The 115,343-nt window shown below is 42.7% G+C and carries 88 protein-coding genes and 1 tRNA gene (2 of these 89 only partly in view); 46 read left to right on the top strand and 43 right to left on the bottom strand.

The genetic code is table 11. The annotated features are described in order from the left end of the window. On the top strand, window positions 1-2,295 hold the 3' portion of the coding sequence (locus PNK_RS01150) for a hypothetical protein (protein ID WP_059059778.1). It extends 738 nt beyond the left edge of the window; 2,295 of the gene's 3,033 nt are visible here — the last part of the coding sequence; the start codon falls outside the window, past its left edge; its stop codon occupies window positions 2,293-2,295. 5 nt (window positions 2,296-2,300) lie between these two features. Here PNK_RS01150 and PNK_RS01145 read toward each other — a convergent pair whose 3' ends face one another. Then, complete coding sequence (locus tag PNK_RS01145) at window positions 2,301-3,455, bottom strand: ferredoxin reductase domain-containing protein (RefSeq protein WP_059059776.1); 1,155 nt, start codon at window positions 3,453-3,455, stop codon at window positions 2,301-2,303. A gap of 1 nt (window position 3,456) precedes the next feature. Further along, the gene (locus PNK_RS01140) at window positions 3,457-5,385 is read right to left on the bottom strand and encodes a S9 family peptidase (RefSeq protein ID WP_059059774.1); all 1,929 of its coding nucleotides are present in this window, start codon (window positions 5,383-5,385) and stop codon (window positions 3,457-3,459) included. 352 nt (window positions 5,386-5,737) lie between these two features. Here PNK_RS01140 and PNK_RS01135 point away from each other — a divergent pair, with 352 nt between their 5' ends. The 7 genes from PNK_RS01135 to PNK_RS01105 all read left to right on the top strand — a co-directional run bounded on the left by PNK_RS01135 (window position 5,738) and on the right by PNK_RS01105 (window position 15,994). Continuing rightward, window positions 5,738-6,778, top strand: a complete 1,041-nt coding sequence (locus tag PNK_RS01135; RefSeq protein WP_059059772.1) for a S49 family peptidase — start codon at window positions 5,738-5,740, stop codon at window positions 6,776-6,778. Between the two features lie 185 nt (window positions 6,779-6,963). Continuing rightward, window positions 6,964-7,647, top strand: a complete 684-nt coding sequence (locus tag PNK_RS13845) for a collagen-like protein (RefSeq protein ID WP_059059770.1) — start codon at window positions 6,964-6,966, stop codon at window positions 7,645-7,647. Window positions 7,648-7,844: 197 nt separating this feature from the next. Continuing rightward, window positions 7,845-10,517, top strand: a complete 2,673-nt coding sequence (polA, locus tag PNK_RS01125) for a DNA polymerase I (RefSeq protein WP_059059767.1) — start codon at window positions 7,845-7,847, stop codon at window positions 10,515-10,517. Continuing rightward, the gene (coaE, locus tag PNK_RS01120) at window positions 10,511-11,116 is read left to right on the top strand and encodes a dephospho-CoA kinase (protein WP_032124871.1); all 606 of its coding nucleotides are present in this window, start codon (window positions 10,511-10,513) and stop codon (window positions 11,114-11,116) included. Before polA ends, coaE begins: the two co-directional genes overlap by 7 nt. 192 nt (window positions 11,117-11,308) lie before the next feature. After that, window positions 11,309-12,691 (top strand): transcription termination factor Rho, encoded by a 1,383-nt coding sequence (gene rho / locus PNK_RS01115; protein WP_032124870.1) that lies wholly within the window; start codon window positions 11,309-11,311, stop codon window positions 12,689-12,691. A 107-nt stretch (window positions 12,692-12,798) separates the two neighbouring features. Continuing rightward, window positions 12,799-13,680: a hypothetical protein gene (locus PNK_RS01110; protein ID WP_231909266.1), complete on the top strand. Its 882-nt coding sequence runs from the start codon at window positions 12,799-12,801 to the stop codon at window positions 13,678-13,680. Window positions 13,681-14,290: 610 nt separating this feature from the next. After that, window positions 14,291-15,994 carry a cation:proton antiporter gene (locus PNK_RS01105; RefSeq protein WP_059059765.1) on the top strand — a complete coding sequence of 568 codons (1,704 nt, stop codon included), beginning with the start codon at window positions 14,291-14,293 and terminating at the stop codon, window positions 15,992-15,994. 119 nt (window positions 15,995-16,113) lie between these two features. Here PNK_RS01105 and obgE read toward each other — a convergent pair whose 3' ends face one another. The 5 genes from obgE to tsp form a co-directional block, all read right to left on the bottom strand. After that, on the bottom strand, window positions 16,114-17,124 hold the full coding sequence (gene obgE / locus PNK_RS01100) for a GTPase ObgE (protein WP_032124868.1): 1,011 nt from the start codon (window positions 17,122-17,124) through the stop codon (window positions 16,114-16,116). Between the two features lie 107 nt (window positions 17,125-17,231). After that, window positions 17,232-17,483 (bottom strand): 50S ribosomal protein L27, encoded by a 252-nt coding sequence (gene rpmA, locus PNK_RS01095; RefSeq protein ID WP_011174768.1) that lies wholly within the window; start codon window positions 17,481-17,483, stop codon window positions 17,232-17,234. Beyond that, complete coding sequence (rplU, locus tag PNK_RS01090) at window positions 17,473-17,817, bottom strand: 50S ribosomal protein L21 (RefSeq protein WP_032124867.1); 345 nt, start codon at window positions 17,815-17,817, stop codon at window positions 17,473-17,475. The genes rpmA and rplU overlap by 11 nt, the downstream gene beginning before the upstream one ends. Window positions 17,818-18,061: 244 nt before the next feature. Further along, a tRNA-Phe gene (locus tag PNK_RS01085) sits at window positions 18,062-18,134 on the bottom strand. Window positions 18,135-18,246: 112 nt separating this feature from the next. Then, window positions 18,247-20,268 (bottom strand): tail-specific protease Tsp, encoded by a 2,022-nt coding sequence (gene tsp / locus PNK_RS01080; RefSeq protein WP_059059762.1) that lies wholly within the window; start codon window positions 20,266-20,268, stop codon window positions 18,247-18,249. Between the two features lie 667 nt (window positions 20,269-20,935). On the opposite strand from tsp, the gene PNK_RS01075 reads away from it, so the two are divergent. The 8 genes from PNK_RS01075 (at window position 20,936) to rpsJ (ending at window position 27,609) form a co-directional block, all read left to right on the top strand. Continuing rightward, window positions 20,936-21,496: an RING finger protein gene (locus PNK_RS01075; RefSeq protein WP_059059761.1), complete on the top strand. Its 561-nt coding sequence runs from the start codon at window positions 20,936-20,938 to the stop codon at window positions 21,494-21,496. Between the two features lie 358 nt (window positions 21,497-21,854). Then, window positions 21,855-22,583: a segregation and condensation protein A gene (locus tag PNK_RS01070; RefSeq protein ID WP_059059758.1), complete on the top strand. Its 729-nt coding sequence runs from the start codon at window positions 21,855-21,857 to the stop codon at window positions 22,581-22,583. After that, complete coding sequence (scpB, locus tag PNK_RS01065) at window positions 22,580-23,320, top strand: SMC-Scp complex subunit ScpB (RefSeq protein WP_051981829.1); 741 nt, start codon at window positions 22,580-22,582, stop codon at window positions 23,318-23,320. The genes PNK_RS01070 and scpB overlap by 4 nt, the downstream gene beginning before the upstream one ends. Window positions 23,321-23,362: 42 nt before the next feature. Next, complete coding sequence (locus PNK_RS01060) at window positions 23,363-23,572, top strand: hypothetical protein (RefSeq protein WP_059059756.1); 210 nt, start codon at window positions 23,363-23,365, stop codon at window positions 23,570-23,572. Between the two features lie 565 nt (window positions 23,573-24,137). Then, window positions 24,138-24,515 carry a 30S ribosomal protein S12 gene (rpsL, locus tag PNK_RS01055; protein WP_032124863.1) on the top strand — a complete coding sequence of 126 codons (378 nt, stop codon included), beginning with the start codon at window positions 24,138-24,140 and terminating at the stop codon, window positions 24,513-24,515. A 165-nt stretch (window positions 24,516-24,680) separates the two neighbouring features. Next, window positions 24,681-25,154, top strand: a complete 474-nt coding sequence (gene rpsG / locus PNK_RS01050; protein ID WP_032124862.1) for a 30S ribosomal protein S7 — start codon at window positions 24,681-24,683, stop codon at window positions 25,152-25,154. A 15-nt stretch (window positions 25,155-25,169) separates the two neighbouring features. Next, window positions 25,170-27,257 (top strand): elongation factor G, encoded by a 2,088-nt coding sequence (fusA, locus tag PNK_RS01045; protein WP_032124861.1) that lies wholly within the window; start codon window positions 25,170-25,172, stop codon window positions 27,255-27,257. A gap of 16 nt (window positions 27,258-27,273) precedes the next feature. Next, window positions 27,274-27,609 carry a 30S ribosomal protein S10 gene (rpsJ, locus tag PNK_RS01040; protein ID WP_032124860.1) on the top strand — a complete coding sequence of 112 codons (336 nt, stop codon included), beginning with the start codon at window positions 27,274-27,276 and terminating at the stop codon, window positions 27,607-27,609. Window positions 27,610-27,805: 196 nt separating this feature from the next. Here the strand turns inward: rpsJ and PNK_RS01035 are convergent, their stop codons facing one another. Further along, on the bottom strand, window positions 27,806-29,176 hold the full coding sequence (locus PNK_RS01035; protein ID WP_079992747.1) for an MATE family efflux transporter: 1,371 nt from the start codon (window positions 29,174-29,176) through the stop codon (window positions 27,806-27,808). Window positions 29,177-29,461: 285 nt separating this feature from the next. Between PNK_RS01035 and sctJ the strand changes: the two genes are divergently transcribed. Genes sctJ through PNK_RS01005 form a run of 6 tightly spaced genes read left to right on the top strand, consistent with a single transcriptional unit; the run spans window position 29,462 to window position 34,174 of the window. Beyond that, complete coding sequence (gene sctJ, locus PNK_RS01030) at window positions 29,462-30,469, top strand: type III secretion system inner membrane ring lipoprotein SctJ (RefSeq protein ID WP_173636859.1); 1,008 nt, start codon at window positions 29,462-29,464, stop codon at window positions 30,467-30,469. Between the two features lie 28 nt (window positions 30,470-30,497). Continuing rightward, window positions 30,498-31,340 (top strand): hypothetical protein, encoded by an 843-nt coding sequence (locus tag PNK_RS01025; RefSeq protein WP_059059752.1) that lies wholly within the window; start codon window positions 30,498-30,500, stop codon window positions 31,338-31,340. A gap of 2 nt (window positions 31,341-31,342) precedes the next feature. Next, window positions 31,343-31,996 (top strand): HrpE/YscL family type III secretion apparatus protein, encoded by a 654-nt coding sequence (locus tag PNK_RS01020; protein WP_059059750.1) that lies wholly within the window; start codon window positions 31,343-31,345, stop codon window positions 31,994-31,996. An 8-nt stretch (window positions 31,997-32,004) separates the two neighbouring features. Next, a complete protein-coding gene (gene sctR, locus PNK_RS01015) occupies window positions 32,005-33,003 on the top strand; it encodes a type III secretion system export apparatus subunit SctR (RefSeq protein WP_051981827.1) in 999 nt (332 codons plus the stop codon). A 12-nt stretch (window positions 33,004-33,015) separates the two neighbouring features. Next, on the top strand, window positions 33,016-33,297 hold the full coding sequence (sctS, locus tag PNK_RS01010) for a type III secretion system export apparatus subunit SctS (protein WP_032124856.1): 282 nt from the start codon (window positions 33,016-33,018) through the stop codon (window positions 33,295-33,297). Window positions 33,298-33,331: 34 nt separating this feature from the next. Further along, window positions 33,332-34,174 carry an EscT/YscT/HrcT family type III secretion system export apparatus protein gene (locus PNK_RS01005; protein WP_032124855.1) on the top strand — a complete coding sequence of 281 codons (843 nt, stop codon included), beginning with the start codon at window positions 33,332-33,334 and terminating at the stop codon, window positions 34,172-34,174. 89 nt (window positions 34,175-34,263) lie between these two features. Here PNK_RS01005 and PNK_RS01000 read toward each other — a convergent pair whose 3' ends face one another. The 3 genes from PNK_RS01000 to dacB form a co-directional block, all read right to left on the bottom strand. Next, window positions 34,264-35,217 (bottom strand): hypothetical protein, encoded by a 954-nt coding sequence (locus PNK_RS01000; protein ID WP_059059749.1) that lies wholly within the window; start codon window positions 35,215-35,217, stop codon window positions 34,264-34,266. A gap of 287 nt (window positions 35,218-35,504) precedes the next feature. Then, window positions 35,505-36,353 (bottom strand): hypothetical protein, encoded by an 849-nt coding sequence (locus PNK_RS00995; RefSeq protein WP_158021655.1) that lies wholly within the window; start codon window positions 36,351-36,353, stop codon window positions 35,505-35,507. Between the two features lie 533 nt (window positions 36,354-36,886). Continuing rightward, window positions 36,887-38,437, bottom strand: coding sequence for a D-alanyl-D-alanine carboxypeptidase/D-alanyl-D-alanine endopeptidase (gene dacB / locus PNK_RS00990; protein ID WP_059059746.1), 1,551 nt, complete (start codon window positions 38,435-38,437; stop codon window positions 36,887-36,889). A gap of 245 nt (window positions 38,438-38,682) precedes the next feature. Between dacB and PNK_RS00985 the strand changes: the two genes are divergently transcribed. Continuing rightward, window positions 38,683-39,429, top strand: coding sequence for an NADAR family protein (locus PNK_RS00985; protein ID WP_059059744.1), 747 nt, complete (start codon window positions 38,683-38,685; stop codon window positions 39,427-39,429). Window positions 39,430-39,511: 82 nt separating this feature from the next. Here PNK_RS00985 and PNK_RS00980 read toward each other — a convergent pair whose 3' ends face one another. Beyond that, window positions 39,512-40,309: a hypothetical protein gene (locus PNK_RS00980; RefSeq protein WP_059059741.1), complete on the bottom strand. Its 798-nt coding sequence runs from the start codon at window positions 40,307-40,309 to the stop codon at window positions 39,512-39,514. A gap of 423 nt (window positions 40,310-40,732) precedes the next feature. Here PNK_RS00980 and PNK_RS13275 point away from each other — a divergent pair, with 423 nt between their 5' ends. Both PNK_RS13275 and PNK_RS13580 read left to right on the top strand, forming a co-directional pair. After that, window positions 40,733-40,912, top strand: coding sequence for a hypothetical protein (locus PNK_RS13275; protein ID WP_158021654.1), 180 nt, complete (start codon window positions 40,733-40,735; stop codon window positions 40,910-40,912). Then, a complete protein-coding gene (locus tag PNK_RS13580; RefSeq protein WP_162264029.1) occupies window positions 40,893-41,219 on the top strand; it encodes a hypothetical protein in 327 nt (108 codons plus the stop codon). The genes PNK_RS13275 and PNK_RS13580 overlap by 20 nt, the downstream gene beginning before the upstream one ends. A 19-nt stretch (window positions 41,220-41,238) precedes the next feature. Here the strand turns inward: PNK_RS13580 and PNK_RS00970 are convergent, their stop codons facing one another. The 5 genes from PNK_RS00970 to sufB all read right to left on the bottom strand — a co-directional run bounded on the left by PNK_RS00970 (window position 41,239) and on the right by sufB (window position 47,012). Next, the gene (locus PNK_RS00970; protein WP_032124850.1) at window positions 41,239-42,177 is read right to left on the bottom strand and encodes an L-threonylcarbamoyladenylate synthase; all 939 of its coding nucleotides are present in this window, start codon (window positions 42,175-42,177) and stop codon (window positions 41,239-41,241) included. A 4-nt stretch (window positions 42,178-42,181) separates the two neighbouring features. Continuing rightward, window positions 42,182-43,414, bottom strand: a complete 1,233-nt coding sequence (locus PNK_RS00965) for a cysteine desulfurase (protein WP_051981824.1) — start codon at window positions 43,412-43,414, stop codon at window positions 42,182-42,184. 2 nt (window positions 43,415-43,416) lie between these two features. Next, the gene (gene sufD / locus PNK_RS00960) at window positions 43,417-44,733 is read right to left on the bottom strand and encodes a Fe-S cluster assembly protein SufD (RefSeq protein ID WP_059059738.1); all 1,317 of its coding nucleotides are present in this window, start codon (window positions 44,731-44,733) and stop codon (window positions 43,417-43,419) included. Further along, window positions 44,730-45,494, bottom strand: a complete 765-nt coding sequence (gene sufC / locus PNK_RS00955) for a Fe-S cluster assembly ATPase SufC (protein ID WP_059059736.1) — start codon at window positions 45,492-45,494, stop codon at window positions 44,730-44,732. The genes sufD and sufC overlap by 4 nt, the downstream gene beginning before the upstream one ends. Before the next feature lie 72 nt (window positions 45,495-45,566). Beyond that, the gene (sufB, locus tag PNK_RS00950) at window positions 45,567-47,012 is read right to left on the bottom strand and encodes a Fe-S cluster assembly protein SufB (RefSeq protein ID WP_173636858.1); all 1,446 of its coding nucleotides are present in this window, start codon (window positions 47,010-47,012) and stop codon (window positions 45,567-45,569) included. 370 nt (window positions 47,013-47,382) lie between these two features. On the opposite strand from sufB, the gene PNK_RS00945 reads away from it, so the two are divergent. The 3 genes from PNK_RS00945 to PNK_RS00935 all read left to right on the top strand — a co-directional run bounded on the left by PNK_RS00945 (window position 47,383) and on the right by PNK_RS00935 (window position 51,658). Next, window positions 47,383-48,132: a class I SAM-dependent methyltransferase gene (locus tag PNK_RS00945; protein ID WP_079992746.1), complete on the top strand. Its 750-nt coding sequence runs from the start codon at window positions 47,383-47,385 to the stop codon at window positions 48,130-48,132. A gap of 228 nt (window positions 48,133-48,360) precedes the next feature. Then, window positions 48,361-49,962: a hypothetical protein gene (locus PNK_RS00940; RefSeq protein WP_059059735.1), complete on the top strand. Its 1,602-nt coding sequence runs from the start codon at window positions 48,361-48,363 to the stop codon at window positions 49,960-49,962. Between the two features lie 241 nt (window positions 49,963-50,203). After that, window positions 50,204-51,658 (top strand): hypothetical protein, encoded by a 1,455-nt coding sequence (locus PNK_RS00935; RefSeq protein WP_059059733.1) that lies wholly within the window; start codon window positions 50,204-50,206, stop codon window positions 51,656-51,658. Between the two features lie 5 nt (window positions 51,659-51,663). Here the strand turns inward: PNK_RS00935 and PNK_RS00930 are convergent, their stop codons facing one another. The 3 genes from PNK_RS00930 to PNK_RS00920 are packed head-to-tail and all read right to left on the bottom strand — an operon-like array spanning window position 51,664 to window position 56,558. Beyond that, window positions 51,664-52,527 carry a glycosyltransferase family 2 protein gene (locus PNK_RS00930; protein WP_158021653.1) on the bottom strand — a complete coding sequence of 288 codons (864 nt, stop codon included), beginning with the start codon at window positions 52,525-52,527 and terminating at the stop codon, window positions 51,664-51,666. Between the two features lie 14 nt (window positions 52,528-52,541). Further along, a complete protein-coding gene (locus PNK_RS00925; protein WP_059059729.1) occupies window positions 52,542-55,505 on the bottom strand; it encodes a hypothetical protein in 2,964 nt (987 codons plus the stop codon). Window positions 55,506-55,514: 9 nt separating this feature from the next. Continuing rightward, window positions 55,515-56,558 carry a polysaccharide biosynthesis/export family protein gene (locus tag PNK_RS00920; RefSeq protein ID WP_032125863.1) on the bottom strand — a complete coding sequence of 348 codons (1,044 nt, stop codon included), beginning with the start codon at window positions 56,556-56,558 and terminating at the stop codon, window positions 55,515-55,517. A 242-nt stretch (window positions 56,559-56,800) separates the two neighbouring features. Between PNK_RS00920 and PNK_RS00915 the strand changes: the two genes are divergently transcribed. Then, window positions 56,801-58,159 carry a hypothetical protein gene (locus PNK_RS00915; RefSeq protein WP_059059727.1) on the top strand — a complete coding sequence of 453 codons (1,359 nt, stop codon included), beginning with the start codon at window positions 56,801-56,803 and terminating at the stop codon, window positions 58,157-58,159. 30 nt (window positions 58,160-58,189) lie between these two features. Here PNK_RS00915 and PNK_RS00910 read toward each other — a convergent pair whose 3' ends face one another. Both PNK_RS00910 and PNK_RS00905 read right to left on the bottom strand, forming a co-directional pair. Further along, window positions 58,190-59,443, bottom strand: a complete 1,254-nt coding sequence (locus PNK_RS00910) for an ABC transporter ATP-binding protein (protein ID WP_051981821.1) — start codon at window positions 59,441-59,443, stop codon at window positions 58,190-58,192. Between the two features lie 9 nt (window positions 59,444-59,452). Next, the gene (locus tag PNK_RS00905; protein ID WP_059059725.1) at window positions 59,453-60,292 is read right to left on the bottom strand and encodes an ABC transporter permease; all 840 of its coding nucleotides are present in this window, start codon (window positions 60,290-60,292) and stop codon (window positions 59,453-59,455) included. A 310-nt stretch (window positions 60,293-60,602) separates the two neighbouring features. Here PNK_RS00905 and PNK_RS00900 point away from each other — a divergent pair, with 310 nt between their 5' ends. Beyond that, on the top strand, window positions 60,603-61,931 hold the full coding sequence (locus tag PNK_RS00900; RefSeq protein WP_032124842.1) for a hypothetical protein: 1,329 nt from the start codon (window positions 60,603-60,605) through the stop codon (window positions 61,929-61,931). A 71-nt stretch (window positions 61,932-62,002) separates the two neighbouring features. Here PNK_RS00900 and PNK_RS00895 read toward each other — a convergent pair whose 3' ends face one another. The 4 genes from PNK_RS00895 to PNK_RS00880 all read right to left on the bottom strand — a co-directional run bounded on the left by PNK_RS00895 (window position 62,003) and on the right by PNK_RS00880 (window position 66,036). Next, on the bottom strand, window positions 62,003-62,719 hold the full coding sequence (locus PNK_RS00895; protein ID WP_059059722.1) for a hypothetical protein: 717 nt from the start codon (window positions 62,717-62,719) through the stop codon (window positions 62,003-62,005). Between the two features lie 532 nt (window positions 62,720-63,251). After that, a complete protein-coding gene (locus PNK_RS00890) occupies window positions 63,252-64,121 on the bottom strand; it encodes a class I SAM-dependent methyltransferase (protein ID WP_197560218.1) in 870 nt (289 codons plus the stop codon). Window positions 64,122-64,246: 125 nt separating this feature from the next. Beyond that, the gene (locus tag PNK_RS00885) at window positions 64,247-65,116 is read right to left on the bottom strand and encodes a competence protein CoiA (RefSeq protein WP_059059720.1); all 870 of its coding nucleotides are present in this window, start codon (window positions 65,114-65,116) and stop codon (window positions 64,247-64,249) included. Between the two features lie 410 nt (window positions 65,117-65,526). Further along, the gene (locus PNK_RS00880) at window positions 65,527-66,036 is read right to left on the bottom strand and encodes a hypothetical protein (protein WP_059059718.1); all 510 of its coding nucleotides are present in this window, start codon (window positions 66,034-66,036) and stop codon (window positions 65,527-65,529) included. A 1,105-nt stretch (window positions 66,037-67,141) separates the two neighbouring features. Between PNK_RS00880 and PNK_RS00875 the strand changes: the two genes are divergently transcribed. The 3 genes from PNK_RS00875 to PNK_RS00865 all read left to right on the top strand — a co-directional run bounded on the left by PNK_RS00875 (window position 67,142) and on the right by PNK_RS00865 (window position 72,727). Next, window positions 67,142-68,806, top strand: coding sequence for an RNA polymerase sigma factor (locus PNK_RS00875; protein ID WP_032124838.1), 1,665 nt, complete (start codon window positions 67,142-67,144; stop codon window positions 68,804-68,806). A gap of 259 nt (window positions 68,807-69,065) precedes the next feature. Continuing rightward, complete coding sequence (locus PNK_RS00870) at window positions 69,066-71,327, top strand: ATP-dependent DNA helicase (protein ID WP_059059716.1); 2,262 nt, start codon at window positions 69,066-69,068, stop codon at window positions 71,325-71,327. A 305-nt stretch (window positions 71,328-71,632) separates the two neighbouring features. After that, window positions 71,633-72,727, top strand: a complete 1,095-nt coding sequence (locus tag PNK_RS00865) for an adenosine kinase (RefSeq protein WP_059059713.1) — start codon at window positions 71,633-71,635, stop codon at window positions 72,725-72,727. Between the two features lie 542 nt (window positions 72,728-73,269). On the opposite strand, the gene PNK_RS00860 is transcribed toward PNK_RS00865, so the two are convergent. After that, a complete protein-coding gene (locus PNK_RS00860; protein WP_059059711.1) occupies window positions 73,270-74,760 on the bottom strand; it encodes a hypothetical protein in 1,491 nt (496 codons plus the stop codon). A gap of 114 nt (window positions 74,761-74,874) precedes the next feature. After that, window positions 74,875-76,896, bottom strand: coding sequence for an excinuclease ABC subunit UvrB (uvrB, locus tag PNK_RS00855; RefSeq protein ID WP_059059709.1), 2,022 nt, complete (start codon window positions 76,894-76,896; stop codon window positions 74,875-74,877). A gap of 347 nt (window positions 76,897-77,243) precedes the next feature. On the opposite strand from uvrB, the gene PNK_RS13270 reads away from it, so the two are divergent. The 3 genes from PNK_RS13270 (at window position 77,244) to PNK_RS00845 (ending at window position 84,575) form a co-directional block, all read left to right on the top strand. Continuing rightward, a complete protein-coding gene (locus PNK_RS13270; protein WP_158021652.1) occupies window positions 77,244-77,531 on the top strand; it encodes a hypothetical protein in 288 nt (95 codons plus the stop codon). A gap of 322 nt (window positions 77,532-77,853) precedes the next feature. After that, a complete protein-coding gene (locus PNK_RS00850) occupies window positions 77,854-83,115 on the top strand; it encodes an ATP-binding protein (RefSeq protein ID WP_059059707.1) in 5,262 nt (1,753 codons plus the stop codon). A 230-nt stretch (window positions 83,116-83,345) separates the two neighbouring features. Next, entirely contained in the window at window positions 83,346-84,575 is a 1,230-nt protein-coding gene (locus PNK_RS00845) for a hypothetical protein (RefSeq protein ID WP_059059706.1), read from the top strand. An 87-nt stretch (window positions 84,576-84,662) separates the two neighbouring features. Here the strand turns inward: PNK_RS00845 and trpS are convergent, their stop codons facing one another. From trpS to PNK_RS00825, 4 genes are all read right to left on the bottom strand, one after another. Next, window positions 84,663-85,727 (bottom strand): tryptophan--tRNA ligase, encoded by a 1,065-nt coding sequence (trpS, locus tag PNK_RS00840; RefSeq protein WP_059059704.1) that lies wholly within the window; start codon window positions 85,725-85,727, stop codon window positions 84,663-84,665. Window positions 85,728-85,873: 146 nt separating this feature from the next. Further along, window positions 85,874-87,064 carry an amino acid permease gene (locus PNK_RS00835; RefSeq protein WP_059059702.1) on the bottom strand — a complete coding sequence of 397 codons (1,191 nt, stop codon included), beginning with the start codon at window positions 87,062-87,064 and terminating at the stop codon, window positions 85,874-85,876. Window positions 87,065-87,491: 427 nt separating this feature from the next. After that, window positions 87,492-87,929: a hypothetical protein gene (locus PNK_RS00830; protein WP_059059700.1), complete on the bottom strand. Its 438-nt coding sequence runs from the start codon at window positions 87,927-87,929 to the stop codon at window positions 87,492-87,494. Beyond that, window positions 87,929-89,065 (bottom strand): FtsW/RodA/SpoVE family cell cycle protein, encoded by a 1,137-nt coding sequence (locus tag PNK_RS00825; protein ID WP_032124828.1) that lies wholly within the window; start codon window positions 89,063-89,065, stop codon window positions 87,929-87,931. The genes PNK_RS00830 and PNK_RS00825 overlap by 1 nt, the downstream gene beginning before the upstream one ends. Window positions 89,066-89,363: 298 nt before the next feature. Between PNK_RS00825 and PNK_RS00820 the strand changes: the two genes are divergently transcribed. Both PNK_RS00820 and PNK_RS00815 read left to right on the top strand, forming a co-directional pair. Then, window positions 89,364-90,137: a biotin--[acetyl-CoA-carboxylase] ligase gene (locus PNK_RS00820; RefSeq protein ID WP_051981818.1), complete on the top strand. Its 774-nt coding sequence runs from the start codon at window positions 89,364-89,366 to the stop codon at window positions 90,135-90,137. Window positions 90,138-90,234: 97 nt separating this feature from the next. Further along, the gene (locus tag PNK_RS00815; RefSeq protein ID WP_059059698.1) at window positions 90,235-90,543 is read left to right on the top strand and encodes a hypothetical protein; all 309 of its coding nucleotides are present in this window, start codon (window positions 90,235-90,237) and stop codon (window positions 90,541-90,543) included. Window positions 90,544-90,609: 66 nt separating this feature from the next. Here PNK_RS00815 and PNK_RS00810 read toward each other — a convergent pair whose 3' ends face one another. Continuing rightward, window positions 90,610-91,410: a hypothetical protein gene (locus tag PNK_RS00810; protein ID WP_059059696.1), complete on the bottom strand. Its 801-nt coding sequence runs from the start codon at window positions 91,408-91,410 to the stop codon at window positions 90,610-90,612. A gap of 213 nt (window positions 91,411-91,623) precedes the next feature. Between PNK_RS00810 and PNK_RS00805 the strand changes: the two genes are divergently transcribed. Beyond that, window positions 91,624-93,015, top strand: a complete 1,392-nt coding sequence (locus PNK_RS00805) for a hypothetical protein (protein ID WP_059059694.1) — start codon at window positions 91,624-91,626, stop codon at window positions 93,013-93,015. Window positions 93,016-93,113: 98 nt separating this feature from the next. Beyond that, window positions 93,114-93,560: a hypothetical protein gene (locus PNK_RS00800; protein ID WP_032124824.1), complete on the top strand. Its 447-nt coding sequence runs from the start codon at window positions 93,114-93,116 to the stop codon at window positions 93,558-93,560. A 68-nt stretch (window positions 93,561-93,628) separates the two neighbouring features. Here the strand turns inward: PNK_RS00800 and PNK_RS00795 are convergent, their stop codons facing one another. The 3 genes from PNK_RS00795 to PNK_RS00785 are packed head-to-tail and all read right to left on the bottom strand — an operon-like array spanning window position 93,629 to window position 96,283. Then, window positions 93,629-94,417: a NifU family protein gene (locus PNK_RS00795; RefSeq protein WP_032124823.1), complete on the bottom strand. Its 789-nt coding sequence runs from the start codon at window positions 94,415-94,417 to the stop codon at window positions 93,629-93,631. Between the two features lies 1 nt (window position 94,418). After that, a complete protein-coding gene (locus PNK_RS00790; RefSeq protein ID WP_032124822.1) occupies window positions 94,419-95,600 on the bottom strand; it encodes a cysteine desulfurase family protein in 1,182 nt (393 codons plus the stop codon). Between the two features lie 5 nt (window positions 95,601-95,605). Continuing rightward, on the bottom strand, window positions 95,606-96,283 hold the full coding sequence (locus PNK_RS00785) for a 2,3-bisphosphoglycerate-dependent phosphoglycerate mutase (protein ID WP_032124821.1): 678 nt from the start codon (window positions 96,281-96,283) through the stop codon (window positions 95,606-95,608). A 337-nt stretch (window positions 96,284-96,620) separates the two neighbouring features. Here PNK_RS00785 and PNK_RS00780 point away from each other — a divergent pair, with 337 nt between their 5' ends. From PNK_RS00780 to PNK_RS00770, 3 genes are all read left to right on the top strand, one after another. Further along, the gene (locus PNK_RS00780) at window positions 96,621-97,325 is read left to right on the top strand and encodes a pseudouridine synthase (protein WP_032124820.1); all 705 of its coding nucleotides are present in this window, start codon (window positions 96,621-96,623) and stop codon (window positions 97,323-97,325) included. Between the two features lie 8 nt (window positions 97,326-97,333). Then, complete coding sequence (locus PNK_RS00775) at window positions 97,334-98,512, top strand: small ribosomal subunit Rsm22 family protein (RefSeq protein ID WP_059059692.1); 1,179 nt, start codon at window positions 97,334-97,336, stop codon at window positions 98,510-98,512. A gap of 300 nt (window positions 98,513-98,812) precedes the next feature. Then, on the top strand, window positions 98,813-99,370 hold the full coding sequence (locus PNK_RS00770) for a hypothetical protein (protein ID WP_158021651.1): 558 nt from the start codon (window positions 98,813-98,815) through the stop codon (window positions 99,368-99,370). 132 nt (window positions 99,371-99,502) lie between these two features. Here the strand turns inward: PNK_RS00770 and PNK_RS00765 are convergent, their stop codons facing one another. After that, complete coding sequence (locus tag PNK_RS00765) at window positions 99,503-100,483, bottom strand: M48 family metalloprotease (RefSeq protein ID WP_059059689.1); 981 nt, start codon at window positions 100,481-100,483, stop codon at window positions 99,503-99,505. 335 nt (window positions 100,484-100,818) lie between these two features. On the opposite strand from PNK_RS00765, the gene PNK_RS00760 reads away from it, so the two are divergent. Further along, complete coding sequence (locus PNK_RS00760) at window positions 100,819-102,621, top strand: hypothetical protein (protein WP_032124816.1); 1,803 nt, start codon at window positions 100,819-100,821, stop codon at window positions 102,619-102,621. A 179-nt stretch (window positions 102,622-102,800) separates the two neighbouring features. Then, window positions 102,801-106,208, top strand: a complete 3,408-nt coding sequence (locus tag PNK_RS00755; RefSeq protein WP_059059686.1) for a LysM peptidoglycan-binding domain-containing protein — start codon at window positions 102,801-102,803, stop codon at window positions 106,206-106,208. A gap of 19 nt (window positions 106,209-106,227) precedes the next feature. On the opposite strand, the gene PNK_RS00750 is transcribed toward PNK_RS00755, so the two are convergent. Beyond that, window positions 106,228-107,121 (bottom strand): hypothetical protein, encoded by an 894-nt coding sequence (locus PNK_RS00750; protein WP_059059684.1) that lies wholly within the window; start codon window positions 107,119-107,121, stop codon window positions 106,228-106,230. Between the two features lie 638 nt (window positions 107,122-107,759). Here PNK_RS00750 and PNK_RS00745 point away from each other — a divergent pair. After that, window positions 107,760-109,406, top strand: a complete 1,647-nt coding sequence (locus tag PNK_RS00745) for an FAD-dependent thymidylate synthase (RefSeq protein WP_059059682.1) — start codon at window positions 107,760-107,762, stop codon at window positions 109,404-109,406. Window positions 109,407-109,486: 80 nt separating this feature from the next. Here PNK_RS00745 and PNK_RS00740 read toward each other — a convergent pair whose 3' ends face one another. From PNK_RS00740 to lipA, 5 genes are all read right to left on the bottom strand, one after another. Next, window positions 109,487-110,818 (bottom strand): hypothetical protein, encoded by a 1,332-nt coding sequence (locus PNK_RS00740; RefSeq protein ID WP_059059679.1) that lies wholly within the window; start codon window positions 110,816-110,818, stop codon window positions 109,487-109,489. Between the two features lie 313 nt (window positions 110,819-111,131). After that, window positions 111,132-113,186, bottom strand: a complete 2,055-nt coding sequence (locus PNK_RS00735) for a hypothetical protein (RefSeq protein WP_059059677.1) — start codon at window positions 113,184-113,186, stop codon at window positions 111,132-111,134. A 27-nt stretch (window positions 113,187-113,213) separates the two neighbouring features. Beyond that, window positions 113,214-113,765 (bottom strand): hypothetical protein, encoded by a 552-nt coding sequence (locus PNK_RS00730; protein ID WP_059059676.1) that lies wholly within the window; start codon window positions 113,763-113,765, stop codon window positions 113,214-113,216. A gap of 161 nt (window positions 113,766-113,926) precedes the next feature. Beyond that, the gene (locus tag PNK_RS00725) at window positions 113,927-114,838 is read right to left on the bottom strand and encodes a hypothetical protein (protein WP_059059674.1); all 912 of its coding nucleotides are present in this window, start codon (window positions 114,836-114,838) and stop codon (window positions 113,927-113,929) included. Window positions 114,839-114,846: 8 nt separating this feature from the next. Then, a protein-coding gene (lipA, locus tag PNK_RS00720; protein ID WP_059059673.1) for a lipoyl synthase crosses the window boundary here: on the bottom strand, window positions 114,847-115,343 show its 3' portion. 490 nt of this gene lie beyond the right edge of the window; 497 of the gene's 987 nt are visible here — the last part of the coding sequence; its start codon lies off the right edge, out of view; its stop codon occupies window positions 114,847-114,849.

Here is a 115,343-nt window from a genome sequence, read left to right as displayed (position 1 = left end):
CAAGCCGTACTCGATCATGCCCTGAAACTCGTTGAAATCTTAAAACCGCTTCAAGATCTTCCTGAGCCTTATCACGCCATTCTAGCAGAGCTGAAGCAGATACAGGCTCCCTTCACGTTAACCGATTTAGCAAACAGATTAGATGTGAGCCATCAGGACTTACTTGATCAACTCTTTCACCTGCTCGCAATTGCATGTAAAGACTCTTCTTTTGAGCGCTCTTTTTGCGACTATCAAGAGACATTAAATCGAGCCATTTGCGAGCGCCTGCACATCACTCATGAAGAGATGAGGCAATGGCTATTAGATCTTGAAAGCGAGACAAAATTAGAAGATCAGCTGAGTCGTTTAAGCCATGCAGCGATTCAATTGAATCAAGCCTTTCCAATCGATGAACTTCCATTATTTTTAAGGGAAGTAGAGGCTCATCTCGACCAGTTTAAGACTCCTTCTCAACTTATCAAGCTCCAGCAGATCCTATCTTATCTACATCAACATCCCACCATTTCTGATCAAACTGAAGAATGGAAACTTTCCATTCAAAATTCTATTGGCGCCATTTTGATGCAAATGAATCGTTCGCAACAAAAAACCTTAATGCAACTCGTTGATTATTGGGATGGATTAGAAAACATCCGTCAGCAGATCCCTCAGGCATTTTATTATCAAACGGCTCAATCTCCGTCTGCTGTCGATCTCACAACAGGCACCTTGACGAGTAAAGTCGCCTATTTACAATCTAGAGCCTTCCATCAAGCCGCTGTTTTAAACACGCACCTCGCGCGTTTGGAAAACATGACAAGCTTGAACGGCGATGATTTTGAAAACCTGCTACAAGACATCCTCCCCTCACTGCGAGAAGTCTTTATTCAAATTGTTACCCTTGAAGCGAAAGAAGACTATGTTCAACATCTATTGAGCGCAGTTGAAGAGGGAAATACACTAAGCACTCCTCTAAAACAACAACTCGAGAAGATTCTGGAACGAGATGGCTATGTTGGATATGATTATCGCAAACGCGTGCTAGCATTTAAGCGCAACCGTAGAATTCAGGGACGAAGCCAAGCCCTGAATTTCAATGTTGCCGAGCTTTTACAATCTGCCAGTTCAAGAAATCTGCTTAAGACATCAAGAGACACTATCAACGCTCAAAATGAAGCCTCTGAAACGGCTTCTGAGATTGCCATTGAAAATTATGCCACCTTGCTGGAAGGAACCAGGCGGGGGCTTAAATTAATGATTGCAAAATTGCAGAAAGTCTATGAAAGACAAGGCCTTCGCTTGGACGCTCTCGCAGAAAAAAAATCAATCAATCTCCCTTTTTACTATCATGCTACAGATCTAGAGGCGGCTCTCTCAATCATGCAAACAGGCATCGAAGCCGTGGAATCAACATCTGGATATGGCGCCTTCTTCTCGAGCCAGCCAGAATTTCGCTATAGCCATATCTGTCTTGGATTGCCCAAATCTGTGGAATTTTCAAGCGATGCACACACATTCATTAACAACCAGTCAGCTCCGGAAGTCATTACCGAAAAAACCGTTGTATGGGCGGGTCTGGAAAAATGGATTCCAATCCATCCCCAACTTGCGAAACTAAAGCAAGAACTCATGGATAGCTTGCAACTTGCCATGCGCGAGAGCTTCGAAGAAGCCGAACCACTGCTTGGCCGTGAACGAGTTTTGCAATTAAAACACCGCCTCTTAAAAAACTTTGAACAAAGCGCTTTTTTCAGGGCTGAGCAGTTGGGTAATGACACAATTCAATGGAATCTAAACTACCGCCATCTTGGAGTGAATAAAACACCTACAGGCGAAACGATCGTCATCAATAGCACAACCAAGTTCAAGGAATGGGCAAAAGAAATCATTAAGACCAGTTTCTCTCAACATCCACTGCCTAAAAACCTTCGCCTCTTGGACATGGTATTTAAAGAATCTCTTTTAAAAGCACTTGAGAAAGACGTTAAGAGACTCTATCAAACAAATCCCGAAAAAGAGGACTTTAGCCGGGAAGGCAAGTTAAATAAATCCACCTCCATTTCCATCATTGCGCCTGACGACGATGAAATTCTCAAAGACATTTATCGCCGCCGGCGTAAAAGTGAAAAGCGTACAAATGAGGCTGTCGAATATCATTCGATCAGCCAAGTCAAACAACGCTTTACCCAGGCTGGAATGGATGTAGATAACATCGATTTTATTCCTTTGACAGAACAGTTAATCGAAAAAGATTTACTAGATTCAATCGACACAACATTTCCTAAAGCCTGGATGGACCTTCCTCAAAGATAAGCCCTCTAATAGACATCACGCAAGTACCGCTTTTGCTGACGCAAGCATTTAATATAGTCTCTAGCCGCCTGCGCGTCTATTTTCCCATATTCTTGAATGACTGCTTGAATCGCAGCCTCAACATCTTTGGCCATGCGCTGCGCATCTCCGCAAACGTACAAATAGGCCCCCTCTTCCAGCCATCTAAAGAACTCTTCTCCATGCTCGAAGATCTTATGCTGAACATAAACCTTTTCAGCCTGATCTCTTGAGAAGGCTGCGTCCAAGCGCAAATGGCCATACTGCTCAAATGTACGCCAATCCTCTTCGTAAAAGAAATCATAGGCCCGGTTCCACTCTCCAAAAAACAGCCAATGCCTGCCTTTGGCACGACGGTGCAAAAGACGCTCTTGCAAAAAGGCGCGAAAAGGAGCAATTCCAGTACCAGGCCCGATCATCAGCATGGGAGCTTGCAAATCGTCTGGAAGCTTGAAGCCGTGTGAGGGCTGAATAAAAACGGGAACGGTTGGATCACCCAATTCAACCAACTCACATAAGTAGTGAGTGCAAACACCCCTTCTTTTATGGCCGTTAGATTCATACTCTAAAGGCGCGATCGTCAAATGCACCTCTTCGCCCACATATCTTTGTGAAGAGGAAATGGAATAGAAACGGGGCAAAAGAGGCATGAGTAAGTCGGCCAATTCTTGAGGGGTGAAATTCACTTCTACATGTGCCAATAAAAAATCCCAGACTTCATGGCAGGCAAGATACGCCTTCAAAGCCTCTCGATTCCCCTCTTCCAAAAGCTGCTCTAATTCATGCTTTTTGTCTGCATTCGTCTGTCTTGCCAAAACCTCTTTTAATAATTTTTGGCTAACATCTGTGATATTTCCTTTGGTCGAAAGAAAGCCAACAAAAGAGATGAGCTCTCCAGTTTGCTTCAACTGAATATGCTCTTGCCCCGTCGCCTTTGCAGCTTGGAGTGTTTTGTTTATAAGATCGGTAGCATGACGCGGAAATACGCCAATACTGTCCCCTACCTCATAAGTCAGTCCGGAGCCTCTGAGATTCAAGACCAGGTGTTGGGTATTTTTTTTAGATCCTGGCTTGGACAACACATAACGCTCTTTAATCGAAGCCAAAAAGGGATTTTGCTTATTGTATGCAACTGTCATCATATTAACGCTTAAGAGCCTCCCAATTTTCTGTGCTCGAAGCTGGCTCGTGGCGTCCACCCAAATAAGTGGTTAAAAAAGCCTCAGCCGCAGCAGCAAATTTTAAGCGATTTTCAGGCCTTGCAAAACCATGCCCTTCATCGGCAAAGAGTAAGTACTCGACTGGGAGGTTATTGTGCCGCATAGCTTGTACAATCTGATCGCTTTCTGCTTGTTTCACGCGCGGATCGTTGGCTCCCTGTGCAATCAGCAGGGGTTTTTTAATTTGGCTGGCTTTAAAAAGAGGAGAGCGCTCCCTTAATTGAGCCATATCTGTTTCCAAGCTCCCCAGCCTACGATTGATCTGAGACTTCAAAGGAATCCAGTAAGGAGGCAAGGTTTGCAAAAGGGTGATTAAGTTAGAGGGACCCACGATGTCGACACCGCAGCAAAACTCATCAGGAGTAAAGGTAAGGCCCACCAAAGTAGCGTAACCGCCATAACTTCCCCCATAAATGGCGACTTTTTGAGGATCGGCATAACCATGATTAATCATCCATTGCTTGCCGTCGAGCAAATCTGCGTGCATTTTATCGGCCCATTCACGATCACCAGCGTTTAGATAGCGCTTTCCATAACCGGTGGAACCTCTAAAGTTAATTTGCAAAATAGCATAACCGCGATTCGCCAACCATTGTACTGTTGAATTGAGTCCCCACGAATCCCTTGCCCAAGGTCCACCATGCACGAGCAAAATGGTTGGTAAAAGCTTCGCTGGGCGGTCTGATGGCAGTGTTAAGTAACCATATAATTTCATCCCATCTCGCGCATCAAAAGAAATAGGTGTCATCGGGCTAAGCGTATAGCTATCAAGAACCGGCTGCGTGCTGAATAAAAACTCTAATTTTTTTTGATCGCGGTTGTAAGTATAGAACTGAGTAGAGCGCACATCTGATAAAGACGCGACGACCCATTTTTGATTGGCTAAATCGCGGCTCGTTAATCTAAAAGATCCTTTCAAGGTTTGCGATAAAAACTCAAAGTCCCCCTTCAACTGCGGATCCAATACCAACCACTCATAGCGCTCCTTGTCGAATCCGACCGCTTCTAACGTATACTTGGTTGGATGAGTCATCACATCCGCCAAATCATATTGTCCATCTTCGATAATGAGCCGCTGCTCACCCGTTGTAGCATTGACGTGCAGCAAGCGAGCCGTGTCGCCCCCTAAACTTGAGACTAAATAAAATGACTGATTATCGGGAGCAAAGCCATCAACAGCCCCTCCGACTTCACTCGGATCCAATGTCAGCAATTCTTTCCAAGGAGCCTCTTTATTCTCTCTCACCCGGATCAGCATCGAACCATTCTCTGTATACGACTGTGCCAAACGAATGTGCATGTTGTGATCGGCGACCCAATGGAAAACGCCCCCTAAATTCTCTGTATCTAATTGAACTTGACCTGTCTGGAGGTTGAGACGGTAGATATCAAACAAGCTTGGATCGCGTAAATTCATTTGAATGAGCATTTCATTCGGAAAATGAACATCATAGTCAACAATATCTGCCTTTACTCCTTCATAAGGAGTGAGGTCCTTTGTTGCTCCAGTTTGGATATTGGTTTGATACAAATGCCAATTTTCATCTCCATCTTTATCTTGGATGTAGAGAATATGAGCCCCATCCAACTGCCACAAGAAGCTGCGAATGCCTCTTTTTTTGTCAGAAGTGATTTGCTTGTCTTTGTCACCGTTTGAATCTCTTAACCATACATTCAAAACATTTTGCGCATCGGGAGCCAAATAAGCCAAGTGTTTCCCATCAGGGGAGAGGCGCGGATTTGCTTTTTCAGGATTTCCAAATAACAGTTGCCTTGGAATCAAAGTCGTTCTCGTCTCTTTTTTCTCTACAGAGGAAAGGATTTGTGGAGTGCAAAGAGAAGAAGAAGCCATGCTAGAATACCCCATTAAACACATTAAAAATAAACATTTCCAAACAGCCATAACCTACACACAAGTAAAAGATATAATGAGCTAAATTTTAATCTCTTGATAGATTAAATGCAGCCATTTTATGCGCATCGATTCAGCTTCCCCATTCACGGACTCCACTCATAAAAGAAGAAATAGCACGCATTTACCAGACTATATCTCGACTTGGTATTAACTCCTTTTTGTATTATAAGCTCACCTTACGCACGCGATTCGGTGGCCACAAAAACGGCAACTTTCAACGTTTCTTCGGCATCCAAAGCGTAAAAACATTGGAAATGAAAGAGTTACAAATTTTTAAAGGTTAAGAGTTATGCGAGAATCTATTTTTTATTCTGCACTAAGAGCCCTCTTCGTGGCTTTTTGTGCTGTCATTGGCATTTGCTTTGGCATTTTGGCAACCGCCATTTTGCTCGGCGTCTTATCTTCTGGAACAAAAGACAATCAACTAACAACAGTCCATACTGAGGAAATTTTGCCTAATGCCAATGGCAAACGTGAGGTGCTCTCAAGCGAAGCTCCGGTCATTCTTCAAATCAACATCGATGGTATTATAGGGACAGAAGAGCTAAGCGCTCACACCGTTAAACAACAGCTAGTGGAATCGCGAGAAGGAGACTATAAAAACAATCGCGTGAAAGGCTTGCTACTCTATATTAATACGCCAGGCGGAACAGTCACCGACGCAGATGGAATCTACAATGCCGTCATCGATTACAAAAAGAAATATCAAGTTCCCGTTTATGCTTATGTCGACGGTTTGTGCGCATCGGGTGGTATGTACATTGCACTTGCAGCCGATAAAATTTTCGCAAGCGAAATTAGCTTGATCGGAAGCGTTGGCGTCATAGCTCCGACCTTCATGAATGTCACTAAACTACTCGATAAAATTGGGGTAGAAGCGCTAACAATCTCGGCCGGTAAAGACAAAGATGCAATGAATCCGCTTCGCCCTTGGAAACCAGGTGAAGAGGACAATTATAAACAAATCGTAGACTACTACTACAGCCACTTTGTTAATCTAGTCACCTCTAACCGCCCCGATATCTCTAAAGAAAAGCTCATCAAAGACTATGGTGCCCACATCTTCCCTGCCAATGAAGCCCTCGAAAGAGGATTCATCGATGTCAGCGGATCGTCCATCAGTGCTACCTTAAAAGAGCTTCTAAAAACGGTTGGAATCGAAGGCGATTACTACCAGGTTATCCGCTTAGAAAACAAAGGATGGTGGAAAAATCTATTTTCTAGCCAAGCCTCGTTAATGACAGGGACAATCAAACATGAGATGTCAGTCTCTCCAGCGGTCGATCTTCTCTTGCAAAATCGCTATCTCTACCTCTATTACCCTCAATAAAACGAGTCGCAGACAGGATTTAGAGCCTGTCTGCTTCTGCAACATTATAGCGCCTGCCACGATAAACCTGTCAATCGCTGCTATCAAACACAAATCTGCCTGCTCTTTTTACTCCCTGATCAAAAAAAATTTGCAAAAAAATATAGATAAGTTAATTTAGGCTGAAAAATAAGATTAAGTGGATTATGAAGTTCTGTTCCCTTTGCTTTTTCCTATTAACTTGCGCACCTTTTCTAGAAGCGAGTGAAAGCGGCTCTTCTAATAAACATCAAAGACTTCTGGCCGAATGGCTAGTTAATCAGTTAAGTCATAAATATCATCTGTCTCGAACAGGCCCTACCGGACCCACAGGAGCAATCGGACCACAAGGGCCGCAAGGGATTCCGGGAGCTGCTGGACTTCAAGGCCCACAAGGAGCCATAGGAGCAACTGGCGCAACAGGAGCCACAGGTCCAGTCTCGCTTTCATCATTTGCCTATATTTTCACGATTCTCACAGGAAATGTCCCTGTTGGTGAATCTTTATTGATTGGAGGTACAACTCCCGAAATAACTTCAGACTATGATTTTAATCCTCTAAGTGGCGATTTAACGGTTCTGACGGGTGGCACGTTTAAAATCAGCTACGGTGCAGCTGCAACCAACCTAAGTGAAATAGGTGTTGCCATCAATGGAGCCTTCCCTCAAGGAGCTGCCATCATAATTGATGGCACGAATTCACAATCCATGATCTCCGGATCATTTATTGCATCAGCACCTGACAATGCCACATTTAGAATACGCAGCGGATCTCCAGAAGGAACCGACTTGTCAGCACCTCCCAGCTCAGGCGCTGTAACAGCCTACCTTGAAATCACCCGCCTGCAGTGACATTTATTAAGCAATTTTAACCCTATTCTCTTTTCAGATCACCAAAACATAAATTGCACTATTTAAAAATTTGCTCAATAAGTTATAATCTAAAGAAACACGGACATTTCGTTCAGCTTAGAGGGCGTTTCGAGATTTTTGTAATATAAATCAACCCTCTTACATTTCCTTTCTTTTATTTAATCTTGTGACTCTTCATGGACAAACTTTATATTCTAGATGCTTCGGGCTACATTTATCGTTCTTATTTTGCCATTCGTCAAATGACGAACGCCAAAGGAGAATCTACCAATGCCTTATTCGGATTTATTCGCTCCGTTCTCAAGCTCATTAAAGACTTTAATCCCTCGCATCTAGTTGCCGTTTTTGATGGCCCCAATAATGCCCGTTCCAGAACAGAATTATATGCGGACTACAAGGCACATCGTAAAGAGATGCCCAAAGATCTGCTTTATCAAATCTTGTGGGCCCAGCAATTTTGCCAGCTCATGGGAATTCCAGAATTAATGGTTCCCAACGTGGAAGCCGATGATACGATGGGCAGTGTGGCGCAGTGGGCCGCCAATATGCAAGCCACAACTTATCTCTGCACAAGTGATAAAGACATGTGCCAGCTTGTAACCGATCGCATTTTAATTTTAAATACCTTCAAAGAGAATCTCATTCTGGCATCTGAAGACGTCAAAGAACAATTCGGTGTCAAACCGGAGCAGATGATCGACTTTTTAGCCATCATGGGTGACGCCTCCGATAACGTTCCTGGACTATCAGGATTTGGACCTAAAACAGCGGCTGATTTGCTAGAAAAATTTGGCACCCTAGATTATTTACTCGACCACCCGCACGAAGTATCGGGCAAGAAAAAGCAGGATACCTTGATTGCCGAGCGGGAAAAGGTTTTGCTTAGCAAAAAACTTGTGACCATCAATACGGCAGTCGATTTCCCCAAAGAAGCCGACTTTTTCAAACTCGCCACACCCTCTTGGCAGGCTTTAAAAGATTTTTATGGGACAATGAATTTTACCACTTTGATCCGCGAAATGGACATTCCTTCAGAGCCTGGAATCGATCTAACCGCGGTTGAAGAAGAGGTCTCTTATCTGCTCATCAACGATGAACAAAGCCTCGATGAACTCATTGCTTATTTGTCAGAGCAAAAAGAGATCTGCTTAGATACCGAAACAACCGATATCTCCCCTTTAAGAGCAGAACTTGTAGGCATTGGACTTGGAGTAGATCCCAAGAAGGCTTGGTATATTCCTGTAAATGGACAGCTGACTCAAGAAACCGTCTTAAGCAAGCTCAAGCCCTTATTAGAAAATCCTGCAATTGGCTTCTATGGGCACAATTTTAAGTACGACTATCATGTGTTAGCCAATTACGATATCTGCGTTGCCAATATTTGCTTCGATACCATTTTAGCCTCTTATGTACTGAATTCCCACAGCCGCCGGCACTCCCTAGACTACTTATCCCTCGACCTCTTTGACAAAGTCAAGATCCCCATCCAAGACTTGATCGGTAAAGGTAAAAGTCAGATCAGCATGAAAGAAGTTCCCTTAGACAAGGTCTGCAACTATTGCTGTGAAGATGTCGACTATACCATTCGAATCAAAGAGGCTTTAAGCTCTCAGCTGCAAGAGCGCTCCCTCTCTTCACTTTTATTCGATCTCGAGCTCCCCCTACTGCCGGTCTTGGCACATATGGAAAGGAAAGGAATCTTTGTCGACACAGCCTATCTCAAAGACTTGTCACACGATATTGGAGCAGAGATTCGAACTCTTGAAGAAGTCATTTATGATATGGCAGGCGAGCCCTTCAATCTCAATTCTCCTAAGCAGCTCAGCCAGATTTTATTCACCAAGCTAGGTATCAAACCTCCAAAGAAAACAGCCACCGGCCATTCAACGAATGCAGAGGTCCTGGAAAGCCTAAAAAATAATTATCCCATTGCCGGCAAATTGCTAGAGTACCGCACATTGGAAAAGCTGCGCTCAACTTATGTTGATACACTGCCACAGGAAGTCAATCTCAAAACTCAACGCATTCACTGCAATTTCAATCAATCAGTTGCAGCAACTGGGCGTCTAGCTTGTCAAGACCCCAACTTGCAAAATATTCCCGTTCGCACCGAAGTGGGACGTAAAATCAGAGAGGCCTTTCGCCCACAGAAAGAGGGGTGGAGCTACCTTGCAGCCGACTATTCCCAGATCGAACTCCGTTTGCTGGCCCACTTAAGCGAAGACCCGGCCTTGATCAACGCCTTTAGCATGAATGAAGACATTCATGCCTTTACCGCCTCCCTCATATTTAATGTTCCTTTGCAAGACGTATCAAAGGAGCAGCGTCATCAGGCTAAGGCAGTCAATTTTGGTATCATTTACGGCCAGCAAGCTTTTGGCCTGGCTCAAGAGCTCGGGATTGACAATAAAACCGCCGCCACCTTTATTCAGCTATACTTTCAGCGCTATAGTAAAGTTAAAGAATTTCTGGAGTTTTGCAAAGCATCGGCTCGTCAAACAGGCAAGGCTGTGACCATGATGGGCCGCGAGAGACTCCTTCCAGAGATTAAGAGCCAAAACGCCATGATTCGAGCAACAGCAGATCGCTTTGCCGTCAATACGCCCATACAGGGAACACAAGCTGATTTAATCAAGACAGCCATGCTTCAGATCCATCAGCAGCTCATGCAGGAGCACAACAAAGCTTACATGATTTTGCAGATTCATGATGAATTGATTTTTGAAGTACCGAATGAAGAATTGCACTCTGTTTCGCAGCTTGTTCGCACAACCATGGAAAACGTGATGCCGCTGAGAGTCCCCTTAGTCGTCGACATCCATATTGGCAAAAATTGGAAAGAATGTTAAAATTAAGAAAAGTAGCCATTACAGGCAGTCTTTCGTGTGGCAAATCGTCGGTTTGTCGTATCTTAAAAGAACTTGGGGCTTACGTCGTAAGCGCTGACGAAATCGTTCATCAATTATTGTCTTCTGATGCAAACGTTAGCCAACGGGTCGTTAAATTATTGGGAACAGGCATACTTGTTAACCAACAAATTGATCGATCTCGAGTTGCCCAGCGGGTCTTTCTAGACAATCAGCTGTTAAAGAGTTTAGAAGAGATTCTTCATCCAGCTGTATATGACGAAATAGAACAACAATATCAAAAACAACAGGATAAAAATCAATTCCCTCTCTTCATAGCTGAAATTCCCCTTTTATTTGAAAGTGACGGAGAAAAGCGGTTCGATGCGGTCATCGCCGTTGTGGCCAACGAAGATGCTTGTTTTGAGCGCTTTAATAAGGCTACTCACTACGATCGCAAAGAGTTTGACAAGAGGATGGCAGAGCAAATGCTCCCGATGGAAAAAGCCATTCGAGCCGATTACGTCATTATGAACAATGGAGCGATTTCTGATCTTCAGCAGCCGCTAAGAGAGTTATATCAAGAGTTAACAGAAGGCTAAGCATGTCTCTCAAAACTGAATTACCAACAAAACCAGGCTAATTGAGTTTTCAGAAATCTTCTTAGCAGATTTTTTAACTTAAAAAAATTCTCTAAGAGGGAGGCCTATCTGCGATCGTTTATCCATATCCTCTTCCTGCAATGGGTCGTAGGATCAATCAATTAACCTATTTACATTGGAGTCTTGCTTTTAATGGACCCAGAGAATACAGAGAATACACCCTTAGACACCTCGATGACATTTGAGGATAATGCATGTGATAAGCAAAATCCTGAACAGGCGACTCAAACAGCTGGTCAGGAGAGATCTCAACCAGAGATCATCACTAAAATTGCTGACATCCAACGGATGAATATTGATCAGCTTAACCAATATGGCAAAAAAATTGGACTCAAGCATCTTGGTTCTTTAACCAAGTCGCAGATGGTGTTTGAAATTGTTAAAGCGATCTCAGAAAATCCAAATGAAGTGCTCTATGGAGAAGGTGTACTTGAAATCCTACCAGACGGCTTTGGCTTCTTACGCTCTCCCAACTACAACTACCTCCCTTCTGCCGAAGATATCTATGTTTCACCAGCTCAGATCCGCCGTTTCGACTTAAAAAAAGGCGATACCCTATGCGGAACCATTCGTCCACCAAAGGACAAGGAAAAGTATTTTGCCTTGCTCAAAGTGGATAAAATTAACGGCCGCCCACCAGAAAAAGCCAAAGAACGCATTCTCTTTGAAAACTTAACTCCTCTCTATCCTAACGAAAGAATCGTGATGGAGACTACCAAAGAAAAATTGTCAACCCGTGTTCTAGATTTGGCAGCGCCTGTCGGTAAAGGGCAAAGGGGCCTCATCGTAGCACCTCCCCGATCTGGAAAAACGATTTTACTGCAGAATATTGCCAATGCCATTGCATGCAACAATCCTGAAATCGTCTTAATCGTTCTACTCATCGACGAGCGTCCTGAAGAAGTCACCGACATGCAACGCATTGTCAAAGGCGAAGTCATCTCTTCAACGTTTGATGAACCGCCAGAAAGACACGTCCAAGTCGCTGAAATGGCAATCGAAAAAGCACGCCGCTTAGTCGAGCATGGCAATGACGTTGTTATTCTTTTAGACTCTATCACTCGCTTGGCCAGGGCCTATAATACGATTCAGCCACATTCAGGTAAAATCCTGACTGGTGGTATCGATGCCAACGCCTTGCATAAACCTAAGCGTTTCTTCGGTGCAGCACGCAATATCGAACAAGGCGGCTCATTGACCATCATCGCAACAGCTTTGATTGACACCGGCTCGCGTATGGATGAGGTCATTTTCGAAGAATTCAAGGGTACTGGTAACATGGAACTCGTGCTCGATCGTCGCTTGGCTGATCGTCGCACTTATCCTGCTATCGACTTGATCAAGAGTGGTACGCGTAAAGAAGAGTTGCTCTATCATCCCAACGAGCTAGAGAAGATTTATCTTCTTCGTCAAGCCGTTGCCGATTTAGCTCCGGGCGACGCAATGAACCTGTTGATCAACCGTTTAAAGAAAACTGGTAGCAACGTCGAGTTCTTGCTCTCTATGAAAGACTAAAGTCTACGCTTAAAAGATAAAGTGACTTGCAGATTAATCGTCAGTCATTTTATCTTTTTTTTATTAACGAAATCCACCTGATTTAGGTGAACGAAGTTCGGAGTGATATGGGTAAAAAAGAGAGTTATGATCAGGGAGGATATTCTTTTCGTTTGCCCCTGATTGGATTATTGGTTGCTAGCACGATTGCAGGATGGTGGGCTTGGGAAAATAGCTCTACAGTAGCTGACTGGAAAGATCACCTTTTCCACTATGTCGATAATCAAGACATCGCTACGTTAGAATCGAAATATACGCCTGAGCAAATCATGAATGCTCATCGGCAAGAATTGCTGGGCAATGATAAAAAAACATTTCAAGAAACTATCTACAAATTCTATCCCTACCTTCTTTTTGACGTCAAATACACGGAAGATCAAAAAACACGCGAAGGGGTCGTTTTGTGGGGGTTGACTAACGGCGAAATTGTACTTAACACTGAAACGTGGGAAACAACCCATGGGTTTAAAGACTGCTTAGAATGCCAGGCATCGCGCAATGATTTTAAAATCATTCAAGCCTTATCTAAGCGGCAAGGCACATTGCCAATCGACGAGCTTCAACGCGAATTAAAAGTGGAACGAGAAGTCTTAGAGCCGTGGATTGAAAGCGCTAAGCAAAAACACCTCGTTGTTCAAAAAGGACAGGTCTTGCAGCTCCATTTTGAGAATCCACGCTTTTTAGTCGTACCTCAAACAAGGCTCAAACAGCATCTCGTTTCCAAACCTATCATCAATAGCCAAAAGGTTGCTAAGACTTATTCGCGCAGCCAAATCATTAATATGGCTCAAGCTGCATTTGGAAATGATTTTAAAATTAGGAACGAAAAAGAAATTTTTCTGCCGGTCTATCGTTTAGAAGTCCTGAATCCAGACGGCTCCATTTCAGCTTCTGAATGGAATGCTCTGTCAGGCCAACGCATCCAACCTTCTTACTTCTCTCAGCGCTAAAGGCTGGATAATGTGAATAAGAATCGCAGGTGATTCTTATTCACAGCCGCCCTACATGGCTTTACTCTCAGCCTCGCCAATCAGCCGCTCTTCTCAGAATAAGAATAAAGCCAACTTTCGCGAGTAATTTGCAATCAATCGCTCTCCGTGCTCATTATTTTTTCTATTACCCATAGCCCGGCCTCTAACACACTCACTTTATTTAAAGGTTAACAGAATATAAAACCGTTACCCTATGTGCTTGTTTGGACAATAGGAAGAATCAGATTCGATCGATTTCCATCCGGCAACCCGTGCATGGATGGCAGATGCTGTGAGGTGCCTTTAGGCCGATTGATTTTAAAGCCCACAGTGAGCGCTTAGCGAACTATTGGCAACGGAAAACAACTGATAGCTGGTATAAAATGCCACCAATGCTTTCTTATTCATTTTCAGGAGCATTTTATGGAAATCGCAGGGTCGACTTCCAAGTCTTTTATGAGTAAAAATAATCCCTTTCCAAAGCTTCATGAAACTTGTTTCTATTATCTTAAAAATGCTAAAAAAGTTTTTAAGAACTATCCACATAAGCAATAGACTATTTTTTGCAACAGGTTAAAGGAGTTTGAGCATGCCTGAAGAACTAAAAATCATTTGGATTCTAGCCATTGGCTTTGGAATCGCTTGTGCCTTTGGATTCATTGCGCAGCGGCTCAAACTCTCCCCCATCTTAGGTTATTTGCTAGCCGGTTATATCATCGGTCCCAATTTTCCAGGCTTTGTGGCCGATCCTGCCATGTCTGAACAGCTCGCCAATATCGGTGTCACTCTACTGATGTTTGCGGTTGGTCTCAACTTTAATTGGAAGGATTTGAGCGCTGTCAAGCAGCTCGCCCTGCCAGGTGCCATGATCCTCTCGGCTCTTTCGATCACAGCAGGGCTTTTGTACAGCATGTATTTGGGAGAGTCGGCACAAGCAGGCCTTGTCATTGGCTTGGCTATATGCGTATCCAGCACTGTTGTCATCGTACGCGTATTGGCAGACCAGCATCTCTTGCACACCCGTCAAGGACACATTGTGGTGGGGTGGACAATCGTTGAGGACTTAATCTCAGTCCTGGGTTTAATTCTTTTGCCAGCCTTTGTCTTGCCGGCCGGATTAAACACAAGCCCTGTTGCCAGCGTTATCTATTCCATCGCATTAGTCTTACTAAAAATGGCAGCCCTTGGATTTATTATCTACTTTATAGGCGAGAAGCTTATCGACAAGCTCCTCAAGTGCATTGCCAGAACGCGATCGCATGAACTATTTACCCTAGCTATTCTTTCCTGTGTATTTTTAATTGCCGTTGGAAGCTCCGCCATATTTGGGGTCTCGCTAGCCCTCGGAGCCTTCATTGCCGGAACAGTCGTTGGAAAAACAGATATGAGCCATCAAGCAGCAGCCAATGCTCTGCCTATGCGCGATGCCTTCGCTGTCATTTTCTTTTTATCTGTCGGGATGTTGTTTAATCCCATAGCAGTCGGCAACAATCTCCCTTTATTTTTTGGAATTTTGACCATTCTCCTCATCCTCCGCCCATTAGCAGCTTTCACCATTATCAAACTCGCTAATTATCCCAATACAGTGGCTTTTACAGTCGCCCTTGCCATTGGGCAGATTGGTGAATATTCATTTATTTTAGCCGAAGAGGGAAGCCAACTTGGTATCTTGCCTGAAAATGCCTACGATATTCTAGTAGCCTGTGCATTCATTAGTATTGCCCTAAACCCTCTTCTATTCCAACTTTTCAAGCCTTTGACAATCAAAAGGTGGAAGCAAAAGGGCTCGCAAGAAAAGAGCCCGGCGCAAAGCCAAACCCTTAAAGCTCTTTACGAAGAAGAAGAAGCACTAGAATCGTTCATGCCAAAGGTCGTCGTCATTGGCTATGGCCCCATGGGTCAAATGGCTGCCAATTATTTATTGGGGAAGAATTATAATGTCACCGTCATCGACCAAAACATCGATACGATTTCAGCTTTGAAAGAGAGTAAAATCGAGGCCATCTTCGGCGATGCCAGCCAGTTTCAAATTTTAGAACGGGCCAACTTAGAGAAAGTGCGCTTGCTTGTCATTACAACACCCGATTTTCAAGTGACTCAATCCATCATTCAAGCAGCTAAGCAAACAAATCCATTCGTTAAAATCATTGCTCGCTCGCACTTTAAATCTGATCTCCATCATGATCGATTTGGAGACATTCCCATCGTCTGTGATGAAGAAGCTTCGGCCGAAAAAATGGTCAATCTCATTAAGTCTCAATTAGACCATCTGAATAAAGACGCTCTCTCTTGAATGACTAAAAAAAAGCCCCTCATTCGATGAATGAAGGGCTAAGAATATCAATTCGATGAGCTACAGGTTTTGCGCAATCGCAGACTCTCGCAAAATCTAGTAGGCTGCAAGAGCCTCGATTAAAACTCAGGCTCTTTTTCTGCCAACCGGTCCGTCATCTCTTCCACTAAAGCCTGCAACCCTTCGCCATAAGCAGCTGAAATCTTGAAAAGGGTGTTAGGAGGGAGCTGATACGTACGATTAAACTCCTCGATATTAGCTTGCGATTCTTCCGTATCGATCTTATTAAGAGCAACCAAATAGGGTCTTTCGAGCAGTTCCGGATTATAAGCACCTATTTCTTCGCGAAGAACGCGAAAATCGCTCGAAGGCGTACGGCCATCGATGCCGGAGGCATCCAGGATGAAAATCAACAGCTTCGTTCTTTCGATGTGGCGCAAAAACTCGAGACCTAAGCCACGGTTGCTGCTTGCTCCTTCAATAATGCCTGGAATGTCAGCAATATAGACCCGCTTGTAATTATCGAGTTCGATGAAGCCCAAATTCGGTTGAAGGGTCGTAAAAGGATAGGCTGCTACCTTAACGCGCAGGCCTGCCAAAGAAGAAATGAGAGTCGATTTTCCAGCATTGGGAAAGCCCACCAAGCCCACATCGGCGATCAATTTCAGCTCGAGCTCGACGTGATGCGTTTGGCCATACGTTCCTTCTGTGCAAACATTGGGCGCTTGGTGAGTCGGCGTCTTAAAACTATCGTTGCCTCGTCCCCCTCGCCCGCCTTTACAAAGAACGAAACGCTCTTTATCGTTCACGAAATCGTAAAGAATTTCACCCGTACGCGAATCTTTGACCAATGTCCCGCAAGGAACTTTTAAGATGAGATCGGTACCATTACGGCCCTGACGGCAATTACCTCCACCATCTCCTCCATTTTGAGCCTTCAAAATGCGGCGATGACGGAACCAATCTAATGAACCAATCTGGGTATCTGCCTCTAAAATGACCGATCCCCCTTTGCCTCCATTACCCCCCGACGGACCACCCTTAGGGATAAATTTTTCTCTACGCCAAGCGACGACGCCATTGCCGCCTTTGCCCGCAACAAATTCAATGACTACGCGATCAACAAACATAATCCTCTTGGATGACTAAAACTAAACTTAATTGATAAGGAAGAAGGGAATCAGACAGTTTTGAATTCGGCTGAAGCCGAACTCAAAACGAAAAAGTTGAAAGTCGCTTAAGCGCCTGTTTCAATAGAAATGTAGGTCTTATTAGACTTACGGAAAGCAACAACTCCGTCTGCTAAAGCAAAAAGAGTATCATCTGTTCCACGACCAACATTCTTAGCTGGATGCCATTTTGTTCCTCGTTGTCTAACGAGGATGCTTCCTGCTCTAACGACTTCCCCTGATCCTACTTTTATTCCCAAACGCTTTGAGTGGGAATCACGTCCGTTACGGGTTGAACCCTGACCTTTCTTATGAGCCATGCTTTCCTTCCTTTCCTTGGCGCTTGCTTCCGATACCTGTTATTCTAACACGTGTATACTTTTGGCGATGGCCCCACTTGCGGCATTGGTTATGACTTGGCTTATACTTCAAGCTCGTGATCTTCTCACCTTTAACTTCGCCCAATACTTCGCCGTAAACGAGGAAATTGGCAATGCTAGGATTACCAACTTGAGTCTTTGCGCCGTCAAAAGCAAACAAGACCTGTCCGAATTCGACTTGAGCGCCTGCTTCGGCTTGAAGCAGTTCAAAATCGACTATGTCTCCTTCTTGGACGCGATACTGCTTTCCACCTGTCTTAATAATGGCGTACATTGTGAACCTCTTAACAATAAATAATCAGTCTTTTGATGTTTAAAAAATCAATAGAAAAACAAAGTTTACCCTAACCACCGTTTGAAATCAATCAGAAAAATGCACTTTCTTAAATTCCAATGTAGCCAATCTAAATAGACTCCTCTTTGCCTAATTCTTCTACCAATAGGTTATTTTCAAAGCAGGCAAAAAAAAGGGGAAAAGATAAAGAAGTTGACAAGCCGAGCGGGAGTTAAAGAAAGGATGGCCAGAACTGGAATCGAACCAGCGACACAAGGATTTTCAGTCCTCTGCTCTACCGACTGAGCTATCTGGCCAAACTTAAAGTGAGTACTTTATTTCATGTCTACTTTTTGTGCAATCACTTTGTTCAATATTTTTGCTTCTAGGGTTCATTTATCGCTCACAAGACTTATGAGCCCTATTTTTTTATTTTCTTTTTTCCAAAGTATGAAGCAAAATCATGTCTTTAACGACATTTACAGCTTCTTGCATTTGCAAATCGTCAACGCCAAACGTCTTGGCTTTTTTCCCCGAAAGCCACTCGCTTTCCTCATCCTGATCTTGCGCCTCTCCTTCTGGAAGCTTGCCTTTTAAGAACAATTGATAATTCTTATTGTGAGCCATGCGGTATTCGCTATTTTTGCTGAGCGTCGGCACAAGCTCCCGCCATACATTGGTACGATGCTGAATCGAGGGAATATAGTATTTTAGATACCAGGCTTTGACATCAGGTGCTACATCGCTCAAATTATCATCATAAGCCTCTGGAATGGTATCCGAATCGGGCGAGTCTGCATAAGCTTCCCCAATATCCTCTTTGCTCCAACGGCCTGGCGCCACAATGTCAGCCTTGACCCCTTGCTTTTGAGGCGTCTTGCCAGAAACGGTATAATACTTGCCAACTGTGACCTTGAAATAGGAAGTGCTTTGATTATCGGTCACGGTTTGCGTCTGAATAGTCCCCTTGCCATAGGTATGCTCATCACCCACAACGAGCGCCACACCATAGTCTTGTAAAGCTTGAGCCACAATCTCGGCAGCAGAAGCAGTAGCCTTGGATGTCAAGACGACGAGAGGGCCATCATAGGCTATCTTTCCATCTACATCGCGATAAAACCTTTCATCTCCGCTTGAGTACTTTGAAATGACGATGACACCATTGGTGATGAAAAGCCCGGCAACTTTGACTGCTTGCGATAAAAATCCTCCGCTATTGTCGCGCAAATCCAAGATGAGCCCTCGTAAATTCCCCTTTTTCTCAAGGCTTTGAATGGCATCGCGCACATCTTTTTCACTCGAAACACCATCGCCCTGATAGAAAGAATGCAGGGTGATTTTGCCGATGATGCCATTGCCAAATGTTTCAAAACTCGCATCGACCCGGTCATTGTTGAGAATGATTTCTTCGCGCGTGAGTCGCACAGTAAAAATATTTTCTGGCTGCTCCCCTTTAGCCTGGCGCTTAAATAAGAGCTTCACCTGCGCTTGTTTTGATCCATGCAACATTTTCATCACCCGGTCAAAGGGATAGTCCAAAATAGACGTTCCGTCGACCTCGAGCAAAATATCACCCGGTTGAATCAAGCCGCTTTTGGCAGCCGGCCCACTCTCTAGCATGCGAGCGACTTCAATTTTATCTCCTTTATCCCGCAAAACGAGCCCAATTCCTTGAAATTCCTTTTGTAGGCGCACGCGCATATCGTACGCTTCATTGGATTGATAAAAAGTAGTGTGAGAATCCAAACTGCTAGCAAGCGCCTTTAAAACGTGAATCGTAAATAAATTTTCCTGCTCAGCGGCTGGCAAAACATTGCCCTTATCACCTTGATAGAGGTATTGATTTTCAAATTCGTTCAGGCGGGTATCGTAAGAATGCAACACAAACTCTTTCTTTTGAGCCGTCGACAACTCTCCATAGCGCTGCTTATAAGAAACAATGAAGCTCTCCAGGCTCTCTAAAATCCGTTTTTTCAACTCGTTCTCATCGCGCGCAAAAGGTCTTTCAGCCTTAGCATCGCTCCCATTGGATGTTGCGTTGTCCAAATGAAAAAGAGCTTCTTTGTCATGCGTTTCAATCTCTTTGCGCAGTTTTCTTGAACGCTCGATGGCTTTTTGAAAGAGTTGATTGAGCTGCTTAAAAACAGTGAAATCATTGCGCTGATATTGCTCAACATACTGATTCAGTTGAGCATCTGTAAGATGGGCATAGGGAGCTATCTCACTTTCTAACAAATAGATTCGCAGCGGATCAAACTGATTGATAAAAATAGCAACTGCGCTTTGTAAAATTTTTCCCGACATTACGCGCTTTTCGACATGCTGGCTCAAAATCTGATTCATGATGCGATCAACATCGCTCGATTTAAGTAAATCCTGCTCATGGGCGTTAAGCGTAACACCCCCAATCATCCCTGCAAAAATTAAAGTTGTCAGCCAATTCGTCTTCATAAAAATGAGCTCCTTTCTCGGTGAATCTGTCAAAATAGTCTTTGACTATTAAAACGACAATCCTTTTTTGAAGAGCTTTTCCAGCCCCCTAAACTCCAATGGCCAACAAAAACTTAAGCCACACACAACGCACTAATAGACCTACTCATAGCATTACAGCATTCCATGAATTGTACCCTGATTTTGAACCTTAAAACCTCAATACTATGCAAGATAACCCTAAGTAAGGTATGACTTTATCCATTAATCCAAGAGCTTCACATGTGACTGATTGGTGGATAAAATAATCTCAAGACACTCTTATTCAATTTCTGCATAAGACTGAATTAAGTCAGCCTTTATTTTAATTAGCCGAAGCCTCCCCATTACTCGATTTATCAATTTCCAAAAAAGAAAAGAAAAGAAAAGACAATCTATCTATTAAATAGTGTTATCAACAGTATTTTTAATCAACCCCCAAAAAAACACTATTAAAGGTTTTAATAATTCGAACAGGTAATAAAACAACGTTAATTTCTTACAATTAATTACTGTTTTTGCAACAATCAACAAATGGATGAAAAATATTGCTCTCTTATGAGGATAGATATCCATATCTACCAATAATCGATGGCAAGTACTATACTCGCTTCTCGAATTAATATTATGGAATAACAAGTGAGGTCAGATGCCTTTAGATTCGCTTTCTTTTTACCCCTCCTCTTCTTTTGCCGACTATATTATCAATCCTTGGCTCCCCATTCCAAATGAATCTGAATATGATGAACCGCGAATAAAGCCACATGACAAAAAAGAGTGTTATACTTGTTGGAATGATTTGGATTATTCCAAAGATGGAGACGAATTGGTCGTCGAGCACGAAGAAGATGGGCACAAACATCCCGTTCACCTGAAATGCCTGCAAACTTGGATCGAAACTTCACACAATTATCATTGCTCCTACTGCAAACATCCAATCGATCCGGACTCTGTTTCTTCCTTGATCAATAAAGAAAGAGGAATCATGGCAAAGATCGAATATATGGGCTTGAAGATGGGAGTTGGCGCTTTTGTAGTAACGGCGGCGCTCGCACAGCAACCGGCAGCACATAGAGGCGATTATCCTTTTACTTATAACAATAGCGCAATCTTGATCGCGATAGGATCACTAGCAGCCACTTTGATCCCCTTTAATCCCCATGAATTGCAGCTATCAGAGAGAATCCAGCGCATCTTCAGAAGAAATTAAAAAGACTCGAGCGAGCTTTAACAAAACATAAGAGCTGATGATGCAGGGGTAAAACCAACTTTCGTAAGGTAATTGGCATCAGTGTTATGCTTCAAGGAGATGCCAAATTGAAGCACCTCTTAGATGGCTTTAGGAGATCTAAATAACACAGGGTTCCGGTGCATCTGCGATCACCCGTTCTATCTCAATGCAGATCATGAAATCTTCATCATAAAGAAGCCTTTAAGAAGCCTTTCTTTAAATAGAATGAAGTTAATGAAGATGAAATCCTAAATAAAAAGATCTTAAAGAATCCAGGTAGCATTAGAAATCAAGAATCGGCTATTTTAGTATCAAACCATTAAGCGCCATTTCGTTCATGATTCAAAAACAAGACCATTTTGCCTTAGAAAACTTTGAGGGACCTCTCGAGTTTTTGCTTTCTCTTATCCAGAAAGACGAAATCAACATCTACGATGTCTCTATCCAAGAACTCACCCAACAGTTTTTGGAAAAATTAAGCGAATGGCAAGCCCATTACCTTGAAAAAGGGGCCGAGTTTGTCGGAACAGCCGCCTACCTCGTCTGGTTAAAAAGCAAAATGCTTCTGCCCAAGCAAGAACAGATGGAAGATGAAGAAATCCAAGAAGAAGATCCTCATTTTGAAATCATCCACCATCTACTGGACTACTGCCGCTTCAAACAAGCCGCCAAAGATTTAGCCATCCGTCAAGAGCAGCAACAAGCCTGTTATTTTCGCGGAACAAACGCACCTGAATGGAAAAAACCTTTAGGCCTCAATGACGTTTCACTAGAAGAGCTCTCCTCACTATTTCAAGAAATGATGAAAAGATCGGAACAATCGAAAGGACAGATTCAAGAAGAGAGCTGGCGCGTTAGCGATAAAATTCGCTCCATTCGCCATCTCTTCCAATCGCAAGACTCATTCACTTTTGAAAGCCTTTTTTCACCCGACAAGCCTCGGTTAGAACTCGTCGTCATTTTTTTAGCCGTTTTAGAATTGATGAAATTGGGATTGGCGGGTGTCGGAAAAGACGCCACCTCTTCTCAACTTATCATCTATGCCAAACAAGAAGGTCTCTCATGACAAAAGAATTGAATTTTTTTCAAACCGAAGTGGAATTTAAAACTGAGATTTCCGAAGAACCTATCTTGAATAATTCCTCAAACACCAGCATCCAGGTAGAAGAGGGACCAGCTAATGAGCATTCTATACCGTTAGATGATACCCAGCCGATCAAAGAAGAAGAGGATGAGTTCGATGAAGCACCCTCGGCTCAAATTGATCAACAGATGCAGCAAACAATCAAAAAAGTGATTGAAGCCTTGCTTTTTACCAGCCCCGAGCCCCTTTCGCTTGCCAAAATACGAGAAATTACAGACACACTTTATCCTTTAAGACCCAGGCAACTGCGCCAGCTCATCGACTCGTTACGGCAAGACTACATCGCCCATCAGCGCGCCTTCAAATTAGAAGAGATTGCTCAAGGATACGCTTTGCGCACGCATGAAGAATATGCCCCTTATTTAGATATACTACACCGACAACGCCGCAGCGAGAAAATCTCTTACGCCGCAACTGAAGTCCTGGCCATCATTGCCTATAGGCAACCCATCACCCGTCCTCAAATCGACGCCATCCGCGGAGTCGACTCCTCAGGAACAGTCGTGCAGCTCATAGAAAGGCAGCTGATCGAACCAGTCGGCAAATTGGAAGCCCCCGGTCGCCCAACTCTTTATGCCACTACCAAAGAATTCTTGAAGCATTTTGGTTTAAAAGATCTGAAAGAGCTTGCCAATCAATTCGGCAACAACAAAAACTAATTTTTTAATTAAGCTATCGCATTTCAGAATAATAGGTTCGCCGTGCAAACAACTATTGAGCTCGCTGAATTCAACGCCCCTCATTTTCAAAATTTGCCGCCAGCCGCTCCTGCTCAAATCACCTATTTGGGACGGGCCATTGACTATGTCAAAAGTGAGCGAGGATGCTTGGTTATTTCGCAAATTTTAAGAGTGAGATCCGCTTTGGTTAGCTGTCCTCTCGTGGTGTCTCTTGGTGTATGGTTCAATTAAAAGCAATGTTACAATAATTATTCCTTCAGGTTTCGCAGGCATGGCAGGCTTTATCGGTGGGTCCTCATCAAAAGCCCCAACATCGAAGAAGCAGCTCAAGCTGGGCCCCTGATCCCCAAAATCTGGCTATTAATTCCTGGATAGAGATCCCAACTCCCCCAACTCAAGAATCCCTAACAGTAATGATCTCAACTTCACCCCCAAATGCTTCCAATCGATTAATACAAAATTCGATAGCTAGCAAACTATAAGCGATTAATAGGGCGGGTGATAATCTTTTATCGCTCAATCTCACCATAATTTCTGTTTCAATAAGCAAAGAAAATAGAAAATTTCAAATTAAAAGCGATGATTGATAAATCAAAATAGCAATCAAATTATAAATAATAGCCATCTTTATGATATAATAATAAAACTGCGAAAGTAAAAAATGTTTTTTTCCACGGCTACAGCCTTTATCTTTGTCAAAAATCCTCTAGTTTCCTATACTAAACAGGTATCTTCTCATTTAAAAATTTTTTAATGAGAGGTTGCTATTATAAACCTTTATATGGAGAAGGCAAACATGCCGACAATTCAACAGCTCGTTCGCCAGCCACGTGCTCCGAAGAAGCGACGAAGCAAATCACCTGCGCTCCAGAAGTGTCCACAGCGTCGTGGGGTCTGCTTGCAAGTGAAAACTAAGACACCTAAGAAGCCTAACTCAGCTTTACGTAAAGTAGCTTGGGTTCGTCTTTCTACAGGTCAAGAAGTTATTGCTTACATCGGTGGAGAGGGACATAACCTTCAAGAACACAGTATTGTACTCGTCCGTGGTGGTCGTGTAAAAGACTTACCTGGTGTGCGCTATCACATTGTTCGCGGAACATTAGACTGTGCGGCTGTTAAAGACCGTAAGCAAGGAAGATCCAAGTACGGGGCGAAACGTCCTAAGAAGAAGTAACATTAGGATATTCCATCAATGAATATCCTGGTTCGCGATTCGCGTTTTAAGTAAAAACGTCAATCACGCACAGGTGTTAAGGGATTTGAGATCCCTGATTCCAGGTGAATCATTGAGATCTTCTATTATCAAATTAGATTTAATTGCTCATTTTTTGAGGAAATCATGTCAAGAAGACACAGTGCAGAAAAACGCCCGACAGAACCTGATCCGTTATACGGCAGTACAGTTTTGTCAAAATTTATCAATAAAGTGATGGAAAGCGGTAAGAAATCGACTTCCCGTCGCATTGTTTATAATGCTATCGAAAAATTCGCTAAGAGAGTGAAGGCTGAAAATCCTCTCGAAGCATTCGAACAAGCTTTAGAAAACGCAAAGCCTGCTTTGGAAGTTAAATCTCGCCGTATTGGTGGAGCAACTTACCAAGTACCTATCGAAATTCCAGCTAACCGCCGTTCATCAATGGCTATGCGTTGGATTATTGGACACTCAAGAGGAAAAGCTGGTCGTTCTATGGAAGATGCTTTAGCTTCTGAGCTCGCCGATTGCTACAACAATCAAGGGACAACCATTAAAAAGAAAGATGATACCCACCGTATGGCCGAAGCTAACAAAGCTTACGCCCACTATAAGTGGTAATAAGGAGGATACATCATGGCAAGACCTGCTAAGGAACAGCTTAAAAACGTTCGTAATATCGGTATCATGGCTCACATCGATGCTGGTAAGACAACGACTTCAGAGCGTATCCTCTATTATAGCGGACGTTCGCACAAAATTGGTGAAGTTCATGAAGGCGCTGCCACAATGGACTGGATGGCGCAAGAACAAGAGCGCGGCATCACCATCACATCTGCGGCTACCACTGTTTTCTGGAAAGATGCAAAAATCAACCTGATCGATACGCCTGGACACGTCGACTTCACAATCGAAGTAGAACGTTCTCTGCGCGTTTTGGATGGTTCTGTGGCGCTTTTCTGCTCGGTATCGGGCGTAGAGCCTCAGTCAGAAACCGTTTGGCGTCAAGCAGACAAGTACGGCGTTCCTCGTATTGCTTTCGTTAACAAAATGGACCGTATGGGTGCAGACTTCTTTGATGCTGTCCATACAATGCGTGAAAAGCTCCATGCGAATGCGATTCCTGTTCAGTGCCCAATTGGCGCAGAAGCTGAATTTAAAGGAATGGTCGATCTCGTCAAAATGAAAGCCTATTTCTTCCACGACGAAACTCTCGGCGCAGATTGGGATGAAACTGACATTCCAGCTGACTTGGTTGAAAAGTGCCAACAGATGCGCGCTGAGCTTTTAGAAGAACTAGCTACAATCGATGAAGCCAATGAAGTCTTCATGCAGAAAGTGCTCGAGAATCCAGATTCCTTGACAGAGGCTGAGATCAATGCAGTCATCCGTAAGGGCGTTTGCGAAAACAAATTCAACCCTGTTTTATGCGGATCTGCCTTCAAAAACAAGGGAGTTCAACAGCTTCTCGATGCAGTTGTTGCATGGATGCCTTCTCCACTCGATCGTGGAAACATCAAAGCACACGACCTCAACACAGACGAAGACATCATTTTAACACCAGACGATGAGCAGCCGCTCGCAGCATTGGCATTTAAAATCATGACTGACCCATATGTTGGTCGTTTAACCTTTATTCGTATTTACAGCGGAACCTTGACAAAAGGTATGACTCTACTCAACACCACGAAAGGTGAAGAGGAAAGAGTCTCTCGTCTGCTCGAAATGCACGCTAACAAGCGTGAAGAAAAAGACGAATTCCACACAGGCGATATCGCTGCTTGTATTGGCTTGAAGAAAGCGACAACGGGAGACACCCTTTGCGCACCTAAGAGACCAATTCTTCTCGAGAAGATGGAATTCCCTGAACCTGTTATTTCGATGGCGATTGAACCTAAGTCGAAAGGCGATCGCGAAAAGCTTGCTATGGCTCTTTCTTCCTTATCGGTTGAAGACCCGACTTTCCGTGTGACAACAGATGAAGAAACTGGCCAGACGATTATTGCAGGGATGGGTGAGCTTCACCTAGAGATCTTGCACGATCGTATGAAGCGCGAATTTAACGTTGAAGCTAACGTTGGTAAGCCACAAGTGGCCTATAAAGAAACGATCACAACTCCTGGTAGCAGCCAAACGAAATTCGTTAAGCAGTCAGGTGGTCGTGGGCAGTACGCGCACGTCGAACTCGAAATCCGTCCGAACGAAAAAGGAAAAGGAAACGAGGTTGTCAGCAAGATTGTCGGTGGTGTCATTCCAAGAGAATACATTGCTCCAACAATCAAGGGTATTGAAGAAGGCTTGTCAACAGGCGTTCTGGCCGGCTACAATCTGGTCGACGTTGCCGTCGATATCGTATTCGGTTCTTACCACGATGTAGACTCTAACGAAATGGCGTTTAAGATTTGCGGATCGATGGCTTTAAAAGAAGCTGCTCGCAAGTGTAAGCCTGTTATCTTAGAGCCGATCATGAAGGTCGACGTCACAACTCCTGAAGCACATATGGGAGACGTGATTGGTGACTTGAATCGTCGCCGTGGACAGATCGTTGGTCAGGAAAACCACAAAGGTGCTGTGATTATTCACGCTGAAGTTCCTTTGAGTGAAATGTTCGGATACTCGACACAGCTGCGTTCGCTCTCTTCTGGGCGCGCTACCTATGCAATGGAACCTAGCCACTTTGAGCGCGTTCCAGCAAAAATTCAGGAAGAAATCATTAAGAAGTAAGAGTTGTAAGGTTATTATGGCAAAACAAGAAAAGCAGCCTAAAGCAGCGAGACAAAAGATTCGCATTAGGTTGAAAGGTTATGATCAACGTCTGCTTGATCGTTCAACAGCTGATATTGTCGAAACAGCTAAGAGAACAGGCGCTGCCATTGCAGGTCCGATTCCTCTTCCAACGAGCTGTGAAAAGTTTACGGTACTCCGTTCTCCAAACATCGACCGCAAATCGCGCGAGCAGTTTGAGATTCGTACGCACCGTCGCTTAATCGACATTCTCAATCCAACAAGTAAGACAATCGACGCTTTAAAAACATTGACTCTCCCTGCTGGGGTAGACATCAAAATTAAAGCTTAATTGTTTACACGATTGAGTTTCGCTTTGCAGAGGCCGGTAAGAGTACCGGCCTCTTTTTTTTGTCAAAAAATTTACATTCAAGAGAAAAGCATGAAGAGCTTAATGAATTTTCTAGCTTAGGAGATAAAGGGAGGGCAAAGGGAACTTGTGAAAGGCATGGCGTGCCGTAAAATCCGCATCCTGAATTAACCCACTATCAAGTATTTTGCTCGGCCATCAATGAAATGGCTTTCCACTGCCCCGTTCCGATACGCCAAAAATAAAGCATTCCAGCAATTAAACTATAGCATACGCAAATGAGCGAAGCCTCTTCAATCGATCCGTGACGCTGAACGATCCAAAAATAGGTGGGAAGAACGAGCAGAGCCCAAACAGATACCGATCCAGCACACATCAAAAAGAGCGTATCTCCAGCTGCTGTTAAAATACCTGCAAAAAGCAGGCGGATTCCTTCGCAAAACAAATAAAAACAGATACTAAACAGGCAGAACCTTAGGCTCGTTCCCAAAGAAGCAATTGCCTCTTTAGAAGCGCCCGAGAAAAAGTAGGCTGCCACCTCGTCGGCAAATCCCCAAAAGAGTCCCAACAGGATAAGGAAAAATAAGGCGTGCAAGTAAATTCCTGACCGAATCATCTGCGGAATTCCAATCATTTGCTTCGCGCCAATTAAATTGCCTGTCAGCGTACTCGCTGCCTTACTAATGCCCTCTGCAAAAAAGAAAAATAAGATCACCATGCTTTGCGAAATACCGGCAATGAGAATATGCTGCTCGCTGACGAGCGCCATCATGTGATAGAAAGAGGCCCACCCGCAAAGCTCGATGACAATGAAAAGTGCGCTCGGCAATCCAATGCGCACACACTGCCAAAAATGATACGGCTGCAAGGCGAAGCGATTCGTGCCGCATTCGCGGCGATTGCGCGCATTGAGAAAGACGGCTGCCAAAGCAAACACTTGAAAGACCGAGCTGCCACTGGTTGCAATTGCCGCCCCTACGACTCCCATGGGAGAGAGATAGGAGCCCAAGCCAAAAATCAATACATAGTCCAACCCGGCATTGAGAAGATTGGCAACAACCGCAACAACTGTCATCAAATACATCTTCCCTTGCCCGACAAAAAATCCGCAAAGAGCTCCATAAAGGGGAAGGCTTGGCCCAAAAAGCATCATCCAGCTAAAATAATCCTTCTCTAATTGCCTCTCCGGATCCACCCCATAAAACCATTCCCCTCCGTATAAACTCAAAGGGATAAAAAACAGGGCAGAAAAAATGCTCAGCCAAATCATCTGCCAAACAGGCTCGCCCAAACGCTCTTTCTGTCCGGCTCCATTGTACTGAGCCACAAAAACTTCGGCGATGCTGGTCAAAACCATCCAACCAAAGACGAAAGCCCAACCAAGTGTCATGGCATTAGACACCGCATTAAAAGCTGGCACAGAAAAACGAGCCAAAAAAAGGCGATCGACAAAGACCATTGATGAGACAGATAATGAAGAAAGCATTAAAGGAAAAGCGATGTACATCATCTCTTTTAAACTTCCTGACTTATAGGGCGTTAAAGTCACTGTCAATCACCGTCCTTTTTTTGAATTGAAAAATCATAAACGGGTCGCAATTAATAATGTAGAGATTATTTCACCCGTCAATTGTACAAACTATGGCCAAAGCCAGGCGTCTTGCTGTCACGCAATAACGGAAGAGGCCTAGCTATTTGGAAGCCAGGATAGATGATGGAGATCATAGTAGGCATAATGCAGTTACGATCATTAAAGCCCTATTTTGTGTATAGCAAAAATCATCATTCTGCTAGCATCGGAATCATAAACAAAAGATTTAATCTAGAGTAAACTATGAAAATAAATTGCGTGGCCGCGCGAACAAGCATATATCGCTTTCTTCATCAGCTCATGGTCTTTATTACACTCGTCAGTGTATTAACCAGCTGCGAATCTAGAAGAGTGATTGTCAATGGCTTAGAAGAAAAAGAAGCTAATGAAATCCTCGTTTTTCTGTCCACAAAAGGCATTAATGCGACGAAGGTCCAAGCTGCAACAGAAGGCGGTGGCGGTGGAAAAGGCATTTTATGGAATATCAGCGTTGAAGAGACGCAGGCTAACGAAGCGATGGCTCTTTTGAATCAAGTGGGGCTTCCTAGACGTCGAGGCCAAAATTTACTCGGGATTTTTGCCAATACCTCTCTTGTTCCATCCGGCATGCAAGAAAAAATCCGTTACCAAGCAGGCCTAGCCGAGCAAATTGCGAGCACGATCCGTAAAATTGACGGCGTTTTGGATGCCGACGTGCAAATTTCTTTTCCGGATGAAGATCCTCTCAATCCCAATGCTCCAAAGCAAAAGATCACAGCTTCCGTCTATGTTAAGCACAACGGCGTTTTAGATGATCCCAATGCCCACCTGACAACCCGCATCAAGCGACTCGTCTCTGGAAGCGTTAACGGACTCGATTATGACAATGTCACTGTTATTGGAGATAAGGCTCGCTATGGAGAAACACCCCTTGGGGGCTTAGGCGGCAGCCTCGGCGACGAAGAGAAGCAATATGTAAACGTCTGGTCTATTGTATTAGCAAAAGACTCTCTATCGCGCTTTAGAATCATTTTTTTCGCTTTCACTATCTCCTTAGTGCTCTTGTTGCTGGCCTTAATTTGGCTTCTATGGAAATTTTTGCCCCTCCTCAAGAAGGTGGGTGGATTCAAGCAACTTCTCTCTTTCCATCCCATTCAACTGGGAGATATAGCAACCGAGGCTAAAGCGCCGGAAGCAACGGATGCCAAGAAAGAGGAAAAAGCCAAAAAAAGTGAGGACGATACAGCTAATCAGGGAATTGATGAGACTTAATCGTCTCCTGCCACTATAAAGGATTGCTATGGATAAAAGAGGCTGGATGATGCTTAGAGTTTTCATCAACTGCTATAATCCCAAAGCTGGCGAGGCGCTGCTTAAATTTCTTCCACAAGAAGAAGTTCAAGCCGTCCTCAGCCAAGATATTCGCTCGACCGATTTGACTCCTATTCTCTATCAACCGCAAAAACTATTAGAGCGGATGCACTACTCCTGGATCGAGCCGTTGCTTGGCGGTTTTCCAGAAAAGCTGCATCCCCTTGTCATGGCGGCTCTCACGCAGGAACAAATTTCTGGCCTCAACCCAGTTATTGCCCCTTCCACTTTGTCCAACCCAGTTAAGACTTTTATTATCAATCAACTCTACACCCTTTTAAAGGCCGACGAGCATCTCCCCTACGATTATCTGCCGGAGACAGATCTCTCTCCATTGGGAACATGGAGTAAGGCCAGGCTCACAGAACTCATTGACTTTTTAGGTTTGCATGATCTAGCCTCTGAGATGCGCCATATTGTTGATAAGAATCAGCTGAAAAATATTTATACTTCTTTGAGTTCGAAGCAATTTTATTATTTGAAGGTCTGCCTCCATCAAAAAGAAATTCTATCTGTTCCCAAGTTGGGGATCGATCCTTCCAAACGCGATAGCACAAAGCTTAAGCGCATTGTGCATCGGCGTGGACTCTTGCGTCTGGGAAAGGCTCTTTGCGGTCAACATCCAGACTTCGTTTGGTATTTGGCCCATACCCTGGACACGGGTCGTGGCAAGCTTATTTTGAATGCCTACCAGCCAGAAAGCGTCCCACAAGTGACCTCCTTTTTAAAGGGACAGGTCCTTAATCTTATGAATTTTCTTAAAAGTGAGTAACTGTGAGTAAAAAGTTTTTTAGCTTAATTTATGGCGACCAGATTCACACCGCCCCTGAAACGAAAGTCATACCCGCCGATTCTTTTTCTGTCTTGCAGGACGCCTCTCAAGTTCTAGAGCTCATCAAGCAAGATGCTGAAAAATATCGGATGCAGGTCGTCAAAGAAAGCGAACAACTCAAAGAGCATGCTGAAAAAGAGGGGTACGAAGAGGGCTTTAAAAAGTGGGCTGAACATTTAGTCAATCTTGAAAAAGAAATTGAAAAAGTCCACCAGGAACTGCAGCAACTGGTCATCCCAGTCGCCCTTAAAGCGGCCAAGAAAATTGTTGGGAAGGAAATCGAGCTGTCGGAAGATGTCATTGTCGATATCGTAGCAAGCAATTTGAAAGCCGTTGCCCAGCACAAAAAGGTGACCATCTTCGTCAACAAGAAAGATCTGGATGTGCTCGACAAAAACAAGCCTCGTTTAAGAGACCTCTTTGAAAGCTTAGAAAGCTTGTCCATTCGCCCCCGCGATGACGTTGCTTCGGGAGGATGCATCATTGAAACAGAAATCGGCATTATTAATGCTCAATTAGAACACCGTTGGCGCGTGCTTGAAAAGGCTTTTGAGGGCCTTGTCAAAACAAGTCCAGAGCCAGAAAAAGGGAGCTAAGGTATCATATGCGTAAATCTAGATGGGTTTCCTTTAAATCCCTTCTGTGTCTTCTGGGCATTTTAATTTTGCTGGGACTGGCACCAGAAAATCTCTATTCTCAAACCGATGCAACGCAGCCTCCAGCCGCCAATAGCACTCCTGCTGCGCCAGGAGCAGCAACGCCCCAGACTCCGGCAACCGAAGCCGCGCCTGGGCGTGCAGCAACGAGTGTCAGAGAAACACCTCGCCCTCTTCGCGCGACGCCTCGTCCTCAGTATAGGCCACCAAGGCCCACGACTCCAACGCCCGAAGAGCAGGCTTATCAGGCTACAGAAGCTCAAATTAGCGAGCTCAAGCGGCCATCTCTCATTACACAAGCCGTTTTACTGACACTTTTGTCGCTCATGCCCTTCATCATCATGATCTTGACCTCATTTTTGAAGATCGTGGTCGTCCTTTCCTTATTGAGAACCGCATTGGGTGTGCAACAAGCCCCTCCCAACCAGATTATTAACGGGGTCGCATTCTTGCTCAGTCTATTTATCATGTATCCAACCGCCGTTAAAATGTATGAAGCTGCTCAAGGTACTATCAATCAAAAGAATGTGCCTGAATCCTTTCTTTCTCCCGGCTCTTCGACCTATGTCATCGAAGTGGCGGCAGCCGCCAGCGCGCCAATGAAAGATTATCTGAAAAGAAACAGCTCTTCGCGGCATCAAGCCCTATTTTATCGCTTAGTCTATCGGGGCTTGCCGGACGATTACCGTGAGACTTTAAAGCCGGACGACTTTATCGTACTGGTTCCGTCTTATATTACAGGGCAGTTGAAGGATGCTTTTGAGATTGGTGTTTTGATCTACATCCCCTTCTTTGTCATCGACTTGGTTACATCGAATATCTTGCTTGCGATGGGTATGATGATGCTATCGCCAGTTACCATTTCGATGCCGCTGAAGCTCTTTTTGCTAGTGATGCTGGATGGCTGGACGATCCTGATCGAAGGCCTTGTCAAAACATTCCAATAGGAGAGATGCATTATGTTTCAAAGCCAAGTCATTCAGCTCGCTTATCAGGGAATGTTATTGATTCTGATCTTATCGGCTCCTCCGATTTTAGTGAGTATGTTCTTTGGTATCATTGTCGCCATTTTTCAGGCCGCGACCCAGATTCAAGAGCAGACCCTATCATTTACAATTAAGCTCGTGGCCGTTACTTTGACGCTCATGTTTCTGGGAGGATGGCTCGGGGCGCAAATCATGTCCTTTGCCAACGACATCTTCACCAATTTCCCTCAGTGGAGTGTTCAAAGTGCTCGCTAAGGCCAGATTGGAAATCAGATAGATTGGAATCGATATGACAGAAGACTACGTCACGCTCTACATTAATACCGCTTTTTCTGTCTACGACCCTCTGTCGTTTTTTTCCTTGATGTTCCTCTTTTTTGGAAGAATGATGCCCATCATTGCCCTAGCACCTTTTTTTGGAGCGCGTGTACTTCCACATCCAGTTAAGGTAGCCCTCACAATTTCCTTATTTGCCATTTTCCTCCCCCAGCTCGTATTTGTCACAACGACACCTATCACCTTTAACCTTTTGCTCGTCCTCTATTTTTTTAAAGAACTTTTCGTTGGAATTTTAATTGGGTATATGATCAGCCTCCCCTTTGTCATCGTGCAAAACTCAGGGATTTTAATTGACCACCAAAGAGGGGGCTCAAGCTTGATGGTCAATGATCCCACTATGCAAAACCAGTCTTCGCCGCTTGGTACACTGTTCAATCTTGTTTTGATCTATCTCTTTTTCATGATCGATGGCCCTTTCATGATCTTAGACATCATCTCGCAATCCTACTCGATTCTTCCGCCTGATAAATTTATCACCGCTAAGTTCTTTACAACCGATTCGAACGTCGTCATCGATGTCATGAAAATTGTGGGTAAAGTCATGATTTTAAGTACCCAGCTAGCAGCACCAGCTCTCATCATGATCCTCATGACCGACTTCTTCTTAGGCGTAGCCAACCGCCTTGCCCCTCAAGTTCAAATCACATTCTTGGGGATGCCACTGAAGTCACTACTCGCACTAGCCATCGTCTTTTTCGGCTGGCAGCTCTTCATCAAGCAAATGATCAATGAAAGCTATACGTGGATCAATTACCTCTATAAATTAATCGATCAATTCCAGCCTGCAGCGTAAATTGACACATATGTAATCGCATAATATTGGTAGCAACAAAGTTGCGTGAGTCCAAGTTCAAGAACCAATAGATTGTTTAAGAATTCCGGCTAAGCGCCAAAATAGTCTAACCAAATGGGATAACCCCCTCCTTGCTGCAGCGGGCTTTTCTGAGCCTTTTCCCAGGCTTCCAAGGCCTTAGCATTGAAGCCTTCAATGATTAAATTGGCAATCTTTTCAGTCAAAGAATCTATATTTAAAGAGAACTGAAAATGACTCAATACGCTCATGCAAAAAGGCATTTGAACGCTTGAAGGATTCCAATTCAAATTTAGCTGAAAGGCAAAAGCATGCTCCCTGTCAATTGCGCTGAAATCACCTTTTAGCCGATCATCGATTTGCAGCGATTGAGGATCGATAATGCGATAGTAGGCATCGCTGCCATAGCCAGTCTCTGAACTACTTAACCCGATTAAATTGCCTTGATTGTCAAAATAAAGTTCGCCCCTAACTCCCCAAGGATTAAACGTTCCTCTAAGGAATAGATCGAAGTGTTTCAACAAAAAGGCTAAGTGCATACGGGCCTGTTTTTCTGCCAAAAGAGACTCCGTTTGATTCATCTCTTGAATCGATTCTTTGCCCGCTTGAGAAAAAGTCGTGCTAATCCTTTGCAACAAGACTTTTTCGATAACAGTATTAAACTTGAGAATCTCCTTTATCATGTCAATTGGCAACCCAGACATTGATGTGCAAGCGGTAGAGCTTGCCTGAATCGAAATAGTGCCTATTCGATTGATACGAGCTATCTCAGCACCCATTCGCTGCTTTATCTCAGGTCGTCTGGTAGAGAGATTTTCTACAACGATTTGATGGCTGACGAAACTTTTGCGCTCAACGTATGACGAGGAAGAAGTAGAAAGAATCTTGTCAGCCCAACCTAGACAAGCCGATCCTAGCATGGAGCTAAAAGGACGCCGATAACCGGGTAAATTAGAGCGAATTCTTTTTTCAATAATAGCATCCCATATAGGCTGCAGAGACTGATTTGGCCAATTTACATTCATGTCTGCCCCCTCTCATTAAAAGCGTTATAAACTGACTACAGGTCAATGATATCAATTGCGGCGAGGAAATGAACACTTGTAATCAAGCGATAAGAAGGAAGAGAATAGCGAGATGTCTTCTATCACTCTATCTCAATAATTCTATTTGTATGTCCAGCCTTTTGTCTTGGAATGTTTTTTGAACTGGCAGAAGATCATTCATGGATTCAACAAGCAGAGGATGAAAAAGAAAGGCCAAAAGAATGGAAAACCATTTTTTTGGCTAATTCGCATCTAACGAGAATAGTTTAAACAGACTTCCAATACTTTAACCACGTCGGAAATTCAAACCTTGCGACCTCAGCGTCTTTCGCTATATCTCCTGCTGCCTCCGCTTTGCTCTGTGCTTTTAAAGCCTTTGCATTCAGTCCTGCTATGACCTTAGCGCTCATTGCCTTTGTCAAGGGAGTCTGAGTTGGTTTATCTTCAAAGCGCTCTGCCTCTTTGAAAGGCCCTTCAGGGTTGATAGAAGGATCCCATTGATAGTTGAGACGAAATTCTAAAAAACGTTTATTATCTCCATTGTCATCGCTATGGGGGCTGCTTATAGTCCCGGAATTAACAGGAAGATAACCTTTGTCTGCTATCCTAATACCAATGATGTCGCCTGCATCATCTAGATAAACCTCACCCCAAACTATACGTGAACCTAATGTTCCCTTTTGAAATTCAGAAAAATGATTCACTATAAAATCAACGCATCCATCAGATTTTTGTGCAATTTGTTTAGCAGTTAAAAGTTCTTTTTCCTGTCCCATCTCTTTAATCGATTCTTCCGCAGCTTCTCCCACCCCTTTACTAACACTTTGCAGCATGGCTTTTTCGCTAGGCTTGTTAAAATTAAATATTGTTCTTAAGATCTCAGGCGGCAAGTCATTGAATGTTTGTTCTGGCTTATCAGCCCCAACATCCTCCAATTCGCTCGGACTTACATCCAACTTGGAAGGTAAACCCACTTCGCTCGGGCTAACATCAACTTTTTCTTGCACCTTAGCAGGCGTATTGAAATTGGCATGAGTTTTCATAATTTCATGGCTCAAAATAGTACGCCGCTGTATATAAGCCGAAGAAAAGGAAGATAAAATTTTATCTGCCAAATTGGCCACCATAGACTCTAAAGTCGATCGAAAAGAATGCTGAGCACCAGGCAGTTTCGACAAGGTAGTTTTTTCAATGATATTATCCCAAATGCGAGAAGAATCTGGTTTAATATTCATATTGTTGCACTCCATATTATTTTATCAACTAGCCCGCTTCTATTATAAATAATAAAAACATTATCAATCAAATTTTGAAATTAATTTAATTTCTAATTAAATTAAAAAAGATTCTTCGCTTGGTGCTTACTGTGGGATAACTAGGATAATGACAGCTCGGAGAACAACTGATTGTAGAAAACATGGGATTATTTGAGGGCAAAAAAGAAGCTCTTCAACTCTAGGAGCTTTTGTAAATACTTTAATCGTTATTCTCTCAAAACGACCTTAAAGCGCGATGAAACTTTTTTAATAAAATCTTTCATTTTGATTAATTTTTTATATTAATAGAAAGTATTGCCAAAAATTCCGCAAAAATAAAAAGGAGTGGTAATTGCTTGCAATTCCACCCCATAAAAAGCCTGAGAAATCAATCAATGCTTGGGCTCAGTCAGATCGTAAATCTGAACCGCCATTTGGCTGATCTCCTCAAAAATCGGGAAAATGTCGTCGATGGTTGGCAATTGTCCATTATTGACCGAAATCATGAATTCAATCAGATTCCCATTTTGCCCCTCCACATAGCCTGCCAAGGTTTGGGTGGTTAGAAATAACTGTTGCGTCGCAAGATTAAAAGAAATACCTGTTCCCGTTTTGGCTCTTACCTTGCCAACGGCAGGCGTGTCTTTGGCATAATTAGAAAGAGAGCCGTCTACGCCTAAAATGGGCAGGGCATCATAAAATTTCTGAAAAGCTTTTTTTGGCCACTTTTGCAGGTAATGGAGCAGCTCTACTTCGGCTTGCGGAGTTAAACGGTTATCATCGCCCCCAGCACCATCTAAGAAAACATAAGAACCAGGAGAGAGTTTTACCTCTTCCTTTACGAATTTTCCAAGCTCTAACATTCCCTGTTCAAATGTTTTTTCCTTCTTCCGGACGGCTAATAGCATAGGAATCAAGTCTGCGCCAATATTATGGCTGACTTTTAAAATGAGCTTGGCATATTCGGATAAAGGAGCGGAAGTCCAAACAGCCAGGGGCTCTTGATTGGAGAAGAAATGCTCCGCGGGCAGAATGGAGCCTTTTTCATCTCCATTAACTGCGATTCCTTGTGCTTGCAAGGCTTGAATGAAAGCATCTCCCGCAAAAAGGGCTGGATTTTGCACATTAAAGGTGCGAACAAGGTCTTTTTGATCGATCGGAATCGTTCCCTTGACAACGATCGTCTTTCCATCTCCTTCAGCACTCATTTCGATATTTAAAGGCTCTCCTTTAGCAACGGTCTTGACCTCGCTGATGACAGAGTAGCCATGCACAAATGGACGCCAATCGACCGAAGCCTCCCTCCCAAGATCGCTTGGATTGATAACTAAATCAATTAAATTTTCATTGATCATCATGGGAGAAATCACGACGCCGCGCTTTTCCGTCGTTTCAAATAACCGATCATCAACCATGACCCGCCCTTCAATTTGCTTAATCCCCTTTTGGCGAATCTCTTTGGCAAGGGCATTCAAAGCCAGTAAAGGATCTTCTTTTGTCAAAACTACACCAGGTACGTTATTGGCAATCGTATGATCGAGGGGGGTAAAAGCTATTGTATGTGCGTTAAGATAGCGCCCACCCATCACAAGATCGCCTTGACCCACCAAGATTAAATCTCCTTTTAAAACCCCGTCTTCAATAGGCCCTGTCGCAAAGACAGGTGTACGAAAGCGATAATCCTCGCCATAGGTATGCATCAGAGCAGCCACCGAAAATAGCTTTGTTGTCGAAGCCGGCAGCATGAGATGATCCGATTGGTGATCTAAAAGAATTTGCCCGGTGGCTGCATCTCTTGCCAAAATTCCCCAATTGGCGTACTTGTATTTTGGTTTCTGCATGATTGTCTGCATCTTTTGAGGGAGCGGACTCGACTCACAAGCTACAGAAAAACAACATAAAATAGCTGCCGCTAAGCCAGTAAAAGAGGTGGATTTGATCATGAGATGCCCTTACGTGATTGATTAGAGTAATCCAAACGTTATGCTCGGAGTTGTCTTTACCAATCTATCTAAAATTATTTTAAGGATAAAGCCGTAAACACCTTAAAGGCTCCCAATAAGGCTTAGATCGATCTTTACTATTAAATAATAGCCATCCAATAATTATTCATTCTTTATTTAACTACTATTAATATACACCAATAGAGTATGCTAGCTTTATTTCATTAATAAATAATGAGGGTATAATGATTATCAAAAAATTGAATCGCTTATTAATGAGTTGTATCTCTTTAACCCTTTTAGCTTCCTGGGCGCTTCCCACCGCAGCTTCTCGCCAACAGGTGACTCCTTTATACGATGCCGAGACCATTCAAGCGGCAAGACTGGAGGCCGAAAAAGAGCATAAAAAGAAAAAAAAGAAATCGCACAAGGTCACCATAGAAGATCTCCGATTTGCCCATTTAGCGCGCCAAAAAAACAAGCTCGCCTATTTTGCCGATCGGGATGGCTACATTTGGTTTTATGACAAAGAAAATAAGTATACTTACTTTTGGGTAAATTTTTATCCTGCATCGGTCAAAGCTTGGAACGTAAAGTTTGCCTGCGCTGAAGCCGCCTTTCAAGCCGCTAAATTCAATCACAAGCCCAACCTGTTCGCCCGCTTTGCCCATTTGAATGGGGAAGAAGCATGGAAACTTGCCAAACGTCATAGCTATGAGCAGCGTGCCGATTGGTATCAGGTGCGCGATGGGATTATGCTGGAAGTATTAAGAGCGAAGTTCAACCAACATTCCAACTTAGCCCAACTCTTAGTGGCGACTGGAGATGCCTATTTAGTCGAACATACAGACCGGGATGCCTACTGGGCTGATGGTGGGGATGGCAAAGGGAAAAACCGCCTAGGCCAGCTTCTCATGCGTATCAGAGGCGAAAAAGGAGGTATTGGCGAGGTTTCCAAGCCTTCGAAATACCGCAAGTTTGCCAGCGACTAGCCTCAATCATTCTTTACAAAACCCGTGAACTTCTTGCAAAAACTTATTTTTACAAGATTTCACGGGTTAGCGCTATTTAAACTCATGAAAAATTCGCTACTAGATTAGCGAGGCGCTGCTTTTCCTTAATCAATTCGCTCATTTGCTTCTCATTTTTTGCCAGAATCTCTTCTTCCATGCCGTGTTTTTTAGTCGCATCAGCGATCTTTTTCCATACGTCTTTATTCACTTTCAATTCCATTTCCCATTTTCCGCCTTCGCATTTACTCATTTTTTTCAAGTTATTCAATAGCTCTTTTTCCAAAATTTGCTGTTTACTGCCTAAATCCGGATCAGTCGGCTGTAAAGACCGAATCTCTTCTTCAATTACTTTAATTTTCTCTGCTATCTTTTCTTTACCCTCTTTCTCGCTACCAATCGAAGCGTATAAATTGGCCATCTCGGCATACTTACCAGCAGCAAATTCGTTTTTAAAGCGAATCAACTCCTTAATCTCTGCCGTATTGACTTCAATATTTTTATACTTTTCATTAATCGCTTTTAATTGACTATGACTAGCAGCTAAAGCCGACTTGGTCTGTTGCAGTTCGTTGAAAAGCTTTTGCGTAGAAATGCGAAGGCCAAAAAGAGAACTAAAGAAGTTGCCAACTTTTTCGAAGAACGTTTTCTCTTTTCGTTCCTCTTTATTAGTCAACTTGGCTTGAATCGAACTCAATTGCTTGGGCGCAATTGGCTGATCAATAGATTGCTTGTCAATAATAGATTTGAAAATATTGTGAACAATTCTGCGTTCATCCGTTGTTAAACTTTTAAGTTCATTCACATCCGCCTTCTCAGCCATGTGATAGACAGCAGCTGCATCATTTTCTCTTACTATCATAATTAACCTCGTAAAAAATTAATTACAAATCCATATTTACATTATAAATTTAAATATTAATAATTCATTAATTTAAAATTATATAACAAAAAAAGTGTTTATTTAAGATCAAAAAGAAAATATTTTCACCTCTATTTTATTCATATTATTCATTGGAAATGAATATAAAATTAACGCAATGTAGTTGTTATTAATTCTAAAAAAACGAGATTTAATTGATGAATTTAACAATCAATCTGCCGTTGTAACCTTACCATCACATCGAGAATTATCTTCAGTCTCAGGCTATTGCGAGCATGCCTGTTTTTTCTTCCTCAAACGGCTCAACAAGTGTTGTACGGGATGGCAGCTCTAACGACTTAAAGCATTTGCTTATAGGCGTTTGCGGAATAACCTTCATTAGCTTTGCTTCACGCTACCTGCTTGAAAATAAAAACTGGCTGGAAATTATCTGAAAGGATGGATGAGCGCATTGCCGGGTCACAGTCTGTCTATTCAGCTTTTAGTGATAAAAAGATAGATCACTTCGAAGAATTTGCCGCTCTCGCACTAGGCATAAGCATGCTTCCAGTTCCAGAAATCGATGCTGAACAGGCCAGATGACGTCAACATGCGGGCTATTTTAAATCTGTCAAATGGAGTGTATTCCCCCCTCACACTGAAGACCACAAATTCAGCACATGCTATTTTATATCACCGAGAAGGGGAAAGCATGCATATCCTGGATCCAAATATCGGACTGCTTGCCTGCCAAAGAGAGCACGCCTTTAATCTTCTGTCTAAGGTAATTTCCAGCTATTCGCCGCCAGCTGGTAGAACAGATCACAATCTCGAGGCAAGCCGCTTTGACATTGCTCTACAAAGTGATCAATTACCCTGGAAAAGAGTATTTGTAGAAGGCATTGGGTAGGATCAGCCTATCGAAGGGACTATTGCCCCTCTCCGGCACGCAGCAGCCGCTCAGCGATTGTTTCCCACAATCCTTCGCGCGAAAAATCCATGTCGACCCATGCAACCTTTGCATCTTCTTGATCGAGCTGCCGCAAAATCTGATAAAGATTTTCGGCTACTGGATCCGGATCATTGAGCGAGCCCATCAATAGAACGCGTTTGCTAGATGGATAAAGGCGCTCTTTAAATCCCAAGACAAAATCGGCTTTTTCAATCTCCATCCCATTTCCTAAAATCAACTTCGCCTTAGGTGCATAGTGGCGGAAAAGCTGGCCGGGGCAAAGAGGCTGAGCATGCCTAAAAGCCTTAACGCTATCAGGATGGTATCCCAATACAGGTTCAAAAAGCTCTGCGGAAAGAGCACCTAAACGGACAATGACCCATCTCGGGCTGTCATAGTAAAGAATGGTCGATTCTAGCCCTTTAGCGCATGCACCTCCATCTAACACCGGAAAATCTGGACCAAAATCGCACTCGACGTGCTCAGCTCTTGTCGAAGATGGTTTTCCAGATAAATTGGCCGATGGCATGACAAGGGGCCCGACTTCTCGAATCACCTGTAAGGCAAGATCGTGATTAGGCATGCGAAAACCGGCAGTTGGAAGATCTGCACGCGCAAGAGCCGGGACTAAATGGGGTTGAATGGGAACGATGAGAGTCAATGGCCCGGGCCAAAAAGCCTGAGTCAAGGCTTCGAAAAGAGGTGGAAGCTCTTGCGCGTATTTTAATACATCGGCTTGGCTTGCCACGTGAATGATCAAAGGATTATTCAGCGGCCGCCCTTTCAACCGAAAAATCTCTGCGACGGCAGCCGGCGTATTCAAACTTGCCGCCAGTCCGTAAACTGTCTCTGTCGGCATGGCAACAACGTGCCCAGCTTTGAGCTTATCAATAGCTTGGTCAATTGAAATATGCATAGATTTATTTCAAACAGGTAATGGAATCATGAAGAGCCTGATCGAGCTGATCAATCTCTTCAAACGTATTATAGAAAGCAAACGATGCCCTGGCAGTAGCCGGCACATTAAAAAATTTCATGACAGGCTGAGCGCAGTGATGGCCCGTGCGCACCGCAATCCCCTTTAAATCCAGGAGCGTCCCAATATCTAACGAGTGAATTCCATCGATCACAAAGCTGATCAGAGCCCCTTTTTGAGCCGCTTGACCAATGATGCGAAGCCCTGGGATGTGCGAAAGCTTATCGGTTGCGTACTCCAATAAACGATGCTCATAGGCTTGAATATTGTCGAGTCCAATCTGATTAAGATAGTCAATCGCAGCTCCTAATCCCATCACCTCTGCAATCATCGGAGTCCCAGCCTCAAACTTTAAAGGCAGTACATTATAGGTGGTTTTAGAAAAAGTGACGGTTTCAATCATGTCGCCGCCGCCTTGATAAGGAGGCATTTGATCAAGAAGCTCGGCCTTGCCGTATAAAATGCCAATCCCCGTTGGCCCCATCAATTTGTGCCCAGAAAAGACAAAGAAATCCATGCCCAACTCTTGCACGTCGATTTTCAAATGGGGTGCGCTTTGTGCACCATCGACAAGCACCTTAGCACCGGCCTCATGTGCCTTTTCAACAATCTCTTTAACCGGATTAATTGTCCCAAGCGAATTCGCTACATGCGTGACAGCCACAAGCTTAGTTTTAGGGCTCAAGAGCTTTACATACTCATCAAACAGGAGCTCCCCTTTCTCATTCATTGGAATGACTTTTAGCGTCGCCCCCCGGTCTTCGCATAAGAGTTGCCAGGGAACAATATTAGAGTGATGTTCCATGGCACTGATGAGAATTTCATCGCCCGGACGCACAAACGCCTTGCCGAACGAATAAGCGACCATATTGATCGATTCGGTTGTTCCACGTGTAAAAATAATCTCTTCCACTTGGGATGCATTGAGAAAGGCCTTTACCTTATGGCGTGTTTTTTGGTAATCCTCGCTCGAGCGAATCGCTAATTCATAAACAGCGCGATGCACCGTTCCATAATGATTGCGATAGAAATCGTCAATACAGTCAATGACAACCTGCGGCTTTTGAGAGGTGGCAGCTGAATCTAAATAAACAAGCGGATGGCCATGCATGGTTTTGCCAAGCATTGGAAAATCTTGCCGAATTCGTTTGACATCAAGCTGCTCAATCCCCTTCATAGTCAACCCTTGGTTAAATAGCGTTGTGCTTTTTCCGATATTAATTCCCTTAACGACTCTAATGGAATCATTTCAATAACCTGTTCTGCAAATCCATAAATCAGGAGATTTTTCGCTTCAGATTCTGGGAATCCACGCGTCTTCATGTAGAAGAGCTGTTCCGGATCTAATTGCCCGACCGTCGCTCCATGAGAAGCCTTGACGTCGTCTGCAAAAATTTCAAGATTTGGCTTACTATCTGCATGTGCATGATCACTTAATAGCAGATTATTATTCAGTTGAAAAGCTTCAGTTTTTTGGGCAGCTTGGCGGACCATGATTTTACCCTCAAAGCTTGAACGACTAAAATCATTTAAAACGTTTTTAAACAGCTGATAGGAACGACAATTAGGCGCTTGATGATCGATAAAAATGTGCGTATGAGCCTCACACTTACCGCCCAACATGCACACACCATTTAACAAGGCTTCCGCATTTTCTCCTGCTAGAGAAATGCGATAGTCTGTGCGCACCGTCATTCCCCCATCCGTGATACACACAGTCTTAAAAGTTGACTGCCGTTTTAGATGGGCTCTAACTGCTTCAAAATGCCATCCTTGCGGATGCTCATCATTCAAGATTTGAGTATAGTGAACATGAGCGTCTTCCTCTAATACAAAATCGGAGACCTGATTGATAAAGTAGCCATTGGTTGCAGACTGCTTCAGCGCCGAAATCACTTTAACATCGGATTGAGCACCCACAAAGAGATTGATTCTCGGCATGAGCATGAGCAATTGATCCTGCCCATTCACGAGATTCAACACCTGAATCGGTGCTTCGATAACGGTCTTGGGTGGTACATAAACAAAGGCCCCTTGCCTGTGCAAAGCGCTATTGATGATGGCAAACGTATCGTCTTCTTCTTTTAGAGATTTCGTCCAATGATTGTTAAAAAACGTACCAAATGTCTTTGTTGCCTCTTGCAGGGTTGAAATGACCACTTGCGATGGCAAAGCCTGGGTTTGCGAAAGCTCTGGACAATACTGCCCATTGACAAAAACGAGAACGGATTGCTGGCATTCTGGATAAATGAGAGAAGCAATTTGTTCAGATGAAATGCCAACTTCTTCTGGAAGCTCATAATTTTGAGAAAAGAGATGCCGCAGTTTGATGTAGCGGTAAGCCTCTGTTTTTTTTGTCGGTAAACCAAGCTCTAAGAATTGACTCCACGCTTTCTGACGGGCTTTTTGCAAAGCATCTCCTTGATGCATAGCGGCAAGATGCTTTTCCAACAACGTTGTAAAAATTTTCTGCTCTAGCCCCAACTCTGCCATCATGAAACAACCCCCTCTTTCGGCGATCGAACGAGCCAGTCATAACCTTTGCTCTCTAGCTCGAGTGCCAAATCTGGACCGCCCGATTGGACAATTTTTCCACCGAGCATGACGTGTACAAAATGAGGTTTAATGTAATCGAGCAGGCGTTGATAGTGTGTGATGAGGAGCAGGCCCATCTCCGGATTCATCAATTGATTAACCCCTCTTGCTACGATACGCATGGCATCGATGTCCAAGCCAGAATCCGTTTCATCCAACAAAGCCAGTTCCGGACTCAAAACAGCCATTTGCAAGATTTCATTGCGCTTTTTTTCACCGCCCGAAAAATTCTCATTGACGTTACGATTGCGGAGCTCAGGCTTAATTTCCATCTGCTTCATTTTTTCATCCAAAAGCGCTTCAAATTCACTCGTAGAAAGCTCAGGCTTGCCTTCTGCTTTGCGCTTAGCATTGTAGGCAATTTGAAGAAATTGGCTGTTGCTGACGCCTGGAATTTCAACCGGATATTGGAAACTCATAAACAACCCCAAATGGGCTCTCTCTTCCGGCTCCATCTCGAGCAAGTTCTGCCCTTTAAACCATGCCTCTCCGGCAGTTACTTCATAGGCTGGATGGCCGGCTAAAACTTTTGCCAGGGTAGATTTACCAGCACCGTTAGGGCCCATGATCGCATGAATCTCGCCTGGTTTAATGTGAAGGTTAACACCCTTTAAAATAGGAGTCCCGTCGACTGTAGCGGTTAATTCTTTAATTTCTAGCATCACTCATTCCTAATCTAATATCCAAACGGAGCTTAGCACCGCCTGGATCGACCTTAATATTTATTTGATTGATTACCCTACTGAATTTTCCAACTTAATGGCCAAAAGCTTTTGCGCTTCGGCGGCAAATTCCAAGGGGAGTTCTTTGATAACATCTTTGCAAAATCCATTAACAATCATATTGACAGCATCTTCTTTGGAGATTCCGCGCGATTGGAAATAGAATAACTGCTCTTCATTCATCTTGGATGTGGAAGCTTCGTGCTCAACTTGGCTGGAAGCATTACCCACTTCGATATAAGGAAATGTATTGGCAGAACACTTGTCGCCAACCAGCATAGAGTCGCATTGAGTATAGTTACGCGCATTAGCGGCACGAGGAGCCACTTTGACTAGTCCTCGGTAACTATTATGCGATACATCGGCAGAAATGCCTTTGGAAACAATCGTTGAACTCGTATTTTTTCCAAGATGAATCATCTTGGTTCCAGTATCGGCCTGCATATGCCCATTCGTCAAGGCAACGGAATAGAATTCACCAACCGAATGATCGCCTTGCAAAATGCAGCTTGGATATTTCCACGTAATGGCAGCACCCACTTCCACCTGCGTCCAAGAGATTTTCGAACGAATACCGGCGCAGCGCCCTCGCTTGGTAACGAAATTGTAGACGCCCCCTTCACCAGTATTGGGATTGCCTGAATACCAGTTCTGCACCGTTGCATATTTGATTTGCGCATCATCCAAAGCGATCAGCTCAACTACGGCCGCATGCAGCTGGTTGTTGCTAAAGGCAGGTGCTGTGCATCCCTCCAAGTAGCTAACATAGGATCCCTCTTCGGCAATGATTAAGGTGCGCTCAAACTGGCCAGACTCTTTATCATTAATGCGGAAGTAGGTCGACAATTCCATAGGACAGTGCACGCCCTTGGGGATATAGACAAAAGATCCGTCGCTGAAAACAGCCGAATTAAGCGTTGCAAAGTAGTTGTCGCCGATTGGAACAACGCTGCCTAAATATTTGCGCACCAATTCGGGATGTGTATGCATAGCCTCAGAAATCGAACATAGAACCACGCCCACATCTTCTAATTTCTTCTTAAAAGTCGTTCCAATAGAAACAGAGTCAAAGACCATGTCAACGGCAACATTGCTCAAACGCTTCTGCTCCTCTACCGGAATTCCCAAGCGCTCGAAAGTCTTTAATATTTCAGGATCTACTTCACTCAAATCATTGAGTACAGGCTTCTTTTTAGGAGCGGAATAATAAGTAATATCTTGAAAATTAATTTTAGGATAATTCACATTCGCCCAAACAGGCTCTTCTGATTCTAGCCACCTTTGATAGGCCTTGAGTCGGAATTCCAAAAGAAAATCTGGTTCGTTTTTTTTAGCCGAGATCGCACGAATGGTTTCTTCATTCAACCCTTTGGGAAGACTCTCCGTTTCCACATCTGTAACAAATCCATATTTATAATCGGAGGCGTCGCGACTAAACATCGACGATTCTGCAGTCATACTAGTCCTTTATCCCAATAATAAGCTTAACTTTGTATTCATGATATTTTTAAAGACCGTCAATTAATAAAATCATTTAAGAAGATGAAAGTGGAATCGACCAAAAAGAAAACTCTCGAAGGAGAATTTTAAAACTCTTAGAAGGAAACTCCCTCTAGCCTGGCCAAGACGCAAATGAATGTTTAAATAAATTCATTTAATTTGATGACAGTCACTTAACACATAAGAAAGCATAACCTATTCAAGAGGGACGTGTCAATTTGTATTTATAACCCTTCCTTGTCATTATAATTGCAAAAAAACATTGACACCCAAACAAAGCTATGCAATTTTAACTTTTTTTTCCGCTAACCTAAGAGACGATGTGAACATGCTTAAAACAGCCTTATCTCTGCTTCCTCAAAGACTCCAAATCCCCATTAAAAAATTTGCCAGAAAGTTTTTTAATAGGCCCTTAGGAAGGGAAGAACTTGCGGATGTTTATTTAAAAGGACAGGGCATTGAAATTGGCGCGCTACATCAACCTCTTGCAGTCAGCAGACATGCCAGAGTGAAGTATGTCGATCGGTTTTCTCTTAAAGATCTAAGAGAACACTATCCTGAACTCCGTCATCTTCCCCTCGTTTCCGTCGACATTATTGACGATGGAGAAAAATTGAGCACCATCAGCAATGAAACGCAAGACTTTGTCATTGCCAATCACTTTGTGGAGCACAGCCAAAATCCTCTCTTAACCTTAACCAACCTATTCCGTGTGTTAAATCGAGGAGGCGTATTGTACATCGCTCTCCCAGACAAACGCTATACTTTTGATAAGGATCGTCCCATCACACCGCTTGAACATCTTCTAAAAGATTATAGCCAAGGGCCCGAACAATCAAAACAGGCACACTTCGAAGAATGGGTGCGCCTCGTCAATAAAATTGAAGAGCCAATCGCAGCCAAAAAACAGCTAGATAACCTTATCGGCACAGATTACAGCATCCACTTTCACGTCTGGACGCAAAGTGAAATGCTCGAAATGTTTCTCGCCTTAAAAAAACAGCTGCAGATTGCATTCGACATCGAAGCATGCCTTAAGAACGGCGGTGAATTCATCCTTGTTTTGCGCAAAAATTAAGCTCAATTAAAGCAAATAGGCGTGAATCTATTGACCCCCTAGGTCTCTTATAAAGCGATTGTTCATGAGTGCATTTGCCAAACAATCCTGTCTCTTCATCATCCGTTTTTTTCTATTTAGCTAATTTTTTATACTGTTTTCTATTTAGCTAATCTTTTATAAAAAATCACCCGCGTAAAAATAATTAAGAATAAGCCGGTAATTTAAGTAAAAAATAAAGGAATAATCATGCCTATTGCAAATTGTATCAATACTTTTTCAAATGACCGTTTGCTTGTAGATGCTTCGGTAGAAATGTTTGCAAAAACAAATAATAAACTCATTGTACCACCTGAAATTGTCCGCCTTATTTTTTTATTCTTGGATAAGGCCAGCGACTTTTGCAAAGTCAATTTAGTGAATCGAGCCTGTTATATGATCTCGCAAGATCCCACTTACACCCCTTTCAACTGGGTTCTCTTCTCGCCAGTCATTGAGCGTCAAGAAAAAAGCAGCCCTATACGTTTAATCTTTTATGCAAATGAAAACCAAAATGAAGAGCGATCGCCTATTCTAGTCATGGAAAAATATGTCAAACACAATTACTGGAAAAAGCTCATTCAATTATTTCAAGCCGAAATGCTTCCAAGCGAGGAAAAAATACTCGATCACCTGCTCCTTGCGGCTGATCAGGGCTATGAATGGCCCATACAGCACCTCTTAATCTTTTCCAAAGAAGGTTACCTGGGAATCAATCCAGCAGATGAAAAAGTCGAAAGAGACTATTTCGAATTAGCCATGAAGTGGGCTGAGAAAGGATCTCGAGCCGCTATCGAATTTTTAATGTCAACTTTTGAATCTGCTGAAACAGGGAATCAAAAAACCAATCAAGAGCGCCTAGCGCTTGTCAAGAAGTTTGCATTTCGAGGCTCGGAAGACGCTATTAGATTCTTACTAGTCGCATATGGCGAGGGATTCCTTGGGCTCAACGTGTTTGACGCCAAGATTCAACAGGAAGGATTGGCATTGGCCCATCAATTTGCTCAGCAAGGCTCAGAAGCTGCCATCGAATATCTATTAGAATCCTCTTTAGATGGCAAACTTGGACTGGACGAAACAGATCCAGATGTTAGAGACCAATATTTAGCGCTTGCAAGAGAGTATGCCGATACATTTCATTCAGAAGCCGCAATTGCCTTCATAATAAATAGCTTGCTTTATCAAATCATCGACCTTAACGATAAAGACGACATGCATGCTTGTCTGAAGACAGCAAAGCACTATGCAGAACAAGGATCGGAAATGGCCATTGAATTGCTATTGAATAAACTTGGCGACCAGTCAAACGAAAAGCAAGAGGCATTTATACGAGGAGGCGCGTGCTCTTTAGCGCAAACCTATGCCGATACATTTAAATCTGAAAAAGCGATTACTTTTCTTCTGAAAGAGCATTCTAAATTTAGCTCCGATACGCGCACAAAAGAAATAGGAGTCGAACTAGCTAAAAAATATGCCAGCGAAATGCATTCAGAAGCTGCCATTGATTGGCTGCTCAATGACAGCTATTTAACGCATTGGACACTTGAACCCATAACCACAGAAAAGCTAAAAAAGCGCTACACAGATGCGAAATTTTTCGCAGATTGCAAATCAGAAAAAGCCATCGAATATTTTCTAGATGGGCACCTCAGCGACGACGGTTTGGAACCTCTCCCTCTTTTTGATTTAGGACTGAATCTCACAGATTCAAGTACCTACAAAGAAGGCTTAAAAGAAGCTAGAAACTATCTGCAACAAGGTTCGATCTCAGCCCTCAAATTCTTAATCAAAGCCTCTTGCGTAGCACACTAATTCTAAAAAGGTAGGGAATGATTGTTCCCTGCCCTTTCACCTAAACTTTAATTTAATAGCCTATTGCTTTTATTGAACTGATTCAACAACAATCATTCCTCTATAAATTTCCAATCAGCCATAATTAGGTAGTCCCAAGCAGAATTTTAATAATTATAAAATTGCATCACTAACTTTTAGTAACCTTCACTCTTCTCAACCAAATTCTTTTTCAACCAACACATATTTGGAAAAATGTCGTATGATATCTCCTGCTTTTATTCCTTCTTCGATTAGACACCTTTCAGATGAAGACTTCAACACTCAGCTTTTTTTAACACTCTTTTCCAAAACTAAAAGAGCGCTGACAATTAATTGCGATCTCATTCAGAAGATTTTTTCATTTTTACCTCCATCAGGTTTATGTACAGCCAACCTAATCAATAAGACTTGCTATGTGGTTTACCACACTCCTCATCTTAAGGCATTCGAATGGATCTTTTTTTCTTCAGTGATTAGACAAAAAGAACTGCGACATCCTTTTCCCCTCATTCAATACGGCGATGGCTCTAGTTCTTTGCCCCCAGCCTTGTCCACAGTCGGTCCCCATGTATTAATCATGGACCGCTACGTCAAACACAATTACTGGAAACAGCTCATCGAGCTGTTATCCTCTGGCAAAGAATTGACATATGCTGACATTTTGGATCAATTCCGTTTAGCAGCCGATCAGGGGCATGAGCCAGCAATTAAGCATTTTATCGACTTGTATTTACAAAATTGCCTCGAATACGAGGAGGTTGATGAAAAAAATCATAATGAATTTTTAGATGTTATCCATCGATATGCCGATCGGGGCTCAGAAAGTGCTATTACTTTCTTAGTAGGTCACTTCATAGAAAACACCGAAAATGGCGACTCAAGCACACAGGAGAACCGTCTGAAACTTATCAAAAAATATGCCAATCGGGGCTCGGAAGCGGCTATTAAGGGCGTGTTAGATGTTTTTTGCAAGGGGGCATTTGGAATTAATGCAAATGATGAAAAGACGCAGAAGACATGCTTAAATATGGCTCAAAATTATGTTGAAAAATTTCAATCAGAAGCTGCTATCGAATTTATTTTGAAAGCTTACAAAGAAAGCCTACTAGGTTTTAACTGGAAAGATTACCAAGTTCAAAAACAGTGCATGCAATTCGCCAAAAAATATGCAGCTTTAAAATCTGAAACTGCAATTGCCTTCACATTAGACATGCAAGCAGAGCGATTTAAGCTCTTGCAAACAAAAGAGGCCCAACAGGAAGCTCTCCTATTAGCAGACTATTATGCCCGCAAGTTTAGGTCTGAAGAAGCAATTAACTTTCTATTGCAAGCTCATAATTCAAACAGATTAGGGCTTGCCAGCAGCGTTGAAAGAAGGAAGAAAAGAGATGCCCTGGCTCAAGAGTATGCCGACGCTGGCTCGGAAGCCGCCATTAAATTTATACTTCGCTCAAAAAGCATCGTAAAGCGCTATGAAAACGCCAAAAAATATGCGGCTCTTAAATCGGAAAAAGCTATTAAATACATGTTAAAGGCAACATGCAACAGAGTTTTTTTGCTAAGCTCTGATGAACCGATTGCGCATAGATGGAAACTGGCAATCAAGTATCTTAAACAAGGATCTTTAGCGGCTCTGAAAATGATGATTCATGCCTACCAAATAGAATTTGATTAGTTCTGTTATAGGTCGAAGACCTTGACCATCCAGTATTTACAAGCCGCATAAAAATAACAGGGTGACTTTAGCCGTTTGTATAAGCGCATGTCATTTCGAGCTGACAAGAGACGGAAGCGACGGGGCACTTTGGAGCGGTCTTGTTGCCAGCCACGACAATGATAGGCGATAAGGCTTGGGTCAAAAATAAGCGACCATCCTTTTTGCCTCAAACGAATTGAAAGATCAATGTCTTCCTTATACATGTAAAATGAGGGATCCATCACCTGATAAGGAGCTAGTAGTACGCTCTTAAGCGCTTTGTGGCGGCAAAACATCAATGCCCCACAAAGAGCTGGAACGGCTTCTTGTTTGCTATAGAGATGCTCTTGATACATCTTTCCCTGGTCTCGATCAAACCAGCGACCATACCAGCTGCGAAAGATGCCAGAAGAATCAATGCGACCCGTTGGCCTCTTTTGGCTGCGATCGTATCCAAGAAGCCATCCTGATAGCGCTCCAACACTCGAAGCTCTCTCTTCTTCCATGAGGGCAATCGCTTCTTGAATAAATGTTGGAGTCAAAAAGGCATCGGGATTCAAGAACACAACGTAATCAGTTTGCGGGGGAACATGGGATAAACCAAGGTTATTCCCCTGGCAAAAGCCGATGTTGTCTTGCTCCAACCTTAAATGGATAACTGGATCTTGAAGCAAATCTTTCAAATAAGCGGTCTCATTCGAGCCACTGTCAACAATGACGATTTGATCGACCAAACACGTTTGCTTTTTAAGGGCGTCTAAGCATGAGGAAAGATCAGCTTGGCTATTATGCGTGACAATAATAACCGAGCATGAAGGTTTTTTGTTGCTAATTGAAACGGTCTGCATAACGCCTTTAGTCATTAAACTGTCTGCGAATCAGTCACGACAAAAGTCACCTTGTGTTTATCGTCTTTAATAAGCTGCATGTAAAAATCTAAATCCTCCACCTTCTCATGCCCAACACTGATGGCAATTGATGGGAAAAGAGGAATCAAACTTTCAGCTTCTGCACTTCTTGGTAAAGACCTGCTGACGCCAATGATCCAATCATAGCGTTCTTGTAAACGGCTAATAAGCTCCTTAAATGCCTTAGAGCTCAATAATTCCACCGCATAACGGCTCGCTCCACCGGCTTGAATGACATCCCCGCGCGATGTTGATTCAATCGTTGGGAAATCTACCTGCCCTTCCAAATACTGCAAAAGACCTGTTGAAGAAGCAATCGCCGTTTCATCAAAATCCAAGTGCAGCAGAATGACTTTTTTGCCCTTTTTGACAAACAGCTCGATTAAGTCGGTCGAGTAATCAGGGCCAGATCCTTCAATAAGCAGCAGTCTTTCTGCCTCTTTGATGGCACTTAAGCCGCTATCCAAAATAGTCGGAGCCACATAGCTGCGCAGTCTGCGCAAGGTTTCAAGATCGTCGTCACTAATCGGCGTATCGGAATGAGGTTGATAGCCAGAAGATAATGTTCCAGAGACATGGTGCCCCATGAGCTTCAAGTTTTCAATCGAGACTTTCAACCCTTTGCTCAAAGTAGAGCCAAGTACGAGGCCTGCACCGATGATGCCTCCAAATACACCGCCCAGGATAATTGACATGAGTAGATTAGGCGTCATAGGATGAACTGGTGGTAAGGCGCGGTCGATTGGAGCCGATTGAATGACTTCCAGGTTATGGGTGATATTTTTAGATTCAACCATTTTAGCTATCTCTTCAACAATCAACTGATTGGTATCGACTTCTTGTTCGATGAGCTGCTCTGCCACCCATTTTTTGGGAATGCCAGCCATTTCAGTATGGATATTGCGCAAATGCTGTTTAATTAGCATTCTTTCTTGCCTTAAGTTCTCCATTCGCGATTCGATATAGTCTTTTAATGTGTTTTCCAACAAAGAAACTTGCTGATGAATAAGTTCTAGGCTCACACTTTGCAGGGCATAGACTTTTTCATCGACCAACTTCTTATTCAACTCCATCAATTGGACCATTTGCTTGAGATGCAGCGATAAAAAGGTCCTTTGCAAGGCCAATTCATTCTTTAATCGCTCTTGTTCTTTTGAGCTTTGGTTGTTCTGATCTTTCAGAGTTAAGACAAAGTTGCTAGCCTTTTTGATCATATCCTGGCTGATCGGATCGGTTAGACCCGCGCTCAAAGACGTAATTTCAAAATTCGGGTCTTCCATTTGAGAGATGAAAAAGAGATTTTGTCGAATAGTAGCCTCGATTTGAATCACCTGTTTAGAATACTCGACATACAGCTCTTCAGCAATTTTAAGATCAATGCCCTGATACTCTCCGGATGGATTTTGTTGGTGCGTCAATCGGGCTTGCAAGATTTTCTCGTGAACATTAAATAGACGCTCAAGATTGGTCAGATAAAACTGAAAGCTTTCTCGCGATTTCTGCCATTCGATCGGATCTGTTGCTTCAAGAATACTCAAGCGGTCAAACCACCCCTTAATCAAGAAGCGCGGATCATCTAAAAGATTGGATGGCGCCGGCTCAAGATGCTGATGAAAGCGATCGATCACGTCTTGCAGCTCAATCGTATATTGTTGAATTTCTTTTAGTTCCTTCAATTGCTGATCAAGCGAAAGGTGAAGGTCATCTCCGCGCAAGGCCGCTTTTTTTTGAATTTCGATTTCCAAACCATCGCAACGCTGCTTATAGCTGCGTATTTCAGCTAGTAGTTGATTGATTGTGGCTGAATCCCCTTCATGGAGCTTGTAGCTGTCATAGTAGACGTAGCTATTACTATGGACATTTTCCAGGCGTTTGAGCTCTAGTTCATTAGCCAAAAGCTTTTCGCGATATTCGTGTTGGCTTTTTGCCAAAAAATCCATTTCTTTATTTGTATCGACAAAGCCGGAATGAAATAGATCGTTAGACAAATTATCCGCATGCCTTTGCATAAGGTCTGTTAAATTAGAAGCGAGCTGCGATTGCCTCGTATGCAAGTAATCGAGCTGCATCTGGGCAATTTTGTTATGATGCCTTTTCAAATAGTCTTGATAGCATTGCATCGTCGTATTGATAAAAACGCTCGCTGCATGACGATCGCGGCTTTCATAAGCCAGTTTGAGGACGCCCTTATCAGCCTTTGCGCTTTCAATTTGGAGCCTTCTACATAAGTCAGCTGAGGTATTAGCCAAAGAATTAATGGCTAAGGTAATCTTTTGCGGAACAATATCTTGCCCTTCAGAGGCGACGAGGGTAAAGCTTGCTTGATCGGCGACAAAAGGCACTCCAAGCTTTCCTTTAGCCTTTTTTTCAACATCACCGGCTTCCTGCACCTCAAATGTCCCGTCTGCTTCCAACTCGATGATAAAAGCAATCGGTATTTCTCCTTGATAATCTAAAGCATCAAGGCGAACAGGACAGTGCAGATCTTCTAAAACAGGTTTTGGAGACTGTTTGAAAGCATTCCATGCAATAAGCAAATTACGGCGTATCTTCTTAGTTATCCCTTCTGCTTCGCATTGCTGTATAAGGGTTCCTTGCAAGTGCAGTTTGTTAATGACTTCCCGCATAAGCTTGCGCGATTTGATCAATGAACTCGCCTCATTTTCCTGCCCCCCTGATAAGCCATCGCTGCTAAGGAGTTGAAGCAAAGAGTTTGAAACCATTCCAGATTTAATACTTCTTTCCCGAAAGGTCGCCTCAGCACGATACTTAATGGGTTGAATGAGCGCTAACAAGGCGCCCAATGATCCCAAAACAATGACCCAACGCAAGATGCGCATTTTGGATTGGCGAAATAAAGATAAAATATCAGATAGCGTAATAAGAAGCTTATCGTCTGAATCCTTGTGCTTGTTCATTGCTAACCCTTAATCTCTAAACATTCTATACGTTCCATAAGCTGCTTGAGCGCCTAAACAGCTTGGCAGGAGTTGGTCGATGAAGCGGTTCCATTGCGTGATTGGCTTCTCGGAAACATAAACGGTATCGCCCGGCATTAAAAGCAGGCTATCATTAGGCAAGTGGATGATGTGATCCCAGGAAAGAACATAAATCTTTGGATTCTGCAGATTTCCCCGAATCACCTGTATGCAGTCTCGATTACCTGTAAAGGGAATTCCACCAGCCGATACAAGGGCTTCACGCAGCGACATAAAACCATAGGGCAAGTTAACCGCCCGCGGATGTCCGACCTCTCCCATAACCATGACAGTTGCATCACTTGGGGCAGCAATGAAGATACGATCCCCGCCATACATGACGATATTTTGCGTCATATCTCCCTGATTCATCAACTTGTACAAATCGATCGGCAACTGCTCACCGTCCCTTACCACATAACTCTTAAAAAAGTTGGCATTATTGGGCACTTTTGCCAAAGCTAGTATTTCGTAAAGGCGGATTTTTCCATCGACTGCAATGACAGGAGTCGCAACAGCGCCTGTCAGCTCAACTTTGCGCGATAAGCGATCTTTGTAGTTAAGAAAGACTTCTATGTCTTGAATCTGCTCTCGATAGCATAGTTGAATTTTTTGACGAGCCTCTTCCAGGGTCAAACCAGCGACTTCAATCGGTTCAATATCTGGCAAATCGACTTTGCCTTCGCTTACACGGAAACCGATGGTTTCGTTGATAAATTGAATAGAATCCATAACATCGCGGCGTTTGGGATGATAAACGGCGATATTGAGGATATCATCTTCAGCGATGACATCTTGATACTCGTCCATTGCATCACAGGCTAATTCACCAACTTCAACGCCTTCCATATCTAAAATAGCAAGTTTCCCCTGCCTGATTTTGTAAGAGTCGATGACAAATTCATCTGCCCCAAAAATATCATAGTGATGACAAGGGCGGCTGCAAGAACTGAAAAGGAGGAGACATAATAGGGCTGTGGCAAAAAATTTCATTACTAAACCATTAAAGAGGGCATAAACAAAAGAACCCTTGAGATAAGGGCACATATGCAAGAGAGTGTTGTCGTTTAAAATCTTTCTACTTTTAGGACTCATACTTCTTAGCTGATTTCGCATTAAATCGAAAGGTTTTTCTCTTTAAAGAACTCTCTTTAAAACAGATCAAATCTGCTTTGCAAGATTTAAAGCTTCTGTTTTAATAACCGTGCCCTATATATGCTGACCCAAGATCTACTATGACCCATTTTTTTGACAAAAAACTCTCCCTTTTCATTTTGTTCTTCAGTCTTCCGCTGTTATTTCTTCCCAAAATCAATCTCATTAGCTTTGATTCAGAAACAGCCGGTTTACGCATCGATGACTTTCTTTTGTTCTTATTTGGGGGATTATTGATCTGGTCACATGCCATGCTTCACAAGCGTCTATATAAAATCGAAGGATGGATCCTGGCCCTGACTTTCTTTTCTATCCTTTCATTTATGTCCAACCGCTTTTTAGTGGCCAACGGTTTTGTCCTTTTAGACGCCAAGATCTTTTACGCAGTCCGCCTCTTGGAATACTTCCTGTTTTTCTACATCGGCGCTTTAGCCTCCCGCTTTCATTTGGGCAAGGTTTTCATCCAGGGGTTTTTCGTTTGGAACTTTTTGCTCATGACCCTGCAAAAATTCAATTTAGCAGGAGCCATCACAGTCGTAGGTTATCACACCGATGTTTCAAGCCGCGTGCAAGGAATCGCTTCTTTTCCCTCTGAAATGGGGCTCCTGCTCAATTTGCTCTTTTGCTACATGATCTATGATGACAGCTATCGCTCTAAAATTGTCGATCTATTTGCTTCCCCCTTTTCACGCTATGTTCTGCGCAAAAGCTACTTGTATTGGATGTTTGGCTTATTTGGAATATTTGTCGTATTCACAGGCAATCGAATCTCTTTGGTAGCCCTATTCATATGCTTTCTTGGCAAACTAAAACAAGAGGTCAACTGGAAGTCAAGCGGAACCTTTGTCCTCATCGGCATTGTCACCCCTCTTGTACTATCGATCCTCGTCTATCTAATATCGCAAACAGATTCCATTTCCAGCCGCAGCGCCAGCTTGTTTTCAATGAAAAATATTCAATTGGCACACGTTGTCTGGAATAAAATCGACATGACCAAAAATCCCGTTGGTAACGAAGTTATTGCTTCAGATGACTATGATATGAGTTGGTGGATGCGTATTCACAAATGGATTTTTGTCATAAAAGTCTTCGTCCATCATCCAGAAATTTATTTACAAGGCCTTGGACCTGGCTTTGCCTGGTCGGCACTAGATGGCGGGATTTTGAGAATCTTTGTAGAGTACGGCCTGATCGGTTCGTTTATTTTTTGGAATTTTTTCCGCTCGCTAGCCCGCATTAATATGCAGTTAAAGTGGATGACGATCGCCTTCTTCATCAATATGGTCTTTTTTGATGCCTATTTAGCCTATAAGACGATGAGCTTTTTCTTTTTTGCTGCCGGTTATGCCTTTGAAACAACACACCGTCCACTCATTGTTGCAGACAAAAAAACAGGTCCTGTCAATCCGAATATGACTCAACAACTCGCATCTCTTTAGGCAGCGATCGCTATCCTCGAACGACGTTGATCAGAGTTGCTGCAGAAGCCAGCGATTGCCCAAGCTGATCCCATCTTTTTCAATTCCGATTTCGTACTTAAGAGCCTGCTGCTGAGAACAGACAGCAAACTTCAGCAGGATATCTTCTTGCAAGATTTGTTTTTTATTCAGAATGGAGCATTCCAATTTAATCTGGTATTCGCCTGGATGAAAAAGACTTAAGTCTATATCAAAAGCCAAACGATGAAGCCCCGCAGTTTCTATGATGTCCTTGTGTTCTTCGTGATCACAAAGGCGCGAACGGGCAATGGTCTGATTACGTGAATTTAAAACACTGAATCCAAGCATTAAATCGGAATGCGGCTTGAGAACTTCAAAATTCACCTGTAAGGCGGTTCGCTCGCCTTGATAAAAGAAGCCCGTATTAGAGCCTGGGAATGCTAAGGCCGCCTGGTAAATGCGGATGTGTTCATCTCCAAAATCACCCTTCCATTCCAAGCCTGCCACAGGACAGCTGCGGATGTAACGGCTGACACACGTTTCGATGGGCTCAAACGCCTTAAGCTCCCCTTTTTCAAGAAACACACCCTTGTTGCAAAGGGAGAGCACCGAGTTAATGCTATGACTGACAAATAAAACCGTACTACCTTTAGATCCCATTTCATTCATCTTTTTGAGGCATTTCTCTTGGAATTGAGCATCGCCAACTGCCAGCACCTCGTCTACGATCAATAAATCGGCATCTAAATGAGCCGCAATGGCAAATCCAAGACGCATAAACATGCCACTTGAATAGCGTTTGATGGGCGTATCCAAAAATTTCTCAATATCGGCAAAAGCTACAATTTCATCAAACTTACTGCGAATCTCTTGATAGCTCATTCCCATAATTGCTCCGTTGAGCAAAATGTTCTCCCTTCCAGTCAATTCGGGATGAAAGCCTGTTCCCACTTCCAAAAGACTTGATACGCGCCCTCGAATTTTGAGCCTGCCAGTTGTGGGCTCTGTGATACGAGAAAGAAGCTTGAGCAGCGTCGACTTACCAGCCCCATTGCGACCAAGCAAGGCCACGCGATCCCCTTCTTGAATGGAAAGATTGATATCTTTCAACGCCCAGAACTCTTCATAGGTTACCCTTGCTTGAGCCGGGGCGCGCCCAGTTAGGCGGCGCAATGACTGCTTTGCCCAATTAGTGGCAATTTCCTTAATTGAAGCATAAGGTTGTTGCTGCTCATGGGAAATGAGGTACTTTTTGGATAAATTTTCAATTTCTACAATAGTCATAACGCCTATCTAAATGATGTCTGCAAAAATACGTTCCATTTTACGAAAATAGTAAAAACCTGTCACAAGCAAGAGGGCATTAATCGCACACGACAAGAGCACCGCTAGAGGAAGGTCGGTGTGGAATTCTCCAAAACAACACCAGCGAAAACCCTCAATCATGCCTGCCATCGGATTAAGGAAATACAGCCAGCGCCATGGTCCCCCAGGAATAAGAAAGCTTCCATATCCAACCGGTGAAATGAACATACCAAATTGGACGACAAATGGGACTATAAAGCGGATATCTCTAAAGCGAACCGAAAAGGCAGCCATCCATAAACTTGTTCCAACCGATAATAGTAAAGTTAAAGCCATAAAGACGGGCAGAAAAAGGATCGTCCAATGAAGCGGCGTTCCAGTAAACAAAAAGGCTGCAAACAACAATCCCAGGCTAATAAGAAAATCGGTGAAATTCACTAAAATATAACTGATTGGCAAAATCATGCGCGGAAAATAGACCTTGGAAATCATTGAGGCATTATTGACCAAACTATTGCTAGAATCAACTAAGCAGCTAGCAAATAGCTGCCAGGGAAGCATGCCTGCTAAAATAAATAAAGGGTAATTTGCATGTCCAGAAGCTAATCCAGCAACTTTTCCAAAGACAAAGGCAAAAACGGCCATATTCAGCAATGGACGGATCAAGGCCCAAAGCACTCCTAAAAAAGTTTGCTTATAACGCACGACAATATCGCGCCAAGTGAAAAAGTAAAGGAGCTCGCGATAGCGAAAAAAATCCTTCAGATATTCTTTTTGCGTTCCACTCGCGTCGATAACAAGATTAAATTCTGCGCTTTTTTTTGACATACAGGAGGGATGCCTCGACTTAGCTATTGCTCTTGTGTAAAAAGTTTGCTATGAGAACGATGATTAAAATAAATTTTACTATCTTTATAAAATCATAATTTCAGTTAAACTTTTACGCTTTAACTGTTCAATTTTAAAATATAGAGAGTCTTTACAGAAATTTCCTTAGCAGAGACTCAATGGAAGCAACATAGCAAGGGAAGGAATAGACTGCAACTTAAAGTAAATCTTCTCCGGGAAATGAGTTTTAAGCAAATACGCAAGCTCCCTGTGTCTTTTTAATATTAAATGTGTATAGTGGGAATCATCAATGAATCAAGTCAATGAAATCGTATCTTCCAATATGAAATTTAAAACAAATAATCGGCAGTATCTCTCGATTGCCATTATTTTTTTCTACCTCCTGCCCTTGCTCTTCTTCGCATCCTATAGTATTGGACTCATGTCGCATCACAAAAGTTGGTCGATGCTCTCTTTTGGATTGTTACTGATCGCTTGCGGATCTTTATGCCTTATCCTGCTTATTTATTATTGGGAGCTCGCTTTAAAAGAAAAACTCCAGACTGAACAGTCTAAGCTCTTTCATCAAATTAGCTTTAATCCCGAAAAAGAAAATAAAGTTACCTCTCTAGACACCTCTCACACCTTCCCCCAGCTAATCGACAGTGAGCCTCACTCCATCAAAGATGATATTAAAGACCTGAGCCTACTAGAGACCAATTTAAAAGAAAGTCAAAGCGAACAAATGCGCTTAGAAGAAGAGGTGCAGAGCAAAAGCCTAGCCATCGAGCATTTAACCGAAGAAAATCAATTGCTTTCTGTCAAAGCCCAGCAGACTTCCCAGGATTTTTCCGATTATAAATTGTTTTCAGAAGAGCAACTCAAACAAAAGCAGCTGCAGATTAATTTACTGCAGCAAATGATCGAAGATCAGCGCGGCGAAATGGAAAAAAGACAGGATCAAATTTATCAGCTAGATACTAAAGTTCATGATTTAAGCTATGAAATTAAAACCCTCCTTTATCTGCATGAAACCGAATCTGCCCCAGCAAAAAAGGAAGATACTTTTAAGACAAAGATTAGCGGCCCGTTTTTAGAAGACCTAGATAATTATCCCATGCATACGAACTTTATACCTTCGAATAATCATTCCAACTCCGATAAATGGGTTCGAAGCATTCCTGAAGCCACTATTCTTCTAAAAAAATGCATTACCATGGCTCAGAAATTAACAGGCGCCAATTACTATAGCAATGAGGCGACAAGATACCGGGAATTCTCTTCCTCTAATTATGCTATCGACCAAAGACGCCTCTTTGACGGCCTAAGAAACGAAGAAGGTGGTTTAATCGTTGTCTATTCGCAAAAAGAACATAAACTCCTTTTTGCCAATCACCAATCCAAGGCACTTCTTGGTTGGAGTCCCGATAAGTTTACATCAGACTTCTCCAGCATCATCCAAGAAGGATTGGCCGATTGGAAGAGAGGATTAAATACCCTGTCCTCCGCAACAGAATCGCAAATTCGCCTACTGGCTAAAAATAAAAACGGCCAAGAAATCCTTTTAAGCTGTCACTTGGGAATTGTTCCTTCAGGATTATTCAGAAATTACATTATTGGCGTTCTTTACCCTACCTAATCCATTTTACGGCTAGCCAGAAAAAAGAAATAGCACGTCATTTCTTCTTCCTGACTAGCAAACCAGATGTATTAGGCTCGATTAAAAACGGCATTTGCCGCCTTTCCAACCCACTGAGCCGATGACACACCAACTTTGGCTGCCGTCAAAAGGCCTGATCCCACCGACACTGTCATTTTTAGGGGTGAAAAGGTGCTCACTCCAGCCATGTTAAGGGCCGCATCCGCTGTCCATAAGGCCAAGCGTGTCGCTTCAATCTTATCTTTGGTATGGGCAAGGCCCGGCTCTTTGCAATCGGCCACCTCATCCATCTTTCCCTTGCAATTCAATCCCAAAGTAGCCACACCGCACAGATCATTTGCCCACTTCAGAGAAGTACCAACAGCTTCTGGTAAGTATCCGACAAATTGCGTATTAGCAATGCCAAATGCCAACTGGGCCACTTCAATTAACTGCTTCGTTTTTAAATCTGCTGAGCTTTCATTGGATAAAATTGAATCGATTCTGGATTTTATTTTTACGCCTGAATTCACAATCCTGCAAGAATCGCCTACCAAGCTCACTGCCTTGTGTTTTAATATAGATGGCGCACCAGGTACATACTGAGCATACTTTGCATATGATAAATATTCCCCGCAGTCCAATAGCGTTTGCGCACAATTTTGCACATTACTATCAATTTGCCAACTCCCCTTCGCCACTAAAGCCTTAGTCATGTCGGCAGTTAAAGCTGAAGAAGACGCCGGTTGAGCCAAAGTTAACCCGTATGTTGCAACTTGCATAGTCATACAATCACCTCTTATTAAAATTATTTAATATCCAACATTCAGTTTTACAAACAAATTAATCAACAAAGTAATTAATAAATTAAAACATTAAAGTTAAAATCGATTTAGAAACATGTGATTTTGAATTAAAATTTACATAAAAAGTTGATTGTTTATTATTAAAAGTTGGGTAAAGTTTGAGGCTTAGGTGGGTTCTATTTAATGAGACAGCGAAGAGTTTAACGCGAGAGACGAAGGCTTGAGAGACGCAGGGCTTGATAAGCCATTGACTGCTCTGCTCCCCATCTATGAAGAGCTCTATCCAAAGCAGGTTTTTTGAGAGACTTTAGGCCGGATTTTAGAGCCCATAGTGAGCGATTAGCAAACTGTGGGTAACGAAATAAAAAATAATAAGAGCTCGGAGAGCGACTGATTACTGTGAGGCTCTTGCAAAAATCTAGCAAGCGGCAAGAGACTCAAGGGGCCAATCAAAACCTTCCAGAAAATGAGATCCCTTTTTGTACTCGGCCCGAATAAAGTAAATACACACTTTTTATTCTTTGTGAGCCACGAAAGAGAAGCAAGGTCCATGCGGATGGTCGGGACTGTCAAAGTTGATCTCAAAGCGGGTGAAGCCAAAATGGCGGCAACAAGCGATGATGTCATCTTTAGTGAGCCAATTACTCATCGTAGCCGGCCCACCAATAAAGGTGCGCCATTTGCGAGCTGCTCCGTAGCTATATTTATGCAGGGTGTGTTTAAACCCTTGATAATCGGCTTCAACGGGGGCAGAAAAACGGGGTTTTAATAAAGCCTTTTGACAAGCTTTTTTATCGTAGTAATGAGTCCAAACATATAATTTAGAGCATCTGTTGGCAGCTAAGGCGAGTAGTTCCGCCGGGTTTTTCATGTGATAGAGCACTCCAACAGCCATGCCTATATCGAACTGGTCGGGCGATTGACGCAAGTACTCCATAAAGTCTCCAAACAGAAATTCCACGCGATTCAATTTGAGAACTTCCTTGACTATTAAGCACTTTAAATAAGCCCTTGGATGAGCCTCGATGGAAACAATAGAAGATGCCCCCTCACTTTGTAAGATATAAGAGTGCCCTCCTTCTAAAGGACCCAATTCAAGCACTTTTTTCCCCTCGACTCCAGCCATTTGCTCTATTCCCCACTTGACCCCCAAATCCTCAAACAGAGGAGTTTCTCCGGCTTGAAGATGACGGTAGGGTTCTGGGAAGCGCGAGCGCCATTCATCGGGGAAAATATTGAGGGCGTTTTGAGGATGGGGAAAGACATCGCTATAGCGGTTTAAAGGCGTCTGCTGATTTGCAAACAAAATATGGTAGGCGCCTTTGACTCGATCCGTGACATTTTTCACTCTTTTTTTGACCGCCTTAATATACCTTTCCATCATCCCTCTTCATCGTTTAAGTATTCAGATTTTGGCGTCCCTCTTTGGCTACATAGGGCACAGCCTCAAGAACGTGCCCGACCAGATAGATTATTTTCAAGTAAATATCTCAAAATTACTGCTCTCAATTAGCGGCAGGTGCGCTCGAGCAGCAGGCGAAAAACAAACTGGTAAGGGCGCTTAAAAATAACATTTGCCAGCCGTCTAAACACACACTCTCTTTGCAAGACTCTCCTTAATTGTTCGTTATGTGTAAACGCCATCTCTTTTTGCAAGGCATTCTGAATGTAAGAGTCTTCCCTCTTTCGCAGCTCTAAATCGCTTAAATCCCCGGCAAAAAAATAAGGACTGTGTTCCGCACGTCTTCGCACCCGTTCAAGGGAAAGGCCTCCCTTTTGATCAATTAGAAATGGGCAGGGCTGTGTAAAATCGACAGCCAGCGGACCCATCTTATCGCGGCGCATTCCTTGGTAGATGAGATCGAACTGATCGTAAATGATACCATCTCCTTGGCTATTCATGTTCGTAAAATAATGAGGCAGGTAGCGAAGAAGGTGTTCAGCCGCGCTTAAGCGAATGTGATTAAAGCGCCGCTCATGCAAGATCCATACTACCGTCCATCCAAGCCTTTGATAATCAAGATTTCGCCGATTCACTTCTTCTGCCGTGATTGGAGAGTATTGGATTTCAAAAACAATTTTCTTTGAAAACCAGACCACATCGGCAATACGTCCGATAGCAGGCATTCGGTATTCGAGCTGGCAATCGCCCTCTGGTAGATGGCGATAAAAATACGTTTGCAGCTGGAGATGAACGGCTCCTTTTTGATGCAGGCGGCAAGAGCGATTGGGCTCCAAGTGATAAAAGTGCCGCTTGCGATGTGAGCCGCTCCTTAGGCGCACACAACTCGCGCATTCAAGGCAGCGATAGTCACGCTGTTTTTGAGCGCTCTCGGCACTGATGATCTCATCCTTTTCATCCAAAGCATAGAGCTGCATAAAACCTTCATTTTAATCGATAGGCGCTGCTTATGATCTCGTGTGTAGTAAACAATTTGCTTTCTTCGAATCAAATAGCAATGTCTCAGCATGTAACTGTCTTGTCTAGTATTAACATTCTTGTCTAGTATTAACATTGCTAAACTAGCATTGATCATGACGAGAATTTTTTTAAATAAAAACCTCGAAAGCTACTTTTCTCGCAGAAATTAATTAACAAATCTGTAAAATTAAAGTTTTTAACGAGCAAAATATTTAAAGAACCTTGGTCAAACTGGCTGTTTTGAAAAAGACCAATTGCGTTCGCGCATCCGAAACTCCTTTTCTCTTGCCAGGAAGACAAGGAGTTTCTTTTTTTCGGCATTTCTATCAACTTCTTCAAATTAACTTTTTCAACACAGCCGATCAAACTATAGAAGACTCAAATTATAATCATCTCGAGTACTGTAACGCCCTTCCTTTAAGGATTTTACCCTTCCCCATATCTCTCTAATTATGCAAGCTAGATTTGTAATCACACTTTTTTCTTTTAATCTTCGATCACTTTGTTTCCACAAATCTTTAATTTTTCTTTTCAACGCATAACTAACTTTAACATTTCCCGGTGGCCTACATACTATGCTTAATACCTTTAAAGCTAAGGCGTCGATTGGCAGCGTTCCTGCATACCCTGGAATATAAGTATAACGGTATCCCCAAAAAAATATATCTTCTTTAGCGGCAAGAACTAAGGGACGCAACTCTTGTAAGGTTGTTATGTTATTTAATACCTCTTGTATTTCCATGTGAGCTCTAAACCCGATCCCGTCTCCTATTGCAGCTTGCGTAACTGGTGGCTCAACGCCATCGATTGCTACTTCATCGGTGACTGCTACATCAGTTGGGGCATAATAACTGGGCCCCAATCTAAGATGGTTCATAAAAAGCCTCTATTTTAAGTTTAAGGACACTTTAAAAATATATTATTTACATTATTTAAACGAAAACTTAATATAAAACTAGTAAAAAATAATTTATTTAACACCTGTTAATTATTTTTTAAAGTTCACTATAAAAAGGCTGTTATGCAAAAATTTCTCTGAAGAATTGAGAGAAATGCTGAAAAAAAAGAAACTCCCAAGAGAAAACAAAGGAGTTTCGGATGCGCGAACACCATTGGTCATATCCTAACAAACAGCTAAAGAGAAAACCGAACTTTCCTACCATCCAAAAATATTTAAATCGTTAAACGCTCCGGCCACTCCAGCTATATTGACTGATTGTTAAAGTATGAACGACAATTTCTTTAGTCTTTAGGTCTACAGCCAAACGAATTTTAATCCACTTTCGAGGTCTTCCTCTTCCATGGATTTTAACTTTCCGCGCTTCTCCTCCAATGACTTTTAATCCGGAAGCATCTAAGAGGTGAGCGACGACGCAAGCTTAGCTTGGAAAGGGTTTATGAATAGATTTGGCAAATCCTCTAGCATTCTGTAAGGCAGTCTAGAGTGAATTTTGACTAACATAAGCAGCAGAATTAAGAAATGAGAAAACTCAACAGGCCCTCCTTTTTGCTTCTTTTTAGCAGATAGGAGAGTCTTTTGAGACTAGATTTTAAACCCTTATTTGATTCATTCGATTGAGCAAATAACCTATGAGCCCGCGATAAGGTCATGGCTTTATTGTCGAGCCGATTAAGCGCCTTCGCTGCCTTATCATAGAAGGGCTCATCTTAAATAAAAAAGTAGAGGATGGCGTAAATTGCCGTTTCTGCTAGAATTGTGCTTGTGATAAATCTTCATCTCCATTATGCATACAATCACCGTGTAGCAATTTGGTCCATTCTTGACAAAAACGCTTTATTTATCACAAAATGTCTATACCTTTTTTTCCAAGTTGGTTAATTAAATTAGCTGTTTGGCCAACTCATACAACGTTAGTGGTTTTTTATCTAGTTACCCGTGGCTTATCTATTTCTCAAAAAAACTCAAGCTTGACTGGATTATTAAACGCCTCGTATTTCTTATTTCTCTACTTTAGGAAAGCATGAATAAAACGAACTTCAAGAATCATTTTTCTCAACAGCATCAGCAAAAAATTGATGAACTTGTCGCTATTTCCAAAGAGCAAGGCTTCATTACATATGAGGAGATTAATGAAATTCTCCCCATGTCATTCGATTCCGCTGATCAGATCGATCAGGTTCTCATTTTCCTTAGCGGGATGGACATTCAGGTTCTCAACCAATCTGAAGTAGATAAACAAAAAGAGCGCAAAAAAGAAGCTAAAGAATTAGAAAGCCTCCCCAAACGTTCAGAAGGTTCGCCCGACGACCCCGTCCGCATGTATCTTAAAGAAATGGGCTCCGTCCCTCTTTTAAGCCGCGAAGAAGAAGTGGAAATCTCAAAACGGATCGAGAAGGCACAAGTACAAATTGAACGCATCATTATGCGCTTTCGCTACGCCACTTCCGAGGCTATCTCTATCGCCAACTATCTTTTAACTGGTAAAGAGCGCTTTGACAAGTCAATTACTGAAAAAGAGGTCGTCAACAAGCAAGACTTCATGAGCCTTCTTCCTAAACTTTGCCAGTTATTGAAGGAAGAAGACCTCATCTTAGAAAAATTGCTTGACCAGCTCACCGACGAAAATTTGAAAAAAACTGAAAAGCTCAAAGTGACTGAAGATATTGAAAAATGCCGCATTCGCATGCAGGCCTATCTTAGAAGGCTTCACCTGAGACATAATATCATCGACGATTTCGTTGAGGTCATCTTACGCGCATACGATCGCTTTCTATTCCTGGAAAAAGAAATTCAAGAACTGACTCCCCGCGCAGAAAGAAACAAATTTGCTGCCGCAAAATTAGCGGCCGCCCAGCGCAAGCTTGGCAAGCGGGAATTGGCTGCCGGCCGCTTACTGGATGACTTCAAGAAAGATGTCAAGATGCTTCAACGCTGGATGGATAAGAGCCAAGAAGCGAAGCGTGAAATGGTAGAATCCAACCTACGCTTGGTCATCTCCATCGCCAAAAAATACACCAATCGCGGTTTATCATTCCTGGATCTCATCCAAGAAGGTAATATGGGCTTGATGAAGGCAGTTGAAAAATTTGAATACAGACGTGGCTATAAATTTTCAACCTATGCAACCTGGTGGATTCGCCAAGCAGTTACCCGTGCCATCGCAGACCAAGCACGTACCATTCGCATCCCTGTCCATATGATTGAAACGATCAACAAGGTCTTGCGCGGTGCGAAAAAGTTGATGATGGAAACAGGCCGTGAGCCGAGTCCTGAAGAACTTGCAAAAGAACTTGGCATTACTCCAGAAAGAGTCCGGGAAATCTACAAGATTGCCCAGCACCCCATTTCGCTTCAGGCAGAGGTAGGTGACGGCGGCGAGAGCCAATTTGGCGACTTCTTAGAAGACACGGGGGCCGATTCTCCAGCAGAAGCTACCGGTTATTCTATCTTAAAAGATAAAATGGGCGAGGTCTTGTCTACCTTAAGCGACCGCGAACGCAAAGTCTTGATTCAACGCTTTGGTTTATTGGACGGCAAGCCCAAAACGCTTGAAGAAGTAGGTGTGGAATTTAACGTCACGCGTGAGCGTATCCGCCAAATCGAGGCAAAAGCTTTGCGTAAAATGCGCCACCCTATCCGCTCCAAGCAGCTCAAGGCCTTCCTCGATTTATTGGAAGCCGAGTAATAAAAGTTCTTTGCTCAATGGATGTCGTTCATCGGGCAAAAAGCCACTGATTAATAGTTTTAGAAAAATGGCTTAAGTCATTTTTCTAAAACCTTTTTACAAACCTTGATGATCCTTTTCTTCTTGCATTCCAACTGTCCCATCAAGGAAAGCTTATATACAAGCTAACAATGACTTCTGGCCCAATCCAAAGCCAATTTCATAATTCTTCACCACTGCTTTTACATTTGAGTTTAAGCCAGGCAGCTTCAGTTTTACCATGTCTCAATCCACGCATCAGACACAAGGCCTTAACGCTGAAAAAATTTTGGCTCTCATTCAGCCAGAGGGCATTCTTTCCCGCAATTTAAAGGGCTTTGAATCCCGCCCCCAGCAGCAAAGCATGATGACCAATATCATCGATGCTTACAATCAAGACTCCATCGCGTTGATTGAAGCTGGAACGGGAACGGGAAAAAGTTTAGCCTACTTAATTCCAGCTTTAATTTGGGCAGCCCGCTTTAACGAGCGTACTGTCATTTCAACCAATACCATCACACTTCAAGAGCAGCTCGTCAATAAAGACATTCCCAATCTTCTCACTGCCCTTAACCTCAATTTAAAAGCCGTTCTTGTAAAGGGCATGAACAACTACCTCTGTTTGCGCAAGCTTGAAGATGCCCAAACAGAAATGCGTCTTTTTCCTTCGGAAGAAAGCGCCGAAATCGACAAAATCGACGAATGGCGCCATCAAACAACTGAAGGATCGCGCTCTTCACTTGCCTTTGTCCCTTCTTCTGCCACATGGGATCGAGTTGGGGCTGAAAGCGAAGCCTGCTCTCATCACGAATGCCCCTACTACCAGCAATGCTTCTTTTTTAAGGCCAGAAAACAGGCTCAGGACGCCCATATCCTCATCGTCAACCACCACCTGCTCTTTGCCGATTTGGTGAGAAGAGCCGATACAAATAACTATAGCGAATCTAGCATCCTGCCTGCCTATAAGCGCATTATTCTCGATGAGGCACACCATGTAGAAGATATCGCAACCGAATATTTTGCGGCCCGCCTTCACCGGATCGAACTCATGCGTACCCTGGGTAGATTGGCATCAGAAAGGCATAGCCAGCAACCGGGTAAGCTTCCCATCTTAAAAGAAAAGCTCCAATCACTTTACAACAGAGCACCCCCTCGTGAGATGCTTCAGCTTATTAACCGCCTCACAATCGACTTGCCAGCCCTTCGCCACCAGCTCCACGAACAGATCAATCAGACGTTTGATTCCTTTGTTCATTTTATCGAATCCATTAAGAATCCAGCCAATCACCTTCTGGGAGAAGAAGTATCGATAGCCGAGCAAAAACTGCGCATTCTCAATGAGCACATGAGCCATCTAAAGTGGAAAGAAGAGATTCATCCGCATGCCGATAGGCTCATAACAACTTTAAAACAGTATCGTCAAAGCATAAGTGCCCTAGAAGCAGACCTCAAGCTCATTGAAAACGATAGACTGCAGGATCAGACCAAAGGGATCAGGCTCGACATTCAATCCTTAGCCTTGCGCCTCGATACTTCTATCTCCTTGCTCAATCATTTCATAGCTCCCCCTTCCTCCGCCAACAAGGTGCGTTGGATCGAAGCACATAAGCTCAAATCTCTCATCAATGTTCATCTAGTTGATGCCGATTTGGATATCTCCAGATCATTAGTAGAATTTCTGTTTAGCAAATTTCCAAGCATCATCCTTTGTAGCGCGACGCTGACCTCTAATCAGCAATTTCGCTTCATACGTCAACGGCTTGGCCTCACAGAAAAGCTTTTGCCTCACCGGACTATTAAAGAACACATCTACGATTCACCCTTTAACTACAACAAGCAAGCCCTCTTAGCAGTGCCCATCGACATGCCCCCTCCCTCGCATCCCGATTTTAACGCCATCGCTTATGAAAATATCTGGAAAGCTATTCAAGCAAGCCATGGGCAAGCGTTTGTGCTTTTCACCTCTTATTCGATGCTGCAACAATGCTACGATAAGCTCTCTAAGCGGCTCGAGGAAAACCGCTATCCCATTTTCAAACAAGGCGAGGACAATCGCCAAACCCTATTAAATAAATTCAAGACCACCGATCGAGCCGTCCTATTCGGAACCGATTCGTTCTGGGAAGGTGTCGATGTCGCCGGCGACGCACTTCGTTGTGTCATCATCGTTAAGCTCCCCTTCAAAGTTCCGAGTGAACCCATCATTCAAGCCCGTACCGAAGCAATTGTTGAAAGAGGCGGAGATCCCTTTTTTGAATATGCAGTTCCTCATGCTATCGTTAAGTTCAAGCAAGGATTTGGCCGCCTCATTCGCAACCAATGGGATCGAGGATGCATCGTATGCCTAGATACCCGTTTAGTCACAAAAGGATACGGGAGGCTCTTTTTAAATAGCTTGCCTGCCTGCGAAAAGGCTTTCACCAACGGCGAGCCTCTGTGGGCCAAAATGGCAGACTTTTACCGCAAGACCTATCATTTTGTTAAGCAAAATCCTTTCTCTTAAAAGGGTGTTTACCAGCCCTAATACACTAGCAATTCCTTATCTAACTGATTTTAAATCACTTGATAAAGGGGATTGAGTTGTACATAAAAAACTTTTCTTAAATCAAAAAATATTTTAGTTTAATCAGCTAGTCTAAGATATGTGTTCGCAAAATTGGAATGGCCCAAATTTACATTCTATTTCTGAAAAAGAGATAAGCCCCGGATATATGCGCAAGTCATCTGGAAAATTGGGCGTGCTAATTTTCCAGATGGTTTATGTATACCTTCTAAATTTGTCAACACTATCCAAAGGCATCTAATCTTATGTATAGCCTTGTATTTTCTCTCATTTTACTTATTTCAAATCTTGTCCTTCATGCTCAAGATTTCGAACTATCAGAGGATCATCGCTTTATGATTGCAAAGCACCCCTATCGCATTTTAGGTGTTGGTGCCGCTTGCATCGACCTGCTCATTCCTGTCAAAGAAGATTTTCTCAAGCATGTTCCAGGGGAAAAAGGGGGTGCTCAAGCGATCGACATCGAAAAGCTCAATCACATCATCGCTTTGAGCGATCTGAAGCCGCAAGTTGCGACAGGCGGCAGCTGCGCCAATACAATTAAAGGATTGGCAAGTCTTGGGGAAAAGTGCGGTTTTCTAAGCCACGTAGGTACCGATCCTTTGGGAGAACACTTTTCCAATTACACCAAAGGCCTCGGGATCACAGGTCTCTTCACTTACTCCTCTCGCCCAACAGCCCGTGTACTCTGCCTCATTACACCAGATGGGCAGCGCACCATGCGTTTTTTTGCCGGAGCCAGTCAGGAAATGTCTAATCATTACCTTCATCCCGACTACTTTAAGGACGTCAAACTCGTGCACATTGACTCTTATTCTCTTCGCAATGGGGAAATGGTTGCACGGGTCATGCAACTAGCGAAAGAAGCGGGAGCCAAAATTTCAATAGACTTATCCAGCTTTGAAATCGTTCGCGAATACTACCCAACTCTTTGCGAACTGCTTCCCAATTACGTCGACATTGTCTTTGCCAATCAAGATGAAACCAAGGCGATGACCGGTTTAAATCCCTATGAGGGGTGTCAAAGGCTGCAAGAAATCTGTTCGATAGCTGTGGTTCTAATGGGCAAGGAAGGCTGCCTAGTGGGCCATCAGGATCGCATTTTGCACAGCCCAGCTTTTCCGGCTAAAGTGATTGACACAACAGGTGCAGGAGATTTATTCGCGAGCGGCTTTTTATATGGCTACCAACAAGGCTATTCGCTAGAAGAGAGTGCAAGGCTTGGCAACCGCTTAGGCAGTGCTATTGTCGAGATTAAAGGAGCGGAGCTTCCTGAAGAAAAATGGAAGGACATTCGCAAAACACTTAATCTTGAATCAATAACCGATCAAAGGACTTAAGCATTAAATTTTATTAATAATTTTCTTTCATTTTTTAATCAATTTTCAAACACCCATTAATCTTTTATCTACTTTAATTGATACAATGAAATTATTATTAACAATATTCAATATTAAATACCCCGGCCTTATGCTTTCAACTATTTCTTATTTTAATCCTTTTTCTCATCAACATAACAATATAGGATGGAAGCCTTCTGACAGAATTTATCGGCAAAGGAACAGGCTGTTGTATTAAATCCAAAAACTCCTAGGTTTAGAGAAAATTCTCAGTCGAGAATCGTTTTGCTCAAAGCCAATTAAAGTTCCAGGATCTGCCAAACGGTTTATTTCTTATCTATAAAAATGGCTTAGATGCAAAAGTTGGCTATATCTAACTAAAAATTTTTTTTTGCAAATAAACGGAAACTAAAGTGCGAATTGTAATATTGAAGAGCAGGCTTGGATTGTACAAGCTTGCTCAAAAGATGGCAGTCTGATTTTTTTGATTAGCACCATCCGAAAGAGATCCAGAGAACTTATTTTCCTTCGCAACCACGAGCTTAAGGCAGCTTTCTTGCCTTCGACTGGATCGATTGATAGAAGTATTCGAATGAAGGGACATCAAATAGCCGGCCATACACTCGATTCAGCGTCTTTGCCATCAATTCTCTAATCCATTCCAGCTCCAACCCTTTTTTCACCTCTTCCTGTACATGAGAGACAAATTTGACGTTATATTCTTTAAGCGTCGTTTGGCGAATATGTGCTTTTAAAAAAGAGGTGATGAATTTATAGACTTTTTGCAACGTCCAGCCGCCTGTTGGCAGCCCATCAACCAATTCGTCATTCGTGCTCGGAAAAAGGTAGTAAATTTTAGTCCGTTCAGATCTTGTATGCAAATGAATGCCTCCGATAAAGGGAATATAGTCGATCTCTGCTTTCCCATCGCTCCCGCTATTGCGGATAATGCAAACCTCGGGTTCTTCTTTTTGCCTGTCTTTTAAAGCTTCATGAAAAATTTCAGAGACTTTATTGTTGACCCCAACCGAACAGCAAGTAACCAGTGTTGCCACGCGAGTCTTAGTTTTGCCTGTCACAAGTGTTGTTAAATATTGGGCATGGGCTCCTCCCAAACTCTTTCCCCAAATATCAACCTCTTCGATTTGATGCACATGCAGATAATCTGCCACGTTTTGCCAAATGCTTTTAATTCCAAGCATCCCAATATCGGGCAAGAGATCATTAAAACAAGATAAAAGACTGCCCGTAGCCTTTAAACGTACTGCAGTACCTCTGCAAAGCAAAATGGGAACCTTGCGATCGGTCATGTTGCGCAAAGCGCTTACATAACATCCCCCTGCAGCAAAGACCTTATCCACAACGAAATATCCCCTTAGCAGACGGATAACAGTGCCTTCTGGAGGCTCTCGATCGCCCAAGCGAGAGGTCAGCACCTCTACTTCTTTCATAAACTGCTTTAGAGGGTCGATCTTTTCTTCGACGCACGTCTTCCACAGGCTAAGAATAGTCGCTACTCTTTCTATGAGGCCTTTATAACCCTTTCCGCACGTCTCAATCATATCATAGTAAGCAACCTCCGGTAGCGTACGAAAGAATACATCTTCAATTCGCTCAAAAGGAATCAAAGAACGATATAGCTGATCGATCTCAGACACGCTATAAGAGCAAAGCTCTCTGCCGCATCGTAAAGCTGCTTCATCAAGATCATCCCAGCGGATATCACCCAATCCCAAAAAAAGCTTCTTGGCGAGTTCCAAAGAAAACTTAAACGGCTCTTGAAACTGATTGGATAAAAACTCCAATTCCTTCCTTTCAATAATGCGCTTGAAACGCTTGTTCCCAATTAACTCTTGGAGGCATTCCAAAGTCGTATCAACGGGGCTGGGCAATAACAGACGCCATATGCGGTTGACTCGAACGTCAATGACATATTGATCGCCGTTTGAATGTAAGGAAATGGTATGGCTATTCGTTGGGTAACGAGAAAGAATTTCAAGGAGCGGCGTGAAATGATTAGCATCGATCGTCATAGCACTTTACAACCACTAATGAATTGTTTCTTAATTAGAACCAAACGGCCCATGAGTGGGGAGAAGCCTGCAAAAATGAGGAGGTTAAAACCCTCACCAGCAAGGCTTAGGCTTTTAACCGAGAGTCAGCTCCATTTGTTGATAGCGCCGCATTTTATCGCGCCATTCTGCAGCTTCCTCAAAACGAAATTCTTTAGCAGCTTTTTTCATTTCTGTCTCGCATTCTTTAATTTTTAGGCGGACTTCTTCAACGCTTAAGTAATGATGCGCCTCTTCAGCCGCCTTAAAGAACTCTTCATCCAACTTAGCTGGATAGGTGACTTGATCTTCCTCAGACTCCACCAAGACAGAGATCTCTCTTTTGACTGTTTGAGGAGTAATTCCATGCTCACGATTATACTTTTCCTGGTACTCTCGCCTTGCCTCTGTCGTATCGATCGTTTTCTTGATAGACTTCGTAATCTTATCAGCATACATGATCACGCGCCCTTCTGCATTACGGGCGGCTCGTCCGCATGTTTGAATCAAGGACGTTTCGCTACGTAAAAATCCTTCCTTATCGGCATCTAAAATGGCAACCAAGGAAACTTCTGGAATGTCTAAACCTTCCCTTAGCAAATTGATCCCCACCAAGACATCAAACTCGCCAAAGCGCAAGTCTCGGATAATCTGGACCCGTTCAATCGTGTCAATATCGGAATGCAGATATTTAGCTTTTACATTCAATTCATTGAGATAGTTTGTCAGCTCTTCTGCCAAACGCTTTGTGAGCGTTGTGACTAAAACTCGCCCGCCTTTATCCACATGAGCGCGAATTTCTGCCAAACAATCGTCCACCTGGCCAGAAGCTGGACGCACCTCGATGATGGGATCTAAAAGGCCTGTTGGACGAATCACTTGCTCAACTACTTCTCCACCCGCTTCCTGCACTTCCCAAACCCCAGGAGTAGCAGAGACATAAATCACCTGGTGAATGCGACTGTATGTCTCTTCAAACTTTAAAGGGCGATTGTCAAAAGCCGAAGGCAGTCTGAATCCAAAATCGACCAATGTTTGCTTTCGTGCACGGTCCCCATTAAACATGGCATGCATTTGAGGCAATGTTTGGTGGGACTCATCGATAACAAGCAGGTAATCTGGAGGAAAGTAGTCTATTAAGCAAGGAGGCGGCTCTCCTGGCTGCCTCATGCTAAAATGGCGTGAATAATTTTCGACCCCCTTACAGGTTCCCACCTCCTTCAGCATCTCCAAATCATACATCGTTCTTTGCTGAATTCTCTCAAGCTCTAAAAGTTTTTTTTCACTCTCATAATACTTTTTGCGCTCCTCTAATTCTGCACGAATGGTTTCCATTGCTTTCAAGCGAACTTCTTCAGGAGTTACGTGGTGGGAACTTGGATAGATAGTGACTCCATTGAGACGGCGTTTGAGCTTGCCGGTCAAAGGATCGATTTCGCTGATCTGCTCAATTTCATCACCAAACATCTCAACGCGGATGGCAATGTCTTCTTCATAAGCTGGAAAAATATCCAATACATCGCCCCTGACCCTAAAATTCGAACGCACAAATTCAAAATCATTGCGTTTGTACTGCATTTCAACTAGATGAAGCAAAATGTCATCGCGACGCCTCGTTTGACCAACTTCCAAAGACAAATTCATTCCTCGATAGTACTCTGGAGAACCCAAACCGTAAATGCAGGAGACTGAAGACACAATGATGACGTCCGAACGCTCCAGCAAAGAGCGCGTAGCACTCAATCGCATCTTGTCGATTTTATCGTTAATCGACATGTCCTTTTCGATATAAGTATCGGTCCGCGGTACATAGGCTTCCGGCTGATAATAGTCGTAATAGGAAACAAAGTACTCGACCGCATTGTCTGGGAAAAACGTCTTAAACTCCTGATAAAGCTGAGCCGCCAGGGTTTTGTTATGAGCCAAAATCAACGTCGGACGTTGAACCTTTGCAATGACATTAGCCATAGTAAACGTCTTTCCAGAACCTGTAATTCCAAGCAAGACCTGGGATCGCCTGCTCTGCAAAACTCCAGCCGTTAGCTTATTAATGGCTTCTGGCTGGTCGCCCCTTGGCTCAAAATCAGTATGTAAGCGAAACAATTGCCCCTTGCTCATAATCCCCTTTGATCAAATTGATACACGCACTAAAAAACATGCTTTTTCATCTGCATTACAGCCTACCATTCAGGTAGTTTATCATATCTAAAATAAAGGGATTTTTGTTAAAAAAACACCCTTTTTTTAAACAAGATCATGGCTCAAGAAAAGAAACAATCATGAAATTAATTAAATCTTTTATATTTTATTTACCTTTTTGAATGTTTGCATTTATGCCGACATTGATAAGGCCTCTTTACGGCAAACGTTAATTCAGTTCCCTCTTTGGTATATGTGCACGAAGCAAGCGGCTGATATTGACATTGCTCCCCGTTTTATGGGATGATCCCAGAGATCCAGTTATCATGACCCCATTTATTGATTCTCAAAGCATTGAATTGGACAGCCTATCCCGCCAACGCATCGTCAAAGCCGTCAAGGCCTTCCATCTATCGGGCAAACAGCTGACTCATCAATTCTGCCCCCTATCAAGCCATTTTTACTTATTACCAGCATGCCTTATCTTTGCGAGCCAGCCAAAATACCTTTGCCAGACGTCATTCTTTCCCTTATGGAAAAGATTACATCCGTCATTCCCCGACTCACCAACACCGTTTCTTGCCATCTCGACCCTCACCCGCACAATTTTTTAATTGAAAGCCAGTGTCAGGATGCAAAAAAATATTCTACAATCTTTGATACCAATTAATCTACAAACAAAAAAAAATAGTATTTTTTAAAATTAATTTAAAAAACTAAAAAACAAAAAATGCGCGATGTTTTATGACAATTTTCAGACCAATGGATCAAAAAAGACATTGCTGGATGGAAACAATCGGGATGTTGCCAATAGACCGGCTGCATAAACCGCGTAACCGTTGCGACGCAGTTGCAAAATTTAAGTGTGTCTTTAAGGCAATACACTCATCTTCATTTCCATGACAGTTCTCTTAACCATCAAAAGAAGGGCTTGCGATGCACATACAACCTATCAATACTTCAGCCAATACGACTCAATCTACTTCTTCAAACAAGCCTGCAGAGCTTTTTTCTTTAGCCAGGGTTTTAACAGGCCAACCATTTTTAAATTTCGATGAGTTTGTGAATTGGCTGACACCACTTAATCCAGAAGACATTCAAACGAGGGAAGGACTCATTCAACGCTTAAAAAATCAGATGCAAAAGCCGAATAGCGTTCAACAAGTCTCTCATTCGATTGAACATGCTATTTTTCATCAAATGGTCGACCCTGCAATAGAAGCTTGCCGAGAATTAATCTCCAATGCAATCGATGCACAAGGAAGAGCCTTGAAGCGCCATCATCCCATTTCTATTTCCATCCATGGTTCTACACTTGAAATTCAAGATTGCGGTGATGGAATGGGATGGCAGTCGCTTCCCTACTTTTTTGTCCTTGGACAATCTCTTTCACGCACATTTTCCAAGTCTCAAGAAGAATTTAAAACCATCTCCGGAAGATTTGGACAGGGAGGCTATACCCCTTTCTATTACCTGCTCTTTGAGCGCAACCGGCTATTTCCAGGCTTTAAAGTGGGCAGCAAGGGTTTTCTAGAGCTAGATATTCCCTTCCATAACAATCAAGGAAAAGGCATTTACCGCTTCACTTACATTCCTCAAAAAAACCCTCTAGAGGATAACCAGGCTGTAATTGAAACTCTTCCCCAGCACACTAAAAGCCTTGTTGTTCATACAAAACAACAACAAACAGCTATTCAAATGGTATTCGAAGAGTGCAAGCAACAGCTCATTCTTGACATCCGCGAAAGCACTAAAACAACAATGGGAACTCATTTTTGCATTAACTCCCCTTTGATTGAAGAAGAGAAAAATCGCATTATTAACTATCTGAAAACAGCATTTGCCTTTGTCGAAGGAACGCCTATTTTCCTCAACAACGAACAGATCAACAACTCTGCCTCCTTTCAATCTGTTCCATTGGAAGAAGGAACCCTTTATTTTGTTCCTAAAAGTCATTCCAATGGCAAACTACTGATTTATGAAAAAGGGCGGTTTATTTGTGAAGAAAGCCTGCCAGGAAGCGTGTTAGAAACCATCGCCATTAATTTTCATAACCTCAACCTAACAGTTGAAAGAGCCTCTGTAAATTTTAAAGACCCGCATATTCAGCAGTTTATACAAGAACTCGTACAAGCGATAATAAGTTCTCCTCAATACCCCGCCTCTCTTAAAGCAGCTTTATTCAATAGCCTCTATCCTCTGATTGCTCCTCACCAAAACGAACTCATCCCGCTTATCACTCAATGGCAAACAGCGCTTTCCCTAAAGCCCAATGAGCTAATTCTTCCAGATATTTTTGATGGCGATGCCAGCAAACTCCCCCAAGTAATCTTTCTTCATCCAAATTACTGTGAAAGAATTCAGCTGGAATCCATTGACGCAGGCCACGGAAAAAAAATATATCTGCTCCCCAAAATGACTGCGGCCTATCCGGTATTTCTAAAAAGCATGCAAGGCCGCCTACAGCTTTTTATCCGCGAAGATCTTTTGAATTCTCGCACTATGGAAGCCAGCAAGTTTAATCTCTTTTTACTTAACTTGTGGCTGGCACAAAAAATCAGCCCTCATCACCAATTAGACATTCCGATCATTCTTCATCAACTTACAGCAGTCAACCGCACGACCCCTTTCTCCCCATCAGATGATGAATTGATGGCCTATGAAGAATCAATGGTTCAAATGAACAACGAATCCATTACCCTTGAAGACCTATGTGAGGAGCATGGCATTGAACACTATCTGACTGTTCTAAAGAAACCCGGCTCTTTTTCCAGTTTCCAGCGCAACCCTAACTTTAACATACTTTTTCCTCAATGTTGGCTATTAACGCCAAGAAACACATCGCCAGCTGACGAAGAAGAAGGTGAGGAAATTTTGGATGCAGCAACGCCTCGCGCCAGAAAAGATCAGCTGGACTGGTTTGCACGCTATATCGCATCCTCGCAAAAACACCTGGATCTTTTGCTCGAGACGGAGTTTTTTGATTTTTTCGATCTGCAGAGCGTTTGCTTAGATGCAACAGACTTGCCTCTAGATCGCTTTCAAGGTGTCATCCAATTAATATTCATCTACCTCGAAAGTTGTTTAGCCATGCAAGATAAGCAGGCAGGCAAGGCTGAAGCAGAGCGTTTCCTTAAATTTTTAACACGTACCATCAATCTCACTGAAAGCCTCGAACAAGAAAAAAGTACAACCCATTATCTTATTTCCTGCTACGAACGCTTCAGAACGATTGTGTTCTTGTGCAATTTAACCGAAATCGAATCACGCGAATTTCAAGATATGGAAGAATATTATGGAGCAAAAGATTACCAAAAAATTGAAGCTCTCATAAAAAAAATTCCCAGCACTCAAGCAAGGCATATAGCAGTCACTTTATATGAAGATCTTTACCCGCACATCGATCTTCTGCTCTCTTGTTTGCCGGCGGAGCTAGAACAACTGCTCCATCTTTTTGCCCCTTACGACCTATGCATTCACAATGTAATCAAAAATTTCTATCAGCAAAGGATAGATTTGGTGCGTGGGATACGGCAAAAAGACTGCCTCATTTTACTGAAGTATATGGCCCCTCTAAACCATTTGCCTATCGAAGCTAAGAAAATAATGGCCGAGTCCTTTTTCCTTCTCCAACTCATAAAAAAGCAGCAGTTTGAAGAAATTGACGACGAAAAAATCAAAATTAATGAATCAATTTTTTGCGAAGTCCTTATACGAGGCTTGCGCTACATGCCTCATACAAGTATTATCGACACCCTTAGTCAAACCCATGCTAGCTTGAGCGCACTTTTGCGATTTTACCAAGAAAGAAACTCGATTTACCGCGAAATGAATCGCTCTTCATGCAACCACCAAGAGGTTTTTAAAAAATATACAGAGACTTTCAGATGGCTAAGCTACTATCAAAATGGAGAAGCGTTCTTCAAAAGCATGCAAGACTATCACAGCTTCCTTGATACGCTCGCTACTATAGAAAGCAGCCCTCAGCTAGCATTGATGGTTGCTAAGAGGCAAAGCGAGGAAATAAAGCTTTGGGACCATTTTAGGCTGCTATTTCCTGGTGCAAAACCCTTCATTCACGCAGCTTTTGTTGGCTTGTACGGATCTTCTCTAGACAATGGCTTTACCTTTCCAATCTTTTCTCCACAAACCGCTGTTTCGCTACATAAGGATCAAGAAGTCATAGAGTTTATTGGCTCTGAAGACTTAACTCAAACACGGATTCAAGCGGCTATTCACCAAAGCTTAGCAGATGATTCATGCTTTAAGGCATTGATTATTAATAGCATTCAAGCCGGCAGCACCTCTATTCATTGCAGCGCTCATTTAGATGATCCAGATCACCTTACAATAGCCATACAAGATAATGGAAATGGAATAGATGAAAAAGGATTTAGGGCTTTAAAGACGCCTGGATATCCATCTACCGCTGATCGCATCGGCAATGGCTTTTTTTCGGCTGTAAAGGAATTTGACGAAGTCGTCGTCTCGTCTATTTCAAGCCTAGATCTGACTAAAAAACGGGATTTATTTTTTAAGAAAGAAAACGATGGCACGTTATTCATTCAAGCTCTCAAAGAGACACCAGGCCATTTTATTGCTGGAACAACCATTCTCCTACGAAAGAAAAGTACAAACCCGTTTGCCGATTTTCTCTTGTCCAAGTCGCTCTTGATGAATTCATGCTGCTTTATCCGGCCTGATCTTTATTGCCAGGGAGAAAAAATAAACGTCAACCCAGGAAGCAAGGCTTTTGCCGAGGCTGAGGTACCTTACGAAGAGCTCGGAATACCAAAAGGATCTTTTCATGCATTCATTGGTATGCATGAAGGACTTTTTTTAGATCAAATCAAAATGAGCAGCCTACCTAACGAAGCTTGGGATCTGGTGCCTAAAAGAATTAGGCAAAAGCTTGATGAAAACCATTTAAAAATCAGTCTGTTTTTACCAAAATTAAGCCCTGCAATGAGCCGTGGGCATGTTGTTAACCAAACGAGTATTATGCCCATCATGCAGTATGCCGTCTTAAAAGTCTGCATGAACTACTATCTCGCCAAGCTCGCCAAAGGAGAGACAGAAAAGCAATTTTCTGACGACTATTGGGGTGATTTCCGCTTCTCTAATCAAGCAATGGGGCTCGACCGTTACATTTCGAATTTGAGCCATTTTGGAAACTTTAAGAAAAAAATTCAACGCGAACTCTCTAATGGAGTGGACCATCAAAAACACACGCTTTTACAAGTGGCCGAGCTATTTTTAAGGAACAAGCAAGGCGAGCTTACCTATGCCTCTATGACCCCATTAGAGCTCATTCAAGCGATTCATGAGCAGGATGCAAAAAAAGCGGACATCAAAATAACAAAAACCCTTCAACAAACAATCGAAAGTTACTTCATTCCCTTTCTTGTCGAATCCGCCTTACCAGGCACCCCACATTCTTTCTTAAAAATTCGATGCACCCTTGGTGAAAAATTAAAGGAGGCACAGCTCTTATGCAAAAATGGCGATTATAACATCGATGCCATCAAAACTCTACCTCTAGAGTATTGGAAAGATGTTGTAAGAGATGGAATACAAGCAACAAAGTTAGAGTTACAGTTAAATCAGGCATTGGACCCCATGCTCAGTCAATTTGAATCGGCTATCTGTAAACGCCTTGCAAGCATGAAATTCCAGCAAGCACAAATCGCGAAGAATATTCCAACCGAATTTAACCCACTTGCACAGTTTTTAGAACACTGTGCCGCATACTTTCTAAACAAGCCCATTCAGTTTAAACTGTACGAAGCTATGAATGGCACCAATGCCTATACCTTCCAACAGTCAACCGAATTTCACTTAAATACAGTCGGCGAATTAGGACTGTACTTCAACAGCTTTAGACAAAGACATCAACATAAGCATCCCTTTAGCACCCTGCAAGATCTCGATCTGTCAACAATTATGAAATGGCTGGAAACCTTGACTCATGAATGCACACACATGAGCGAGCCTAAGCGTGATATTAGAGGATGCCAAGGCACGCACGACCAAGTATTCAGGGATAAGATGTGCGAATTGCTGACGGCGTTTTTTATCACTCCTGGTAAAAAAACAACTGTTTTGAGCAGTGTAGAAAATATCCTATGCAAAGGAACAGGTTCCTATACGGAAGAGGAAATCCAACCTTCCGACAACGCCTTAGCAAAGATGAAATAGCTAAGCTCTTTCCACCCACCCGGGGTTCTTGCAACAATCTAGCCGTTTGCAAGAATCCCTCCTGAGCCAAATCTCTGGTAGCCTTCATCAAGGACACAGCGTCCCTTCCCTATCCCTGAATCCAATTCATGCTATCAAGCTTAACAACATTTAATTAATAAATTAACACCATCTTTATTGTTAATTAACACCAACAAAATATTGTTTTATTTTTAAAACAAGGAATTAATGTGAAAATTAATAATAAAATCTCTTTAAATGAAAGTTTGACTACCGAAAAGCAAGTTGCCGCTTTTTTAAATCCCAATTTGTATTTAACAAAAAAGTTAGAGAAGCAAAAAGCATTGTCTATCAACTTTCAGACACTTGTTCCCAAAGCACCTCAAGCCCTACAAACGCTGACCTCTTACAAGTTCTGTTATATCACTCTAGCATCCTGTTTTGCACTTTTTGTGCATTATCAGTTGATGTATAAAAGTTATGATAGATGTGCCTCTATTCATTGCGACGTTTCGATTGAAGAACTCAGGAAAGGCTATACGAGGATGATGACCTGCGTCTATATTGGCATGTTGGGGTGCATTGGAAATCTTGCTCGTGCCTTAACCCCCTATTCGTATGACGATGAATCTATTAGTTCGAATTGCCTCGTCAAGAGTCGGAATGGTGCTAAGAAGCAGCATGGCTATGTATTTTCATCAAAGCCATTTCAAGCATCGGCTCTCAGCTCGCTGCCGGGAGTCTCGATATTTAGCAAGCCTTTTTCGATAACCAAACAGAGGATAGCACCCGGTGTTTGCAATGGCATGAGCTGGTGGTTTATCATTCTTTATCTTTATTCTATTAAAAATGAGCTGAATTTAGAAAGCCGTGCAGAAAAAATCGCTTATTTCTTCAAGGATGGCGCGCCAAAGCAGTCTCTTTTCATTCAGGCTCTACAAGATTTCTTTTTTAGCACACCGAATAACTGGAAGCTTTTTTGCAATCAATATTCAAAGCTTGATGAAGAAGAGGCACTAAAAGCCGAGTCTCTTGTCTATTTAAGAGACTATACATTTATCAGCAAAGTATTCAACGTCTCTTACAATAACCATTTTACTTTCGATATTAGCGATGAATCGACTCTTCCCGATCTGAAAACGATTCCAGAAGGAATTTATAAAATCGGTGTACATAGCCATACCATGGTATTCATTAAAGAACAGAGTCGTACCATGCTATTCGATCCCAATTACGGCCTGTATGAACTCGAGCCGGAGCAATTTGTTCGTTCATTTAATCAATTTTGTAAACTTTACATGGGAAAAGGACATAGCTATGGCATTTTGCAGGGCATTAGCTTAAATTCTTTTTGCTTTGGCTCAAGTAAGCTATTTGCTCATACCTATATAGGCCAAGATCATATAGATCTAAAAAATCCCTTTAGCTGGTCAGAGAGTACAAAACAGTCCAACCCGTGATTGGATGCAATCACGGGCTTGAAATCTGATTCGATTAGCAAAAAAGACAGCGCGCATTTTGAACTAAATGGATTAATAATCAGAGCTTTATGATCCGGTCATTTGCTTTTTGCGGTCTCTTGCTACCCTTGAAATTTTATTCCAAGCGCCGCCCATTCCCATTGCATTTCGCATCTCTTTAAGAGTTGCTTGCGACACTTCATTCATTTTTTCGGTGCCATCGTAAATAATTTCTTCGATTAATCCTTTTTCACACTCATAAAGCTTGCGTCTTTCACGGATCGGTTCTAAAAATTCATTGATTGCAGTCGTTAGTTTTGCTTTCACTTCAACATCCCCGACACGCCCTTCGCGATAACGCGATTTTAGATCTTCCACCTCATCTTTGCGCGTATTAAAAAGATCGTGATAAATGAAAACAGGGTTGCCTTCAACGGTACCCGGTGTATCGGCACGAAGACGATTAGGATCTGTATACATTCCTTTCACTTTTTTCTCGACTGCCTTGGCATCATCGGATAACAAAATCGTATTATTAGCCGACTTACTCATCTTACCTTTGCCGTCCGTTCCAATTAAAGTAGGCGTTTCGCTGAGCAAGACTTCTGGCATGGGGAAAATCTCGCCATAGTACTGATTGAAACGCCTTGCAATGTCGCGAGCAAGCTCGATATGCGCCTCGTTGTCTTTGCCAACCGGAACAAGGTGAGCTTTTGGCATTAGAATATCGGCCGTTTGCAAAACAGGATAGCCGATTAAGCCAAAGGGAATGCTGTCATTGTCCAAATGGGCATTACGTGCCATTTCCTTGAGGCTCGGAAGACCTGTTAAACGATTAAGAGAGATGAGCATTTCAAAGATCAAATTCATCTCATAGACTGCAGGCGTGGCAGACTGAAGATAGATGGTCACTTTTTTTGGATCGAGTCCACAAGCTAAATAATCGAGCACCATCAGGCGCACATTCTCGCGCAGCAACAGGATTTCCTCTTTTGAAGGCTTTGTCGTTAGGGTGTGCAAGTCAGCAATAATGATATAGCATTCATAGGTATCTTGCAGTGCAATGCGATTTTTGAGCGAGCCGACATAGTGCCCTAAATGGAGAAGCCCCGTTGGACGATCGCCCGTTAAAATCCGTTTTTTCTCAGTCATGACTATTGATCCATTTGTTCTAAATTAACTTGATTGACAAGCACACGCTCTTGTTGGCTTGAGTACAATGACTCTTAAAAGCAATAATTGATTGCGGTCTGTGAGGCTATTTTGCCACCTGGAGCTTTAAAACTCGATGCCCTTTATTAATTTAATTGCAACGCGATGATCCAAATTGAAAAGAGAATCACGGCAATTAAAAGCGGCTTTCCGCCTGGAACAATCTGAGGCAAACCTAATTTTTTTGTATAACGCCCTTTCCAAACCATCAGTGCCGGTAAAATTCCGAACAATATTACGGCTCCAAAACCTCCTGCATAATTTAAGGCAATTAAAAAAATGGAGGGATAAAGCAGTGAACACAGCAAGGGGGGCCCTAAAACCAAACCAGACAGCACAATCTTACCAACAGGAGTCTTTTTAATTGATAATCCATCTGCCAAAAAGTCGACAAAGCTTACCGCGACGCTTAAGAAGGAGGTGACGATGGCAAAAAAAGCAAAAGCCTGAGCAATATCCAAAATCCAAGACACTCCAACAGCATCTCCCAAAGCTTCAGTCGCAATTTCACCGTGATCCAAGGCTTCTTTAAATTCTGATAGCGGAACGAGTCCAAGAATCAACCATTCCCATGCAAGGTAGATGACGAGCGGAACCGCACTTCCAAATACAATAGCCTTAACTAGCAGCTTGGCGTTGCTATTGAAATAGGTCGTCAAACTTGGAACTAAATTATGAAAGCCAAAAGAGACAATCACTGCCGGCAAAACAAGCGTCGCAGCGCCCCAATCCTGATGCTTGAGCAGGGATGCATCCACGTGAGGCATTCCCATGATAACTAAGCATACATACGCCGCAATCAATCCCATCATCAGAATCCTGTTAAACCAATCGACTGCCCCAATGCCAAGATAGATTAAAGTCCCAAACAACAGGCAAAAAAGAAGGCTGCCAATGCCAGGATAAAGAACGCATCCGCTTAACTGAGTAATAAAGTCGGTTACCAGAGAGCCGCTGGCAGCCACATAGGCCACCATCAACGAATAGAAAAGAAAAAGAAAAACAAACCAGCTGACAGCTTTTCCCATCCAACCTAATGTCCGTTCTGCCATAGTAATGATGCTAATCTCTTCGCCAAACCATAAATTAACCTCTAAGAGTAAAAGCCCCGTACAAAGCATAAATAACCAGCAGAGTACAAACATGACAACACTTGGATTAAAACCTGCTTGTGCACTTAAAACAGGCAACCCGAGCATTCCGGCTCCAATACAACACCCAGCAACGAGTAAAACGCCCCCGAGAAGACTGCCTTTTTTGATTGTATAATGCTCCATGCTAATCCTTGGTTGAATATCTCTATTCTAGGGGTTTATAAGGCTTGGTTTAAAGAAAGGTGAAAATGTCTCTGACATGACTATTGAAAGGAAGCATTAAATGCCTAGTTACTCAAAGTAAATCTTGCATAAGCCAAAAAGCCTATTAATAAAGAAGGCTCACAATAAGATTAAAAAAGTTTTAAGCTACAAAGTATACTTTTTTAATCCTTTTATGGCGACTCAATTTATCTACACCATTGCAGGAGAAAGACATTCAAGCAATCAAGGATGATTGGCTAGGAGTTCCTTCATTCAGTGAACTGTGGGTAACGGAATAGAAAATAATAAGAACTCGAAGAGCGACTGATTGCCAATTGCTTAGAAAAGTTGGCTTTACCCCGATTCTTCAGGGATCTATCAATGCTGCTTTTGGAAAAGGGTAAAGCTAAGCCCCCTTATTCCAAACAAGCCCTTCGATGATTGTGCGAAATTCATCGGGCGATCCATATTCGGCATGCAAAAAATAATCGCCATTTTCTTGCCTTTCATAGACCTCGAACCCCTCAAAAGCTCGCTGTCCCCGAAATTCCCAAGCCACGGTATTTTCCTGCCGCAAGCCGGTTCCGGTAATTTGACCTACAATGCTATTTTCTAAAGAGACGGTAAAGGCATGAGGCTGGATGTCTTTAAACATAAATGTGTTGATGACTTGTTCATCGATTCCCTGCATTTCAACCACTTGAACAGCACGAATCAATTCGGAACTTTCTTGCACAATTTGCCAGCGGGTATAAAATTTAATAAACTCGTGCGAAGCACTAAAGGTAATTTTACCTTCTCCCAACCAAAGCCCAGGAGAAAAAATAAATTCAGGTTGTGTCATTAAAACATGAACCTCCGACTATAAATGCTTTGTAAAATACCTAAAGCCATCATTGTTGATAAGATAGATGATCCGCCATAAGTCACAAGAACCAGAGGAACACCCGTAATAGGCAAAAAGCCACACATCATTCCGATGTTAACGAGAATGTGCATCGCCAAGTAAACCGTCACACCAGCTGAGAGTAATCGGCCGAAAGGGTCTTTTGCAACTGCACTGACCTGAAAACTAAAATAGATTAAAGCATAATAAAGGACCATGAGTAAAAGAAGGCCAATAAAGCCAAATTCTTCTCCGAAAGCGGGATAAACGGAATCGGTATACGGCGCTGGCAGCCAGCCTCGCCCACTAAACTCACTTTTTCGCCATCCCGTACCCGTAAGCCCGCCAAGTGCAATGGCAGTCGCTGCTGCTTTCTGATGGTGGGTGGCTGGATCCAAACGGTCAAATTGATAATCCTTTAAAACCTTAGTTGCATAGGGTCGCAATGTTTCGTGCGGAAGAATCCCAAGAAAAATGATGGCGACCAAAAAGAGGCCAAGCCCCCCTCCAATTGTCATCGCCTTAACAATCGATGGCCGCAAATCACCAAAATAAAACATGACCAATGTGATCGGAAAAAGGACCAAAGCAGTGCCTAGATCAGGCTGTTTGAGGATGAGAATAAAGGGAATTCCCACAATGATGCCTGCGTAAAAAGCCGTACTCCACGAACCTGCATCAGAACGCCTTCTTTCTAAAAACCAACTCAAAGTGACCACCACCACAAATTTAGCATATTCCGATGGTTGAAAACTGATGTTGATGAAGGGAATTCGATACCATCTATGTACGCGTTGAATGGAGTCGGTAAAAAAGAGGCCAATCAATGACAAGAGGACGATGACGTATAAAATCCAGGTCCATTCCCTTAATTTATTGTAGTCAAAGCCTGCAAAGAAAAGATAAACGGCCAGCCCAATCGCAAACCACTGAATTTGAGAGCGCACAACGGGCGTTAAAAATAATTCTTCCGTATGGTCAGACGATGGATCCATTGTAAAAGATGATACCACCAGCAGACTGATCACCATTAAACTAATGATAACGGGGATGACTCTAAAGTCTAAACGAGTAAGATAACGAGGACTCCACATAACTTGCAGAAAAAAAATAGCTAAAATAGTACCATATCAAGAATTAATAGAATGCGCAAGTCAAATTCTGATGAAAATTAGTGCATTTACATACTATGCCAGGCGGATAAGATAGGGTTGATAAAATACCATCTTAATATCTTTCTATTAAGACCCTTATCATTTATCATCGACTGTCATCGATCAAAGCCTATCACCTGTATGCTAGCGAATCTACCATAAATGTTTGCTAAGGCTTTAATATTTTCCACACAACTTTCATTAGTTGTAAATATTTTGAATAATTAGGGTATCCTCCATGGCTTCCTCGATCTTACACTATCATTTTGAAACAATTGGTTCTACCAATACGTGGGCGAAAGAACACGTCGAGCAAATGGATCCTGAAGGAGTTACATTAGTAACCGCATCCAAACAGACAGCTGGCAGAGGACGCTTTAAAAGGCGCTGGCAATCACCTTCCAAACTCAACATCTATGCCACTTTTTGTTTTCACGTAGATGCCCAGCGAACCGATATTGGACATTTTCCTCAACTTCTAGCGCTTGCAGCCGCACGAGTCTTAGAAGATCTCCATTTTAACCCGACTTTGAAATGGCCCAATGATGTGCTGCTCAATGGCAAAAAAGTAGCCGGTATTTTATGCGAAACCGTAGCTTTGCCAAATCAAAAGCGATGCGTCATCAATGGAATCGGCCTTAACATTAATATGCCGGCGAAACTTTTAAAAAAAATCGACCGCCCTGCCACCTCGCTGCTGGTCGAAAGTGGTGAGGAGTTTGACGTTGACACGATTTTAAAAGTCCTAGACGTGCAATTTACCTCTTACCTGGCTCATTTCCTCACGCATGGATTCGAACCCTTTTTCCCCTCTTTTCAATTGCGTTCCGCCTTCAAGCCTGGCCAGCCTGTCCGCTTTCATGACGACCGCACGTTACTGGAAGGTTTTTTTGAAACTTTGCATCACGACGGTTCCGTACAAATTAAGCTTCTTGACGGTACATCCAAACAATTTTATGCCGGAGAATTCGTGTTTCCTGCAGAGCTAGCCCACGCACCCGAAAAAAATTAGATACCTTTTAGGTTTTCAAGCCGCAAAGCAGTTTTTTTTTTGAATTAATTGGCTAACCTGTATAGTCGATCCATCTTTTAAAAACTGAGGATCGATTATGACACCGACAATGGCAGCCTGCTCTTCTCATAGAACAGCAGCAGCTTATTCCATTCCTGTCCCCCAATCTGCAGAGAGTTTAACCCATGTGTATTACGTCGTTCATCGCGAAAGATATGGAATACATGAAATAATAGAGCAGGGAATCATAACAAACCCTAAGCCCAACTGTTATTTGGAATTTGAAAGAGAATGGCTTGAAAAGCACAGAAATTGGAGTTTAACCATTAAAGGCTTTCAACAGCAAATCAACTGCTTTAAAACTACGGCTATTGTCGCAGACTATTTAAGCAAGCTAAAAGCCTAGATAATAGAAAGGCAGCTCTTCAAAAGAGTTGCCTTTCACAAAAGAATAGAACTTAGCAAAGGGTTGCTATCCATCCATTATCGGATTGAGCCTATCGTAAACAGTTGTTATAAACTGAAAGAACTTCAATTCTCTTCTCGTTGCCTGCCGCTCAATCCAATCAAAGCGGCTCAAATTAAGGATGCTATTCAATTCGCTCCAATACTGCCCAGGCTTATTCTTCAAGTCTTCTAAGTGGTGCTGCGCAACGGCCAATTGGAACTCTTTTTCTCCCGGATCTAAGTTGCTATCAGTCTCAAACATAAGCTTTTCTATTTGCAAGGCACGCGACTCGGAAGCTTGTTCTTTTATCTGCTTTTCTAAGTGAAGCAAGAAAGGCTTGAAAGCCTCGTCAAATCGCTTTAAAAACTCTTGTGTCTTTCTAAACTTAGAAAACTTTTTTCTAATGCTTAAAACTGATTCCACTAACTCTTCCATCACATGAGTCGAAGGATATGTCAATTTCTCTTTTTCATACGATTTGGAAAAATTGATTTTGCTGCACAAGGCAATGGAATGCTGAATCGACGCTCGCAATTCGTTTATAAAATCTTGGACTAACAACTGGTCAGTGATCAATCGAGCGACCGTAAAGCCACCTTTATCAAAGATATTTCTAGTAAATTCTTGCGTAGCTTTCGAAAAATAGGACTCCTTCTTGAAGAAATCATCGATAAATTGCTGAGAAGACTCATCTAGTCCAAATACAGGCTCAGGCTCGACATAAACAACCGAACACTTGCTCTCCTCGCCTTCGTTGGAAGTCTCCTGTAACGGGCCATTCATATAATCATCTACTCTACCAACACTGTTATTAGGTCCAATCATTCTTCACCTTAATTTCAAATTCAAATCATAAAAATAATATCTGTTTAATTAAAAAACAATTAAATAAATTAATAACAAACAAATCTTAAAATTGAATTTATGATTATTAGAGAGCGTTTTTATCATTTCATTCAAATTCATCATTTTTTTATGATTGATTAATATAATTTTAACTTAAAATTGCACAATTAATATTTTTACCAAGGAGCCTTCATGTTACCTCTCGCTAAAGAGTTTCATTCTAACTCTCAAATAATGACGACCCAGCAGGCTACAAAAAAGTCGATAGGGGTATTTGCCCTGCAATTGGATGGAATGGGAGATATCATTGGGGGCGCTAAAGTGGCTGCCATGGTTCAGCAGATATTTCCTGCTTATGAGGTCATTTTTTCAGTCGTACAGCCATCGTTGTCGCTCATGGAAAAAATGATGTTTGCATCCAACAAGCATGTGATTGATGCCAGTGAGTTAAGCACGCTTACTGATTTGACCTTTTGCAAAGAAAAACAACTTCCCAAGAAAATCGATGCCTGTGCATGTATGATTATCTATCCGACTTACCATGATTCGACCATTCCAAAGTTTATCAGAGAATCGAATGTCCCCATGCTGCGCCTTCGCGAATATGGAGCGGGTCAGCCGACAAGGGGAACTGTCGAGGGAACTGTGTATCCTCTTGGAGTCGGCAAAGAAGACTATGGGCTCATCTTAGATCCCGATTTATATGCATATGGGGAAAAGCACCGGGGCGATCAGTCCTTGCAGCGCTTAGCTCAGCTCCAATTTTTACCCTCAGCCCTCACAAAACTCATTTTAGGTCGTTCTTTTAACAAAACAAGCCTTGAAGAATTTGCTCAAAATAACAAGCTTTTTTCTGGTTATGGCTACCATGACAGCGCCATCACCGACTTCATCGAAGCGTTGTGCACCTTCGATAGCTCAAACAACCTCACAATCTGTTTGCTCAATCAGCCGGTCAAAGATATCCACTCTCTTCTAAGAAAGACTCTTTTTAACAATAATTTCAAAGAGATCTCCATATACACGCCAAATGAAAAACAAGGATGGGACTGCAAAAATTTAGAATTTAAAGAAAAAACCAAAGGCAATCGAAAATGTAAGCTCATCTTTGCCAAGCTCGAGCCAGCCCATTCCCTGACTCTTGCCAAGGCCTCCGAACCGCAAACTCTTACAACAGGCGATCAGTCCTTTATCGAACGGCTTCTCTTGCGCCATTACCCGCTCTACGATTGCCGCCCTCATAAAATTCCTTTCATTCATTCGATCATCGAATCGGCTAAGCAGCTCGACAAAGAAGCCGCTTCCCTTTTACAAACAAGCATTTTCGGCAATGAGGATCCCCTAGAGATTTTGCAAATGATAGATGAAGGAAAGGCAGTTGGCCATCTCTTTTTTCAGCCAAACCTAGTCCATTATTTTAAAAAATTCACTAATGACCAAAAACTCGGCGAAAGCTGGAACAACATAGTGACCCACCTTTACCAGAATCACAATGCCAAAGATTTACTTCAACCCATCATTGCCCAAGCACTGCCCGCTTCTCGCAATGATCAGCTCAGTCTTTCAGAGAATACAAATAAGTAATTAACTTGTTATATAAAACAATAAATAGAAAAAAAATTGACAACTAATATATTTAGTTATAATATTTATCCATATTATTAATCTTAAAGGAGATTTTCATGATTAATGGTTTCTTTCATACAATTCAACGCGATCTCATCGACGTAGCTCGAGCAATCAAAAATGAAGCACCACGCAACGAAGAACAAAATCAGCGTATCACTCTATCGGCCATGCGTATTTTTGCATCTGGTATCATGGGAATGGGCGCTTTAACAGCCATTTCTACGCTTTCGTTTTTTGCAACTGCTCCCGTATCGGCTGTTTTGACAGCGACAATCGGGGTAGGCCTTTATGCTCTCGGACACGATGTTTTCTTACTTGCAAAGCGTTGCCAAGCATTGCAGAATCCAATCAACAATCTTGAAAATGGGGCGAGAGGATTCTTTAGAGATGTGAACAATTTCTTCACAGGCAACCAAGCTGGAAATGGACACGTTGAAGAATTCACTAATGAGACCTTCTTCCAACCACTATGGGTGCAACTGCTCAGCCGACAAGCTTAAAGTATTTAAGCCTAATAAGGATATCTAAAAAGATATCCTTATTTTTTTGCCTATCACTAGTTAAAAATCTATTGATGAAAAGTGGATAGATCGGGTACGACGTGCAAGTTTGGGTGGAGCTTAGCTCTTAAAACTTGCTGAATGTAAGAAAGGGTTGTGCCCGTAGCTGAAAAGCATGATGTACAAGAGCCTTTATAGGCAATTTGCACTTCCCAATCATTGACCAAGTCAAGTACCTCTACTCCCCCCGCATCCAGTTCGATATAAGGGCGCACGTCGCGGTCCAAGACGCCTTCAATCAAACTTACTTTTTGTGTGAGTGAAAGCTCATCCCAACCAGGATAGCCTCCTTCTAATATTTCCCCAATGTCAAGGGGAGCGGGTGGGGCCACATAACCTGACGACAAAGGAATATCCAAACATTTTTCCGCCGCATTTTCAATCGCACTCAAGATAATGTTAAGGTGGGGCGAGGTTTCTTTAGGAAAGGCCGGCTCGTCTTGACGATCCCTCACCTGTTTATCTAAGAGCTCGACACTAATGCGCTTGGCCTGGTCATAATTTTTGCCGATCACCAGCTCACAGGCCACTTCAGCAGCGCCAATTAAAGCAGACTGTCCATAAGCTTGAAACTTGGAATCGACGATGATGCCATCATCTGGATCCACCAGCCAATAAAAAATCACGGCATTGCCATCGGTCAGCTTTCCCTCTTTCCCCTCGATCAGGCGCATCGTGCGCTCTGCAGATTGTTCCTTGGTAAAAAATCCGACGCATCGGGGCTTGTCGATCTTAGCCAGCAGTTTTTTGCTGTAGCGCGACCATGGAAAGGATTGGATTAGAGTTTGCAAGCTCATCTTATAGGGTTTCCTTTGTCTCAAAAAGACGGCGAGATGTTTTAGCAAGTGTATGAGCACTTTCAGCAATCAATTCAATGGCCCGATCAATTTCAGCTTCGGTCGTGTAGCGAGAGAGGCTGAAAGAAATTGCACTATAGGCTAGATTTTCTTCCATGCCAGATGCGATGAGAAGCAGTCCCAGCTGCTGAAAGCTTCCACCGCCAATGCAGGCATACACCCCTTTACGGTTTAATAAATACAGCAACGCTTCACTCGCAATACCTGGAAATAATAAGGTCGTGCAGTGCGGCAGCCTTTCTTGCTCTTTAAAGCAAATCTTAGCTTCAGGATAAGCTTTGACTATGCCCGTTTCCAATTTATACTTAAGCCTGGCGGTCTCTGTACAGATGAGATCGCGGCACTCCAACGCTTCTTGCGAAGCGTAGGCCAAAGCGGCGAGCGCGGCCATGTTTAATCCACCAGCTCTCAAGCCGGCTTGATCCGATCCTCCGGCAATAAAGGGAGAACACTTGATTCCCTGCCTAATATAGAGTCCGCCCGTGCCTTTAGGCGCGTGCAGCTGATCGCCGTTAAATGTAATAAAGTCGGGTTTAATCTCTTCGAGCTCATAAAAAAGCTTGCCCAAGACATGTGTGGCATCCAAATGCAGGCGAATCCCCCGCTGTCTGCAGAGTTCGGCAATGTCTGCAACCGGCTGCACAACGCCTGTTAATCCGTTTGCCCAAGAGAGAGATACAAGCGCCGTACGAGGTGAAATGGCTTCCGCCAAAGCTTGTGCCGTGACTATTCCATTACTATCCACTTCGATCATCTTAGCCACACACCCGACAGGCTCTAAACGAGACATAGCCATCAAGGCTGGTGCTTCGTCAGCATTCGAAGTAATAAATTGATTTTTTCCAGTTGGCAGAGTCGTGTCGCGATAGACAGAAGAAACGACTTGATTCACCGCTTCAGCGCCAGAAGAAGTTAAAACAAACTGATCGACTTCTTCCGCGCCTAAAAAAGAATAGAGCATCTTATAATACTCTTTTAAAGCAGGAAAAAGCTCCTGCCCTTTTTGATGAGGAGCAGAAGGAAGGCCCCATCTTTCAGTCAAATAAGGCATCATTTGCGTGATGGCTTGCGCGGAGGGGCGGCTCGTGGTGCTATTATCCAAATAAATGGGAGAATGGGTCATGTCTTTCACACTTGTTTAAAGTATTGTCCTTGCCTGTATTCATAAATAATCGGATGTCCGGTTGCCAATTCGAGGCTCACCACTTCCTGAGACGTCAATCCATCCAATTTCATGATGATCGATCGAAGCGAATTGCCATGGGCTGCAACGAAAATATTTTTTCCCTGTTCTAATTGTGGAACGATTGCATCTTCAAAATAAGGAATCGAGCGTGCGGCCGTCATCTGTAAGCTTTCTCCATTGGGAGGAGGAACATCGAAGCTTCGCCTCCAAATGTGAACTTGTTCGGGACCATATTTTTCAGCCATTTCTGCCTTGTTAACGCCCTGCAATTCGCCGTACATTCTTTCATTGAGTTGCCATGCACGAATGACAGGAATCGTTTGAGACTCTGTTTCTGGACTGTAAATAGTGGCCCATTCTTCCAAATGTCCTTCACCCGGATGCAAGATCACTGGAACCTTGCCTGAATGATGCAAAGTCATAGCCAGCATGGCTGTCATCTGGGCTCGAATCAAAGAGGAAGTAAAGATGAGATCGATCGGTTCATCTTTAATTATTCTTCCGCCTTCTAAAGCCTCTTCCACACCTTTTGATGAAAGTGGAATGTCAACCCACCCCGTAAACAGATTGTATAAATTCCACTGAGACTGTCCGTGGCGCATCAAAATTAACTTAGCCATTCTGCTTTCTTCGCCTCTCATTTGCTTTTTGACATAGGCTCTACAGCTGAAGCAATGCGCTCAGCCAGATGTTAGAGTAAATGAACTCAAATTTTTTGGTTGGCATCAAAATCATACTTTTTTATTCTAGCATACTCTAATCGTAGCATAGATTGCCCTTGCTGCAAAATAAAACCAATCACTAATCCATTTATAATAAAAAAAATTCAGCAACTCATTCTATTGATTTTTAATTTTTTATGTACTATTATTAATCAAAATTCATCTTGTTTTTACCAGCCATCCCAATGGCTGCCGGCAAACTGCCGTTCAATAAAAAAATCCCAATAGGACATTTGTGGAAAAGAATCGATTAAGTAAAATCCTCGCAGCAGCCGGTGTTGCTTCGCGAAGAGCTTGTGAAGAACTTATTTTTGAAGGACATGTCAAAGTCAACGGGCAAGTCGTACTTGTTCCGCAAACTCTTGTCAATGCTGAAACTGATCTAATCACCGTTCGCGACCAGCCCATCAATAAGAAAGAAGATAAAGTTTATTATCTACTCAATAAACCTGCTGGCTATATCTGTTCTGCCAGAAAAACAGGACAAGCCAAGCTTGTCTTAGATCTCTTCCAAGATGAAGGACATCGCCTCTTCACTGTTGGCCGCTTGGATAAAGATACACAAGGACTATTGATTGTGACCAATGACGGTCATTTTGCCAATGAAGTCATCCACCCTTCAGCCAATATACAAAAAGAGTACTTAGCCAAGACCGATCAGGAAATTTCTCATGAGCATCTCATAGCTATTACCAATGGTACATTAGTAGAAGGGGCTTTTGTCAAGCCTATCAAAGTTCAAAAAGTGCGCCGCGGCACACTCAAAATTGTCATTGGCGAAGGTAAAAAACGAGAAGTGCGCCTCCTCCTCAATGCGGCTGGCTTAAAAGTCCAAGAATTAACGCGTATCCGTTTGGGCGGACTCCACTTGGGCCCCTTGCCGCTCGGAAGTTGGCGCCCTTTGACAGAAATAGAAAAAAAATTGATTTTTGCACAATAAAAGTTACGATGAAAACAAATAAAATTCCCCCAACAGATTTTGAAACGGTCATGCCTCTTTTAATTAATGCCTGGCGCCGCTTTCACAAACTATCTGGCCCAGCCGATGCCCTGCAAACAAGAGAGTTTCGCAGTGTCGTATCGGCCGTCCAAAAACTGCAAAAAGGATTGGAAACAGGACGTGATTTGAGCGGGCAAGACTACTTTTCGCAGCCCGATTTGCTTGGCGCCTATCTTCTTTATCAATGGCCTTTGCACTATCAAGAAGGTCTAAGCTTGATCAATGAACTACCGACTGTTCCTGGACGAGTATTAGACATTGGAAGCGGGCCTGGAGCCTTTTCCTTTGCCGCTTTGCGCCAAGGAGCAAAAGAGGTCATCGCCTTAGATCGCAGTCTCCCTGCCTTGCAGCTCGCCGCCGACGTATGCGGAAGATACGGCTACCCCCTCACTATTCGCAAACACGATGTGCGCAATCCAGCCTTTCCTGTCGAGGGGCAGTTTGACTTAATCATCGTCGGGCATTGCCTCGAAGAACTATTCCCAGACACACAAAAAGATTGGTTTGATGCACAAAAAGCATGGATCCACTCTTTGCTCGAACGGTTAACTCCGCAAGGTTATTTGCTACTCGTAGAAAGCTCCCTGCTACACTCAAACCGCCGCTTATTGACCTTGCGCGATCACTTGGTGAAAGATCAGGTTCCCGTTCAAGCTCCTTGCGTATGGCGCGGAGAATGTCCCTCTCTACAAGCCAAGAATAGCCCTTGTTATGCGCAGCGCGAACTCGAAAAACCCTATCTCGTAAAGGAAATTCAACGAGCAGCTCAAATTAACCTGGGATCTTTAAAAATGACCTATGTCATTTTCAGAAGCCCCCAAGCACATTGGCCAGCTCTTCCACCAAAACGCCTTTACCGCATTATCAGCCCTCCTATCGAAACTCAAACAGGCAAACGCTTCTACCTCTGCGGAACCGATGGAAAGAAAAATTTAGGCACGCATCTCACAAAGCACCCTCAGGAATCAAGAGCCTTCGATTATCTGAAACGAGGTGAACTGATTTCTGTCGAAGAAGCTCTCGAAAAAGGAAACCTGTTCGATATCGTTCTTGGAACACGGATGAAAATTGAAGCCGCTTTAAATAAGCCCTTGCCGGAAGAAGAGATAGAAGACCTCCCCTACTAGCTCACCTAACGCAAGATTCTTGCAAAATCAAGAAGCCTTTAAGCCAGATCTCAGAACCCACAGTGACGCAAGGAAACTGTGGGTAAGGGGATCGTAAAGTAATCTCCCCTCTCTACGTTAAACTTCTCTTACTCCGCTGCCTTGATTGCCAAAAATTCCCCTGATTGTAATTCCTTCTCATCGCAACTAAATTTAATTAATCTTAATTTAATTTACGATAACTTAATAAAGTTTTTATTTAAAATAATTTTTAAGTTAAATAATACTATTAAATTATTAACAAATAAAAGAGAGTTAGTTATGTCATATACTATGAGTTTGGTTCAAACAGGTATTAGTGCTGTTGTTCCCTTTGCCGATAAGATCCCAGGAATGGAAAATACGGCTCCTAAGAAAATCAGTAAAAAACAAGAGCAGAATCGCTTAAAAGTTGCTCAATCAATGCAAAAGGCGATTAAAGAGGGAAGATTAGATCCTTCCTATTCAACCGCTGTAACTAATATGCAGACAAAAGCTCAAAAAAACATTTCAGAAGCCAATTATTCTAATACCCAATATGGTTTGGATCAATTAGGCAAGCTTTCTCCAGTCTTGGATGCTGTTATTCCAGGATCAGGGATCATCGCAAAAACGGCTGTACAAGTAGGCACGGTTCAAAACCTGAAGCGTTATGCAGATGAAACGCCGAGCACAAAGGATACTCTACTCAAGACTGCGAAGTTTGCAGCACCGATCCTGGCAGGTCTTACAGCTCCGTTTTGGATGCCTTTTGTAACACCAGTCGTTATTGCGACCGGAGCCGCAGCAGTAGTCAGCACAGCCATTGCTTTAGATGGTTTAAGTTACTATCGCGGATAAAACCGCTCCTCACAAAATGCAAAGAAAAAGCCAGGTTTGTACCTGGCTTTTTCTTTTATCCGCATCAACGCTTATAAGTATGCTTTAGCATCTGATGCCCTTAGGCATTCAATATGCCTGTCATTTAAGCAATCAAGGTTTTAAATCAACTTGTTTTTCAGCCTGTGTAAACAGCTGTTGCTTCACCTGTAAACAACGCAACAGACGATCGCGTACATTTTCATTGTGAAAGCTGCCGCAGTGATCCCCCTCAGAATTCGTAAAAAGCTGATAAAAGTGGGGTTCGGTGCCCACGCGATGCTTGTGATATTTGTTGAGCAGATTGAGGGCCATCAAACGCTTAAAAAACTTCACTCCACCTGCCACGTGGTCATTCACCATGAGGGATTGCCGATCAGCATTTTTTTCCTGGCGCCGGACAAGAACCGATTGCAGTCCAATGTAACTGACGGTATAAAAGGCTGCCTGCCAAATCAAACTAGAGCCGGGGAAAGGAAAATAAGCATCTGCTAACAACGCCGAACAATAAGCACCGATTCCACATACAGTCGTATAAACCCCATTCCAGGCGCTATCATAAGATACCGCATGCCCCAAGATTTCATGGCCTATGATGAACTGCATTTCCTCGTCACTCAGGTTAAATGCATAGTCTTTGGATAAGCTCCAATAATGCTCTCTATCTTGAGGCTTCATGGATTTGATGGTTTGTTTTAAATCATCGGGATGCTCGGGAAGATTATCGATAAACTCCCTGAAAAGGGAAGGCAATTTCAAGACAGGACCCTTTGTTGAAACTTCCGTTATCTGATAAGCCTCCAGCAATTCTAAGCCAATAGCTAAAACCGCCTTGTTGGCATGACCATGAAGCTCTGCAAGGCCCCTTCGCTGCAGCCTTATGCTCACTTGGCTCTCAGGAATGCCAGCCACTTGACAAATGCGATTTTTCATCGTCTCAATTTTTTTTAATTTTGCCTGCTCATTCTTTGGCAACTTGGAAGCAAGAGCTTCACCGTTTAATTCCCAATTCTTCTCAGGATAAGTATTTTCTAAAAGCTGAAATCCACCCTGTATAACATAAAAACCACCTCCAAACATCGCCCCTATCGACATAACAAGCTCTCCTATGACTAAAATGGATTTTCACTAATCACGGTTAACATTGGCAATTAAATAAACTTAACATAATATACTCAACACTTAATTAATATACAATTAATTTAAAACAAATTAGTATTACTATTTGAAATCTTTACGTTTAAAAACAGAACTGTTTTTTGCTTCGTTGTTGGGAAAAACCAATCTTTTCCATCCAAATTTTTAAAATATTCTTAATCTAATATTTACATTAATAGACTATGTTTATTTTCATTTATCTGTTGATAGCTACGGACCTGCAAAGAGGGTCGTAGAGATCGACCTACTTATTGATTGTCGTGATAATAAACATGAACAAAAAAAACTCATTCATCTCCACCTCTATCCTATCTGTGCCTGGTACCGCTGGCATTTTGCAAGCGGCTATCGAAAAAATTCACATTTTTACACAACCTGGAACTTCAAGTCTCGAAGTCAAAGAAGATGGAAGTTTAATTGCGACTCAGGGAAGCCCCTTAGACAGGATCGTTGGCTTAGCAAAGTATTACATTGCTCCTCTTTTTTCCGATCACATGCGTTTGGAGCAAGAAAAGAAGCTCAGTCAAATTAAGCGAGAGATTTTACAAGCACGTGATATTCTCAAAAGCCATTCTTCGCTGATTGAGAAATTAAAAGAGGGAGATCCTTCTCAACAGAAGCTTGCTCACTCCGCTTTGGAGGCTATTCATCGCTACAATGCCGTCGTTGCCAAAGATTATACTTCTTTAACGGATACATACGATTTATATAACTATGAAAGAAACCAGCTCTTATTAGATGAAGAGATCAAGGGACAGCCGATAGAGCTGCCGCGTACGGTTTCTATCAAATATGACTCTGATTTGAGTGCCGATACGACAAAAAAAACCTTTAGAGCCTTAGGAGCCTCTTTTCATTCTAGTGCAATGCAAAAAACATGCTCTAAGTTTAGTTCCACACACAAGAAGGGCGAGCAGTTTATGCTCGATACCTTTCGCATGAAGGCCATTCGGCTCGTGCAATCCCATCTTACACAGCAAAATTCAATGGCAGAAGTCTTAAACCTGGTTAAACAAGCCGCTATTGAAATAGAGGAGCAAGATGATTTGATTGTGATGCGTCAACATCTCGAAGTTGGCCCCGGATCGATGATTGCCCTGATTGGGTCTTTTAAACATCCTTCGGATTCTAAATTCCTGAGCATGCCAATCATTGACAGCTTCCGCTTGACGTCGGAGGCCACTCATTCAGGCTTTCCCTATCCCTCTCAACATACAGCTTGGGCCTTGACAGATAAGTTAACGGAAGCGCGGCCTCTAAGGACAGAACAAGCTCCTCGTTTCGAAGAAGTGGATGCTCGCAAAAAATATTTTTCACAACAGCTATTATTCGATCCTCACTATATGGCGAAGGCTCGCCAACTCTATAAACTCAAAAGAGACCTCTTCGACCAGCATAAAGAGCATTATTTACCCTTACACCGCCAATTGCAAACAACGATCTTAGAAGGTGTCTACATGGATTCCGCGGTAATCGATGCCTTGTTAGATCCCTTTTATCACACTCTTGACACTTTAAATTCTCCCTTCGATGCATTGGCCAGTATTCAACAGCGGCTCGTAGAATTATTTATTCAACAGCCGGCTCAAAGGCTAGAAGAGGAATGGCTAGAAGACAGCTCTTCTGTGCTGCGGATAGGAACGTCTCAAGAAAAATTTCACGGGGCCCTAACAAGCCTGCAAAGAAGCCTCGACTCAGCTTCTTCAGAATCAATGGAGCCTCATTACGCTTCTGCTTATCTCGACACCATGGGGCCTTTATTAGGAAAAGCTACTCAAGGCATCGCACTTCAATACTTATCAGAGAAAATTGGCTTTGCCCCTCCCATGCTTAATGATTTCGAAAGAAAAATTCAGATGTGTGCATTCCACCAACTTATCAGCTTTTTAGATGAATTGGAAATCCCCTTAAATGATAAAGACGATTCAATCAAAAATGATCTGACAAATAAATATAAACAAGATATCGAAATTTTCTCTTGCGCAACCATTGAAGACTTTGACAACCTCGCCTCTAGAGTGACAAACGAGCTGGAAGTCTATTTCAATTCCCGCTTTTATATCCAAAGAGCCTGATCTTACATAAAGCTCTTCTCAACCTTTGTTTCCATAATTCAAATTGACAACAAACTTTTATTTGATTATCTTTTCTCTTCTTTAATCAATTCATTTTTAATGATTAATCACATCGCAATTTAATTCGAAAGCTAACATTTATTTATTAATAGATTCTAGAACTACTTTATTGCTCAATCATGATTTATAATGACGTTCCGAGTCCTGCATTGCCTATTGTATGTGATGATGTTTTGCTTCCTCCTATTTATCCCCCCAATCCTCTCCTTTTTTCGGATGAAGCGGTCCAAAGAATTGCTTCCAGCGTTTTTGAAAATAGAGAAGAAGCCAGTGTCGAAAATGTAGGGAATAGAATTCAGCACATTCAGCAAGTAATTGTTTTACGTTCGCAGGATATCGACAAGCTGAATGAGCATGTGCGGGAGTTAAAGGGAGGCAAGCGCACAAAAAACATCTTTTTACTTAGCTCTTTAATTCGAATATTTTATGCATGGTTTCATCGCAAAGAGATCAAAAAAGATGAGGAGCAGCTTGAAGTACTACGACAGCAAGTTGACAACCTTTCTCTGCTCTTGCAACATTTGCGCAAGAAACAACAGGATTTGATGGAAGAAGCAGACAATCACGTTTCCCTGCTGATCAATAACCCTTTACCTAAAGTTAGAAGAGAGAATTTAGAAAGAATAATCACTCCTTTTTCTTCCCTTGGAAAAGATAATCCAACATTAGGCTCATGCGAAACCATTTCTCCAGAAACTCTTATGGCTTTCGAGGAAACGTGTCAAGCACTCTTGATTAAAGAAACATTCTCATTCGATGAAATTGAGGCACTCTTCAAGATCGAACAGGAAATGCGGGAATGTTTGGAAACGAATCCCGACTCCGTCGAATTAGAACAGGTGTATACACACGCTCTTCTTCCAGCTTATCATAAGGCCAAAGCGTTTTTAACAAGGCGCCCTTTTGCCCATTCAGTCAAGCTAGCAGCTTCACAGGGACAAGCGCTACAGGCAGGCCTAGCAGGGCTAGACCAATTGACCGCCCCCCTGCAGACGATCCGGTTTGATGAGGAGTCCGCTAACCGGTTGTATCTCATGAAAGATCTTGTGGCATACAAAAAAAGCAATCGAAGAGCAAAGGAAGAGGCCCATATCATTACTCCTCTTTTTAATTTAAGATCGACACTCGCAACTGTTCCTTCATTTACGATGCAGTGGCTTTCGCGCTCGCGCTACGGCATGCCGATGAAGTGGGAACATTATTCAAGAGGATATGCCGACACCCCTCTATTGAATGCCTCGCTCAAAGCAAGCATCTATGAAACCTTATCGGAGCAGGAAAAGAAAATTGAGGCGGAATTTGCTAAGCAATATTTTCCAATTTCTTCCTTAAATTCCCAAAGGGTCGATTGGGAATACTTAAAAGATGGAGAATGGCAAGCGCTCTCCCTCTCCCAATTGTGTAAACTGTATGACCAGGAGCTCCTCGAAGTCGATTGTCTGATCAAGCAACATGGACAGCAGCCTCTTAGGCTCGACGAGCATCTATTTACAGAAACTGCCCTTGGTAAGGCCTTGCAGTCCAAGCCAAAGCTACCTGAACTTTTCTTCGTTCCAGATCTAAGCGATCCCCAACTAAAAGAGCTTTACCAGGCATGTGAAAAAGTTAAATGGTCGCTGAAAAACTCCCAAATGCAAAAGCGAAAAGTCAGATTTCAGACATTGCAGACGCTTTTTCTAAGCAAGAAAAAATTGATCGATCTAGCCGTTGATTCGCAAGCCAAGTTAAGCAAGACCGAGCGCGACTTTTTAAATTCTAACGTGAATCAAGCCTTGAAAGTTGGATGGAAAATCGCGGCACCAGAAGCCTTCCAAAAAAAAGTTTCCACGAGCTCTCGCATCACCTATCGCTCAATTCGAGATGTTGATGCTAAGCCTTTTATCCAGGAAATGAAAATTATTCGCGAGCTATTCAACAATGTGGAATTATTGAATGGCATTTTGAATAGATTGGATGAAGAGAGCCTGTGGAATATCATCGTCACGGCAGAGCTCCAGTTTTTAGACCTGCACTCCAATAATGTTGGGCTCGCCCCTCGCAAAGAAGGATTGGAAGACGTTTACCACTATTTCAAAGATAAACGATTCCGCCTCACTCCTGCCACCATCGACACGCCCGCCCATTTTCACAGCGAGCCTTCCCTATCTTTTGAAACCTTGTATGAACACTACTTGCAAGGCCTGCTCTCTGATGCAACGTGGGTGACTTACATAGAAGATGAAGATTTGCAGCAAAATCCAATCTCTTTCCGCTTAGATCAACGCCAAGAATTACAAGCTCTTCTTAATCGTCCTTGGCAATTGGTCTTTTACGATTTAGACCTTAATCTGAGCGAAGATAACGAATTGCATGAACAATCCAAATTAATTAAGAGCGATGCAGATCCTCAAACGACTGCACCAGCGCATAGATCGCTTAGCCCTAAATATCGTACCGAACACCTCATTCCCTTCTGCAGTACCTTTCTAGAGCTTGCTCTGAAAGATCTTCCTCTAAGTGATTCGCTGCTTCAACGGCTGGAAAACAGTACCTCTTCAGACAACGAAATGAGGCTGTGGTGCTTGCGCACCGATGCTGCCATTCGCAAAAGGATGCCCGATCAATACCGGAATGAATTAAACGCTAGGCTGAAGCCGCTCTTAGATAACCAGCACTATACCCTGTCGAATTACCGCCGAAAAAACTCAGAAGCGACAATTAAAGACATCCGGTCTGATTTTATTGCATCTTTTATCGATCTGAATTCTATCCCAAATCAGGTATTTTGGAGCTGGATGGAAGAAGCCCTCTCGCATGGACGTGTTCTAGCGGGCGACACATGGGACTCGCTGGCCATCCGCTATAAACAATCAGCCGCTAAGCTTCAAGAGCTTAATGAAGCAGAAGCCTTATCTGGACCAACCATTCGTATCCACTCTTCACTTTGCGGAGAAGATAGCAGAAGCCAAAGAAAACGGCGTAAAATTGCCTCTCAACTATTTCCAAGAATAACCTGGAAACAATATGAAGCCTTAGTAGAGCGCCAAAACAGTCGCACGATTTATCTGCGTGACTATAAGATTCTTAAAGAAAGTCAAAGTTTTCAGGCCATCATCGAGGCGATGCACCTTTGCTTAACAAATGGATCGACGCCACTGACCTCAACTAGAAAAGCCTTTTATTCCAATTTAATCAAGAAATTCAAACTCCCCCCATCAAACTCGACCGCGCTCCTTGATTTCCCACCCTTCTCAGAACTAATCAAACTAAAAAATAGCTTCTTGACTGAGTGCCAGCCAACCTATTTCAATGTCATGAAAGCCATGTATCCGCTCCTCGCCGATGCCCACAAACTCAACTGTTACATTTCATCGAATGAAGCCTCTGCAGGATCGAAAATCGGATGGTCTGACTTTTCTTTGGAAAAGAGCATCAAACTCGCCAAAGAACGCTACCCAACTACGCATGAAGCTCACCAGTTAGCTCTATTCATTGAAGAAAAAATCGCTATTAAAACCGACCCTGCCTATTTTGGTAAATGGCAGTAATAAGCATTCAGCAATTCAGCTAAGCTAGGGGATAGAGCCCAAGCAAAAACTGCCAGCGAAAGGAATGAGTCGCCTGCTCTTGCATGAAAGCCTTTATAGAATCAGTGGTAGAATGAGCAAAATGGCGAATTTCACCATCGCTTAAACGATAGAGTAGATGTGCGGCGTCTGAAGCATTCGCATACAGCTCTTCCAGCTTTTTCTCGCAACGCGTAAAGAGCCATTGCTTATAGATCAAGCGCATGAGAGCAAAGGCAATCAATGCAAGTGGCGCCAATTTCAGTCCCCACAAAGCGCCCGCATTAATTGGTTGATCTAGAACCAAAAGAGCCAAGTCAGCCATCAAGACGGCACCCAAAATAAAAATAAATAGCAAACTCTCCTTAGAAGACTGAACAATAGGCCCGAGCCAGCGCCGCCAACAGGAAGAAGAAGAGCGATACGCCAAAATTTCTTCAAACTGGGGCTCATGATACATCATGCGCCCAACATGAGCTAATTCATGTGCAATCAATTCTTGCCGATCGTAAAGAGCTAAATAGCTCTTTTGCTTGCGAAAACCGGCGCGCAGTTGCAAAAATGCGGACGTTGGAGTCTGCTCGTCGAGCTGGAAAATCCACGCGCATCCCCCATGCCAGGGCGCTAACTGATAATTGTTAAAAAAGATTGGAACCCATCCTGGAGCAATTCCATATAGATCGCTCGTGATGATAGTTCCCTCTTTTAAGATCTCCTGAGAAGCCTGATCCCCCGCATCAAAGGGAAGATCGGCTCCCACTTTTTTTACAAGTTCTTGCTCTAAAGCAAGACAAAAGAAGGCTCTTGCTTTAAAGGCCTCTTCAGTCTCTTCCAGTCCCGGAATGAGCCCTTGGCGATTCCATGCTTTCCATTGTCGATAATCGGACTCTTCCATTAAATACTCTCAGCAGGAGGATAGGTTGAAGGGGCTGCTAATCAGCACCTTCAACAATTCGTACACTATTTCCATTAGAATTCAGTTAAAATTGATCATGCCTATTTTTCAGATTATTTCTCAAGCAGCTTAGAGGGCGTTACAAAATCCTACCGGTTAGTTTGCATGCTAAAAGTGTCCAGAAAAGTAACCACATTTTTACAAGATTTATACTGATCGCATTTTGTAAACATCCTAACTCAGCTTGATTTAATTTCTATTTCTATTTAACTTGCGATTATATCAATACTATTGAATGCCGTTATCAATAATCCTCTAAAGAACCTATAAACATTATTAACCAGGGAAAACATTTAAAGACTCTTTTCGCAAAGCTTAACCAAGACTTATAAACAACTCATTCTCAGCAATTTAACGCGCAATTGGGACGAATTAGCAAAAGCGCTCTAAAAACTATCAACGTGACATTTTACTTGAAAGGAGATGGGGTTTATGGCAGGCTAGATCCTGTTTATGGCCCCCAAAAGCTGGAAAATGAGCTTTTGAGGCCATACTCAAAACTTTAGCAACTGCTAATCCAATTTTTCAGACCAAAGACTTCCCTTAAAATTTAGAATCATGCAAGGAATCATGAGTTTATGTTGACAGATGATTACGAAGAATTCACAGAAGCGCAAATTAAAATTCTAAAACGCTATGTTACCAACACCTCCAGCCATGTTTTTGTTTTACGGAATCTTCCAGAAGTCATCAAAGGGGCGCTTTTTTCTCGCTATTCCAGGTCGAGCCTAGGCCTTAGAAGCCTGCTGCTCAAAGAGTTTATTGCCAACAACGAAGAGGCGGCTTTTGAAGCCATCGTCGGACCTTCCTCTAAAAACGAAGAAGAACTGCAAGCACATCAAGCCGAGGCCATCAAAAAAGCGCAGGCCTTTTATGACCGCATTTTAGATGGCTATGGTGATGATTCTATCGGTGAATTAGGGGGAGCCCACTTAGCCATTGAAAATATTTCCATGATTGCAGCCAAGCTAATCGAAGACCAACGCATTGGCGGTTCTCCGCTTGAAAAATCGACCCGCTATATTTATTTCGATCAAAAAGTCAATGGGGAATATCTTTTTTACCGCGAGCCCATTCTAATGACATCGGCCTATCGCGACAGCTATATACAAACATGCAACATGCTCTTCGATACTTATAGCCGATTAATTCCTCCTATGACAGCCATCATTGAGCAGCGCTTTCCAAAAGACCCTTCTATCTCTAAAGCAGCTTACACCGCAGCTTTACGAGCCAAGGTTTTAGATTGCCTAAGAGGACTGCTGCCAGCCGGTACATTGACAAACATGGGAATCTACGGTAATGGCCGTTTCTTTGAGCATCTGATTCATAAGCTGAACTGTCAAAACTTAGCCGAGCTGCAAGATATCGGCAAGCGCAGCTATCAGGAACTCGCCAAAGTCATTCCTTCTTTTGTAAGACGCTCAGATCCAGCCCACCGCACGCATCAAAGCTACGCACAGTTCTCTGAAACCATGAATTCAGAACTCAAACTCATTGCCGAGCAACACTTAGACCGCTGCGAACGCTCGCTACAATCGGGTGTACGCCTGGTTTCGCATGATCCTGAAGCCGTCACAAAAGTTGCTGCAGCCATGCTCTTCTCTAATGGAAATAAAGGACTTCCAGAGATTTGGAATTACTGTAAAACACTATCGGATGAAGAGTTAGCACGCATTTTAGATGCCGGCTGCAATGCCCGCGAAAACCGCCGCCAAAAATCTCCTCGCGCTTTAGAGCATGCAGAATTTACTTTTGAAGTCGTTACCGACTTTGGAGCCTACCGTGATCTTCATCGCCATCGCATACTCACACAAGAGCGTCAATTTCTCTCATGCGACTACGGCTTTTATACGCCTCCGGAACTACAAAATACTCCCTACGAAGAAGATTATTGCCACGCCCTCAATCAAGCCAAAGAAGTTTTTGATGTGATTGCAGCCGAGCTCCCAGAAGAGGCTCAGTATGTTGTCCCAATGGCCTATAACATTCGTTGGTACTTCCACGTCAATTTGCGTGCTCTGCAGTGGCTCTGCGAATTACGCTCTTCGCCAGCAGGCCACCCAAGTTATCGCTATATTGCGCAAACAATGGCAAGGCAAGTGTGCAATACAATCCCTGCTTTCGAACGCTTCTTTAAATTTGTAGATTATGAAGGGTATGAGCTCGGACGGCTCGATCAAGAGCAGCGCAAAGTTGAAAAACAACAATCGCTCATCCAATAAGAATGCCTGCAATAAAACCTTTTAGACTTTGTCTAGAAGGTTTTTTATGGACAATTGATAACTGCTCGAGTGAAGAATCTTTAGTTTCCTGAAGCTTTTAAATATTTTTCCATCATTCCTCCAGCTCTTCTAAATCCCTCATCTGGATTAAATTTAGCTCCTTTTTGAATGGCCTGCTTAATCACTTCGCGCGACGAGAGATTCTGGATTAAGCCACCCAGCGTCTTTTCAGTATCTTTAAGAGAAGTCGCCAACAATCTCGTGCCTAATATTTCCTGCATGAATTGCCCACCCTTTAAGAGATGATCCCCTTTTTCCAAAAGGCTTAATAATTCTGCATCTCGTTCTGCACCAGCCGGTTGCATTAGCACGCGCTGCCCTGCGCTTGCCAATTCTTTGTCGTTTTGAGTAAGCCATTCCAACATCGAAGGCTCTTGCAGTAAACGCCCCAACGTATAGCTAATGTCCGTTGGTTTTCCATATAAGCTTGCAAATTCCCTATATATAGACCGCAATCCATCCACGAGAGTACCAAGTTCGATATTTTGCAAGGCTTCAGGATGATCAATCAATCCCTGCAAGGTAGAATTAATGGCTTCCATTTCACGTCCCAAAGCCTCCTTGATTACCGGATCAATTTCACTTTGAATGACATTAATGATCTTTTCAATTGCATCGCGGCTATCCTCAGCAACGACTTTTGATGTTTTAATATCGTTCAATAACTTTTCGAGAAGCTGCTTGTGTTCCTTCGATAAAACAAACTCTTTTTCAAAACTTGCCAATTGGTCTTCAACGCGCACAACTTTATTTAAAGCCTGATTACCCGACGCTTGCGATAAACTGAGCAGACTGCTCTTAAAATCCATTGATACATTCACTCTGTCTATTTTCTTTTTGATCAGATCAAAGTGCAGTACCGTTTTATTAAAATCTTTAGCACACTTTAATAGGTCTAGTTGCCGGTCCATCACACGGTTATTGTTTTCGATTTGTTTATTAAATTCCCGACTTTTGATGAGCCATGGAATAACAAGCACCGGAATGCCAATGATTGAAACACTGGCGGCAATCAGAATCACACGATTGACTGCTCGCTTAAACGAATAGGGGTTTTTATCCTTTTCAGCTGCAATCAGCTCTTTAGTCAAATGCCCAATCTGCTCTGTTAAATCAGAGGATGTCTTAGATGAAAGAAAGCTCTTTTTCGCACCTTGCATCTCCATCGCCTGCTTGGAGATATGAATAATATCTTTTATGTTAAGCCTCTCTTTGGCCATGCTTGCATCTACGATGACATACTCCCCACCTCTAACAGCAATGGCCCCTTCATTGTTCTTAGCCGCGCTTAATAGATTCGACCAGGCTGAAGGCTCCACCGAAGGCAAATGATTAACAGAAGGATTTATCATATGACCTCAATTATTAAAGATTACAATACAATTATAATTAATTTAATAATTAATAAATAAATTAAATAAAATTAAATTAATTTACGAAATAAGATTACTATATAATACTTAATTATAATCTAAAGTTGAGAGGAGTATACTTCGAAGTGCTTGATTGGAAAAATTGAGGGCATGATAATGGTCATACGCTGATTGCCAAACATGACAGCTTAATTACAAAGAAAAGAAGGCGTGTTTCGGATACAAAAAAAACTGAGAATAAGAATCGTGCAACGATTTTTATTCTCAGTTTGATCTGGGCTGCTGAACTCATTTAACCTTGAATCAATACTGTGCTATTCGAATCTCCATCAGGGCCGAAGGTATCTCCAAGAGCAGAATTGGCGGGGATTCCTTCCAAGAGCTTTTTCATCATTGCTAGAATCATTTTTTCCAATAGTTGCAAGTTTTCAACAAGGTTCTGGTCTTTATCGACCTTCTCTGCGAGTTTCTTGATGATTCCTTTAGCTGCAGCTGAAAGATCTGGTTGCCTGCTTCCCTTCAACATCAATGCCGCGATGGAAGTATAGAACCCAAGTTCTGGATGAAGTGAGGCCATACTTTGTAAAATCTCTTGGATGGAATCTGAAGAAGCAAGAGAAGAGTAATTGGATAAGGTCACTAGAACGGCAAATACAATAAGTGATTCCTTCATCAAGTCGCGCTCAAAAACAGAGGAGCGGGCAAAACCCATTAAATCCCCTACTAAGGAAGGCATGCCATTTGTTTCAATCAGATGCTGAAGGACATGACTGGCCAAGAAAGGAGGTGAGAGCCGAGGAAAAAGCCCTAAGCGTAAGGAGAAAGCAAGCGATTGATTTAAAATGACTTTGGCAAGCAAGTCATTAACAATTGTATTATGATTTAAATCTCCCTCATCAGCTAAGCTTAAATTTGCCAACATCCGATTGATGGTGGGATTAAATGCGCCAAAAGTCAAAGCAAAAGGAGAGAAAATATCGCTCGGCCTGATCAAGCCTCCAAAAGCCCATGAGGGATTAAATATGAGAGGGCTCCAAGGTATGCTGGCGTGCCCGAAGAGCGCGCTATTGGTGATTCGATTGGCCTGCCTCTCTATTTGCCTGTCTAATTTTTGAATGGTGCGGTCCAATTCTTCAGTAGAAAGCTCCTCCCATCCACTCGGCAAAGAATTAGCCATGGCTGCATTGAGAGTATTATCGTAAGGAGCCTTACCTTCTGCCACATAGCTTTTTGCCATCCCATCATAGGGGCCGCCGCCTCTAGAAGGAGGAAAAATGCCCAAATTCGCCATATCCATCATGAGACCCGGATTTTTACCTAAGATATAGCGCTCTCCAGTACTGATGTGTTCAGGCCCTTGATTTTTAAATTCTTGCAATTGCTGCCTCAAAAGCATCATCTGCATCAATTTAATTTCAGAATTAAACTGCCTCACTCCAAACAATCCTAAAGCGCTTTCAAAAGAAGAGCGGAAGAGAAAACCTGCTAAACCAGTGCGAGCAGAAAGGTCTGGATGCAGATCTTTAATAACAGAAAACTTGAGTTGATTGATGACTTTATCCAACTCGGAACCAGACAATTCTTCCCAACCAGAAGGGATGGCAGCAGCCATTGCCTTATACACGGGATTGTCGTAAGGAGGTTGATTATTAGCCGCAGCCGCTCGGGCCATTCCGTCAAAAGGGCCGCCTCCTGCCGCCGGTGGAACAATTCCATATTTTGCAAGCTGCAGCATGAGTTCGGGATGCTCTCCTAAAATATAGCGCCTGCCCGTTGAAATGTTCTGTGCACCATTTTTTCTTAGGTCTTCCAGGTTATTTAATAAATCAACTTTTTGCATGATGTCATTGCCAAACGTTCCAGAAAGAGTCTCCAAAGCTTTGGCAAGAGCCCGGGTATCTGTCGCTTCTTGCTCTGCAATTTTGCGCTGCAGTTGTTTCACTTCTGTTAACGTTTTTCCTAAAATGGTTAAAAAAGTGATCAATGATCCATCAGAAGTGCTCTGCGCGTCCCCTGTTACGGCTACATCGGCTGCTAATGCTCCTTGGGCCAAAGGCGCTGGCGAATCAGGACTTAAAAGTTCGTTGATCATCAAGCTTGCCGAGTTTAATGCCGTCAGCAAACTAATAGAGGTTGATGTATTGATTGATATCTCATCTGGCGAAGCCAGCCTCGGCTGATTTAAACCAAGAATGGTCGCGTTTTGATCTGCTTGAGCAAGTGTTGAATTGGTCAGTAGTGCCAGAAAAGGATTAGAAACGCTCAGATCAACTTCCTTACTCATTTGATTTAAAGCAATAGAAAAAACATTGCCATTCTGCGCGCTATTTGAATTGTTAATGTCCATAATTTCCCTCTCAAAATGAGGTTATTTCTATGTTCCGCGATAGCCATCTATTTTTCTGCTGTTTTGACTTGCTGTTAAAGCATCAAGAGTTAACTGCGCACGATTCTTCAGCTCCTGATATTCGGCTGTTACGGAGCGTTGAATGACCATTCCAAGTGCTAAGCGAGCCGATTCTAAGTCAGCCTGTTGAAGATAGCAATCTGCAGCATAAAAGTAAGGAAAAGGATTAGCTGGCTCCACTAAACTACTCTGTAGATAGCTTTCAGCGGCTAATCCGTATTCCTTTAGCATGAAACAAGTGGTCGCAAATCCATAGATAAAATTAAAATCGGTCTGGCCAAAAGCTAATACTGTCGCAAATAAGGCCTTGGCTTCCTTGTATTTCCCTGCTGAGTAGAACTGATAGGCTTTTTCATACAGTTTTTTGATGTCTTCGGGAGTTAAATTGAGAGTCTCTAAATTGATGACGTTTTTCTGAATGCATTGCGCAATCAAATTACCCTTATCTAAAGCACTCTCCTCTTTCTCTGACTTGTCTGATAGTGTTTTAAATTGAGATGTTTTTTTTATTTTTGACATGATACATCCTTATCTTTTTTAAAAAACAACTACCCATTGTATTATTATAAAATATTTTAAATATTTCCCTCTATTTTATATTTTAAAAAATCAGATTAACCACCCCCTTATTAAGGGGGTGGTTAATCATAGAATCGTCAGTCTTTATGAATGGAAATTAATTAACTTGCCCAATCGCGAATGATGCTCTTCATATCTTCTTTCAGCATTGCATTCAATTGGGGTTGATTAGCTAAGGCTTTGAATTCTTCGCGCAACAGAGGATCTTGCAAGCCTGCACAAGTCAGGGCGAAGTAAGTTGAAAGGCAAAGATCTTTTTGAATATCGTCTTTCTTTAAAAGGTCGAAGCAAGCAGCAGCCACCTCAGGGTCCTCTTTGAATGCAACTAAGGCAATCGCAGCCCGTTCATTGTCTTCATTCAAGGGCCTGCCAGCCGCAACGCGCAAAAGGAAGGTTTTGGCAGAATCACCGATGGCTCTTAAGGCTTTCAGAATTTGATCATCGGCAAAGAAATCCCCCTGGCCTAATGCTTCAAAAAGCGAAATGATGGCCCGTTTATCGCCGATTGCACCCAAGCACTTGACTACGAGGGAAGGGGCAAGCCCATAGCCTGGAAAAAGAGGATCGTAAAATTGTTCATTGCCAAGCAATTCAATCAAGGTCGGAACAATTTTATCTTTTTCTGCCGCAATGGCCTTCACTTCCTCTTCGGCCTCTTCATCTTCGGATAAAATTAAATCGGCAATCAGCTGGGGAAAACGATTCTTCGGCTTCTTGACTTCGTAGATGGAGCGCAGGTGTTGATAAGCCTCTCTGGCATCAGCCACTCGTTGAGTCTCCTGGGCCGTAAAAAAAACAGCTGCGAGGTTCTCTTTCATTTGCTCTTCCAGAGTCTTTAAGCGCTCGATCCTTTCGATAGTAAATTCTGGCTGAGTGCCCTTTCCCTCTTTTTGATAGTAGTCGAGCATGACAGAGAAGAGCCCTCCAAAGTGAGCATCGCGATGCATCAAAATATCGTGATCGATAGTATCGGCTAAAGGAAAGTGTTCAAAAGACCCATCAGATTCTTGCATAATGTTCCTCAATGGCTATGAATAATCGCTTGTTTTTGATTGGCACGTAAAAGGACTACATTCGCATTATAGCTTGAACGGACAAAAGGACCGCAGTAAAGGTAGGGAATGCCGATACTTAGCCCAAACTTTTCATATTTTTCAAATTGATCAGGATGGACAAAAGACTTTACCATTAACTTTTGACGATTAGGCTGCAAATACTGTCCGATCGTGACTATATCACATCCGACTGCCTTTAAATCGCGAAGCGTTTCAAAAACCTGCTCTTCTGTTTCTCCAAGCCCAACCATCAATCCCGATTTAATTTTCATATTAGGGTTTAATCTTTGCGCTGCAGCCTGCTTAAGAATATCTAAAGTCCGCTCATAAGTCGCCTTGTGGCGTACACGAGGAGTCAAGCTGCGAACCGTTTCGATGTTGTGGTTGAAGATTTCAGGCTGTGCTTCTAAAACAGTCGTTAAAGCAGCTGAATTGCCGGCAAAATCAGACGTCAAGATCTCAA

It is taken from the genome of Candidatus Protochlamydia naegleriophila, assembly GCF_001499655.1.
Lineage (GTDB): Bacteria > Chlamydiota > Chlamydiia > Chlamydiales > Parachlamydiaceae > Protochlamydia > Protochlamydia naegleriophila.
The sequence above is the reverse complement of the archived record's forward strand: the minus strand, read 5'-3'. Positions and strand labels throughout refer to the sequence as shown.

Excerpts from the sequence above, each read along its gene's own strand:
- PNK_RS00770 (WP_158021651.1), top strand. The coding sequence starts at position 98,813 with ATGTCATATACTATGAGTTTGGTTCAAACAGGTATTAGTGCTGTTGTT.
- PNK_RS13845 (WP_059059770.1), top strand. The coding sequence starts at position 6,964 with ATGAAGTTCTGTTCCCTTTGCTTTTTCCTATTAACTTGCGCACCTTTT.
- PNK_RS00925 (WP_059059729.1), bottom strand. The coding sequence starts at position 55,505 with ATGAACAAGCACAAGGATTCAGACGATAAGCTTCTTATTACGCTATCT.
- rho (WP_032124870.1), top strand. The coding sequence starts at position 11,309 with ATGGACCCAGAGAATACAGAGAATACACCCTTAGACACCTCGATGACA.
- PNK_RS00795 (WP_032124823.1), bottom strand. The coding sequence starts at position 94,417 with ATGAGCTTGCAAACTCTAATCCAATCCTTTCCATGGTCGCGCTACAGC.
- PNK_RS00750 (WP_059059684.1), bottom strand. The coding sequence starts at position 107,121 with ATGGAAGAGTCCGATTATCGACAATGGAAAGCATGGAATCGCCAAGGG.
- PNK_RS01070 (WP_059059758.1), top strand. The coding sequence starts at position 21,855 with ATGATTCAAAAACAAGACCATTTTGCCTTAGAAAACTTTGAGGGACCT.
- PNK_RS00740 (WP_059059679.1), bottom strand. The coding sequence starts at position 110,818 with ATGATAAATCCTTCTGTTAATCATTTGCCTTCGGTGGAGCCTTCAGCC.
- PNK_RS13580 (WP_162264029.1), top strand. The coding sequence starts at position 40,893 with ATGCTGAACAGGCCAGATGACGTCAACATGCGGGCTATTTTAAATCTG.
- sctS (WP_032124856.1), top strand. The coding sequence starts at position 33,016 with ATGTTTCAAAGCCAAGTCATTCAGCTCGCTTATCAGGGAATGTTATTG.
- PNK_RS00915 (WP_059059727.1), top strand. The coding sequence starts at position 56,801 with ATGACCCATTTTTTTGACAAAAAACTCTCCCTTTTCATTTTGTTCTTC.
- rpsL (WP_032124863.1), top strand. The coding sequence starts at position 24,138 with ATGCCGACAATTCAACAGCTCGTTCGCCAGCCACGTGCTCCGAAGAAG.
- PNK_RS01135 (WP_059059772.1), top strand. The coding sequence starts at position 5,738 with ATGCGAGAATCTATTTTTTATTCTGCACTAAGAGCCCTCTTCGTGGCT.
- rpsJ (WP_032124860.1), top strand. The coding sequence starts at position 27,274 with ATGGCAAAACAAGAAAAGCAGCCTAAAGCAGCGAGACAAAAGATTCGC.
- PNK_RS00935 (WP_059059733.1), top strand. The coding sequence starts at position 50,204 with ATGATATCTCCTGCTTTTATTCCTTCTTCGATTAGACACCTTTCAGAT.
- sufC (WP_059059736.1), bottom strand. The coding sequence starts at position 45,494 with ATGCTAGAAATTAAAGAATTAACCGCTACAGTCGACGGGACTCCTATT.
- sufD (WP_059059738.1), bottom strand. The coding sequence starts at position 44,733 with ATGATGGCAGAGTTGGGGCTAGAGCAGAAAATTTTTACAACGTTGTTG.
- PNK_RS00930 (WP_158021653.1), bottom strand. The coding sequence starts at position 52,527 with ATGCAGACCGTTTCAATTAGCAACAAAAAACCTTCATGCTCGGTTATT.
- PNK_RS00760 (WP_032124816.1), top strand. The coding sequence starts at position 100,819 with ATGAACAAAAAAAACTCATTCATCTCCACCTCTATCCTATCTGTGCCT.
- PNK_RS00755 (WP_059059686.1), top strand. The coding sequence starts at position 102,801 with ATGATTTATAATGACGTTCCGAGTCCTGCATTGCCTATTGTATGTGAT.
- PNK_RS00735 (WP_059059677.1), bottom strand. The coding sequence starts at position 113,186 with ATGGACATTAACAATTCAAATAGCGCGCAGAATGGCAATGTTTTTTCT.
- uvrB (WP_059059709.1), bottom strand. The coding sequence starts at position 76,896 with ATGAGCAAGGGGCAATTGTTTCGCTTACATACTGATTTTGAGCCAAGG.
- PNK_RS00765 (WP_059059689.1), bottom strand. The coding sequence starts at position 100,483 with ATGTCGATAGGGGCGATGTTTGGAGGTGGTTTTTATGTTATACAGGGT.
- polA (WP_059059767.1), top strand. The coding sequence starts at position 7,845 with ATGGACAAACTTTATATTCTAGATGCTTCGGGCTACATTTATCGTTCT.
- fusA (WP_032124861.1), top strand. The coding sequence starts at position 25,170 with ATGGCAAGACCTGCTAAGGAACAGCTTAAAAACGTTCGTAATATCGGT.
- rpsG (WP_032124862.1), top strand. The coding sequence starts at position 24,681 with ATGTCAAGAAGACACAGTGCAGAAAAACGCCCGACAGAACCTGATCCG.
- PNK_RS01110 (WP_231909266.1), top strand. The coding sequence starts at position 12,799 with ATGGGTAAAAAAGAGAGTTATGATCAGGGAGGATATTCTTTTCGTTTG.
- PNK_RS00830 (WP_059059700.1), bottom strand. The coding sequence starts at position 87,929 with ATGACACAACCTGAATTTATTTTTTCTCCTGGGCTTTGGTTGGGAGAA.
- PNK_RS00810 (WP_059059696.1), bottom strand. The coding sequence starts at position 91,410 with ATGATTGGACCTAATAACAGTGTTGGTAGAGTAGATGATTATATGAAT.
- obgE (WP_032124868.1), bottom strand. The coding sequence starts at position 17,124 with ATGTTTGTTGATCGCGTAGTCATTGAATTTGTTGCGGGCAAAGGCGGC.
- sctJ (WP_173636859.1), top strand. The coding sequence starts at position 29,462 with ATGAAAATAAATTGCGTGGCCGCGCGAACAAGCATATATCGCTTTCTT.
- rpmA (WP_011174768.1), bottom strand. The coding sequence starts at position 17,483 with ATGGCTCATAAGAAAGGTCAGGGTTCAACCCGTAACGGACGTGATTCC.
- PNK_RS00860 (WP_059059711.1), bottom strand. The coding sequence starts at position 74,760 with ATGACGATCGATGCTAATCATTTCACGCCGCTCCTTGAAATTCTTTCT.
- PNK_RS00985 (WP_059059744.1), top strand. The coding sequence starts at position 38,683 with ATGATTATCAAAAAATTGAATCGCTTATTAATGAGTTGTATCTCTTTA.
- PNK_RS00820 (WP_051981818.1), top strand. The coding sequence starts at position 89,364 with ATGGCTTCCTCGATCTTACACTATCATTTTGAAACAATTGGTTCTACC.
- PNK_RS00890 (WP_197560218.1), bottom strand. The coding sequence starts at position 64,121 with ATGATGGAAAGGTATATTAAGGCGGTCAAAAAAAGAGTGAAAAATGTC.
- PNK_RS00835 (WP_059059702.1), bottom strand. The coding sequence starts at position 87,064 with ATGGAGCATTATACAATCAAAAAAGGCAGTCTTCTCGGGGGCGTTTTA.
- PNK_RS00895 (WP_059059722.1), bottom strand. The coding sequence starts at position 62,719 with ATGACTATGCAAGTTGCAACATACGGGTTAACTTTGGCTCAACCGGCG.
- PNK_RS00965 (WP_051981824.1), bottom strand. The coding sequence starts at position 43,414 with ATGAAGGGGATTGAGCAGCTTGATGTCAAACGAATTCGGCAAGATTTT.
- PNK_RS00775 (WP_059059692.1), top strand. The coding sequence starts at position 97,334 with ATGAAAACAAATAAAATTCCCCCAACAGATTTTGAAACGGTCATGCCT.
- PNK_RS00900 (WP_032124842.1), top strand. The coding sequence starts at position 60,603 with ATGAATCAAGTCAATGAAATCGTATCTTCCAATATGAAATTTAAAACA.
- PNK_RS00850 (WP_059059707.1), top strand. The coding sequence starts at position 77,854 with ATGCACATACAACCTATCAATACTTCAGCCAATACGACTCAATCTACT.
- PNK_RS00940 (WP_059059735.1), top strand. The coding sequence starts at position 48,361 with ATGCCTATTGCAAATTGTATCAATACTTTTTCAAATGACCGTTTGCTT.
- PNK_RS00970 (WP_032124850.1), bottom strand. The coding sequence starts at position 42,177 with ATGCATATTTCAATTGACCAAGCTATTGATAAGCTCAAAGCTGGGCAC.
- sufB (WP_173636858.1), bottom strand. The coding sequence starts at position 47,012 with ATGACTGCAGAATCGTCGATGTTTAGTCGCGACGCCTCCGATTATAAA.
- PNK_RS01140 (WP_059059774.1), bottom strand. The coding sequence starts at position 5,385 with ATGGCTTCTTCTTCTCTTTGCACTCCACAAATCCTTTCCTCTGTAGAG.
- sctR (WP_051981827.1), top strand. The coding sequence starts at position 32,005 with ATGCGTAAATCTAGATGGGTTTCCTTTAAATCCCTTCTGTGTCTTCTG.
- PNK_RS00725 (WP_059059674.1), bottom strand. The coding sequence starts at position 114,838 with ATGCAAGAATCTGATGGGTCTTTTGAACACTTTCCTTTAGCCGATACT.
- PNK_RS00870 (WP_059059716.1), top strand. The coding sequence starts at position 69,066 with ATGTCTCAATCCACGCATCAGACACAAGGCCTTAACGCTGAAAAAATT.
- PNK_RS01105 (WP_059059765.1), top strand. The coding sequence starts at position 14,291 with ATGCCTGAAGAACTAAAAATCATTTGGATTCTAGCCATTGGCTTTGGA.
- PNK_RS01145 (WP_059059776.1), bottom strand. The coding sequence starts at position 3,455 with ATGATGACAGTTGCATACAATAAGCAAAATCCCTTTTTGGCTTCGATT.
- PNK_RS00865 (WP_059059713.1), top strand. The coding sequence starts at position 71,633 with ATGTATAGCCTTGTATTTTCTCTCATTTTACTTATTTCAAATCTTGTC.
- PNK_RS00905 (WP_059059725.1), bottom strand. The coding sequence starts at position 60,292 with ATGTCAAAAAAAAGCGCAGAATTTAATCTTGTTATCGACGCGAGTGGA.
- PNK_RS01005 (WP_032124855.1), top strand. The coding sequence starts at position 33,332 with ATGACAGAAGACTACGTCACGCTCTACATTAATACCGCTTTTTCTGTC.
- PNK_RS00805 (WP_059059694.1), top strand. The coding sequence starts at position 91,624 with ATGTTACCTCTCGCTAAAGAGTTTCATTCTAACTCTCAAATAATGACG.
- coaE (WP_032124871.1), top strand. The coding sequence starts at position 10,511 with ATGTTAAAATTAAGAAAAGTAGCCATTACAGGCAGTCTTTCGTGTGGC.
- dacB (WP_059059746.1), bottom strand. The coding sequence starts at position 38,437 with ATGATCAAATCCACCTCTTTTACTGGCTTAGCGGCAGCTATTTTATGT.
- PNK_RS00945 (WP_079992746.1), top strand. The coding sequence starts at position 47,383 with ATGCTTAAAACAGCCTTATCTCTGCTTCCTCAAAGACTCCAAATCCCC.
- PNK_RS00875 (WP_032124838.1), top strand. The coding sequence starts at position 67,142 with ATGAATAAAACGAACTTCAAGAATCATTTTTCTCAACAGCATCAGCAA.
- PNK_RS00815 (WP_059059698.1), top strand. The coding sequence starts at position 90,235 with ATGACACCGACAATGGCAGCCTGCTCTTCTCATAGAACAGCAGCAGCT.
- rplU (WP_032124867.1), bottom strand. The coding sequence starts at position 17,817 with ATGTACGCCATTATTAAGACAGGTGGAAAGCAGTATCGCGTCCAAGAA.
- trpS (WP_059059704.1), bottom strand. The coding sequence starts at position 85,727 with ATGACTGAGAAAAAACGGATTTTAACGGGCGATCGTCCAACGGGGCTT.
- scpB (WP_051981829.1), top strand. The coding sequence starts at position 22,580 with ATGACAAAAGAATTGAATTTTTTTCAAACCGAAGTGGAATTTAAAACT.
- PNK_RS00825 (WP_032124828.1), bottom strand. The coding sequence starts at position 89,065 with ATGTGGAGTCCTCGTTATCTTACTCGTTTAGACTTTAGAGTCATCCCC.
- PNK_RS13270 (WP_158021652.1), top strand. The coding sequence starts at position 77,244 with ATGACCCCATTTATTGATTCTCAAAGCATTGAATTGGACAGCCTATCC.
- PNK_RS00800 (WP_032124824.1), top strand. The coding sequence starts at position 93,114 with ATGATTAATGGTTTCTTTCATACAATTCAACGCGATCTCATCGACGTA.
- tsp (WP_059059762.1), bottom strand. The coding sequence starts at position 20,268 with ATGAAGACGAATTGGCTGACAACTTTAATTTTTGCAGGGATGATTGGG.
- PNK_RS01000 (WP_059059749.1), bottom strand. The coding sequence starts at position 35,217 with ATGAATGTAAATTGGCCAAATCAGTCTCTGCAGCCTATATGGGATGCT.
- PNK_RS00785 (WP_032124821.1), bottom strand. The coding sequence starts at position 96,283 with ATGGCTAAGTTAATTTTGATGCGCCACGGACAGTCTCAGTGGAATTTA.
- PNK_RS00730 (WP_059059676.1), bottom strand. The coding sequence starts at position 113,765 with ATGTCAAAAATAAAAAAAACATCTCAATTTAAAACACTATCAGACAAG.
- PNK_RS01075 (WP_059059761.1), top strand. The coding sequence starts at position 20,936 with ATGCCTTTAGATTCGCTTTCTTTTTACCCCTCCTCTTCTTTTGCCGAC.
- PNK_RS00880 (WP_059059718.1), bottom strand. The coding sequence starts at position 66,036 with ATGAACCATCTTAGATTGGGGCCCAGTTATTATGCCCCAACTGATGTA.
- PNK_RS00910 (WP_051981821.1), bottom strand. The coding sequence starts at position 59,443 with ATGACTATTGTAGAAATTGAAAATTTATCCAAAAAGTACCTCATTTCC.
- PNK_RS00790 (WP_032124822.1), bottom strand. The coding sequence starts at position 95,600 with ATGACCCATTCTCCCATTTATTTGGATAATAGCACCACGAGCCGCCCC.
- PNK_RS01025 (WP_059059752.1), top strand. The coding sequence starts at position 30,498 with ATGGATAAAAGAGGCTGGATGATGCTTAGAGTTTTCATCAACTGCTAT.
- PNK_RS00980 (WP_059059741.1), bottom strand. The coding sequence starts at position 40,309 with ATGATAGTAAGAGAAAATGATGCAGCTGCTGTCTATCACATGGCTGAG.
- PNK_RS00885 (WP_059059720.1), bottom strand. The coding sequence starts at position 65,116 with ATGCAGCTCTATGCTTTGGATGAAAAGGATGAGATCATCAGTGCCGAG.
- PNK_RS00920 (WP_032125863.1), bottom strand. The coding sequence starts at position 56,558 with ATGAAATTTTTTGCCACAGCCCTATTATGTCTCCTCCTTTTCAGTTCT.
- PNK_RS00745 (WP_059059682.1), top strand. The coding sequence starts at position 107,760 with ATGTTGACAGATGATTACGAAGAATTCACAGAAGCGCAAATTAAAATT.